113 protein-coding genes, 14 tRNA genes, 1 rRNA gene, 2 pseudogenes and 1 riboswitch (1 of these 131 running past the window's edge) are annotated in these 115,343 nt (G+C 43.0%); of the genes and pseudogenes, 89 read left to right on the forward strand and 41 right to left on the reverse strand.

The annotated features are described in order from the left end of the window. The first annotated feature begins 273 nt into the window (after positions 1-273). The 16 genes from rrf (at position 274) to ACFSUO_RS11295 (ending at position 3,343) form a co-directional block, all read left to right on the forward strand. A 5S ribosomal RNA gene (gene rrf, locus ACFSUO_RS11220) occupies positions 274-389 on the forward strand. Between the two features lie 17 nt (positions 390-406). After that, positions 407-481: transfer RNA gene (locus tag ACFSUO_RS11225), tRNA-Asn, on the forward strand. A gap of 1 nt (position 482) precedes the next feature. Next, positions 483-574, forward strand: a tRNA-Ser gene (locus ACFSUO_RS11230). Positions 575-591: 17 nt separating this feature from the next. Continuing rightward, positions 592-663: transfer RNA gene (locus ACFSUO_RS11235), tRNA-Glu, on the forward strand. Positions 664-727: 64 nt separating this feature from the next. Then, positions 728-803: transfer RNA gene (locus ACFSUO_RS11240), tRNA-Val, on the forward strand. 19 nt (positions 804-822) lie between these two features. After that, positions 823-899, forward strand: a tRNA-Met gene (locus ACFSUO_RS11245). An 86-nt stretch (positions 900-985) separates the two neighbouring features. Beyond that, positions 986-1,062, forward strand: a tRNA-Asp gene (locus ACFSUO_RS11250). 39 nt (positions 1,063-1,101) lie between these two features. After that, a tRNA-Phe gene (locus ACFSUO_RS11255) sits at positions 1,102-1,177 on the forward strand. A gap of 20 nt (positions 1,178-1,197) precedes the next feature. Further along, a tRNA-Tyr gene (locus ACFSUO_RS11260) sits at positions 1,198-1,283 on the forward strand. A gap of 10 nt (positions 1,284-1,293) precedes the next feature. Then, positions 1,294-1,367, forward strand: a tRNA-Trp gene (locus ACFSUO_RS11265). A gap of 14 nt (positions 1,368-1,381) precedes the next feature. Then, positions 1,382-1,457: transfer RNA gene (locus ACFSUO_RS11270), tRNA-His, on the forward strand. A 15-nt stretch (positions 1,458-1,472) separates the two neighbouring features. Beyond that, a tRNA-Gln gene (locus ACFSUO_RS11275) sits at positions 1,473-1,547 on the forward strand. A gap of 6 nt (positions 1,548-1,553) precedes the next feature. Continuing rightward, a tRNA-Gly gene (locus ACFSUO_RS11280) sits at positions 1,554-1,628 on the forward strand. 21 nt (positions 1,629-1,649) lie between these two features. Further along, positions 1,650-1,723: transfer RNA gene (locus ACFSUO_RS11285), tRNA-Cys, on the forward strand. Between the two features lie 14 nt (positions 1,724-1,737). After that, positions 1,738-1,819 (forward strand) — tRNA-Leu (locus tag ACFSUO_RS11290). Between the two features lie 360 nt (positions 1,820-2,179). Then, entirely contained in the window at positions 2,180-3,343 is a 1,164-nt protein-coding gene (locus ACFSUO_RS11295) for an MFS transporter (RefSeq protein WP_382394100.1), read from the forward strand. Between the two features lie 100 nt (positions 3,344-3,443). On the opposite strand, the gene ACFSUO_RS11300 is transcribed toward ACFSUO_RS11295, so the two are convergent. From ACFSUO_RS11300 to ACFSUO_RS11310, 3 genes are all read right to left on the reverse strand, one after another. Then, positions 3,444-4,286 carry an aldo/keto reductase gene (locus ACFSUO_RS11300; RefSeq protein WP_382394102.1) on the reverse strand — a complete coding sequence of 281 codons (843 nt, stop codon included), beginning with the start codon at positions 4,284-4,286 and terminating at the stop codon, positions 3,444-3,446. Between the two features lie 309 nt (positions 4,287-4,595). Beyond that, a complete protein-coding gene (locus ACFSUO_RS11305) occupies positions 4,596-6,023 on the reverse strand; it encodes a hypothetical protein (RefSeq protein ID WP_382394104.1) in 1,428 nt (475 codons plus the stop codon). A 247-nt stretch (positions 6,024-6,270) separates the two neighbouring features. Continuing rightward, positions 6,271-7,185 carry a hypothetical protein gene (locus tag ACFSUO_RS11310; protein WP_382394106.1) on the reverse strand — a complete coding sequence of 305 codons (915 nt, stop codon included), beginning with the start codon at positions 7,183-7,185 and terminating at the stop codon, positions 6,271-6,273. A gap of 399 nt (positions 7,186-7,584) precedes the next feature. Between ACFSUO_RS11310 and cax the strand changes: the two genes are divergently transcribed. Next, the gene (cax, locus tag ACFSUO_RS11315) at positions 7,585-8,649 is read left to right on the forward strand and encodes a calcium/proton exchanger (protein ID WP_382394108.1); all 1,065 of its coding nucleotides are present in this window, start codon (positions 7,585-7,587) and stop codon (positions 8,647-8,649) included. A 255-nt stretch (positions 8,650-8,904) separates the two neighbouring features. Here the strand turns inward: cax and ACFSUO_RS11320 are convergent, their stop codons facing one another. From ACFSUO_RS11320 to ACFSUO_RS11330, 3 genes are all read right to left on the reverse strand, one after another. Then, a complete protein-coding gene (locus ACFSUO_RS11320; protein WP_382394110.1) occupies positions 8,905-10,512 on the reverse strand; it encodes a hypothetical protein in 1,608 nt (535 codons plus the stop codon). An 816-nt stretch (positions 10,513-11,328) separates the two neighbouring features. Next, positions 11,329-12,549 (reverse strand): MFS transporter, encoded by a 1,221-nt coding sequence (locus ACFSUO_RS11325; protein ID WP_382394112.1) that lies wholly within the window; start codon positions 12,547-12,549, stop codon positions 11,329-11,331. Positions 12,550-12,564: 15 nt separating this feature from the next. Further along, positions 12,565-12,945, reverse strand: coding sequence for a MarR family winged helix-turn-helix transcriptional regulator (locus ACFSUO_RS11330; RefSeq protein WP_382394114.1), 381 nt, complete (start codon positions 12,943-12,945; stop codon positions 12,565-12,567). A 266-nt stretch (positions 12,946-13,211) separates the two neighbouring features. Between ACFSUO_RS11330 and ACFSUO_RS11335 the strand changes: the two genes are divergently transcribed. The 6 genes from ACFSUO_RS11335 to ACFSUO_RS11360 all read left to right on the forward strand — a co-directional run bounded on the left by ACFSUO_RS11335 (position 13,212) and on the right by ACFSUO_RS11360 (position 19,627). After that, a complete protein-coding gene (locus ACFSUO_RS11335) occupies positions 13,212-13,865 on the forward strand; it encodes a YczE/YyaS/YitT family protein (RefSeq protein WP_382394116.1) in 654 nt (217 codons plus the stop codon). A gap of 68 nt (positions 13,866-13,933) precedes the next feature. Next, positions 13,934-15,331 (forward strand): tetratricopeptide repeat protein, encoded by a 1,398-nt coding sequence (locus ACFSUO_RS11340; protein WP_382394118.1) that lies wholly within the window; start codon positions 13,934-13,936, stop codon positions 15,329-15,331. A 187-nt stretch (positions 15,332-15,518) separates the two neighbouring features. After that, positions 15,519-16,667, forward strand: coding sequence for an NAD-dependent epimerase/dehydratase family protein (locus ACFSUO_RS11345; protein WP_382394120.1), 1,149 nt, complete (start codon positions 15,519-15,521; stop codon positions 16,665-16,667). A gap of 51 nt (positions 16,668-16,718) precedes the next feature. After that, the gene (locus ACFSUO_RS11350) at positions 16,719-17,873 is read left to right on the forward strand and encodes a glycosyltransferase family 4 protein (RefSeq protein ID WP_382394122.1); all 1,155 of its coding nucleotides are present in this window, start codon (positions 16,719-16,721) and stop codon (positions 17,871-17,873) included. Between the two features lie 161 nt (positions 17,874-18,034). After that, positions 18,035-18,496, forward strand: coding sequence for a GtrA family protein (locus ACFSUO_RS11355; RefSeq protein WP_382394124.1), 462 nt, complete (start codon positions 18,035-18,037; stop codon positions 18,494-18,496). A gap of 174 nt (positions 18,497-18,670) precedes the next feature. After that, a complete protein-coding gene (locus ACFSUO_RS11360) occupies positions 18,671-19,627 on the forward strand; it encodes a cation diffusion facilitator family transporter (protein WP_382394126.1) in 957 nt (318 codons plus the stop codon). 67 nt (positions 19,628-19,694) lie between these two features. Here the strand turns inward: ACFSUO_RS11360 and ACFSUO_RS11365 are convergent, their stop codons facing one another. Both ACFSUO_RS11365 and ACFSUO_RS11370 read right to left on the reverse strand, forming a co-directional pair. Further along, positions 19,695-19,859 (reverse strand): hypothetical protein, encoded by a 165-nt coding sequence (locus ACFSUO_RS11365; protein ID WP_382394128.1) that lies wholly within the window; start codon positions 19,857-19,859, stop codon positions 19,695-19,697. A 79-nt stretch (positions 19,860-19,938) separates the two neighbouring features. Then, positions 19,939-21,054 (reverse strand): annotated as a pseudogene (locus ACFSUO_RS11370) (NAD(P)/FAD-dependent oxidoreductase). A 112-nt stretch (positions 21,055-21,166) separates the two neighbouring features. Here ACFSUO_RS11370 and ACFSUO_RS11375 point away from each other — a divergent pair. The 4 genes from ACFSUO_RS11375 to ACFSUO_RS11390 all read left to right on the forward strand — a co-directional run bounded on the left by ACFSUO_RS11375 (position 21,167) and on the right by ACFSUO_RS11390 (position 23,799). Next, positions 21,167-21,679: a hypothetical protein gene (locus ACFSUO_RS11375; protein ID WP_382394130.1), complete on the forward strand. Its 513-nt coding sequence runs from the start codon at positions 21,167-21,169 to the stop codon at positions 21,677-21,679. 341 nt (positions 21,680-22,020) lie between these two features. Continuing rightward, a complete protein-coding gene (locus ACFSUO_RS11380) occupies positions 22,021-22,581 on the forward strand; it encodes a hypothetical protein (RefSeq protein WP_382394132.1) in 561 nt (186 codons plus the stop codon). 64 nt (positions 22,582-22,645) lie between these two features. Beyond that, positions 22,646-23,578, forward strand: coding sequence for a manganese-dependent inorganic pyrophosphatase (locus ACFSUO_RS11385; protein ID WP_382394134.1), 933 nt, complete (start codon positions 22,646-22,648; stop codon positions 23,576-23,578). Then, positions 23,578-23,799: a hypothetical protein gene (locus tag ACFSUO_RS11390; protein ID WP_382394136.1), complete on the forward strand. Its 222-nt coding sequence runs from the start codon at positions 23,578-23,580 to the stop codon at positions 23,797-23,799. Before ACFSUO_RS11385 ends, ACFSUO_RS11390 begins: the two co-directional genes overlap by 1 nt. A 331-nt stretch (positions 23,800-24,130) precedes the next feature. Here ACFSUO_RS11390 and menC read toward each other — a convergent pair whose 3' ends face one another. Genes menC through ACFSUO_RS11405 form a run of 3 tightly spaced genes read right to left on the reverse strand, consistent with a single transcriptional unit; the run spans position 24,131 to position 27,210 of the window. After that, complete coding sequence (gene menC, locus ACFSUO_RS11395; protein ID WP_382394138.1) at positions 24,131-25,246, reverse strand: o-succinylbenzoate synthase; 1,116 nt, start codon at positions 25,244-25,246, stop codon at positions 24,131-24,133. A 16-nt stretch (positions 25,247-25,262) separates the two neighbouring features. Further along, positions 25,263-26,057, reverse strand: a complete 795-nt coding sequence (locus ACFSUO_RS11400; RefSeq protein ID WP_382394140.1) for a GNAT family N-acetyltransferase — start codon at positions 26,055-26,057, stop codon at positions 25,263-25,265. A 16-nt stretch (positions 26,058-26,073) separates the two neighbouring features. Further along, entirely contained in the window at positions 26,074-27,210 is a 1,137-nt protein-coding gene (locus tag ACFSUO_RS11405) for a M20 peptidase aminoacylase family protein (RefSeq protein ID WP_382394142.1), read from the reverse strand. Between the two features lie 188 nt (positions 27,211-27,398). Between ACFSUO_RS11405 and ACFSUO_RS11410 the strand changes: the two genes are divergently transcribed. The 4 genes from ACFSUO_RS11410 (at position 27,399) to ACFSUO_RS11425 (ending at position 30,680) form a co-directional block, all read left to right on the forward strand. Next, the gene (locus ACFSUO_RS11410; protein ID WP_382394144.1) at positions 27,399-28,175 is read left to right on the forward strand and encodes a TatD family hydrolase; all 777 of its coding nucleotides are present in this window, start codon (positions 27,399-27,401) and stop codon (positions 28,173-28,175) included. 80 nt (positions 28,176-28,255) lie between these two features. Then, entirely contained in the window at positions 28,256-28,867 is a 612-nt protein-coding gene (locus ACFSUO_RS11415; protein WP_382394146.1) for a Dph6-related ATP pyrophosphatase, read from the forward strand. A gap of 58 nt (positions 28,868-28,925) precedes the next feature. Next, positions 28,926-29,480 carry an SLOG family protein gene (locus ACFSUO_RS11420; protein ID WP_382394148.1) on the forward strand — a complete coding sequence of 185 codons (555 nt, stop codon included), beginning with the start codon at positions 28,926-28,928 and terminating at the stop codon, positions 29,478-29,480. A gap of 180 nt (positions 29,481-29,660) precedes the next feature. Then, positions 29,661-30,680: a nuclease-related domain-containing protein gene (locus tag ACFSUO_RS11425; RefSeq protein WP_382394150.1), complete on the forward strand. Its 1,020-nt coding sequence runs from the start codon at positions 29,661-29,663 to the stop codon at positions 30,678-30,680. A 216-nt stretch (positions 30,681-30,896) separates the two neighbouring features. On the opposite strand, the gene betB is transcribed toward ACFSUO_RS11425, so the two are convergent. Next, on the reverse strand, positions 30,897-32,366 hold the full coding sequence (betB, locus tag ACFSUO_RS11430; RefSeq protein ID WP_382394152.1) for a betaine-aldehyde dehydrogenase: 1,470 nt from the start codon (positions 32,364-32,366) through the stop codon (positions 30,897-30,899). 351 nt (positions 32,367-32,717) lie between these two features. On the opposite strand from betB, the gene cudC reads away from it, so the two are divergent. Together cudC and ACFSUO_RS11440 are read left to right on the forward strand one after the other, a co-directional pair. Next, on the forward strand, positions 32,718-33,281 hold the full coding sequence (cudC, locus tag ACFSUO_RS11435) for a choline uptake/conversion transcriptional regulator CudC (RefSeq protein ID WP_382394154.1): 564 nt from the start codon (positions 32,718-32,720) through the stop codon (positions 33,279-33,281). A gap of 24 nt (positions 33,282-33,305) precedes the next feature. Beyond that, positions 33,306-34,202, forward strand: coding sequence for a glycine betaine ABC transporter substrate-binding protein (locus tag ACFSUO_RS11440; RefSeq protein WP_382394156.1), 897 nt, complete (start codon positions 33,306-33,308; stop codon positions 34,200-34,202). Positions 34,203-34,266: 64 nt separating this feature from the next. Here the strand turns inward: ACFSUO_RS11440 and ACFSUO_RS11445 are convergent, their stop codons facing one another. Further along, positions 34,267-35,115: a glycoside hydrolase domain-containing protein gene (locus ACFSUO_RS11445; protein ID WP_382394158.1), complete on the reverse strand. Its 849-nt coding sequence runs from the start codon at positions 35,113-35,115 to the stop codon at positions 34,267-34,269. Between the two features lie 278 nt (positions 35,116-35,393). On the opposite strand from ACFSUO_RS11445, the gene ACFSUO_RS11450 reads away from it, so the two are divergent. Together ACFSUO_RS11450 and ACFSUO_RS11455 are read left to right on the forward strand one after the other, a co-directional pair. Beyond that, entirely contained in the window at positions 35,394-36,026 is a 633-nt protein-coding gene (locus ACFSUO_RS11450; RefSeq protein ID WP_382394160.1) for a YczE/YyaS/YitT family protein, read from the forward strand. Positions 36,027-36,120: 94 nt separating this feature from the next. Continuing rightward, entirely contained in the window at positions 36,121-36,273 is a 153-nt protein-coding gene (locus ACFSUO_RS11455; RefSeq protein ID WP_382394162.1) for a small acid-soluble spore protein P, read from the forward strand. Positions 36,274-36,458: 185 nt separating this feature from the next. Here ACFSUO_RS11455 and betA read toward each other — a convergent pair whose 3' ends face one another. After that, on the reverse strand, positions 36,459-38,144 hold the full coding sequence (betA, locus tag ACFSUO_RS11460; protein ID WP_382394164.1) for a choline dehydrogenase: 1,686 nt from the start codon (positions 38,142-38,144) through the stop codon (positions 36,459-36,461). A 484-nt stretch (positions 38,145-38,628) separates the two neighbouring features. Here betA and ACFSUO_RS11465 point away from each other — a divergent pair, with 484 nt between their 5' ends. From ACFSUO_RS11465 to ACFSUO_RS11515, 11 genes are all read left to right on the forward strand, one after another. Next, positions 38,629-39,411 (forward strand): ABC transporter ATP-binding protein, encoded by a 783-nt coding sequence (locus ACFSUO_RS11465; RefSeq protein WP_382394166.1) that lies wholly within the window; start codon positions 38,629-38,631, stop codon positions 39,409-39,411. Between the two features lie 32 nt (positions 39,412-39,443). After that, complete coding sequence (locus tag ACFSUO_RS11470) at positions 39,444-41,165, forward strand: putative ABC transporter permease subunit (RefSeq protein WP_382394168.1); 1,722 nt, start codon at positions 39,444-39,446, stop codon at positions 41,163-41,165. An 83-nt stretch (positions 41,166-41,248) separates the two neighbouring features. Further along, a complete protein-coding gene (locus tag ACFSUO_RS11475; RefSeq protein ID WP_382394170.1) occupies positions 41,249-41,425 on the forward strand; it encodes a hypothetical protein in 177 nt (58 codons plus the stop codon). 20 nt (positions 41,426-41,445) lie between these two features. Next, on the forward strand, positions 41,446-41,964 hold the full coding sequence (locus ACFSUO_RS11480; RefSeq protein WP_382394172.1) for a GNAT family N-acetyltransferase: 519 nt from the start codon (positions 41,446-41,448) through the stop codon (positions 41,962-41,964). Position 41,965: 1 nt separating this feature from the next. Then, positions 41,966-42,346, forward strand: a complete 381-nt coding sequence (locus tag ACFSUO_RS11485; RefSeq protein ID WP_382394174.1) for a VOC family protein — start codon at positions 41,966-41,968, stop codon at positions 42,344-42,346. Positions 42,347-42,759: 413 nt separating this feature from the next. Continuing rightward, positions 42,760-43,173, forward strand: a complete 414-nt coding sequence (fosM, locus tag ACFSUO_RS11490; RefSeq protein ID WP_382394176.1) for a FosM family fosfomycin resistance protein — start codon at positions 42,760-42,762, stop codon at positions 43,171-43,173. Positions 43,174-43,274: 101 nt separating this feature from the next. Then, the gene (locus ACFSUO_RS11495; RefSeq protein WP_382394178.1) at positions 43,275-44,072 is read left to right on the forward strand and encodes an HAD family hydrolase; all 798 of its coding nucleotides are present in this window, start codon (positions 43,275-43,277) and stop codon (positions 44,070-44,072) included. Between the two features lie 65 nt (positions 44,073-44,137). Continuing rightward, positions 44,138-44,209, forward strand: coding sequence for a hypothetical protein (locus ACFSUO_RS11500; RefSeq protein ID WP_382394454.1), 72 nt, complete (start codon positions 44,138-44,140; stop codon positions 44,207-44,209). 375 nt (positions 44,210-44,584) lie between these two features. After that, positions 44,585-44,890 carry a PadR family transcriptional regulator gene (locus ACFSUO_RS11505; protein WP_382394180.1) on the forward strand — a complete coding sequence of 102 codons (306 nt, stop codon included), beginning with the start codon at positions 44,585-44,587 and terminating at the stop codon, positions 44,888-44,890. Between the two features lie 17 nt (positions 44,891-44,907). Continuing rightward, on the forward strand, positions 44,908-46,110 hold the full coding sequence (gene chrA / locus ACFSUO_RS11510) for a chromate efflux transporter (protein WP_382394182.1): 1,203 nt from the start codon (positions 44,908-44,910) through the stop codon (positions 46,108-46,110). A gap of 212 nt (positions 46,111-46,322) precedes the next feature. Continuing rightward, positions 46,323-46,757 carry a hypothetical protein gene (locus ACFSUO_RS11515; RefSeq protein WP_382394184.1) on the forward strand — a complete coding sequence of 145 codons (435 nt, stop codon included), beginning with the start codon at positions 46,323-46,325 and terminating at the stop codon, positions 46,755-46,757. Positions 46,758-46,882: 125 nt separating this feature from the next. Here the strand turns inward: ACFSUO_RS11515 and ACFSUO_RS11520 are convergent, their stop codons facing one another. Next, complete coding sequence (locus ACFSUO_RS11520; protein ID WP_382394186.1) at positions 46,883-47,359, reverse strand: small multi-drug export protein; 477 nt, start codon at positions 47,357-47,359, stop codon at positions 46,883-46,885. Positions 47,360-47,441: 82 nt separating this feature from the next. Between ACFSUO_RS11520 and ACFSUO_RS11525 the strand changes: the two genes are divergently transcribed. After that, a complete protein-coding gene (locus ACFSUO_RS11525) occupies positions 47,442-48,035 on the forward strand; it encodes a TetR/AcrR family transcriptional regulator (protein ID WP_382394188.1) in 594 nt (197 codons plus the stop codon). Between the two features lie 328 nt (positions 48,036-48,363). Here ACFSUO_RS11525 and serA read toward each other — a convergent pair whose 3' ends face one another. The 3 genes from serA to ACFSUO_RS11540 all read right to left on the reverse strand — a co-directional run bounded on the left by serA (position 48,364) and on the right by ACFSUO_RS11540 (position 52,917). Continuing rightward, on the reverse strand, positions 48,364-49,947 hold the full coding sequence (serA, locus tag ACFSUO_RS11530) for a phosphoglycerate dehydrogenase (RefSeq protein WP_382394190.1): 1,584 nt from the start codon (positions 49,945-49,947) through the stop codon (positions 48,364-48,366). A gap of 27 nt (positions 49,948-49,974) precedes the next feature. Next, positions 49,975-51,129 (reverse strand): pyridoxal-phosphate-dependent aminotransferase family protein, encoded by a 1,155-nt coding sequence (locus ACFSUO_RS11535; RefSeq protein WP_382394456.1) that lies wholly within the window; start codon positions 51,127-51,129, stop codon positions 49,975-49,977. A 297-nt stretch (positions 51,130-51,426) separates the two neighbouring features. Then, entirely contained in the window at positions 51,427-52,917 is a 1,491-nt protein-coding gene (locus ACFSUO_RS11540; RefSeq protein WP_382394192.1) for a glycine betaine uptake BCCT transporter, read from the reverse strand. A gap of 241 nt (positions 52,918-53,158) precedes the next feature. Here ACFSUO_RS11540 and ACFSUO_RS11545 point away from each other — a divergent pair, with 241 nt between their 5' ends. From ACFSUO_RS11545 to ACFSUO_RS11560, 4 genes are all read left to right on the forward strand, one after another. Then, positions 53,159-53,392, forward strand: coding sequence for a hypothetical protein (locus ACFSUO_RS11545; RefSeq protein ID WP_382394194.1), 234 nt, complete (start codon positions 53,159-53,161; stop codon positions 53,390-53,392). 105 nt (positions 53,393-53,497) lie between these two features. Beyond that, complete coding sequence (gene tnpA / locus ACFSUO_RS11550) at positions 53,498-53,896, forward strand: IS200/IS605 family transposase (protein WP_382394196.1); 399 nt, start codon at positions 53,498-53,500, stop codon at positions 53,894-53,896. An 11-nt stretch (positions 53,897-53,907) separates the two neighbouring features. After that, a complete protein-coding gene (locus tag ACFSUO_RS11555; RefSeq protein WP_382394198.1) occupies positions 53,908-55,023 on the forward strand; it encodes an RNA-guided endonuclease TnpB family protein in 1,116 nt (371 codons plus the stop codon). 118 nt (positions 55,024-55,141) lie between these two features. Continuing rightward, on the forward strand, positions 55,142-55,594 hold the full coding sequence (locus tag ACFSUO_RS11560) for a CBO0543 family protein (protein ID WP_382394200.1): 453 nt from the start codon (positions 55,142-55,144) through the stop codon (positions 55,592-55,594). A gap of 64 nt (positions 55,595-55,658) precedes the next feature. Here ACFSUO_RS11560 and ACFSUO_RS11565 read toward each other — a convergent pair whose 3' ends face one another. Continuing rightward, complete coding sequence (locus tag ACFSUO_RS11565; RefSeq protein ID WP_382394202.1) at positions 55,659-56,102, reverse strand: DUF5392 family protein; 444 nt, start codon at positions 56,100-56,102, stop codon at positions 55,659-55,661. Between the two features lie 396 nt (positions 56,103-56,498). Here ACFSUO_RS11565 and csaA point away from each other — a divergent pair, with 396 nt between their 5' ends. The 18 genes from csaA to ACFSUO_RS11655 all read left to right on the forward strand — a co-directional run bounded on the left by csaA (position 56,499) and on the right by ACFSUO_RS11655 (position 71,363). Next, positions 56,499-56,831, forward strand: a complete 333-nt coding sequence (csaA, locus tag ACFSUO_RS11570; protein ID WP_382394204.1) for a chaperone CsaA — start codon at positions 56,499-56,501, stop codon at positions 56,829-56,831. A 36-nt stretch (positions 56,832-56,867) separates the two neighbouring features. Then, entirely contained in the window at positions 56,868-57,167 is a 300-nt protein-coding gene (locus ACFSUO_RS11575; protein ID WP_382394206.1) for a TIGR04104 family putative zinc finger protein, read from the forward strand. A gap of 243 nt (positions 57,168-57,410) precedes the next feature. Then, a complete protein-coding gene (locus ACFSUO_RS11580) occupies positions 57,411-57,617 on the forward strand; it encodes a helix-turn-helix transcriptional regulator (protein WP_382394208.1) in 207 nt (68 codons plus the stop codon). 27 nt (positions 57,618-57,644) lie between these two features. Further along, positions 57,645-58,028, forward strand: a complete 384-nt coding sequence (locus tag ACFSUO_RS11585; RefSeq protein WP_382394210.1) for a hypothetical protein — start codon at positions 57,645-57,647, stop codon at positions 58,026-58,028. Positions 58,029-58,308: 280 nt separating this feature from the next. After that, positions 58,309-58,584, forward strand: a complete 276-nt coding sequence (locus ACFSUO_RS11590; RefSeq protein ID WP_382394212.1) for a hypothetical protein — start codon at positions 58,309-58,311, stop codon at positions 58,582-58,584. Positions 58,585-59,056: 472 nt separating this feature from the next. Beyond that, positions 59,057-59,362, forward strand: a complete 306-nt coding sequence (locus ACFSUO_RS11595; RefSeq protein WP_382394214.1) for a YfzA family protein — start codon at positions 59,057-59,059, stop codon at positions 59,360-59,362. 15 nt (positions 59,363-59,377) lie between these two features. Further along, on the forward strand, positions 59,378-59,749 hold the full coding sequence (locus ACFSUO_RS11600; RefSeq protein ID WP_382394216.1) for a GntR family transcriptional regulator: 372 nt from the start codon (positions 59,378-59,380) through the stop codon (positions 59,747-59,749). Between the two features lie 5 nt (positions 59,750-59,754). After that, complete coding sequence (locus ACFSUO_RS11605) at positions 59,755-60,621, forward strand: ABC transporter ATP-binding protein (protein WP_382394218.1); 867 nt, start codon at positions 59,755-59,757, stop codon at positions 60,619-60,621. After that, a complete protein-coding gene (locus ACFSUO_RS11610) occupies positions 60,614-61,219 on the forward strand; it encodes an ABC-2 transporter permease (RefSeq protein WP_382394220.1) in 606 nt (201 codons plus the stop codon). The genes ACFSUO_RS11605 and ACFSUO_RS11610 overlap by 8 nt, the downstream gene beginning before the upstream one ends. Positions 61,220-61,522: 303 nt before the next feature. Then, positions 61,523-62,722, forward strand: a complete 1,200-nt coding sequence (locus tag ACFSUO_RS11615; RefSeq protein ID WP_382394222.1) for a cytochrome P450 family protein — start codon at positions 61,523-61,525, stop codon at positions 62,720-62,722. 105 nt (positions 62,723-62,827) lie between these two features. Further along, on the forward strand, positions 62,828-63,340 hold the full coding sequence (locus ACFSUO_RS11620; protein WP_382394224.1) for a type 1 glutamine amidotransferase domain-containing protein: 513 nt from the start codon (positions 62,828-62,830) through the stop codon (positions 63,338-63,340). A gap of 325 nt (positions 63,341-63,665) precedes the next feature. After that, the gene (locus ACFSUO_RS11625) at positions 63,666-65,030 is read left to right on the forward strand and encodes a sigma-54 interaction domain-containing protein (RefSeq protein ID WP_382394226.1); all 1,365 of its coding nucleotides are present in this window, start codon (positions 63,666-63,668) and stop codon (positions 65,028-65,030) included. A gap of 302 nt (positions 65,031-65,332) precedes the next feature. Beyond that, entirely contained in the window at positions 65,333-66,028 is a 696-nt protein-coding gene (locus ACFSUO_RS11630; protein WP_382394228.1) for a CoA transferase subunit A, read from the forward strand. A 33-nt stretch (positions 66,029-66,061) separates the two neighbouring features. After that, on the forward strand, positions 66,062-66,736 hold the full coding sequence (locus tag ACFSUO_RS11635; RefSeq protein ID WP_382394230.1) for a 3-oxoacid CoA-transferase subunit B: 675 nt from the start codon (positions 66,062-66,064) through the stop codon (positions 66,734-66,736). Between the two features lie 57 nt (positions 66,737-66,793). Next, positions 66,794-67,570: a 3-hydroxybutyrate dehydrogenase gene (locus ACFSUO_RS11640; protein ID WP_382394232.1), complete on the forward strand. Its 777-nt coding sequence runs from the start codon at positions 66,794-66,796 to the stop codon at positions 67,568-67,570. 240 nt (positions 67,571-67,810) lie between these two features. Continuing rightward, a complete protein-coding gene (locus ACFSUO_RS11645; protein WP_382394234.1) occupies positions 67,811-68,989 on the forward strand; it encodes a thiolase family protein in 1,179 nt (392 codons plus the stop codon). 566 nt (positions 68,990-69,555) lie between these two features. After that, entirely contained in the window at positions 69,556-69,942 is a 387-nt protein-coding gene (locus ACFSUO_RS11650; RefSeq protein ID WP_382394236.1) for a VOC family protein, read from the forward strand. 41 nt (positions 69,943-69,983) lie between these two features. Next, the gene (locus ACFSUO_RS11655; protein WP_382394238.1) at positions 69,984-71,363 is read left to right on the forward strand and encodes an FAD-binding oxidoreductase; all 1,380 of its coding nucleotides are present in this window, start codon (positions 69,984-69,986) and stop codon (positions 71,361-71,363) included. A gap of 110 nt (positions 71,364-71,473) precedes the next feature. Here ACFSUO_RS11655 and ACFSUO_RS11660 read toward each other — a convergent pair whose 3' ends face one another. Together ACFSUO_RS11660 and ACFSUO_RS11665 are read right to left on the reverse strand one after the other, a co-directional pair. Beyond that, positions 71,474-72,595: a 5-methyltetrahydropteroyltriglutamate--homocysteine S-methyltransferase gene (locus tag ACFSUO_RS11660; RefSeq protein WP_382394240.1), complete on the reverse strand. Its 1,122-nt coding sequence runs from the start codon at positions 72,593-72,595 to the stop codon at positions 71,474-71,476. Between the two features lie 60 nt (positions 72,596-72,655). Beyond that, positions 72,656-73,396 (reverse strand): cyclase family protein, encoded by a 741-nt coding sequence (locus ACFSUO_RS11665; RefSeq protein ID WP_382394242.1) that lies wholly within the window; start codon positions 73,394-73,396, stop codon positions 72,656-72,658. 100 nt (positions 73,397-73,496) lie between these two features. Then, positions 73,497-73,595, reverse strand: a riboswitch (SAM riboswitch). Between the two features lie 411 nt (positions 73,596-74,006). Between ACFSUO_RS11665 and ACFSUO_RS11670 the strand changes: the two genes are divergently transcribed. Beyond that, entirely contained in the window at positions 74,007-74,921 is a 915-nt protein-coding gene (locus tag ACFSUO_RS11670; RefSeq protein WP_382394244.1) for a DMT family transporter, read from the forward strand. A 71-nt stretch (positions 74,922-74,992) separates the two neighbouring features. Here the strand turns inward: ACFSUO_RS11670 and ACFSUO_RS11675 are convergent, their stop codons facing one another. The 4 genes from ACFSUO_RS11675 to ACFSUO_RS11690 all read right to left on the reverse strand — a co-directional run bounded on the left by ACFSUO_RS11675 (position 74,993) and on the right by ACFSUO_RS11690 (position 78,884). Further along, entirely contained in the window at positions 74,993-75,208 is a 216-nt protein-coding gene (locus ACFSUO_RS11675; RefSeq protein WP_382394246.1) for an aspartyl-phosphate phosphatase Spo0E family protein, read from the reverse strand. 357 nt (positions 75,209-75,565) lie between these two features. Further along, positions 75,566-76,687 carry an alanine dehydrogenase gene (gene ald / locus ACFSUO_RS11680; protein WP_382394248.1) on the reverse strand — a complete coding sequence of 374 codons (1,122 nt, stop codon included), beginning with the start codon at positions 76,685-76,687 and terminating at the stop codon, positions 75,566-75,568. Between the two features lie 108 nt (positions 76,688-76,795). Then, positions 76,796-78,046: a PucR family transcriptional regulator gene (locus ACFSUO_RS11685; protein ID WP_382394250.1), complete on the reverse strand. Its 1,251-nt coding sequence runs from the start codon at positions 78,044-78,046 to the stop codon at positions 76,796-76,798. A gap of 133 nt (positions 78,047-78,179) precedes the next feature. After that, positions 78,180-78,884 carry an NAD-dependent protein deacylase gene (locus tag ACFSUO_RS11690; protein ID WP_382394252.1) on the reverse strand — a complete coding sequence of 235 codons (705 nt, stop codon included), beginning with the start codon at positions 78,882-78,884 and terminating at the stop codon, positions 78,180-78,182. A gap of 118 nt (positions 78,885-79,002) precedes the next feature. On the opposite strand from ACFSUO_RS11690, the gene ACFSUO_RS11695 reads away from it, so the two are divergent. The 3 genes from ACFSUO_RS11695 to ACFSUO_RS11705 all read left to right on the forward strand — a co-directional run bounded on the left by ACFSUO_RS11695 (position 79,003) and on the right by ACFSUO_RS11705 (position 81,107). Then, positions 79,003-79,269, forward strand: coding sequence for a hypothetical protein (locus ACFSUO_RS11695; protein WP_382394254.1), 267 nt, complete (start codon positions 79,003-79,005; stop codon positions 79,267-79,269). 331 nt (positions 79,270-79,600) lie between these two features. After that, a complete protein-coding gene (locus ACFSUO_RS11700) occupies positions 79,601-80,065 on the forward strand; it encodes a YrvL family regulatory protein (protein WP_382394256.1) in 465 nt (154 codons plus the stop codon). Positions 80,066-80,189: 124 nt separating this feature from the next. Then, positions 80,190-81,107, forward strand: coding sequence for a DUF7916 family protein (locus ACFSUO_RS11705; RefSeq protein ID WP_382394258.1), 918 nt, complete (start codon positions 80,190-80,192; stop codon positions 81,105-81,107). A gap of 275 nt (positions 81,108-81,382) precedes the next feature. On the opposite strand, the gene ACFSUO_RS11710 is transcribed toward ACFSUO_RS11705, so the two are convergent. Further along, positions 81,383-82,792, reverse strand: a complete 1,410-nt coding sequence (locus ACFSUO_RS11710; RefSeq protein ID WP_382394260.1) for a sigma-54 interaction domain-containing protein — start codon at positions 82,790-82,792, stop codon at positions 81,383-81,385. A gap of 212 nt (positions 82,793-83,004) precedes the next feature. Between ACFSUO_RS11710 and ACFSUO_RS11715 the strand changes: the two genes are divergently transcribed. Further along, on the forward strand, positions 83,005-84,213 hold the full coding sequence (locus ACFSUO_RS11715; RefSeq protein WP_382394262.1) for an ornithine--oxo-acid transaminase: 1,209 nt from the start codon (positions 83,005-83,007) through the stop codon (positions 84,211-84,213). Positions 84,214-84,246: 33 nt separating this feature from the next. Beyond that, complete coding sequence (locus ACFSUO_RS11720) at positions 84,247-85,518, forward strand: Glu/Leu/Phe/Val family dehydrogenase (RefSeq protein WP_382394264.1); 1,272 nt, start codon at positions 84,247-84,249, stop codon at positions 85,516-85,518. Positions 85,519-85,674: 156 nt separating this feature from the next. On the opposite strand, the gene ACFSUO_RS11725 is transcribed toward ACFSUO_RS11720, so the two are convergent. Further along, positions 85,675-85,836, reverse strand: a complete 162-nt coding sequence (locus ACFSUO_RS11725; RefSeq protein WP_382394266.1) for a hypothetical protein — start codon at positions 85,834-85,836, stop codon at positions 85,675-85,677. Positions 85,837-86,104: 268 nt separating this feature from the next. On the opposite strand from ACFSUO_RS11725, the pseudogene ACFSUO_RS11730 reads away from it, so the two are divergent. Beyond that, a pseudogene (locus tag ACFSUO_RS11730) lies at positions 86,105-86,943 on the forward strand (DUF4349 domain-containing protein). A 48-nt stretch (positions 86,944-86,991) separates the two neighbouring features. Here the strand turns inward: ACFSUO_RS11730 and ACFSUO_RS11735 are convergent. Next, positions 86,992-87,690: a hypothetical protein gene (locus tag ACFSUO_RS11735; protein WP_382394268.1), complete on the reverse strand. Its 699-nt coding sequence runs from the start codon at positions 87,688-87,690 to the stop codon at positions 86,992-86,994. 268 nt (positions 87,691-87,958) lie between these two features. Here ACFSUO_RS11735 and ACFSUO_RS11740 point away from each other — a divergent pair, with 268 nt between their 5' ends. After that, a complete protein-coding gene (locus tag ACFSUO_RS11740) occupies positions 87,959-89,365 on the forward strand; it encodes a hypothetical protein (RefSeq protein ID WP_382394270.1) in 1,407 nt (468 codons plus the stop codon). 48 nt (positions 89,366-89,413) lie between these two features. After that, a complete protein-coding gene (locus ACFSUO_RS11745) occupies positions 89,414-89,911 on the forward strand; it encodes a metallophosphoesterase family protein (RefSeq protein ID WP_382394272.1) in 498 nt (165 codons plus the stop codon). 55 nt (positions 89,912-89,966) lie between these two features. Here the strand turns inward: ACFSUO_RS11745 and ACFSUO_RS11750 are convergent, their stop codons facing one another. Then, entirely contained in the window at positions 89,967-90,587 is a 621-nt protein-coding gene (locus tag ACFSUO_RS11750; RefSeq protein ID WP_382394274.1) for a DUF3298 and DUF4163 domain-containing protein, read from the reverse strand. 277 nt (positions 90,588-90,864) lie between these two features. On the opposite strand from ACFSUO_RS11750, the gene ACFSUO_RS11755 reads away from it, so the two are divergent. Continuing rightward, positions 90,865-92,037, forward strand: coding sequence for a hydroxymethylglutaryl-CoA synthase (locus ACFSUO_RS11755; RefSeq protein ID WP_382394276.1), 1,173 nt, complete (start codon positions 90,865-90,867; stop codon positions 92,035-92,037). Between the two features lie 64 nt (positions 92,038-92,101). Here ACFSUO_RS11755 and ACFSUO_RS11760 read toward each other — a convergent pair whose 3' ends face one another. The 3 genes from ACFSUO_RS11760 to ACFSUO_RS11770 form a co-directional block, all read right to left on the reverse strand. Beyond that, complete coding sequence (locus tag ACFSUO_RS11760) at positions 92,102-92,869, reverse strand: FixH family protein (RefSeq protein ID WP_382394278.1); 768 nt, start codon at positions 92,867-92,869, stop codon at positions 92,102-92,104. Positions 92,870-92,890: 21 nt separating this feature from the next. Further along, positions 92,891-93,463 carry an SCO family protein gene (locus ACFSUO_RS11765; protein WP_382394280.1) on the reverse strand — a complete coding sequence of 191 codons (573 nt, stop codon included), beginning with the start codon at positions 93,461-93,463 and terminating at the stop codon, positions 92,891-92,893. Between the two features lie 96 nt (positions 93,464-93,559). Beyond that, entirely contained in the window at positions 93,560-94,147 is a 588-nt protein-coding gene (locus ACFSUO_RS11770) for a DeoR family transcriptional regulator (protein WP_382394282.1), read from the reverse strand. Between the two features lie 125 nt (positions 94,148-94,272). Between ACFSUO_RS11770 and ACFSUO_RS11775 the strand changes: the two genes are divergently transcribed. The 3 genes from ACFSUO_RS11775 to ACFSUO_RS11785 all read left to right on the forward strand — a co-directional run bounded on the left by ACFSUO_RS11775 (position 94,273) and on the right by ACFSUO_RS11785 (position 97,078). Next, on the forward strand, positions 94,273-95,178 hold the full coding sequence (locus tag ACFSUO_RS11775) for a cytochrome c oxidase assembly protein (protein WP_382394284.1): 906 nt from the start codon (positions 94,273-94,275) through the stop codon (positions 95,176-95,178). A gap of 100 nt (positions 95,179-95,278) precedes the next feature. Then, positions 95,279-95,446, forward strand: coding sequence for a heavy-metal-associated domain-containing protein (locus ACFSUO_RS11780; RefSeq protein ID WP_382394286.1), 168 nt, complete (start codon positions 95,279-95,281; stop codon positions 95,444-95,446). A gap of 402 nt (positions 95,447-95,848) precedes the next feature. Further along, entirely contained in the window at positions 95,849-97,078 is a 1,230-nt protein-coding gene (locus ACFSUO_RS11785) for an MFS transporter (protein ID WP_382394288.1), read from the forward strand. A gap of 105 nt (positions 97,079-97,183) precedes the next feature. Here ACFSUO_RS11785 and ACFSUO_RS11790 read toward each other — a convergent pair whose 3' ends face one another. After that, the gene (locus tag ACFSUO_RS11790) at positions 97,184-98,569 is read right to left on the reverse strand and encodes an alanine/glycine:cation symporter family protein (RefSeq protein ID WP_382394290.1); all 1,386 of its coding nucleotides are present in this window, start codon (positions 98,567-98,569) and stop codon (positions 97,184-97,186) included. Positions 98,570-98,885: 316 nt separating this feature from the next. Here ACFSUO_RS11790 and ACFSUO_RS11795 point away from each other — a divergent pair, with 316 nt between their 5' ends. Beyond that, positions 98,886-99,818, forward strand: coding sequence for a nucleoside hydrolase (locus tag ACFSUO_RS11795; protein WP_382394458.1), 933 nt, complete (start codon positions 98,886-98,888; stop codon positions 99,816-99,818). Between the two features lie 280 nt (positions 99,819-100,098). Here the strand turns inward: ACFSUO_RS11795 and ACFSUO_RS11800 are convergent, their stop codons facing one another. Together ACFSUO_RS11800 and ACFSUO_RS11805 are read right to left on the reverse strand one after the other, a co-directional pair. Next, positions 100,099-100,323, reverse strand: a complete 225-nt coding sequence (locus ACFSUO_RS11800) for a twin-arginine translocase TatA/TatE family subunit (protein ID WP_382394292.1) — start codon at positions 100,321-100,323, stop codon at positions 100,099-100,101. 47 nt (positions 100,324-100,370) lie between these two features. After that, the gene (locus ACFSUO_RS11805; protein WP_382394294.1) at positions 100,371-102,122 is read right to left on the reverse strand and encodes an alkaline phosphatase D family protein; all 1,752 of its coding nucleotides are present in this window, start codon (positions 102,120-102,122) and stop codon (positions 100,371-100,373) included. 410 nt (positions 102,123-102,532) lie between these two features. On the opposite strand from ACFSUO_RS11805, the gene ACFSUO_RS11810 reads away from it, so the two are divergent. Then, on the forward strand, positions 102,533-102,748 hold the full coding sequence (locus ACFSUO_RS11810; RefSeq protein WP_382394296.1) for a hypothetical protein: 216 nt from the start codon (positions 102,533-102,535) through the stop codon (positions 102,746-102,748). A gap of 76 nt (positions 102,749-102,824) precedes the next feature. Here ACFSUO_RS11810 and ACFSUO_RS11815 read toward each other — a convergent pair whose 3' ends face one another. The 3 genes from ACFSUO_RS11815 to ACFSUO_RS11825 all read right to left on the reverse strand — a co-directional run bounded on the left by ACFSUO_RS11815 (position 102,825) and on the right by ACFSUO_RS11825 (position 105,303). Then, positions 102,825-103,271 carry a hypothetical protein gene (locus ACFSUO_RS11815; RefSeq protein ID WP_382394298.1) on the reverse strand — a complete coding sequence of 149 codons (447 nt, stop codon included), beginning with the start codon at positions 103,269-103,271 and terminating at the stop codon, positions 102,825-102,827. A gap of 730 nt (positions 103,272-104,001) precedes the next feature. Further along, entirely contained in the window at positions 104,002-104,367 is a 366-nt protein-coding gene (locus ACFSUO_RS11820) for a hypothetical protein (protein WP_382394300.1), read from the reverse strand. Positions 104,368-104,379: 12 nt separating this feature from the next. Continuing rightward, positions 104,380-105,303: a TolB family protein gene (locus ACFSUO_RS11825; protein WP_382394302.1), complete on the reverse strand. Its 924-nt coding sequence runs from the start codon at positions 105,301-105,303 to the stop codon at positions 104,380-104,382. Positions 105,304-105,542: 239 nt separating this feature from the next. Between ACFSUO_RS11825 and ACFSUO_RS11830 the strand changes: the two genes are divergently transcribed. Together ACFSUO_RS11830 and ACFSUO_RS11835 are read left to right on the forward strand one after the other, a co-directional pair. Then, the gene (locus ACFSUO_RS11830; protein WP_382394304.1) at positions 105,543-106,991 is read left to right on the forward strand and encodes an MDR family MFS transporter; all 1,449 of its coding nucleotides are present in this window, start codon (positions 105,543-105,545) and stop codon (positions 106,989-106,991) included. 84 nt (positions 106,992-107,075) lie between these two features. Beyond that, positions 107,076-107,375: a transporter suffix domain-containing protein gene (locus tag ACFSUO_RS11835; RefSeq protein WP_382394306.1), complete on the forward strand. Its 300-nt coding sequence runs from the start codon at positions 107,076-107,078 to the stop codon at positions 107,373-107,375. Positions 107,376-107,642: 267 nt separating this feature from the next. Here the strand turns inward: ACFSUO_RS11835 and ACFSUO_RS11840 are convergent, their stop codons facing one another. After that, positions 107,643-108,017: a hypothetical protein gene (locus tag ACFSUO_RS11840; protein WP_382394308.1), complete on the reverse strand. Its 375-nt coding sequence runs from the start codon at positions 108,015-108,017 to the stop codon at positions 107,643-107,645. A 479-nt stretch (positions 108,018-108,496) separates the two neighbouring features. Between ACFSUO_RS11840 and brnQ the strand changes: the two genes are divergently transcribed. Next, the gene (gene brnQ, locus ACFSUO_RS11845; RefSeq protein ID WP_382394310.1) at positions 108,497-109,855 is read left to right on the forward strand and encodes a branched-chain amino acid transport system II carrier protein; all 1,359 of its coding nucleotides are present in this window, start codon (positions 108,497-108,499) and stop codon (positions 109,853-109,855) included. Between the two features lie 62 nt (positions 109,856-109,917). On the opposite strand, the gene ACFSUO_RS11850 is transcribed toward brnQ, so the two are convergent. Both ACFSUO_RS11850 and ACFSUO_RS11855 read right to left on the reverse strand, forming a co-directional pair. Then, positions 109,918-110,565, reverse strand: coding sequence for a GntR family transcriptional regulator (locus ACFSUO_RS11850; protein ID WP_382394312.1), 648 nt, complete (start codon positions 110,563-110,565; stop codon positions 109,918-109,920). Positions 110,566-110,896: 331 nt separating this feature from the next. After that, positions 110,897-112,027, reverse strand: coding sequence for an N-acetylmuramoyl-L-alanine amidase (locus tag ACFSUO_RS11855; RefSeq protein WP_382394314.1), 1,131 nt, complete (start codon positions 112,025-112,027; stop codon positions 110,897-110,899). A 343-nt stretch (positions 112,028-112,370) separates the two neighbouring features. Between ACFSUO_RS11855 and ACFSUO_RS11860 the strand changes: the two genes are divergently transcribed. Beyond that, the gene (locus tag ACFSUO_RS11860; RefSeq protein WP_382394316.1) at positions 112,371-113,225 is read left to right on the forward strand and encodes a chemotaxis protein; all 855 of its coding nucleotides are present in this window, start codon (positions 112,371-112,373) and stop codon (positions 113,223-113,225) included. Between the two features lie 555 nt (positions 113,226-113,780). Further along, positions 113,781-115,343 carry the 5' portion of an FUSC family protein gene (locus tag ACFSUO_RS11865; RefSeq protein ID WP_382394318.1) on the forward strand. 342 nt of this gene lie beyond the right edge of the window, so 1,563 of the gene's 1,905 nt are visible here — the first part of the coding sequence; it begins with the start codon at positions 113,781-113,783; its stop codon lies beyond the right edge, outside the window.

The raw sequence follows: 115,343 nt of genomic DNA on the forward strand, positions 1-115,343 counted from the left end.
ACGATGAGGTTGATAGGTCCGGGGTGGAAGCGTGGTGACACGTGCAGCTGACGGATACTAATCGATCGAGGACTTAACTAATCATTATGTCGCTTGAATAACGCTCTTATTTAGTTTTTAGGGTGTAACTTTTTAAAATTTACCCTTGATTTTTTCTAAAAAACCTTTATAATGTTTATTGGCATGAAGAAATCAGCCGATCACTTGGTTACGGGAGTGGCTTTGACTACTCACTTCTACCTTGCGGATGGCAAAACCATTAACAAATTCAGGTCTGGCGGCAATAGCGGAGAGGATACACCTGTTCCCATGCCGAACACAGAAGTTAAGCTCTCCAGCGCCGATGGTAGTTGGGGCCTTGCCCCTGCGAGAGTAGGACGCCGCCAGGCAATTCCATTTGGATTATTCCACAGTAGCTCAGTGGTAGAGCTATCGGCTGTTAACCGATCGGTCGCAGGTTCGAATCCTGCCTGTGGAGCCATGGAGAGCTGTCCGAGTGGTCGAAGGAGCACGATTGGAAATCGTGTAGGCCGCTATCGTGGTCTCGAGGGTTCGAATCCCTCGCTCTCCGCCATTGAGATTTTAAATCCTGGCCCGTTGGTCAAGCGGTTAAGACACCGCCCTTTCACGGCGGTAACACGGGTTCGAGTCCCGTACGGGTCATCACCTATTTCAAGGATATAGATGTAAGCATGTCATTTACATGCAATCGCACATCCTGTGCGTCGGAGGATTAGCTCAGCCGGGAGAGCACTTGCCTTACAAGCAAGGGGTCGCAGGTTCGAACCCTGCATCCTCCACCATATTTCTTCTTATTCATATCGCGGGGTGGAGCAGTCTGGTAGCTCGTCGGGCTCATAACCCGAAGGTCGCAAGTTCAAATCTTGCCCCCGCAACCAAAATAATTCAATTCACTACGCCGAATAGACATCAATGTTAATTGAATATAGTAGTGCTTTGGAGTGCAACCAAAATGATTTAATCTGGTCCGGTAGTTCAGTTGGTTAGAATGCCTGCCTGTCACGCAGGAGGTCGCGGGTTCGAGTCCCGTCCGGACCGCCATTTTAAAAAGTATAAATAATACATAGAATGTTATTTCACGGCTCGATAGCTCAGTCGGTAGAGCAACGGACTGAAAATCCGTGTGTCGGCGGTTCGATTCCGTCTCGAGCCACCATTTTGAAGTTAAGTCAATATGGAGGGGTAGCGAAGTTGGCCAAACGCGGCGGACTGTAAATCCGCTCCCTCAGGGTTCGGGGGTTCGAGTCCCTCCCCCTCCACCATTTATTTCATAGGGGTATAGTTTAATGGCAAAACGAAGGTCTCCAAAACCTTTGATGTGGGTTCGATTCCTACTACCCCTGCCATAATTTACATTATGGCGGTCGTGGCGAAGTGGTTAACGCACCGGATTGTGGCTCCGGCATTCGTGGGTTCGATCCCCACCGGTCGCCCCATTACAATTATTATATTGGGCTATAGCCAAGCGGTAAGGCATCGGGTTTTGATCCCGTGATTCCCAGGTTCGAATCCTGGTAGCCCAGCCATTACAAGCGGAAGTAGTTCAGTGGTAGAACACCACCTTGCCAAGGTGGGGGTCGCGGGTTCGAATCCCGTCTTCCGCTCCATTTTCTTTTATCTTTCCTTTTGGCGGTATAGCCAAGTGGTAAGGCAGAGGTCTGCAAAACCTTTATCACCGGTTCGAATCCGGTTACCGCCTCCAAAATTGAACTATACGCCGATGTGGCGGAATTGGCAGACGCGCACGACTCAAAATCGTGTTCCTACGGGAGTGTGGGTTCGAGCCCCACCATCGGTATCTCCATAAACGTTATTATGACGGCGTTCTAGCGGACTAGGACGTCGTTTTTTCGTGTCTTTTCACGGAAGATTGTACGAAAATTAGTCGTATGCCTAAACGTCTTTCCTTTGTATGAACAGAGGGGAGGCATTTTTCTACGGGCAGCCGTAGAAGCAATGACTTAACACCGTCGTAGTTCAAATCTGTCAGACGTTGAAGAGCTCCCGTTTCACCTGGTGGCGGACTCGGCGCTGTCGTTGGCTGCATTAAACGAAACGGAAAACGAATCTAGCATTATATGATATAATAAATTCTGATTTGACTAGACTAGTTAATGTTGACAGTAATATTTGTTACAACAATAAGGGTGGAATTATATTGAAGTTAAATAAAGTACTACCTACTCTTTTTTTAGTTATGTTTCTTGTCATGGTTGGCTTTGGGATTATTATTCCGGTCCTCCCATTTTATGCAGAGGAACTGGGAGCCACACCTACTGAACTTGGGTTACTAATGGCTGTTTATTCGTTCATGCAGTTTATATTTGCACCAATGTGGGGGCGGATTTCTGACAGAGTTGGTCGTAAGCCGGTGATTATGATCGGTATTTTTGGACTCTCCCTATCTTTTTTCATGCTGGCGCTGTCTGCAAATTTATGGATGCTATTTGCTGCCAGGATTATTGGCGGTATATTATCAGCTGCAAATATGCCAACGGTGCAAGCTTATGTTGCAGACATAACGGCAGATGAAGAACGTGGGAAGGGAATGGGAATCATAGGGGCTGCCACTGGACTTGGTTTTATTTGCGGGCCGGCAATTGGCGGGGTTTTCACAAATATAAACTTACAAGCCCCTTTTTATATATCCGGGATTTTATCATTCTTAACAATGATTCTGGTTTTATTTGTGCTAAAAGAATCAATACATCTTTCAACAAATAAAGCCACACCGAAAAATAAATTATCATGGGCAAAAGTTTTTCGTGGACCATTATCGATGCTATATTTTCTGCAATTTTTTATTTCACTGTCGTTATCCGGTCTAGAAGCAACGTTTGCTTATTTTGCAGCAGAAACGGCAGGACTTGGTGCCGTCACATTAGGTTATATTTTTATGATTATGGGACTGGCTAGTGCAGCTGTTCAAGGATCAATGGGAAGATTAACAAAAAAATATGGGGAAGCGGTCATTATTCAGATGGGTATTCTCATTTCAGCGATTGGTTTTGGACTTATCCTTTTCACCCAAAACTTCACTACTGCTGCTATTTTCCTGGCCGTCTTTGGCATCGGAAATGGTGTAATCAGGCCTAGCGTTTCTTCCTTACTAACAAAGCAAAGTAAAACAGGACATGGAATTGTAACTGGATACTTATCTTCATTTGATTCACTCGGGAGAATTATAGGACCCGTGCTGGGAGGACTACTGTATTCCATCACTATTGGTTTACCTTATATTTCCGGTGTTTTCCTATCCTTTATGGCATATACCCTATTTCAGGTTTATTCCTCCAAGTCGAGGCAGGCAGAAACTCGCTAAGCATCTGTCAAACAATACTTCATAAATGATGTTTTACATTGGTTGCTCTTCCGCTAGCGATATAGCGAAAGAGCAGCCTTTTGTTTTTTAATAGATTCTCTTAGAATTCTTCATAAACAGCAGGATCCTGATTATTCATACGGCCATCCGGGCGTGTCAGTTTGTCGAATGCCACCATATCATCATTATCCAAATTAAAATCAAAGATTGACAGGTTTTCCAGTTGTCGTTTTGGTGATGCGGATTTTGGAATAGGTACAGAACCGAGCTGATAATGCCAGCGCAGGATAACCTGTGAAGCAGTCTTGTTATGTTTGTCCGCGACTAGTTTGATCGTATCGTTACTGAATACATCATTCGTACGCGCTAACGGACTCCACGATTCAGTTGCCACACCGTGTTCATCGTGCCATTGGCGTTGCTGTTTCTGATTAAAGAAAGGATGAAGCTCGACTTGATTAATGCTTGGCAGTACGCCTGTCTCTTTTTCAAGCCGTTCCATGTGCTCCGGCAAAAAGTTCGAAACACCGATGGAGCGGATCAATCCCCATTTTTTTGCATCAATCAGGGCTTGCCATGCTTCAACATAGTGATCCTGATTAGGATTTGGCCAATGGATCAGATATAGATCATAATAATCCAGGCTAGCCCGGTAAAGTGATTCTTGAATAGCCTTCACAGCTTTCTCATAAGTATGGTAACGTCCAGGAAGTTTCGATGCAATGCGCAATTCCTCCCGTGGTACGGATGTCCGCTGTAGTGCTGCCCCGACTGTCCCCTCATTTTCATAATTGTAGGCTGAATCAATCAAACGATAGCCATTGTCAATCGCACCGGCAATAGCGGCTGCACCGTCATTTCCCCACAGTTTATACGTCCCGAAGCCAATTGCCGGTATACGCGTGCCGTCATTCAGTGTGATTTCAGGTATCTGGCTTGTCATTATTTGCCTCCCTCTGTTTTTTGGATATCTGCTCTAAACTTGGTGTATATGCTAATATACTACCATATTGTCATTAAGGTTGTTATTATAACGCCTATGAACGGCCATGTTACAACCGGGAGCTTTTAAAGTGGTGTTTGGATTCAACCGGAGTGTACGATCAGCATCTATCACAAGGCCATTTCGGGTTCAAGCATCAGTTTTGAGGGGGGCATTATAAAATGGCATCCCGTACGAAACAGGATGCCATTAATTCTTAGGTAAAATCCTCCTATCGAGCATTCAAGGAGAATATATCAACAATGACTTTTAGAAGAACAGCAATGCACAAACCATTGTAACAAGAAGACCAATGATGACAGGGATAAAGCTTTTTCGGACTAGGTCAATGACGGATATTTTGGCAAAGCCTGCGATGGCGATGATTGGTGACCATGCGACAAGTGTACCGCCGCCTACCCAAATGGCACCGATTTGGCCGATGGAAGCAAGTGTTGTTGGGTCCATTCCCGTTGATGAAGCCAATGCTTCTGAAAGCGAACCGATTAATGGCAGGGCAGAGAATCCAGACCCATCAAGACCGGAAACCATCCCTAAAATCAACACACCTAATGCTGTGAAGAAGCCGTTATTTGGAATATACGCCTGACTTTCCTGAACTAAGTCAAATAGGAAAGAAGGTGTCGTTTCTGGGTCTGTACCGAAAATCTGACCTGCCAGCTCGCCGCTTCCAATAAAGAAAAACGCGGCAACAGGGATAACGAGACCCATTACTTTAAAGGCAAATACGAAGCCGTTAACGATATGATCGCTAACTTCCTGTAACGTTTTTTTGTAGTCGCGGAACAGTGACATGATAATAATTAAGAGGATCGCTGTACCGCCAACAAGGGAAGAACCAGCCCCTTCTTCAATTGCTGGTACGACATCAGAGAATGTTGCCACAACTACATACGTGACAATGACTACAAAGATTGCAGGAACGAGAAAAGCAAACACTGGACTGTATTTACCTTTTTTAACTTCGGTTTCATCTGCACTAATGTTTAAGTCATTGTCTCCGCTATGTTCCCATTCGGTAAGGTTTTGTTTCGCTGGTTTTTTAATGGATTTGCGAACAATCAAATAAGCAATGGTTAGAGAAACTGCCCCGGTAACCAGGGACAAAATTAATGTTTGCTCCCCAATAGCACTAGCTTTAAGTACACTGCTGCTGGAAGCAGTTAATTCGGGTGCAACTTTCAGAATAAAGTCGGATGATAGTGCCATCCCATGACCAGCAAGTGAAATCGCAACCGCAGCCCCGATTGGTGAAAGTCCAGCTTGAATAGCTACTGGAATTAATAGTGCTCCAATCAGTGGAACTGCTGGTGCTGGCCAGAAGAATAACGATAAAAAGTACGTGACGACGACAAGTACCCAAAAAGATAATGTTCCGTTTTTCATTACTTTTTGGAAAGGAAGAACCATTTGCTCCTCAGCGCCAATTGACTTAATTGACCTTAGCAGTGCTGTCATAATTGCGATGATTAAGAAGATGTTAAACAGCTCAGCTGCGGCAGTTAAGTTTGCATTGAAAATTGCCTGAATACCATCCATGAAAGACCCAGTAAAGGACCAAGCGACGAAAAAACTCATGACTAATGCCGGAACGACAACATTTTGTCTGAACAACATCGTTAGAATGATCAACAATGTCCCAGCTAAATATAACCAATGTGCCAATGTTAATTCCATGATTAATATTTCTCCTCCAGGAATATAGAAATAAATCAACCACTTTCCAATGACAGCATATGTGGCTTTTTAGGCGGGTGTGAATGCCTGAGGTTAGGACGACGACCGGTTAACAAGACCGTCTTATGATATTTAGCACATCAAGTGCCTCTTGGCGGTGTTAACAGAAAGAATCGATAACAAAGTGAAACGAACCTACCTTCACATCGTTGTCCGTGATACGAATGAGCCATAATGAAGCTTCACTTTATTCAATTGTTTTGAAATGGCTTAATTTGAAAGCGACCGAGTTTGAAAATCTAAAACTTAAACATTCTCCAAGTAAACGAATAGTTAAAACATCCTCACCTTCCCTATAGATATCCTCTAAAATTGGGTAGACAAATTTGTCAAAATAAGGTTTTTTGATCTTTTGGGGAATGTTTTTTTGATACCTGATTTTAAGAAGTTTACAAATTCTGTTCCAGCACTCTTCTGCTTTTTCTTGATTGACCCTTAGCTCTTCTGCTCTTTTTTGTCTTGCGATTGTTTCTTGCCTTACTTCTTCTTTTGCTTGACTATGGCCAAGTTTCAATAAAAATTTAATGTCCATCTTTCCAACTTTTTGTTCGAGTTCTATTGGATATTCAGTAACAATAAAATCTCCAATAATATCATCATCATAAATTAATTGTGCAATCTCAGATGCTGTCTGATATTGTCCTGTTAATGTTAAATACTGGTTTGTTTTATTTGCTTCTTGTTCTCTTAACTTTGCATATTCAAGAAGTAGTTCATTTTCTTCTGCCAAAAGTTGTGCGATTGTTTCTTCCACTTGTATAGCAACCCATGACCCCGTGAAATCATGCAGCTCACTTGAGTAATAGTCATGAAACATACCCATTCCGTCTACAAAAGACGGATGGCTTAAACCATTATATTCATTTTCTATAAAACTATCTAAAGATGTATAATCTTTAACATTAAATGTGCTTTTTGTATTGTTGGTTTCACCGGATGTATCCCATGGCGGATCAAATTCAAACGTAATATCTGTTCTTGTTCGAGTTAAAAATACTTTTGAAATCCAGACTGCCACTTGTTGAATATATTTTTGATTATTCTTATTTGCATGTTCAGCAGTTCTTTCTATTAATAAATCGATTAATTCCTGCTTAACCATAAACAGATCACCTCAGAAATGAAAGAGTATAGGACTGTGTATTATGTTCACCTTTTTTTATTATACTTTAACTTTGATAAAAAAGGAGATGTAAAAATATAAACAACATAATATTCTGCATTATGTTAAAATACAGGATGTAACAACAGAGAAGCCAATCTTGTAAAATTGATTTTTGAAAGGAAGAATAAACTTAATGCTTAGGGTTGTTGTATCAGGGGAGGGTATTGTTTCGTGATTGGGAAATGATGTAGAAACCCTGTGGTATAACATCAATATGGGGAAGTCCGGCATTAAGCGGCTTGAATCGAAATAATCTTGTTTAAATTGCTCCCTGTTCATAATATCACCCTTATATGGTTATTCTATTTTTAACGGATAAGGAAGGCAGGGATCTGAATGATGGATAAAATATTAACAGTTCTAGGCGTGATTGGAGTGCCAATCTCAGTCGCTGGATCCATCTTTCATTGGTCAGCTTTAATCATGTTTATCGTGTACTGTTTAACAATTATTGCTTTAGCTGCTATTATCGGAAGGGCGACTGAAAGCCTGGCAATCGTTATGGGACCGAGAATAGGCGGTTTACTCAATGCGACGTTTGGTAATGCTGTGGAACTGATTATTTCGATTTTTGCGCTTAAAGCGGGGCTTATTAGTATTGTTTTAGCCTCATTGACGGGGTCGGTATTGGGAAATTTACTTCTTGTGGCCGGTCTTTCTTTTTTTGTTGGTGGTTTGAAATATAAACGCCAATCTTTCAACGTGCAGGAGGCACAGCATAACGCAGGACTGCTTATTTTTGCTGTCATTGTCGCATTTGTTATTCCAGAAGTATTTACACATACGATGAATGACCAGGAAACAATGATCATTAGCGTTGGTATTTCCATCATTTTAATCCTGTTATATTTGGCAGCGCTGCTATTTAAATTTGTAACACATCGCGGTGTTTACCAGAATAATGATAAAACAAATGGGAGCCATCAGGAAGAAGAAAATCCAGAATGGGGCAAAATAAAAGCAATGGTGATATTGGCAATTGCAACTATAGCTGTTGCCTATGTCTCAGAACATCTTGTTGACACATTCGATGTGGTCGGAGAGGCGTTTGGATGGTCAGAATTATTTATTGGCGTTATTATTGTAGCAATCGTTGGAAATGCTGCAGAACATGCATCAGCAGTCATCATGGCTTATAAAAATAAAATGGAAGTAGCTATGGAAATTGCTGTCGGCTCAACACTTCAAGTAGCAATGTTTGTTCTGCCGATTCTTGTTTTGCTGTCACTTATCTTTTCAACATCGATGTCACTTGTTTTCACGTGGCCTGAATTAATTAGTATGGTGGCAGCAGTATTGTTGATGACTATACTTTCAAATGATGGCGATTCAAATTGGTTTGACGGAGCAGTATTATTGTCCGCTTATTTAATAATGGGGATTGGTTTTTATTTTGTGTGAGATTCACACTATGCCCTGAATTTACTACACAACCCGCCGCTTATTACCTCATAAGAGAGTGAAGCGGCGGGTTTTTCATTTAAAGTAACAGGTACCAGGACCTGCGGTATTGTGCTGTTTTGGAAAAAGAAAGTTCCTCTTTGTACAGTGACGATTCACCCATATTGAGATGCAAATAAGCTGTGTGTGTCAAAAAATTTCAGCTTCCTGGACCTTTCACGATATCGTTCATTTCCTTATTGAAAACGAGAAGTTTTATGATTTCGGATTAAGAATGTATTCCTGCAGTAAATCCACGTTATTTACGACAGCTTTGCAAAATCTGTTAATACTAATCTCTTCTGCTTTAATACCAAGTATACATAGGACAGCATTGATCATGTCCGTTTGATAGAGGTTTTCGATATAATAGTCCCATGTTTCCTTCCGTATATGGAAATAGGTATTCGCTTTGATAAGCTTCTGTATTTTTTCACGATCAGTATTACGATGGAATTCATCAAACAAATCGCTGTTATTTTTTATGAACTCACTGATAAATTCCTTTAATCGTTTGATACCATCCTCAATGCGGGGATGTAAATGATCCTCTTTTTTCCAGAGAATTAGATAATCCGGATCATCAATTGTATATTCTGGGCTTTCGGATCTTTCTTCAGCCGTATCTTCCATCAGTCTCGAAAAAAGTTCAGCAGTAGTATCAAGTTCCCTGTCATTCTCGTTTTTTTCATGGTTTAACAGGGGTTCAATCTCAACTAAATGTCCGAGTTTGGACTGTAGAATTGCTCCAACGTCATCAAGGGACAGATTTGACTTTATGTGCTCCTGAAAGCCCGACATTTTTATTAATGCCTTTCCGAATTGTGAATGAACTGTTTCAGGTTCTTCACTTTCCGGGTCATTATGTGCGAGTGGCATTACATTCTCCGCATAATTTTCCCCGCCAATCCACCCCATCGATAAAACAGTCTCGGCAAAATCCTTTGCGTTGTAACGGCAACCATCCGGATCAAGAACACCAATATCGCAAGCTGTTTCAATACCAAACCCAAGATTAAAGAAACTGCTTAGTAAATCATGAAATCCAGCCATATTAACATCGTATTCATTAAATCGTTCTGTATAATACGCGCTAATGGTCGATGGGCAAAATTGATCCCGCACAAATTCGCCCAAAGCAAAATTATTTTCATGCATAATTAATCTCATAAACGATTTTAGTGCAGTAACATCATTCCGGACGATATCTCTTATGCGATCCAGCAATCTTTTGTTATTTACCCGCTCCGTTAATTGTATCGGTTTATGAAGGATTGTATTTGCCCAATCGATTGCCTTTTTCATTTGACCGATTGATATATCACCCTGAACTGCCACCTGTTTCGGAAACCGGCTTTCAAGAAGACAGGCTACCGCCAGCAAATAAATATGATATGGCAATCCTTGTGTTTTACCATCAAACACACGCGTGCTGTTTACAGGAATACGAAACTTTTCCTGATTATGAAACACTTTCTGATTTATCAACGCGGCTAAAATATCATCGCTGTGTTCATTCGTATTTATTTCTTCACGATAACTTTCAATATTCCTGAATAGACTAAATGATTCTGCAGACAGCATCGTATTGTAATCGCCAAATACATGCCATCCCAGGTGAAATTCCTTGTTGTAGCCGATTTCTATTTCCTCTTCTTTCGGACGATGAACATATCTCCAGGGAACTCCGTATGTTTCGTTGTCAATCGTACTATCCATGAACGGGTAGGCGTTGATTAAATCCAGGGATTCCTGGTAAACACGCTCCCACTCTTTTTTGCCAATATTGTCCGGTAAAATATCCATAAAAATATAAACGCCCATTTTGTGCTCCTCCTATTTTTAAAATATTCACAAATTTGACTTCACACGACTAAGCGCTGCCGTATTACATAAGAAATTTCTGGGTCTGCCTATTGCAAATTGTTCCGTGTCATAAGGATGGCCCTTCGTGATGGGAGTTGAAATCTTAAAGGATCTAAAACAGAGAGGTTTCGCGTCGATGTTTTCTGACATTATTATAGCACAGTCACACGAATCGAACAAATGTTTTGTTAAAAATTCTCTGGTGCGATGGAAGGGAGCATCATGCCACTCCTTGTAAACTTTTTGGAAAAATGATGACACCAAATACAATTTTCATTCGATTAGTAGGGTGAAAGGAGAATAGTTTCTTATTGGAAAGGGGCAAGGCTTTCGACGCACAGGACGTACTAGTGTCGGTGTTGCAACAGGACGTTGAGACCTTAGTCGACCGGTCCTTTTTATCCTTTTTGACACTTACTATAAGTAACCAATCAAAATTGCAGTGAAAATTAAAAATCAAGGAAAATCCAATTGCGGATTCCTTGATTTTTAATTTGTATGGCTAACCACCTTAACGCCTTTTGGTGAATTTTAGGGGGGCGTCATTATAAAACTATCCTATTTAAGACCGATTTCGGCGATGTCTTTCTTTACCACCTTTCATGGCGTTTAATTCCTCTTTGTTCTTGTTTTTTTTCTTTTTACCTTTATCAGTACTCATTGAAACCCTCCTTTTCCCTTAGTCTGAACTGAAGTACACAAATAATGTAAAGGAGAAATCAGGAGTCGGTTTGAATCAGGGAAGAGGTGGCGTACCAATCATATTTCTATAACTCATTCCGCTTTTGTATTTGGTGTGCCAGAGCTGAGGCTCCTCAAAACTGAGCTTTCTTTTCTTCCATGCATAAAGTAATAAAGAGCCGTCGTTAGGAAAACCAGCACACCCATTAAAATATAAAGGTTTTGGTATCCGATTAATGGGATGATGAATCCGAGCAAGTACGGTCCAAACCCAAGTCCGGCATCGAGTGAGATATAGTAGGTTGATGTTGCCAGCCCTACCCGTTGGGGCGGTGTTACTTTCACTGCAATGGCTTGGGTGGTTGATTGCATATTACCAAATCCGAGGCCAATAAGAACGCCGGCTAGTAGCAGGGTAATGCCGGTTTCTGCTGTACTTAAAAGCAGTAATCCCGCTGCGAATAGGAAAAAAGCTGGATACATGACGGAGTTTGCTCCCTTCAAGTCCATTAATCGTCCTGTGAATGGGCGTGAAATTAATATTGCGACTGCATAGACAACAAAAAACAGACTTGCCATTTCGACCAGATCAATTTCAACTGCATAAAAGTTAATAAATGAAAGGACGCTGGAGTATCCAAGGGAAATAATCAGTACGACGAACGCAATCGGCAATGCACTTGGTTCTATGAAACTGGAAAGCTTCCATTTATTTGTTTCAGTATCTTTTACCGGTTTATCGGCTACTGGAACGTTTAAAAAGATTGCAATTAAGAAACTAATGATTCCCAAGGCAAGACAAAAGCTAAAAATCGACTGATAACCAGTATGCTGACTCATGTAGAGTCCAATGAAAGGGCCAATTGCTGTAGCTAGTGTAATGCTCATGCTGTAAAAGCCGATTCCTTCCCCTTTTCTTTCTTCCGGTATCACTTCGGCGACAATTGTACCTGTTGCGGTGCTTGCCATCCCCAGTGCAATTCCATGCAATAAACGGGTAATTAACAGAAACGTGATTCCTGTATTAATAAAATATAATATGGAAGTAAGAATGAAAAAAATCAGTCCAGCAAATAACATTCGCTTATTGCCAATTGAGGTGACCATACGCCCAATAAATAGCCTTCCGATTAACGTTCCGATAATAAAAATGCCGGTTACAAGCCCAGCCTGGCTTTCGGAAACATGAAATTGCTCGACTGCATAGACAGCCATGGTTACTAATAATAAATAAAAAACTAAGTATAGGAAAAAATTAGCGGACGATACAATGATAAAGTCTTTCGTCCATAATTTAGATTTAGATGCATTCACCAAAAAACAATCTCCTTACATAAGATTTTTTCGAATTTGTTTTATTATCCGGATGGTTTCCAGTTGTTCGTCTTCTGATATACCTGTTAGAAGCTCTTGTTCAAATTGGTCAATGGTGCTACGGACATTCTCATAAATCGTTCTGCCGAGCTCTGTCAGCTGCATTCGTTTTTCGCGCTTATCCTTGCCCTTGATCTGCTCTACATAATTGAATTCTTCCAGGCTGTTGAAGGTTCTTGTAATAGTCGGTTTCTCTACACCCTGGTAATGGGAAATCTCTACATGTGTTGCAGATCCATAATTATACAAGTAGTACAAAATCGTCCATTGAGCACGATGCAGGTTATGCTTGCTCAGTTCCACATTAAGCTGATTTTCAAAAGGGCGATACAACATGATCAGTTGATGAAAAAAATGTTGTCCGGTTTTTATGGAAAGCACCTCCTCATTAGTTATCACGGGTAATTGTTAACGAGAGTAACTTTATCAGGGTATCAATAACTATAAAAATTGTCCAGTTTTTTTATTGGTTTGTTTAAGGGAGACAAATACAATACGCTAAACAGGGATTGAAAAATAACGACCCCCCACCAGGAATCAGTATTCTAATATGTTATAATAATATTTCCATAATTGTTTATTTAGAAAGAAGGCTGATTCCTGTGGTACACGTATTTCGCTGGTTCGTTTATTTTATCGGGATCATGATTTTCAGTTTGGGTATAACGGTAACGATTAACATGCAGCATTTGGGTATTCACCCGTGGGATGTGCTGAATGTGGCGATGTTTGATATCGCTGGTCTGACAATTGGGTCCTGGCAGATTATGATTTCCTTTGTACTGATTGTTATTTCCTGGATACTGGATAAATCATACATTAAGATTGGCACATTTTTGAATGCTGTTCTTGTTGGGGCATTTGTGGACAGTTATATGTGGCTTGATTTCCTTCCGAAAGCTACCGGACAATGGTGGGCTGATTCGTTGATTATAACCGCCGGCATCGTGATTATGGGGTTTGGTGGCGGTATCTATAATGCTGCAGGGGTCGGATCCGGACCGCGCGACGGGTTTATGCTTTCGATTTCTGATAAAACTGGTGCATCGATTGGCAAAGTGCGCATGATTACGGAGAGCGCCGTTCTCGTAATCGGTTTGGTACTGGCCGGTCCTGTATTTGTTTTTACATTTATTTTCACGTTCATCCAAAGTCCGTTGTTCCAATTCAGTTACCATCAGATGTCTCGTGTGGTTGATGCATTTTCTGTCGCGCGCATGAATAAGCAATATACTAAGTCCAATAGCATCGGGTAGAACCCACATTCCTTAGTGTACTTCCATCTTAATATGTTATAGTGTATGAAAAACAGGGGGGAGAAAAGATGAATCAAGATCAGTTTCTCATTTATAGCAGTCAGAAAAAGCCCATACAGTTAAAGGCAGAAAGGATAACGTTATATCGACAAGCTGAAATAATTGAGGCGGTGAGCGAGAATAATGAAATATATTACCTGTTTTTCTATAAATATCACTTCCTCACCGCCGCAAAAGCAAAAAAGCTGAGGCGTTATTCGTTTATGGAGTCCGCCTTTAAACACGGTATGGTATTTAATGCACCTCATCCGTTTATCGATGTACTGCTTTCCTCCAACCAACCTTGTCGTATTTCTAACTTTAAGCCTTTAATGAAAGAATTAGATAGGCGGTATTCCCTTCCTGAAAAAGCATTTATTCTTACATTTTTTGAATCATTTATATCTAAAAAAAAGCTGTTCGACGAGATAAAGTCGATATTCTACATCTACCGCCGGAGTGGGAAGAATTTTAATGGGTATCAGATTATCCGCATACTAATGGACTTTGCTCCCAACCATAGCTTTGTCAGGCAGATGTCCAGCGACAAAAGCTTCAGCCAGTACAGGGACCAATATGACCGTTTCGATGAAGCTATATTGTCCGCTGACCCTGTGTACTTTGAGAAAATCGCTTATGCCAATAGCGATGATGATATCTATTTTCAAAAACTGATCGCCCGCTTCGACCAATCATCTCGCTGGATTGATTTGCTCGCTTTATACTCTATTCACTTTTCTAAAAATCCTTCCACACATGTTTATGAATCGCTCACCAGAATTGCTGTATCCCATTTCAATGCACATCAGATTATGCAATTGCAGGAAAAACTGTACCACCATTCGCCACACTTTGCACCGCTGGAAAGGGAACTTTTGACCCGGTATGCGGAAGCGAATGATGTGGAAAAGGTGCTGACAATGCTTAACGGTCTTGATACAGAACTGCAAGACGAACAGTATACCGCGATTAGGGAGATGCTTCATCACTTGGATCTTCAAAACCATTCAATGCCGCCAGAACTGCTTCCTGCACTGGTTCGGTCCATTACGTTTTTCGATCAGGAGCCGGCGACTGAATTGCTGCACACCTATATCTCCATATTACTGGCGGACTATGAGCCAGGATATATTAAGTCGTTGCTGCAGCCATTTATTGATAACCGAAGCATTCACCCACTTTATTTGAAAATGGATAGAATGAACCGGTTTTCTAATGATCTGGAGCAAATGCAGGCGCTTGGAGAGCTGTATGATGAATTCGGGCAGCCGTCAAAAGCGATTGAATGTTTCAGCTGGGAAATGGAGCTGAAACCGGATGACCCGGCACCGTTAAAAGGATTGTCCAAAGTATACGGGGAAATGGGAAATGAACAGGAAGCAAAAGCGTACAGGACATTGTTGAAAACAATTCAGAGGCAGGCCTGATTAACATGGTGATGCAGCCGGATTCGTTAAGAATTTTGACTGTATTTTGCTGCATGATTTGTAATATAGCTCGTAACATGGTAATTTTTTATGAGAGGATGTGCTTGGAGATTGTGTTTTTTATGGCTTGTTCACCATAAAAGGTGAAACGGCATAAAAAGCAAAAAATGAAACTGGAGGTAAAGACATGAGAATTATAGTAGCAGGGGGAGACGGTTTTTGTGGGTGGCCGACAGCTTTATACTTATCAAAGCGGGGTCATGATGTCGCAATTATTGATAATATGATTAGAAGAGAAATGGATAATGAATTGCATTCTAATTCACTTACACCTATCGCTTCACTTGAAGAGCGGGCGGCTAAGTGGGAAGAATTGACCGGCAAGGAAATCCGTACCTATGATGGAGATTTAAACCATTATGACTTTTTGCGGCAGGTTCTAAAGACGGAACAGCCGGATGCGTTTGTACATTTTGCTGAACAGCGCTCGGCTCCATATTCGATGATTGACAGGGAACATGCGGTATTTACGCAGACAAATAATGTTGCGGGAAACCTGAATGTTCTTTATGGCATTAAAGAGATTGTACCTGATTGCCATTTAATCAAGCTGGGCACTATGGGCGAATATGGAACGCCGAATATTCCGATTGAAGAAGGGTATATTGAGATTGAGCACAAAGGCAGAAAAGATGTGCTTCCGTATCCGAAGCAGCCGGGATCTTTTTATCATCTTTCCAAAGTGCATGACAGCCATAATATTACCTTTGCCTGTAAAATCTGGGGAATTCGGGCAACGGACTTGAACCAGGGTGTTGTATATGGCCTTGAAACGGAAGAAACGAAGATGGATCCGCTTTTAACCAACCGCCTGGACTATGATGGTGTCTTCGGTACGGCCTTTAATCGCTTTATTATTCAGGCTGCCATCGGACATGATCTGACGGTTTATGGCAAGGGTGGTCAGACACGCGGCTTTTTGAATATCGAGGATACTGTCCGCTGTATCGAGATTGCTGCGGAAAATCCGGCAGATAAAGGAGAGTTCCGGGTGTTCAACCAGTTCACGGAAGAATTCTCGGTCGGAGATCTCGCTGAAAAAGTGAAAAAAGTGGCCCATGAAGAAGGATTTGAGACGGATATCGCGCATCTCGAAAATCCACGGGTAGAACTGGAAGAGCATTTCTTCCAGGCGGAAAACACCAAACTGCGTGACCTTGGCCTTGAACCGCACTTGCTTGATGATAATGTCATCAGAGAAATTCTTCATACCGTCGTGCAGCACAAAGACCGGGTCATTAAAGAAAATGTCATGCCGCAAGTATCGTGGAAATAGGAAACAGCAAATTTTACGCTAGGTAGTTTTACCGATGAGGAAGTGTCGTAATTGAAAATTGCTATTGTCACAGAAACATTCTTGCCCTCCACAGACGGAGTGGTCACCCGTTTAAAAGCATGCATCCGCTATTTTCAAAAAGAAGGACATGATGTTCGGGTCATTGCACCGGACCTTGGCGTGTATGAATTTGAAGGGGCGGAAGTGAAGGGGGTCCCGGCCAGGACACTCCTTCTTTACCGTTCCAAAAAGTTTGCGCTGCCAACCCGAAAAGTGAAGAAGCTGCTGGAAGAATACGATCCGGATGTCGTCCATGTCGTGAATCCGGCACTGGTCGGCATGGCTGGTGTCTATTATGCCAACAAGCTCGGGTACCCGATGCTGGCTTCATTCCACACACAGGTCCCGAAGTACGCAGACTATTATAACGTTCCAATGTTCAAAGGATTTCTGTGGTGGTACTTCCGCAAACTTCACAACCAGGCGGAACTGAACCTGTGTACGTCAGAAGCGGTGAAGGAAGAATTACTGGAACAGGACTTTCACAATGTGCACGTATGGAAACGTGGAGTGGACACGGAATTATTCCATCCGGATAAGTATGATAAAGACATGCGGGACAGGCTTTCGAACGGACGGCCGGATAAAAAGCTGCTGCTGTTTGTCGGCCGCCTTGCTCCGGAGAAGGAAATTGAAAAGATCAAGTCTGTGCTGGATTCTTCCGATGAGTTTGCGCTGGCGATAGCTGGAGATGGACCGCACCGCCAGACGCTGGAAAAGCATTTTGCTGGAACAGATACAGTGTTCACCGGGTTTATGCACGGGGAGGAGCTTGCAAAGGCATATGCATCCTCTGATGTGTTTGTATTCCCGTCGACAACAGAAACGCTTGGACTCGTCATTACAGAAGCGATGGCATCAGGCCTTCCACTCGTTGCAGCCAAAAGTGGTCCGACTTGTGAGCAGATTGAAGATAATCGGACTGGACTCTTGTATGATAAGGATAAACAGGGTGATTTCACGAATACGGTTTTGCGTTTTGCGGACGAAACATTGCGTAAACGGCTGGCGAAAAATGCCCATACCGATATAGCAGAAATGGGCTGGGAGGCGCAGTCGAAACAAGTGCTCGATTACTATAAAGCAATTGCCGGAATAGAAGGTATGACGTTAAAGCAGAATAATGTTAATCCTTCTAGTTTGTAAAGCAGGAATGGAAGCTGGGCGACAAACGTGCGTATCAGGAAATTTGCAAAAAGTTAGTGTTACCGGATGTCCATGTTCAACCGGCTTTTTGCATCCATTGCCGGTAAGACAGGGTGCCTTCGGATAATCCTGACAAAACAGGCTTATGAAGAGGAATAGTCATGGCACAGAATAAACAAAAACGAGGTCCCATGCAATTTCTGCAGTTTGGTGTCATCGGTTTTGCCAACGCAGCAATTGATATTGGGACATTGAATCTTTTACTGATATTATTTCATACGGACGATAGAGGAATGCTTTTACTGTATAATACGATATCTTATATACTGGCTGTGGTGAACAGCTACTATTGGAATGCGAGTATCACATTCAAACGATCGGCTAAAGGGAGCAATCGCCAGCGGATATTGTTTATTGTTCAGGGGCTGGTAAGTCTTGGTGTGAGCAATCTCGTCTTTCTCGGTGCTAATGAACTCCTGCAACTTATCGGGACCAATAATTGGCTCCGTTACAACGTCGCCAAAGGGCTGGCCATGTTCCTCTCGTTTTTGGCAAGCTTCTTCATGGTTAAATACTTTGTTTTCCGGGACTATGGAAAACGGTATATTGATGAGAAAAACTGAGCTATTCACAGTTCAGTTTTTTTTGGCTGAAACAGCTTGCGCGGGCACATGAAAAATCTGGCCAGCAGGCGGAATCCGATTAGGAGCCCGTTAGAGAATCTTTTCCCATGTATAGAATCCCATGACAAAACAATCCTACCTAATAACAGCACTTATCTGTCAGGAGGAACGGTTATGGGTTTATTAGAGCGTATCAAAAAGGGGAATACATCTTCAGGTCTCGCTGCTCTCGGCAACACGTTTCTGGCTGCTATTAAAGGAGTTGCAGCCTTTTTCAGTGGGAGCGGTTCCATGTTCGCGACAACCATGCATTCACTGGCCGATGCGGTCAACCAGGGTTTTGTCTTTTTTGGAAGCGTCCTGGCGGAAACACCGCCATCCAAGCGGTTCCCGACAGGTTTTGGCAGGGTCATTAACATATTTTGTATGGTTGCCGTTGTTGTTGTGACGATAATGGCTTATGAAACGATTAAAGAGGGATGGCATCTGTTCCGGAACCCGCCCGATTCAGGGAATATCTGGCTGAATGTCGGGGTACTTGTCGCCTCCCTTATCGTTGACGGTTATATTCTCATTAAAGCAATGAAAGAAATTACAAAGGAAACAGACAAGGATCATGATGGGTGGATACTGCCGCGTGCGTTCAAAAGCGCGCAAAAGGCGGCCCCCGCAACTCGCCTTGTATTTTATGAGGATCTTGTCGCTACGTCCGGTGCCGTGTTTGCTCTGTTTGGTGTATTGCTGGCCCAGGTTTTCGGTGTGCTTAGAGCGGATGGGATTTTTACGATGCTGATCGGCGTGCTTATGACGTTTGTTGCCTTCCGAGTCGGATATGATAATATGGTTGGGTTGATTGGCGTTTCAGCACCGGCGGAGATTGAGAAAAAGATTGCCGATATGCTGCTGGAACATGAAAAAGTGGTCGATATACATGAGATACGAGTTATACAGGAAGGGCGTAATTACCATGTAGAAGGTACGGTTGAGCTTGAAAAAGGGCTGTCATTAGCTGAGGCAGATGATATAAAATTCCGGTTGAGTGAAAAGCTGCTGCGTACCTCCGAGATAGCTGATGTCGTCCTCGGTATCATTGAGGATGATGATAAAAAGTCAAGGAAACAAGAAAGTTAAGAATGTTTTTATAAGGCTTGGGCATAGGTAAAAGGGAATCAGCAGCGTACTGATTCCCTTTCGTATTTCATGACAACTGACCGTATACAGTTTGCATCTCGGTCTGAGCAGGCTGGGATGTATCACGATCGACATCAAAGTTGATCATGACATTTTTTAGAAAAAACCAGCCAAAAATCAGAATGGCCAACGTAATGGCAACAACAAGCAGAACAACTTTTTTACTGTTCACAGTGATCCCCCCAATTATCCCTGTCATCAGATTAGCAAAATCATGTATGACTGTAAATGAAGAGCGTCCGGAAGCAGATTTAGTTCCCGATTGCGCCAGCCACATCATAGTCAGCCAGATTGATTTCCGTTTCTTCTCCAAGAGCAAGGCTGGCCAGCTGCTGTCCGACATAAGGGCCGGTTGTGAGTCCCGAAGAACCAAGGCCATTGGCAGCGAGGAGACCGTCGACTCCAGGGACCGGACCGATCACGGGCAAAAAGCCTGGCGTATGCGGACGGAATCCGACGCGAGCCTCCAGAATGGTGCTGTCAGTAAGGCCCGGTGCAATCTCCAGTGCTTTTGACAGGATTTCATTTACACCGCCGGCAGTAATACGGCTGTCAAATCCAGCATGATCCTCATGTGTTGCACCAACGAGGATCCGGTCATCCCATGTCAACATGAATTGGTCATTAGGCGGCATAACGACGGGCCAGTCAGCTGTATTCACGTTTGGGGTCTGTAAATGCAGGATTTGCGCTTTTAAAGGTGTGACATGAAACTGGATATTCAAGGGTTTCAGAAGCTCGTTCATCCAGACGCCGCATGCGGCAATCACTTGATCACATTCGATTGTTTCGCCGTTAGCGGTGACCCCTGTTACTGTAGATCCGTTTTGCAATAAATGCGCATTTCCATTTACCATTTTCGCCCCACGTTTTTGTGCACCGCGTATAAGAGCATTTCGTATGGCTCGCCCATTGACCCGGGCGCCTCCGCCGACATGTACCGCTCCATAGCTATCATCGAGATGCGGGAATACTGCTTTGGTTTCATTTGGGTCGAGAAGGGTGACATCGCCAATTTCCGGCGCATCATCACGGCGTTTAAGTGCACGTTCTTTCATAGCAGCCAGTTTTTCCTGATTGGTGTGGATGCTGATGGCTCCGGTTTGTGCATAACCCGTATCGGTTTCGCCATCGGCAGCAAGCTCGTCAATCAGTGACGGATACATACGTGCGCCACCCTTGGCAAGCTGATACCACGCTTTATTCCGGCGCTGGGAAAGCCATGGACAGATAATGCCTGCCGCCGCATCTGTCGCCTGGCCAGTATGATGCTTGTCAATAATGGTAACGTCAGCACCTGCTTTCACAAGTTTATAAGCCGTTTACGCACCAAGGACGCCCGCCCCTATCACAATATATTTTTTCATGGAAAAATCCTTTCTTTTCTCTTCAGCTTCTTCAACTATAAGAAAAATAAAGCTGAAAATAAAGAAATAACTTGTTATGATCAAATTAGTACGGGAAAGGGGATGTATAGGCATGAATGAAAACCGGATTGCCAAAATATTATTTATGATTGGAGCAGCACAAATAGGGGCAGGGGTGATTATCGGTCTCTTGCTGATAATGGAACCTGGAGCGAATTGGACGATGTTTTTTTCTTTTACACTCGGCGGTTTTGTGTGCGGGATGCTGTTTATCGGATTTGCCGAGAATATTCGCCTGCTCCAAAACATTTATGATATGCTGAAGCCAAAAGAAGCAAGTGAAAAATTGGCCGGCTCACAAAAAGTGCATGACACCCCAGACCGAGACAAGCCGGATCAGTGGGAGCTAGAAGAAAGTGAAAAGGAAAAAATATACGACTACTACCAGGATGAGTCCATTGTTGAGATTGTTCCTGCCCCAGAAGAAAACCATTGTCTGGTCAGATTTAGAAACGGAAATGAATATTTTGTAAGGGTTGTTTACGTCAGGGGATTTGAAGTGGAGGAAATAGACAATGGAACAACCAGACAGTCCATCATTAAATGGTATAATGAAAATTTTTAAATGGATACTGGGTCAACACCAAAATCTATGGTTGAAATGAATGAGTATGGTACTAACTAGCGGAGGAAAAACACGGAGACTCCTGTGGGAATGCGCAGTGTGAAGACCCCGCAGAAAAAGCGATCTTCTTTTTCGAGGAGGCTGAGGACAAGCCCACGGAAAGCGTAGTGTTTTTCCGAAGCGACTGCTTACATCAAAATGACATCTAATTTGTCAACCATAGATTTTGGTAAACAGCCTGGATACTTTTTGAACATCCTCTTTTAGTATTATACTAAAAAATGTGTACCTTATATGTCATACTATAAGAAGCAACAGTCAGTTACGTTAGGAGTGTCTCTGTGCGAAAACGGAAAGGCTTATCGATGGGATGGTTCGGCTGGACATTGACAAGTGTGGTTGCCGTAACACTTATTGGGTCATCCCTGTTCTTTTTTAATATATTGGATTTGAACTCGTTCTCTGCTGCCGGCGGGAACGATGACAAGGGAACAGAAAAAGATGACATTTCACAGGAAACCGTGGAAAAAGTAGAGGAAGTCCGGGATACGGTCGGCAAGGAAAATGAGGATATTGGCGCATTCATTTCGGAATCACATGATTTTTATAACGAGACGACAGGATATGGCGGCATTTCATCGCTTGACTGGGAGCGTCAGCAGGAGAAGGCAACGAAAATAGCGGAAACCGCTGAGGAAAAACTGGCATCTGTGGAGGATGAGGCGCTGAAGAAGGATCTGGAGCATATACAGGAGCTCGCCAAAGCCGCAGCAAATGAGAAAGAAACAGGCCATGTCCGTGAACTGCACCGTATGTTTCATGACCTTGATGTTGCACTAAATGATTATAATGCTTATGATAAAATATGGAACGTGACGGAAACATTGCAAACAACAAATTAGTGTTCAATCGACATATTTTTATGATAATCTATTGGATGGACGATAAAATAAAGGAGTAATGAATATGGCTAAGACACTAATTTTTGGACATAAAAGTCCTGATACAGATACCATCTGCTCTGCCCTCGTTTATGCCGATCTGAAACAACAGCTTGGCATGGATGCAGAGCCCGTAAGACTTGGTGAAGTCAATAAGGAAACACAATTTGCACTTGACCATTTCGGTGTTGAAGCACCGCAGCTTATCGAAAAAGTAGATGATGATGTGACGGACGTTATCCTCGTTGACCATAATGAATTCCAGCAGAGTGTGGACAATATCCAGGACGTACGCATTTCCGAAGTTATTGACCACCATCGTGTTTCTAACTTTGAAACGAAAGAACCGCTGTACTTCCGCGCTGAGCCGGTTGGATGCACAGCAACAATTCTGAATAAAATGCATAAGGAAAACGGTGTTGTTGTTTCTAAAGAAAATGCGGGTCTTTTGCTTTCGGCCATCATATCCGATTCACTTCTTCTTAAATCACCAACTTGTACGCAAGTGGATGTGGACGCAGCTTATGAATTGGCAGAGATTGCCGGTGTGGACCTTGAGACATATGGGCTGGATATGCTGAAAGCAGGAGCGGATGTCAGTGACAAATCCGCACTCGATTTCGTTACCATGGATGCGAAAGAATTCACGATGGGCGATGCAAAAGTACAAATCGCACAAGTGAACACCGTTGACACAAACGAGATTTACCAAAATCAAGCAGCTATTGAAAAAGAAATAGAACAGATCATCAATGACAAAAATCTTGATTTGTTCCTATTTGTAGCAACCGGCATCCTGAACAACGATTCCGACGTGCTCGCACTGGGCAGCGCAAAAGACAATGTTGAAAAAGGATTCAACGTTTCACTTGATGCGGACAATCGTGCAATTCTAAAAGGAGTCGTCTCCCGTAAAAAACAAATCGTTACCAATCTGACGGAAACGTTCACCAACTGATGGACCGAGGCCAGCATCTGGCTGGGAGTCACTTGCTGTATGACGAATTGGATCTGGCAGATTTCCATCATGGAAAACATCCCTGCTCCTATCGGGAGGCAGGGATGTTTTTCGTGATGTTGTTTTGTGGTGACGGAGTGGGAAAGGATACACTGCCCGAGACGACAATTGACCGCTGTCTGGTTGATATTCGTGTTGAACGGACTGATATTTCGAGGTGACCGGTCGATATCTTCCGGCTACCGGTTGATATAAGCTGAGCTCCGGTCGATAACTCCCGGTTCCCGGTTGAAATATGCTGAGCTCCGGTTGATATTTCCTGGAAACCGGTTGATTTTTTTCCCAGGACCGGTTGCTATATGCCGTTACCGGTTGATACCTGTCTCCATCAGGTTGAGATAACCCACATAAACTGGTCGAGATCCCCCACGCAAAAGTTAAAAACCAGCCGAACTGGTTGAAATCCACGCGCAAATCAGGCTGATGCCGGCCATGGTCACCTCATTTTCCCGGTCTTCTGGTACAAATAACCCATCAGGTGCAACTAACCCCTCACAACGGAAAAGTTTCTTCGCTGACAGTAAATGATTCCAGTGCCTCATCATCAATTTCATAGCCGATGCCCGGCTTGTCTGGAACGGCGATAATACCATTGGCAGCCGTCACTTCGGGCTTAATGATGTCTTTTTTCCAGTAAAGAGCCGAGCCCGCTGTATCCCCCGGGAGGACGAATTGCGGAAGGGTGGTCAGGGCGATATTTTGCGCTCGGCCGACCCCGGCTTCCAGCATGCCGCCGCACCAGACGTCAATACTATGCTCTCTGCAGTAGTCATGAATTCGCTTCGCCTCGGACAGCCCGCCGACTCTGCCAATTTTAATGTTAATGATTTTGCAGCTGCCCAGTTCAATCGCTTTTCTTGTATCGTTCAGTGAATGAATGCTTTCATCAAGGCAGACCGGTGTCGCTAATGCTGCCTGCAGCTGAGCGTGGTCCGCGATATCATCGTGGGCCAGTGGCTGTTCAATCATCATTAGTCCAAGCTCATCCAATTTTTTCAAGTGTTCTGTATCTTGTAATGTGTAGGCGGAATTAGCATCAGCCATAATTGGTGTGTCTGGAAAATGTTTCCTTACCTCTTTTAGGACATCATAATCCCAGCCTGGCTTGATTTTGATTTTAATCCGTTTATACCCCTCGCGGACATGCTGATCAATCGTTTGGAGCAGGTCATCCACTGTCGGCTGTATCCCGATACTGATGCCAACATCGATTTCTTGTCTACTGCCGCCAAGTGCCTCGGCAAGCGGGATTCTTTTCTGTTTAGCGTAAAGATCCCAGACGGCACCTTCCAAAGCAGCCTTGGCCATGTGATTGCGCTTTATCGGCTTGAAAACTTCCAAGACATCGTTGGGGTGATTAATATTATTTTCCCGCAGCAGGCCGATTAGGAAATCTTTCATGACGTGATGATTGGTTTCAACTGTTTCTTCACTGTACCATGGGCTTGTGAATGCAACCGACTCGCCAAATCCGCGTCTGCCTTCATCATCGAACACTTCCGTGATGAAAAACTCCTTTTCCTGGAGTGTCCCGAAACTGGTTGTGAATGGATTGGTCAGCGACATTTTCAGTCTTCTCAGTTTTATTTGCTTCATTGGTATCGTCATTGATTATTCCCCCTGGTTAGCTTTTGTTCTTCTTCAAAAAATAATAATAGCTGATTTGCTGTGCATTGTCGCGCAGGATGTCATATGCGATAAATCCGGCAGCAAATAATTCTCTGAACACATCCCCGGTTACGTCCCGCCATTTCCTCGCTAGTTCCACATTTTCCTGTTTGATTGTCTGGAAGTTTTCCGGAATGGGAACGAACCAGCTGTCTTCACGAACGTCAAAAACGGCAAGATTGGATACCGGTTCACCGCTCTGCTTTAGGCGGATCAGCAGCCGGTTTGTGTCGATTTCCGCTTTCGTTGGCTCTTCATCTTTTGTAAGGTCCCACTCAATCTGGAACCGGTCCGTCCGTAAACCTTGATTCAGCTTATCCGTCATCGTTCCATAGTAATTCGGCTTGTAATGGGCACCGGTTGCTCGGAGCTGGTGTAAATTCAAATAGGCGTTCATACTCTCGAGCGGGTCATACGTCCAGGTGATCATCGGGTAGCCTTGCTGCCGAGCGAGGCTGTACTGCTCGCGCTTCATTTTTTTCCCGAGTCCCTGTTTCCGGTATGCAGGCAAAATTCCGAGCATGTGGGAGCAAAGGTATGGCCGCTCTCCATCAAAACCTGCAAAGCTGTAGAGAAATCCGATCATTTTCTGCCCGTCAAAAGCACCAAGGATAATACCACCATTATTCATGGCGGTATATGTTTGGTGAACAGGGTTGGGGGACATGGCCCATACAGCCTGTTCGACTTCTTGCATATGGTGTAGTTCGTCCATTGTCGTCAGCTGCTTAATGGTGATTGATTCTGTCATTGGTGGTTGTCTCCTTTCAGCGAATGTCAGCATGTTTTTCAGCTGTCTGTGTTAAAGCCGTTGTTAAAATCCGGACGGCCTGTGGTATGATCTCCTGTTTGAACGTCATGTGCGGATGATGCAGACCGGGTGATAAGTCACATCCAATCGCCAGCATTGCTGCTTTCAAGTGTGGTCTTTTAATCGTGTAAAAATGAAAGTCATCGCCACCGGTTGTTGTAATGGTGGGGCGTAGTTTTTCCGGGCCGGCACTTGTCCTGATCGCATCCATCATCATTGCCGCTGCTTCTCCATCAATGACTGCTGCTGCGATGTCCGCACCGGTTGTCAGGTCGATGGACACCTGATGGTAGTTGGCAAGCATTCCGGCAATTTGCTTGATTTTTTCGGTAAGTTCGCTCATGACAGCGTTCGTCTGGGCACGCAAATCCAGTGAAAAAGAAGCATTGCCCGGAATAATATTGGTGCTTCCGCCGTCTGCTTGAAAAGCTGTCATTTTGGCGGAGTGCGGAATCATCGGATTAATATGGATGTTGTTGAGATGCTGAATAAGTTCCGCACCAATCTCAATGGCATTTGCATTCAAGTGCGGCCGGGCGCCGTGGGCATCATCACCGCGGATAGTTCCTTTCAGGAAGCGGGCAGCGCCATGTTTGATCGCCGGTGCGAACTGCTCATGACCAAGTTCTTCCCCCGGGCGCAAGTGCATGCCATACAGGAAGTCAGCGTCATCTACCAGGCCTTTGTCAACAAAGGACAATGCGCCGGTACCTTTTTCTTCTGCCGGCTGGAACAGGAACCGAAATGTACCTTGAGCTGGACAGCCGGTCTCAAGAAGGGTCATTAAAGTACCGATGGCGATTGTCATATGAGCATCATGCCCACATGAATGATTCGCCGTGAATTCCCCGTCCACTTCCTGCCATAGCGCATCGATGTCAGCCCGCAGTCCGATTACCGGCTTGCCATGTCCGATTTCAATCACAAGACCGGGTGAGTCGTCAAATGTGGTGATGTGGCAGTCGTATGGCTCGAATAGCTGTCTGATATAAGCGGTTGTGTCGTACTCCTGCCAGCTGACTTCCGGGTAGGTATGTAAATGAGAAAAAATAGATTCGAGCTTGGACTGGATATTTTTAAGTGCTGCTTCCATAGGTTTTCTCCTCTCCTTGTCTACCGAATACTACTATGGTATCTGAAAAGTCAAAAACAATCCAATCATTTAATTGGGAGGAAAAACCGTTGCATGAGGAACTGGCACGAACAATATTGAAACTGATAGTATAAGAAGTAACGATGGAAGTTCCGTGATAAAAAATTTCCGCAAAGGACTTGGTACCCATGTTTGACCGGATAATCGATGCACATATTCATCTTGATAGGTATACACCCGACGAGCGCTCCCTGATTCTTCATGAGATGGAAGCCAGTGGAGTAGATGAGCTCATCACCGTTTCAAATGATTTGGATTCAGCACGGAAAAATCTGCAGCTCACTCGGGATGACAGCCGCGTGAAACCGGCAATTGGTTTTCATCCGGAACAGCCACTTCCACCTGATGAAGAAATCGCAGATCTGCTGGCGCTAATAGATTATCATCAGCAGACGATAGCTGCTGTTGGAGAGGTCGGGCTGCCTTACTACTTGCGCCGGGAAGGCAAGGCGGGTTCTAGGGATGTGTCTATCGATATTTTAGATTTATTTATTCAGAAGGCGGTGGAGCTGGATAAGCCTGTTGCTCTGCATGCTATCTATGACGATGCGCCGGTGGTCTGTGATTTGCTGGAAAAGCATTCGGCTGCCAAGGCACATTTTCATTGGTTTAAAGGGGACAGGAAGACAGCAGAGCGGATGGTTGGGAACGGTTATTTTGTATCGGTCACACCGGATGTTTTGTATAGGGAAAAAACGCGGGAGTTGGCCAGGAAGTATCCGCTGGAGAAAATGATGGTGGAGACGGATGGACCATGGCCGTTTGAGGGGATTTTTGCAGGGAAAATGACCCACCCTCACATGATTCACCAGTCTATTCTTGAGATTGCCGGCATAAAGCGTATGTCAGCCGGTGAGGTTTATGAACGATTATACGATAATACACGCTGGTTTTATGGGGTGTGACTGTTGTTTTGAATCTAACGGTGTTACCATAAAGATGCGTTTGCATGGCATTTATGAAACATTTACAAGGGGGTTGCTTGATGGGGAAACAAGTCGCACTATCTTTTAGCGGGGGGAAGGACAGCTGTCTGGCGCTTTATTACTTGGAACGTGAAGGTATCGAGGTGAAGTGCCTGCTTACAACGGCCTGGAAAGATCAACAGACGACAGTGGCACACGATGAAACGCGTTCCCGTGTCCAGGAACAGGCCGAGCGTTTCGGGATTCCGATTCATTTTATCGAAACAGATTTTTACACGTATGGCGACGATTTTGTTTTTCACATAAAAGAAATGAAACGCCGCTACGGGATTGATGGGATTGCTTTTGGAGATATTTATCTAGAAGGCCATCGTGAGTGGGGCGAGCAAATTGCCGGGCGTGCCGGTGTTGAGGCAGTTTATCCATTATGGTCGGATCAAGCGAAGGTACCGGCGCTGCTGCGGGATTTTGTATCGCTCGGGTTTCGTGCCGAAGTGATTAAAACCGATCCGGAAAAATTGCCGGTAAGCTGGGAAGGCCGCGAACTGGATGCATCATTCGTCAGCGACATCTTAACATATCACGATGTTTGTCCGATGGGGGAATCCGGTGAATACCACACATATGTGCATGATGGTCCGATTTTTCGAAAGGGCCGGTTCACGGTATAAGTGTTTGGCTTGGCTATGGAATCGCGCGGGAGATTGGTGAAGGAAGGCGGAAGACACAATGAAAGTATTGACGGTGACAGGCTATAAATCAATGGAATTGAACATTTTTAAACCGGACGATGAACGGATTACCTATATCAAGGCAGCCATAGAAAAGCGGCTGATTGGCTTTATCGAAGAAGGACTTGAATGGGTGCTGATTTCCGGCAAAATGGGCGTCGAACTATGGGCGGGCGAAGTCGTCATGAATTTGCGGGATGAATACGATATTAAACTTGCCCTCATTCCGCCTTTCGAAAATCAGGATGAACGCTGGCCAGAGCCGGTCCAGCAAATTTACCGGGAAATGACAGCAGCTGCCGACTTTTTCAGGCCGCTTTATAAAGGCGGCTACAGTGGCCCATATCAATATCAGGCGAGCAACAAATGGCTGATTGACAAAAGCGACGGCTGCTTACTGATCTTGGATGAGGAATTCCCCGGCAGTAACCGTTATTTTTATCAGGAAGCACAGGCGTTTGAAGGGCATTATCCGGTTTATTTGATTACACCGTCTGATCTTGAGGATGCGGTGGAAGAAATGCGGATGACGGACCCGGGGTATTGGGAATAATGATTGTTGTAAAGCGGAGTGAGTTTGCTAGTTAGCTAAAGTTCACAATGGGTTCGCTAAAGTTCACAGTAAAAATGATAAAGTTCACAAGTGAATCCGCTAAAGTTCACAAATCAAATGATAAAGTTCACATTTTTTGAAAGAGCTTAGAATGAAAAAGCAGGATTTTCCTGAAAAACGTTGAATAAGATAGTAAAACTAAATAAGAAAGGTCGTGCTTTATTGTTTATCAAACCTCTTGAAATCCCCCGGCATATCCTGCAAGCACAAGCACTCGCCAGAAGAACCCCAGTCAGTCATCTCTTTAAAGAAAAAATCAGCAATAGAGCAACTAATTTATTCTCCGGTTATAAGGGCGAAGAATCCATGAATTTTCAGCTCCAGTTTCTCCCCGAGGACGACTTCTTTATTTTCCATTATATAAGGCTCCCTGATCAATATGGACATTTTCAATTAGACTATCTTCTATTAACACGCTGTTTCCATCTCATTATGGAAGTGAAAAATATCTATGATCATATGAACTTTGATGAGATGGGACAGGCTTACCGCACCAGAAATGGCGAAGTGGAGTTGTTTGGTAATCCGATTGAACAGGTGAAGCTTCAGCATAGAAGATATTTAAACTGGCTCCGCAAATTTGGCTTTCCCCCTGTACCAATCAAAAAAATAGTTGTCTACAGCCGTGATGATACGTACCTCCGAAATATCGCTAATGATAAAGCTGTTTCAGATATTGTCATGCATCGTGATAAAGCACTTCCAAAAATGGAAGCATTTATGAAAAAGTATCAAACCCCGCTTTTTTCTGAACATGAGCTAATGGAGCTCTCTTACCGGTTGCTTGAAGAACATGTGCCGGAAGAAGATGGTGGAATGGAAACATGGAATATGGATTATGATGATCTGGTAAAAGGTGTCTTTTGTTCGGAGTGCGGGGAAGTTCCGATGCGGTGGAAAGGCGGGAAATGGCGGTGTTTGGCTTGCGGATGCACTTCCACAACAGCACACCGGCCGGCTTTGGCAGATTACGCTCTGTTGGTGGGGGAGTACATCAATAATCGGCAGGCCCGGGAATTTTTGCAGGTGGATTCCATTCATACAGCTAAGCGATTGATACAACAAGAAAATTTTGATCAATTTGGCAACACAAGTGGAAGAAAGTATAAAATCGACGTGAATAAACTGCTGATTCGCTAAAGTTCACAATGGGTTCGCTAAAGTTGACAGTAAAAATGATAAAGTTCACAAATGAATCCGCTAAAGTTCACAAATGAAATGATAAAGTTCACAATTTATCGGCTGAATTTTTTTCGATTGATCGGTTTGTAACCCATTAAAAGAGCAACTTGGTGCAATGCCAAGTTGCTCTCGGTCCTTTTTATGCTCCTTTTTGAACACGCATTTAAAAATTTATTAAAACCAGTTAAGCGGCTCCGGCTTCAGATTCTGGAAAATATGCTTTGTTTCCTGATATTCTTCCAAGCCTGGTTTACCGAGTTCGCGGCCGATGCCGGACTGTTTGAATCCGCCCCACGGTGCATGTGGGAAGTATAGATTGAATTCATTAATCCAGACTGTTCCCATGCGCATTTTGGCGACACAGCGCTCGGCTTTAGCAATGTCATTGGTGAACACGCCACCGGAAAGCCCGTAAATGGAGTCATTGGCCAGACGAACTGCCTCCTCTTCTGTTGTAAATTTCTCCACCGTAATGACCGGTCCGAATCCTTCGTCCTGAACCACACGCATATCCGTTGTGCAATCGGTCAGGACCGTTGGCAAATAGAAAAAGCCGTTCTGCAATTCCGGCTCATCAGGACGTCCGCCGCCAACTGCAACTGTCGCACCTTCCTGCTTCCCGTTTTCGACATAGTTGGTTACTTTATCCAAATGTTTCTGGGAAATGAGTGGACCCATCTGCGTGGTCTCGTTAAATCCGTTCCCAAGCTTAATAGTTTTGACCCGGTTGACCAGCGCCTCAACAAAGTCATCATGAATGCTTTCTTCCACAATTAGTCGTGTTCCTGCTGAGCAGATTTGACCAGCATGGAAAAATACCGCATTCATCGCCTGGTCGACGGCCGTTTCGAAATCAGCATCGGCGAAAACGACATTCGGATTTTTACCGCCGAGCTCCAGTGCCAGTTTTTTCACATTGGAGCTGGCTGCCTGCATGATTGATTTACCTGTTTCAATGCCGCCGGTAAACGAAATCAAGTCAACATCATCGCTGGCAGAAAGTTCGGCACCGACCGAATTACCCGGACCAAGTACCAGGTTGGCAACACCGCTTGGTACTCCGGCTTCTTCCATCAATTCAAATACTTTAATGGAGGTCAGTGGTGTGATTTCACTCGGTTTCATGACGAGTGTGTTGCCTGCCACCAGTGCTGGCGCTAATTTCCAGGATGCCTGCAGCAGCGGATAGTTCCACGGTGTAATTTGCCCGCAGACTCCAACAGGTTCACGGATGACCTTGCTGATCGAGTTCGGGATGGGGGAGTCAATGATTTCGCCGCCATCTTTATCAGCCATTTCGGCATAATAGCGGAAAACGCCTGCGATATCATCCATATCTCCTCGGCTTTCTTCCACGGTTTTGCCGGTGTCGAGTGACTCCAGCTCCGCGAGTTCTTCTCTGTCCCGTTCAATGAAATCGGCAATTTTATGAACGACTTTGCCGCGATCCGTCGCTGGTGCTGCTGGCCAGTCACCGTGATCAAATGCATGGCGTGCTGCGGCAATAGCCTTTTTGGCATCCGTTGCATCACTTTCGGTGACTTTCGCAACAATTTCTTGATTATAAGGATTAATGATGTCACGGATTGCTTCGGATGCTGAAGTGATCCATGAGCCATCAATGAATTGTTTTTTGATATCCAACGGTAAACCTCCATCATTCAGTTAAGTTTGTTAAAAAGTTATTTAATACTTTGAACAAATACAATTTAACATGCGGTTATTTTTTTGTCAAAAAGAAATGCTCATTTCTAAGAGTAGTTGTTTTCCATCATAAGATAGGGTAGATAGGGGTGCTTCCCACCAATGAACTCCTAAGGAAAGTATCCGGCAAACGTGATGTTCATTAAGCTTTGACACCGGATCTCTAATCGTAGTAAGGTACTTCAAGCCAAAAAATGCAACATCTATTTGACATATCTGTAAAATACGTTAATATTAAGTTTGTAAAGAAAGTATTTAATTAATTTAACTAAAGAAAGGCCAGGTGAAGATATGACCGCTTCGAATGATGAGATGGCCAGGGATAAACTGGAAAGTGCTAAAGGACATGTGATCGAGGCCATCGCTGAAACAATGGATGTATACGGCGTGACCCCGGCTGCCGGGAAATTATATGCGACCATGTATTTCAAGGATCAGATGAATCTGGATGAAATGCGGGAAGAGCTTGATATGAGCAAGCCAAGCATGAGTACAAGTGTCCGGAAACTGCAGGAAATTGAGATGGTTAAGAAAAAATTCCAGCGTGGATCACGAAAACATACGTATGCTGCGGAGAAGGACTTTTTCCATTCATTTATGTCTTACTTTTGTCAGATGTGGGACCGTGAGGCAAAAATGAATATGGAAGCCATCAAGCAGGCTGAATTTGAGCTTGATGAGATTATTGAAGATGAAAATGTCTCGGCAGAACTGGTTGAAGAGGCACGTGAAATCTATGAACAGCTCAATCATTCCAAGACGTATTATCGCTGGTTGGAACGGCTCGTGGCAAGTATCCGTTCCGAGGAGATTTTTGAATTTCTGCCAAAGGATCCAAACAACACACAAGTATAAAACAAAGGAGAGGTTTTAACGCTTATGCGTTTTATTGGAAGCAAACAATTCATACTGGGACTGACATTAATCATTCTGCTGGCGGCATGTGGAAATAATTCATCTGCTAATGAATCGGAAAGCAGCGGAGAATCGGAAAATAAAGGAACGATTGAAATGGCGCAAATTAACTGGGCTGAGAATATCGCCGTTTCGAACATGTGGAAAGTAATCCTGGAAGAAAAAGGGTATGAGGTGAATCTTAACTTGCTCGATATGGGGGTCATCATGCAGTCATTGGCTTCCGGTGAACTGGATATTAATTTGGAAGTATGGCTCCCCATTCAGGATAAGGCGTATCTGGAAGAGTATAAGGATGAAGTGTTTTTCGCGGAGAAGGCATGGTATGATAATGCTAAAGTAGGCTTGGTTGTTCCTAGCTATTTAGAAGATATCAATAGCATTGCAGATTTGAATGCAAATAAAGAGATGTTTGATGGGAAAATCACTGGTTTCGATTCCGGTGCCGGCACCATGGAAGTGACCAAAAATGAACTTATCCCGGAATACAATCTTGATTATGAACTAATGCCAAGCTCGGAGCCTGCAATGATTACGGCAATTGACGATGCCATTTCTAACGAGGAACCAATTGTCTCCCCTCTTTGGAGTCCGCATCGTGTGTTTTCTCAGTATGACTTGAAATTCCTCGAGGATCCAAAGAATGTGTATGGTCAGACGGAAAAGATTTATCATGCTACCCGTCAGAATTTTGCTGACGATTTTCCGAAAGTCAGTAAATGGATGAAAAACTGGAAATTGAATGATCAGCAAATTGGTGAGCTTATGACATATGTAAGTGATGCTGAAGAACCGATTGACGGTGCCCGAAAGTGGGTCGAGGAAAATCAGGAGCTTGTCAATGAATGGGTCACAGAATAATGGGGAAAAACAAAAGGAAGCCTTTTTAAAGGGCTTCCTTTTGCTGTTTTGGCAGTATACGGATTTACCATAGATAATCGAGCAACTCATTCTGGAACAAGTTTGTATCGATGGAGCACTGCTCAGCTTCAATACCGTATTGCCAGCCGTAAAGCATAGCGTTTTCCGGTCCTTGCGGGTTGTAGTCAGGGGCATTGGATTTAGTGGTTGGTTCCTGCTGGGGTTGTGCAGTCCAGACGACGGTGTTCTTCTGCGCTTTTTCTTTCATGGCATTGTAGGCTTCCAGAAGTGCGCTTCCTTTATCATAAACGCCATAGAACCCTGGTTCGTAATTCGAATCGGCAAGTGTGTCATACCAGCCTTCCATAAATGCAGAGTCAACAGGGAAACTTGGCTCAATGTCACCAAAAATGGCAACTCCTTCAGGGACGTCTAAATTTTTTGCGTATTCGATGGCCTTCTCTGCTTCTTTTACACCATGATCGTACCCAGTTGCGTCGGTGAAATGATTGTAAATGAGAAGGATTTGAACGTCTTTATCGTGAAGGAAAGCTGCTTCATCTTTGTCTAAACCGATGGAGACTCCTTCTTTATCGCCAAGATAGCGCCCCCACACGCTCGGTTTGCCAAAGTTATCAGCTGTGCATTGATATAGGTTTTTATCTGAATTGCTGGCAGAGTCGACACCCCAATAAATTTTCTGTTCCTTCTGTTCATCCTTTTGTCCATTTTCTTGATCATTATTCTGTCCATCCTTCTGTTCGTCTTGTTTGTTATCTCCATTTTGATCGCTATTGTTTCCATTTGATGAATCGGACCCATCAGACGAAGTACCCAGAAAGATCGCAAGTGTAAGTGGTATGATAACCAAAAGGCCGAACCCGAGCAAATAATATAGCTGCTTTTTGCTCATTTTATCCTCTCCTTTCGCACCTTATTCCACAGTGTACTTTTCTGGGATTGGATGCGTGCGGGCAGCCGCCGCGCTGCGGGGAATTTGCCGGATGAATCTGTAAATCAAGTCGTTTCTTTTGTAAAAGTTCTGTTTCCTTTTATAGTTGTTTTTTGTTACACTGGAAGAATAGGTCAAATGAATCGGATTGGGATAAAAAAGGCTTCTCGCCGCATTAGGTGGCGAAAAGCCCATTTTTTCGTATACTGTAAGGGAAGTCTGGAAAGGAAGTGATCATCATGCGGCTGATCCGTGCCGGTATCCATTTTTACCTAGCTGGGATTATTCTCTTAACCCTTGGGATTGCCTTGACGATTCAGTCATCGCTCGGTGCCTCGCCGTATGATGCGCTTTTGGTCGGTCTGAACCGGACGTTTGGGCTGACGGTCGGCACGTGGGAATATGTAGTGGGCCTGACCATGATTCTCGGTAATGCGTTGGCAGATCGGAAAAGACCGGAGTTTTTTGCTTTGATCACTTCCATTGTGACAGGAGCTGGAATTGACTCGTGGCTGTTTTTGCTCCGTGATTCTGTGGCACCGGTCACGTGGTTGGGCCAATGGGCAGTACTAGTGCCGGGGATTGTACTAATGGCCCTTGGTGTCGCCATTTACTTGCAATCCAAAATTGCCCCAAATCCAATGGACCGCTCCATGTTAGTCGTATCGAACCTGACTGGATGGAATGTTTCCTATTCACGAGCAGCAATCAGTATTGTTCTTGTCATCGTGGGATTTATGTTTAACGGTGCAATCGGGATTGGCACGCTAATCAACGCCGTTATTTCAGGTGTGCTGATCAACTTTTTCATTCCATATGTAAAAATGTTCAAATCCGGATCCCGTAAAGGCGGAAAAGGACTGGCTTCCTGACAGAACAGCATTTTGACGGCCAGAAGGTATTTCCGTATAGATTCCTTTTTTCCTTCAAAAGCTATCTGTGAAACTGCAAAGGAGGAATTCAACTATGGGCGGAAAACCTAAAGGACCAAAACAGCAAGAACAGCCGAATCTGCCAAAAAGCCCAAAACAGCCATACGGTGAACCACTACAAGGCTCTCATAAGGTAAAACAGCGCAACCACTCACGACAAAAACAAAACCCACATCATGATATGTAAAAAAGGCAGTCTGGGATTAAGGGGTTCCGTTATTTTGGAGAAAATCCTTAATTAAACTAACTACTAATTCACATTAAGTAGCAAAGAGTATTAAATAAAAATCCGAACGATGATTCAACATTCGATGTCGAATCAGTTCGGATTTTTTAAAATGGGTTTCCATCTCAATGTATGGAGGCAGGTTCTTACATCTTTACGGTGCCTGCGTCTTTCTGATGTACGCCATGACGGTAATAGTCCTTATACTCAGGCTTCATTGGTTTTTGTCCTCGGATGATGTCCGCTGCTTTTTCTGCCAACATCAATACCGGGGCATGGATATTTCCATTTGTTGTATGCGGCATAGCAGATGCATCAACTACCCGTAAATTATCCAGGCCATGAACCTTCATGGTCAGCGGATCTACGACAGCCATCGGATCTGAAGCAGGACCCATTTTCGCTGTGCAGGATGGATGGAGTGCCGTTTCCGCGTCATTCGCTACCCACTCCAGAATTTCCTCATCCGTTTGAACAGAAGGACCAGGTGAGATTTCACCTGAATTGTATGGTGCTAACGCTGGCTGAGAAAGGATTTCCCGCGAAACTCGTATTGCTTCAACCCACTCACGCCGATCCTCTTCGGTTGATAGATAGTTAAATACGATACTTGGATGCTGAAAAGGATCACGCGAACGAATTTTCAGGCTTCCTCTGGAATTGGAATACATTGGTCCAACGTGTACCTGGAATCCATGCTCCGTGTCCGCTTTTTGCCCGTCATATCGAACGGCAAGCGGAAGGAAATGGAACATCAGATTCGGATAATCAACATTTTCATTCGAACGGACGAAACCGCCGCCTTCAAAATGGTTCGATGCTGCCGGGCCAGTACGTCCTAGTAGCCATTGCAAGCCGATCCAAGGCATTTTTGCTTTATTTAAGCTAGGTAGTTCCGAAACAGGCTGCGGACAAGCATGCTGAATATATACTTCAAGATGATCCTCAAGATTTTCACCCACACCTGGCAAGTCAACGATCGGGTTAATGCCAAGTGATCGTAAATGGTCGGCGTCTCCCACACCTGATAACTGAAGCAGTTGCGGCGTATTGAATGCACCACCGGAAAGAATCACTTCGCCCGCATTAACATGATAGGTTTTTCCATTCTTTTGGTATGTCACGCCATTGGCTCGAGTACCATCAAAATTGATATTGGTTACAAAAGCACGCGTCTCTACTGTAAGGTTTTTGCGTCGCATAGCAGGGCGCAAATATGCACGTGAAGCAGACACTCGTCTTCCGTTATGCACATGACTGTCGAATGGACCGAACCCTTCCTGACGAAAACCATTTACATCGGGGGTTCTCGAGTAACCAGCCTCAACAGCTGCATCAAAAAAGGCCTGAAATAAAGGATTCGTTGCAGGACCGCGCTTTAATTTAACTGGACCATGGTGGCCGCGGTGCTCATCAGATGGATCTGCTCCAAAGGTTGTTTCCAGTCGTTTAAAATACGGCAGACAATGTGCATAGTCCCAAGTTTCCATACCTGGGTCAGATCCCCACCGTTCATAGTCCATCGGGTTGCCACGCTGGTAAATCATACCGTTGATGGAACTCGATCCTCCGAGTACTTTCCCTCGGGCGTGCGCGACATGCCGTCCATTCATATAAGGCTCAGAATCCGTAGAATAGATCCAGTCATAGAAGCGATTGCCTGACGGAAACATCAAAGCTGCTGGCATTTGAATAAACAGGTCCCATGGATAATCACTACGTCCCGCTTCCAGAACAAGAACACTGCTCGATTTATCTAGACTAAGACGGTTTCCGAGTATAGAACCCGCACTACCGCCACCAACGATTATATAGTCGTATGTTTGATTCATTTGTAAAACCTCCTTAAAAATTGTAAATGGAATACAGTGTGCAAAATAACTCGAAAACATTCATTCAAAACTTCTTCATTGCGATCATTTTTTGGTGATAGGAATAGAGCTTTCACGCATCTTAATCGAATGATTCTTAACCCCATTTCTAATGGATGAACATCTTTGGTCACTCCAACTGTACCATTTGGAATTAACTTTGTTAAATAATTTCTTAATGTATTGAATAAATTAAATATAGCATTGTCTATTAAAATTGTAAACCCTGAGTTAACTATGATTTATGTCAAGTTTTCCCTTTATTAGCAAATGGCGAAATTCTGTTTATAAGTTCATCTATCTGAAGTTAGAACAAAAACCGGTGGATGGATTGGCAACCGAACTTTTTATGTAGATAGAAAAGTAAAATCATGAAAACAAGGAATAATTCATGAAAAAACTCTGGTATAATGGACATAGCATATATTCTGGAAGGGGGAAAACAATGGAAGGTACATCAATCAAACTGACCAATTTGGCAAAATCATATCGGAAACATAAAGCTGTAAAAGATTTAAATCTTGAGGTGCAAAAGGGTGAATTGTTCGGGTTTCTCGGACCGAATGGTGCTGGGAAAACGACGACGATCAAAATGCTGACAGGGCTGCTGGAACCGACAAGTGGTTCGGCAGAAATCAGGGGTATCGATATTTGGCAGCATCCAATCGATGCAAAGAAGAAAATTGCGTATGTGCCTGATCAGCCGAATCTTTACCCGAAATTAACCGGATGGGATTATCTTGAATTCGTTGCGTCTGTTTTTCAGATTCCGCAAGATCAATTCCAATCGAAAGCCAAAGAACTGCTGCAGCTGTTTAGCCTCAGCGAGCAGGCAAATGACTTAATCGAAAGCTATTCTCATGGGATGAAGCAAAAAATCGCGATATGCGGCGCACTTACTTCTAATCCAGATGTACTGTTTATGGATGAGCCGACAGTCGGGCTGGACCCGAAAAGCGCACGCACGCTCAAGAACTTGCTTCGTGAACTTTGCGACAACGGCATGACCGTTTTTCTATCCACACATATTCTGGAAATCGCCGAGCAGATGTGTGACCGGGTCGGTATTATTTTCGAAGGTGACATTATTGCACTTGGAACAATGGATGAGCTAAAAGCAAGCGATGATGCCGACCAGAGCCTGGAGGATATTTTCCTTGAACTAACCGGCGGCGAGGATCAGCAGGCTATGATCACCGAAATTTCCGATAACGGTGATGCCAAATGATGAAAGCCCTATTGAAAAATCAGTGGAAAATAATGATAAATACAGCGAAATCACAGCCTGGAAAAAATTACTTCAGTTATCTGGTGATGTTCGCGGTATTTGCTATCCTGTTATATTGGCTATCATCAGGAATTTGGGCAATAGCAGATGCTATTACTGAACCGGTTTTTGTCGGTATTCTGTCATATGGATTTTTATTGGTTATCGGATTTATCATTCTTCTGGGAATGCCGCAAGTGTTCAAACACTTATACTCAGCAACGGACCTGAATCTGCTGTTTACGATGCCAATTCCAGCCAGATACATTTTCTGGGTAAAATATTTGCAAAGCTTTGTCGGCATCCCATTGCTGGTATTCGTTCTTTATATCGTTCCAATCTATGTTTATGGTGCATTTATAAGCGCAAATTGGCTGTATTATCCGATCGTGATGCTTGTTTTGTGTTCCACTATTGTTATCGGACTTTCCATCGCGTATTTGTTTAACCTGGTTCTAGTCCAGATTATCCCGGCGAGCAAAGCAAATGAATTTATGACGGTGATGAGCATGCTGTCCGGTATAGTCGCTTACTTTATATTCATGCTGCCCACCATGGCAAACGACCGTCCATTACCTGAGATGATTTTAGCGGGGCTGCCGCTCTTTCCCGAATGGTTGCCAATTACATGGGCGAGTGATGCGATCATTGGCGCAGCCGCCGGATCAGTAGACTTTCTCGTACCTTTCATCATGATCCTAGCGTTGGCAGCAATTTTTTTCATCCTGACTTCCACGCTCGTGGAAAGAGGCTTCCGGACCGGCTGGGTAAAATTAAGTGAAGGAAGGGGGGAAAAACGGAAGAAAACGACGGCAAAAAAATCCGGACCGAAATTGCATCATCCTGTAATCGCTATCGGGAAAAAAGAATGGTATGCGATTAAGCGCGATATGCGGGAATGGCTCGTGTTCCTGCCAATTGTTTTCTTTCTTGTGTTCGGATTCATTGGTGCCATGTCGGGTGGAGCCAGTCTCAGTGATCTGCAGGGCCCGAATGAAGTGACTTGGCCAATCGCACAGGCCATTTTTCTATTCATTTTTTCAATGTTTAACGGGCAGATTTCCAGCTCAACGATTGCCAGAGAGGCAAAATCACTCTGGATATTGCGTGTCCTTCCATTATCGGGGAAAGACATTGCCATTGGAAAGTTGTGGGTCAGCTGGCTGCTTCCTTTTGGGCTATTAACGCTGATTGAAATCATCATTGGCATTTTCCTAGGATGGACGCCACTTCAATTCATCAGCGGCATTGCGATGAAGGCAGTAATTACGGTTGGTATCAGCGGTATCGGCATGTGGCTCGGGACGATCGGGGCCAAATATAATCCTGCCAATCCACAGAATAGGCTGAAATTCGGAACAGCGATGATACTCTTAATCGCTTCTTATGTGTATCTGCTTATTGCTTTGATCCCATACGTCATGCTGCTTCTCCCGGTAGAAGCAATGGATCTTGCACAGGATGCCAGTCAAAATATCGGAGGCTTTTTTGGCATAGTCGCAGGCTTTGTTTACACTATCCTGTCCTGGAAAGCAGCCAGCCCGGCTCTGGTTGTCATCGCTGGAATTGTACTGATGCTAATTATTTCGCTCGGTACAGCATATCTGTTTACGATGATGAGCGCACGGAAAATAGACGAAGGCATTGATATCGAGATGGTGCAGGATGCTCAAACAAAACCATCACTTGGCAAGAAAAAAGGAAGCTTGTATTAAAGAGAGGGGACGCTGCCTCTCTTTTTAATACAAAACTATCGGAATATTGATATATTATTATGGGGTGAATGGAGGAATTTAGTGTGGGATTGCTTATAAATTTAGCGTTTTTTGCATTATTAGCTTACATCGCATACCTTGTCATAACTACCGCTGTCAGGCACGGAATCGACAATTCTGAGGTTGGGAAAATGCTGAAGCAAAAAAACGGCTATCAAGAAGGAAAATTTTATCCCAGGGATGATTTGGATAAGGATTAATAGAAGGAGGGCGGGAGTCTATGAAAATCAGAAAAGCTACACAGCAGGATGCATCCGGTATCGCAAAAGTCCATGTTGACAGCTGGCGGACTACATATAAGAATATTGTTCCCGATGCATTTCTGGACAGTTTAAACTACGAAAATCGAACAAAACTATGGAAGCAAAACGTGCACAAGATGATTGTGTTTGTAGCAGAAATGGATGATGGTGAGATTGTCGGGTTTTCCACAGGCGGTCAGGAACGAGAAGGAAAATTTGATGGATATGACGGGGAACTCTATGCTATTTACATATTGCAAGACTATCAGGGAAGAGGTATCGGCAGAAAACTTGTAGAGCCGGTTGTGGATGAACTCGTCCGGAACGGCATCAATTCCATGCTGGTGTGGGTTCTGGAAGGGAATGGTGCCAAGCACTTTTATGAAAAACTGGGCGGTGAAAAGATTGATACGGCTGATATAACGATTGGCGGGGCAGAGCTGAAGGAGACAGCTTATGGCTGGCAAGACTTAAGCAGACTTCAGAAAGAGGTGTAACGTGAATTTTAGGGAATTTGGAACGATAGTATTTGTTGAAAACTACGAAGCATGCATTGATTTCTATAAAAATATACTACAGCTGGAAGTCAGAAATGTAAAAGAAAATCTGGTGATATTTACTGTTTCCGGTGGGTATTTAATGGTTGAAAAGGGTGGCTATAGCTCCCAAAGTGAAAAAAATAGAAAGCGAAATCCAACTGTACTGAGATTTGACGTGGATTCCCTGGATGAAGCAGCAGATAAACTGGAAAAGCGTGGCGTGAATTTCATCAATAAACGACTGGCGTTTGATTGGGGAACCATCGCTGTATTTTTAGACCCGGATGGAAACCGGATTGAGTTAGGTGAAATAAATGAAATTACTGGATCTTTCAAGTGATACCCGTAGACGTTTAGCCTGTTCACCTTAGTATAGGAGGATGGTTATGTTACTTTCGGTCAATATGTTTTACGTTCCTGATTGGTACTTAGTACTCATGGTAATTGTCACGATATTATTTATTGCAATCGGTTCATGGTGGCTGAAGTAACAAGGTTCCACATTTGTTTTTACGGTGCGGTATAGGGTATTATATCCCAGAAATAATTGATGCAAAAGAGCGCAATAAAACAGAAGAAAGAATTATAGACAATTAACATTAGGCGAACAAGTGGGGTGCAACACTATAATCGAACGCTAGGTATGCGGAGGTGCCATAAATTTTTTAATAAATTGATGACACCTTTTTTAGCTGGAATTCGATAGTAGTACTATAAAAAGGGCTTTCAAATGCTGATAAGGAGGGGAAGTGCGTGAAAATAAATCATTTATTGTTTTCGGTTTCAGATTTGAATAAATCCATCAAGTTTTACGAAGATGTTTTTGGAGCAAAGCTTCTTGTGAAAGGAAACAGCACAGCCTATTTTGATTTAGATGGATTGTGGCTGGCACTAAATGTTGAAAAAGATATCCCGCGAAACGAAATACATGAATCCTATACGCATACCGCTTTCTCAATTGATGAAGCGGAATTTGATGAAATGTATACAAAGCTGGAGCGGCTGGGTGTGAATATTTTAACTGGCCGTCCGAGAGATGAGCGGGATAAGAAATCGATTTATTTTACCGATCCTGACGGGCATAAGTTTGAGTTTCATACGGGGACTATGCAAGACAGGATTGAGTACTCTAAACAGGCAAAACCGCATATGGAGTTTTATGACTAGAGCAGAGGTATCGTCTGCCAAAAGTATATACGACGCTGCAAATAAGTGATAATATGAACGTAATATTTTAAATATTTCAACGCAACGGGAGGGATGTACGGATGCTAAAAGCAATCATGTTTGACTTGGATGATACGCTGATTTGGGATGAAAAAAGTATTAATGAAGCGTTTAAAGTTGCTTGTGGACTGGCTGCACAGACTTATGATATGGATCCTGAATCACTTAAAAAAGAGGTGCAGGAAAACGCCCGCAAGCTGTTTTCCTCTTATGATACATATGACTTCACAGAAATGATTGGCATCAGTCCGTTTGAGGGTTTGTGGGGCGTGTTTAACGATGAGGGTAAATCGTTTCAACAATTGAAAGAAATGGCCCCCGAGTATCGAAAAAAGGCCTGGACAAAAGGACTGCTGTCAATGGGGATTGATGATCCGCAGCTTGGTTCGGAACTGGCTGCGACATTTCAAAGGGAGCGCCGTACAAAACAGTTTGTGTACGAGGAGACATTTGAGGTTTTAAATGAACTGAAAGGAAAATACCAGCTTCTGATGCTTACGAATGGCTCGCCCGACTTGCAACAGACGAAATTGAACATAACACCGGAACTGAAACCTTATTTTGACCATATTGTGATTTCAGGTGCCTATGGAAAGGGGAAGCCGGCGCCTGACATTTTTGAATATGCATGTGATCTTCTCTCCGTGGAAAAAGAGGAAGCCTTGATGGTGGGGGATAACTTGTATACGGATATTCTTGGTGCCTTAAACGCAGAAGTGCCGTCCGCATGGATAAATCATCATCGAACAAAAAATCAGGACATTATGCCAACGTATGAACTCGCCCGTTTAAGGGAGCTTTTGGCTGTTATTGAAGACCATGATATGGAGAAAAAATAAAAGTGATCTTAAAGGTCAGCACACCAGCCGGGATGCTGACCTTTCCTTAGCTAATATTGAGTGCTATGGACAGGATGATCGGTTATGGTTTGAAATACTCGTCGGACTTTAAAGATAATCTTTTACATCGTGTGTGAAGCTAAGAAAACGCTTGATTATAACATAAAAAAAAGAGACGCCTTTAAAACTTTTAACCAGGTATTATGAATATTTATGTTAAAATAAATTTAAAGATTGTAACAAAATGGTCTTGAATTAAACATTCTGGGTTTCAAACTTCATGCAACAAACGGGTCGGTTTGGATAATGGAAGACTTGATTTCAAGACATATGTGATATTAAAACATTTTGCTGTAGACGAAGAAACCCCTTAAATGGGGTTCTTTTTTTGATGTTTTATTAAGTCTATGTAAACTTTCTGGAATAGACTTGATTAATTAATACATTTACTATATATTCATAAGCGAAAACCGATATCGAAATCAGATAAAGATTGAATAAGGAGGTTTAATTTGGATAATAAAGTGCTGAGAAAACTTTTCCTAGGGTTCATCCAAATTCATATTCTGCATCATGCCAAGGAGGAAGCGATTTATGGATCTTGGATGTTAGAGGAGCTACGTGAGCATGGATATGAAATTAGTGCTGGAACTCTCTATCCAATTCTTCACAATATGGAGAGAGACCAGCTCTTAAACAGGGAAGACGTCAATGTAAATGGAAAAATTAGAAAGTATTATCGAGTTACTGAAAGGGGAACCAATGTTCTACAAGAAGCAAGGGCGAAAGCATATGAACTTTTTAAAGAAATTAAATAATATGAGGGTGAATTAGAGTGAAGCAACATCCATACAATAAAGGTCGTTTATCGACGCTCTTAGAAATACTATTAATATCAACTAAATTAGGTTTAACCTCTTTTGGTGGGCCTGTCGCACATCTTGCATATTTTAAGGATGAATATATCGATCGGCGAAAATGGTTAAATGACAAAACCTATGCAGACCTGATAGCATTATGTCAATTCCTTCCTGGACCAGCAAGCAGTCAAGTAGGAATTTCAATAGGCATTCTGCGTGGAGGCTTACTTGGAGGGATTATTTCTTTCTTAGGATTTACACTTCCATCTGTCATTGTTCTTGTTATCTTTGCGTTACTATATCAAAATTTCTCACTGGGAGATGCTGGCTTTATTCATAGTCTGAAGATTGTAGCCGCAGCCGTTGTTCTCCATGCGCTGATCGGGTTGGGCAAAAAACTAACTCCAGACAAAAGCAGGATGGCTATAGCTTTAGTAGGCGCAATGATTATGTTATTGTACCCTTCGGCTTGGATACAGATTCTAATCATCTTGGCAGCAGGATTGCTGGGATTAAAATTGTTTCAAGATAAAGCTGAATCAAAGATTGAACCTTTTCACGTCAATATATCGAAAAAGATGGGTGTTACATCTTTACTAATTTTAGTGGGTACTCTAATCGTTTTGCCTATCCTTAATAACACACTTAACAGTTCGCTGCTCAATATCTTTGATATATTCTTCAGAGTTGGATCGCTAGTATTTGGCGGTGGACATGTGGTGCTACCAATGATTGAAAGAGAATTAGTACCTCAAGGTTTCCTATCACCTGATGGATTTTTGGCAGGGTATGGAATGGCACAAGCAGTACCCGGTCCATTATTTACATTTTCCAGTTACCTAGGTACCATGATGGAAGGCATCATAGGGGCTGTGGTAGCGACCGTTGCTATCTTTTTACCTTCATTCCTGCTAATTGTGGCAGCCTTGCCTTTCCTTAGTGAACTTAGAAAACGTGCATCTTTTCAGGGTATTCTTATGGGAGTGAATGCCAGTGTGGTCGGCATTTTATTGGCAGCTTTCTATGATCCTGTCATCGAGAGTTCAATCTTTGATGGTTCCGATTTTGCCTTAGGGGTTATACTATTTGCTTTACTAAATGTGTGGAAAGTTCCTGCATGGCTTATTGTTATTTTGGGTGTAGTAGGAGGATATATCTTTAGTTTTTTAGGTTTCTAAATTAAATTAGGAAAAAGTATAGAACCCTCATCATTTATTTTAGTTATGCTTGAACAATCAACTGGTAAAGAAAAAATGCAGGAAGCCGAAGCCGGGGTTACTTAACAAAATTACTGATTTAAACGGAGTGATACATTATATTTTTTTCACGTTGGACAGCATTTCAAGGTATTGTAATTGTTCTGCTGATAGCTCTTGCGTTTATAGCAGATATGTTTAAGACAGATATTGGAGTACCATTTTCCTCAACTGATGTAATAAATACGTCGGTGTTGATGACATCATCTTTATTTTTGGTAGTAATAATTGGTTTACTTAGTTTAATGATGTATTTCCAAACGAGGAAAAGTGACACATTTCTAAGGCACAGATTATGGGATAAAATGTATATTATTATGCCTGTTATAATTATTTTATCTTTGGTTGTAGTTTTTATCTTTTTTCTGGCAGGACCACTAAGCGAAATAACGCAGAGCAATCGTTGGGTTATATATGTGTTAATTTACTATGTTTTATTTTTAATAAATGCGACTGTTTTAGCACTTATACATAAAGCCAAAAAGAATACTATTTCCAATGAAAATAAAATTGGCTATTCTTTTGTTTGGACGTCATTAGGACTTTTAGTGGTTATTTTTATATTGTGACTGTCTTAAACAATCCGGCGCCTATCAGTATGAATAAGGATTGGCGTCCTTTCTTGCGGAACTATATTGTTGAATAGGGAACTGTTTAACTGACCATATGGTTTTTACGTTTTCGATGCTGCCCACTATAAATTCACTAATGGTGAAACTAATCCTTCTGCCACTACAGATAATGTTGCCATTACTACTGCCAGCGTACTTACTCCCAGAGTTGTCCATATAAACACTTTACGTCTTGAGGCTCCAAGAGTGGTTATTGCACCAGCACCAACTTGGCTACTGAACAAAATAGACGATAAAAAACATACGCCGGTTGCTCCAAAACGATCAAAAGTTCTTTTTATTCGGGGGTTTATTCCCACATGCCTTCTATCTCCCTTTCGAAATTTATTATATACTGAATGAAAGAGGTTGTTAATTTCAGCTCCAAAAAATACAAAAAGAAGAACACTAATCGCATTCCCGAGGATAGCTACAATTAATGCTACAAAAGGTGGAAAGTTGAAAACAATGATTGCAGTTGGAACAGTTAAAAATACTTCAAGGAATGGAACCATACTTATAAAAAATATAGTAATACATTGTAATAAAACATTTTCCATATAAATACCTGCCTTTTTATTATGTCAGTTGACTTAAAAACATTATAATACAATTGACCTAAAAAATCAAAGGAGTTATAAAATGCCAAAAAAAATAGATCATGCTGAAAGAAAAGATCAAATTATAGATGCAATGTTTCGTATCATTCATCATTCAGGTTTTGAAAAAGCAACATTACGTGAAATTGCCAAAGAAGGAGAATTATCTTTAGGTTCTGTTCAATACTTTTTTCCAAAACAAAAAGATATATATATGTTCGCAATGGATGTTATCTATCAAAGGTTTGAGGAAAGGATGCAAAAGGTAGCTCAGGTAAATCAAGGGGGATTTGAAAACGCAGTTCGTATGTTAAAACAGATTGTTCAAGCTAATACCGAAGAAGAAAGAATGGAAAATGATATATGGATGAAATTTTCCATTATGGCTACGATGAACCCAGGATTCCACGCGACAAAAGATAGATTTCGAGAGGTAAACCTTAATTTTGCAAAGGATATCCTAAAGATGCTCTATAATAATGGGTATATTAATAATCCCAATGTTGAAGATAATGCAAATTCGTTAACAATATTCATTCACGGCTTAGTATTTGAATCTGTCATTTATGCCAATTTATACAACAACCAAGTAATTGAAAAAGAAATCAAAGAGTATTTACGAAAAATATGTAACTAAATTTACTGTACGCAGAAAGTTGGTTCCCGTATGCCGATTTTAACAGCAGGGATCACAGCAGCTGTGGGAATAGAGTTCATAGTACGATACCAGCAGCTAATATGAGCTCTATCGGTAAAGAAAAACAGCTCAGTAAATGTAAACTGAGCTGTTTTATTTTTATGCCAAGAACTCACCATAAAGCAATGTTTTTAATGCGTTAATTTCCTTGTTAATTAGCCTGATAATAATGGTCTGAAAACGTTGCTATTTAATAAGATAATTTTAAGTTTTCTCCACGGTAAGTGAACTGCAAAGTTATAATACAAGCGTTTTTCTTTAATGCACATTACAAATCAACCGCTGTCACGTCACTGATTTCTTCCAGCTGTTTCAGCCCGGACAGTTCTTCTTTATCTAAAAATTTATCAACAGTCAGGATCATGATCGCTTTGCCGCCAACATCGGAGCGGTCAACTTGCATGGTGGCAATATTGATCTGATACTGGGCCAGGAGGCTTCCCATTTTACCGATGACGCCGGGAAGGTCTTGATGGTGAATGACGAGAAGATGCCCCTCCGGCATGACATCCACGCTGTATTGATCGACTCGGACAATGCGCGGTCCAAGGCCGTTTAGCAAGGTACCGGCAACGCTTCGTACACTAGATTTGGTTTTCATTTCAACGGTCAGCAGGTTGGTGAACCCTTTAGCGGTTGATGTCCGGCTTTCATGTATGGTAATACCTTTCCTGTCAGCAAGGTATAACGCGTTCACGTCGTTTACATGGCTGCCAAGGTGTCGTTTGAGAAGCCCTTTTACGGCATTCCGGGTAATCGGTGCCATTTTCACATCGGATAGTTCACCAGAATAATAGATGTTCACTTCTTCCGGCACTTCTTCTGTTAAGTGAATGAGGAACATGCCCAATTTATCTGCTAGATGAAAGTATGGTTCGATTTGGCTCAAAATATCGCTGGGAACGGATGGCATGTTGACAGGGTTCTTGGCCATATCGCCAGTCAGATGGCTGATAACATCGTGACAGACGTCGATGGCCACATTTTCCTGTGCTTCAACCGTGCTGGCGCCAAGGTGCGGCGTGGCAATCACTTGCGGCAGTTCCAGCAGTTGGTGATCCTGGAATGGCTCTTCCTCCAGAACGTCAATAGCCGCGCCGGCGACTTTTTCATTAACAATTGAATTGTATAAGGCTTCTTCATCAATGATGCCGCCACGGGCACAGTTGATGATATGTACACCATCTTTCATTTTAGCAAATGCATCTGCATTAATCATGTGCCTGGTCTCTTTCAATAGAGGCGTGTGGACGGTAATATAGTCTGCCTTTTGCAAAATGTCTTCCAGTGTGCCGTATTCGATGCCCATCTGTTCTGCCTTTTCTTCGGTCAGAAAAGGGTCATAGGCCATAACGTTCATATGCTGTCCCTTTGCTCTGTAGGCGACCTCGGTACCGATGCGGCCGAGTCCGATAATGCCAAGGGTTTTATTTTTTAATTCAACGCCGACATATTTTTTTCGATCCCATTTGCCATTCTTTAGTGACACGTGTGCCTGGGGTATTTGCCTGGAAAGTGCCATCATCATAGCCATGGTGTGCTCGGCAGCAGAGTTGGTGTTGCCGTTAGGCGCGTTGACAACAATGATGCCTTGTTCCGTGGCTGCATCCAAATCGATATTGTCAACCCCAACACCGGCCCTACCGATGATTTTCAGCTGGGATGCTTTTTCGATGACCGGTCGTGTTACCTTTGTCTGGCTTCTGACCAGCAGAGCGTCGAATTGATTGATCCGGTTTTCCAGTTCGTCCGGGGATAAGTTCGTTTCGTCTGTGACCGTCACATTAGGTTTCTGCTGTAAAACGTCCAATCCTTCCTTGCTGATTGGGTCGGCTACTAATATATGAAACAATGTTAAAAGCCTCCTTTAAAAGGTTGTTCAAACATCCACTTTAAGCAACGTTTCTTGTGCTGCCTTGGTACCTTTGCCCAATTCTATGGATTTACCGATTTTATGTAAGGCGGTTTCTATTATGCTAATGGTCTGCAATACATCAGCTGGCGAACAATATCCCATATGGCCAATGCGGAAAATCTGGCCTTTTAAATGCTGCTGGCCGCCTGCTGTTGCGAGCCCAAACTTGCTTTTAAGAATGTTTCGCAATGCTTCCGCCTTGAAGTCATTGGGTTTGATTGCTGTAACGGTGGGCGAGGCGGCTTCATCTGATGTAAGGAGTGGTATGTCCAGTGCCCGGAATGCAGCACGTGTCATGTCTTTCATCATTTGGTGCCGCTCATACACCTGATTAAGCCCTTCTTCTTCCAGCATGGTAAGTACTTGCTCCAATCCAAACAGCAGTGAGATTGCCGGTGTGAAAGGCGTAGAGTTGTTTGCCAATTGATCGCGGTAGCGTTTGAGATCGAGATAGAATGCCGGTCGCTCATTTTCTTCAATGACCCGCCAGGCCCGTTCGCTTACGGCGACAAATGTCAGTCCAGCCGGCAGCATCATGGCTTTTTGGGAGCCGGTGACAAGTATATCGATTCCCCATGTATCCATTTCGGTCTGAATACCACCGACACAGGAAACCCCATCAACAATAAACAGCGCATCAGTATTTTGATGGACGACGTGCGCAAGTTCCTTGATCGGATTCAGGACACCGGTTGATGTTTCGCAGTATGTTGCAAAAACAGTCTTGATGTCTGGATGGTCTGCAAGGTAAGCCGCAATAGCTTCGGGTGAGACGGCTTCCCCCCATTGGACATCATAACGGTGGACGGCAATCTCGTATTCTTCACATATTTTAACAAAGCGGTCACCAAAAGCTCCGGTAACGATGACCAGAACGGCTTCATCTGGCTGTACGGCATTGACGACAGCCGCTTCGAGACCGGCAGTTCCGCTGCCTGAAAGAATAAGTACATCCTGTTCGGTACCAAAAACAGGCTTCAATTTGGGTTTGATTGTTTGCAGCAGGTCTTTCGTTTCCTGGTTGCGATGGCCAATCATCGGCTGGCTCATCGTTCGTTGTACACTGGGTGGAATAGGCGTTGGGCCCGGGATGCGCAGAAATGTCTGTTCCGGAAGCATGACGGAGTCCCCTTTCGTTTCGGAATATGATTTATATAGCATAGCAGACATGAATGTATTGTCAATAAGTTCACTTAAATTTTTATTTTTTAACATCGTGGGCCTTTTTGTCAACAACTGGGGCTACTTCAGGGTGATGAAGGGAAACGTGCTGGCTATGTTGATCATACGTTTGATCAATGGTGTTCTAATTGAAGGCTGCTTGGAGAAATATGACGGACTCGCCAAAATAGGTGCTCTGCTCAATAAACAGCCGCCCCGGCATAAGTGAAGAACTGGGGCGGCTGAATACTTACATTATTTTTTTCCTTTAATCAGTAGCAGTTCGTTGTTAAGTGCTTTAAACAACGCGATAATCATCAATATCATCACAAACGAGAACGGAAGCGCTGCAACAATGATTGTATTCTGAATTGCCTGCAGGCCGCCTACATACAGCAGGATAAGTGCAACCGATGATTGGGCAAGACCCCATGCGATTTTCACTTTATTCGGCGGCTCAAGGGAACCAAACGTTGATTGCATGCCGAGAACGAATGTAGCCGAGTCGGCGGATGTGATAAAAAAGGATCCAATCAACAGAATAGCTGCAATAGACAAAATCAGCGTTAATGGCATCTGGTCAAACATATTGAAAAGAACCAACTCTGTTGCATATTGTGTCAAATCAACACCACTGTTTTGCATATCGCCTGCTGTTGTTCCGAATACAGCAAACCAGATACAGACGACGAGCGTCGGCAGAATAAATACACCTGTCATAAACTGACGGATGGTCCTTCCGCGGGACACGCGTGCAATGAACATACCAACAAACGGTGCCCATGATATCCACCAAGCCCAGTAAAAAATGGTCCAGGCATCCAGCCAACCCCGGTTATCACCTTCCAGTGGTGCTGTCCGGAAACTCGAACGGATAATGTTATCGATATATAGCCCAAACGTCTCTGTAAACATATTCAGAATTAATAGCGTTGGGCCAACCGCCAGTACGATAACGAGCAAAATGATGGCAAGCACCATATTGGTATTCGACAGATACTTAATTCCTTTGCTTAAACCAGACCATGCCGAGAGTAGAAACAGCACGGTCACACTGGCTATAATAAGGAATTGCGAATTGAAACCAACCTCAATACCGAATAAATGCGCCAGTCCGCCGTTGATTTGCACAGCCCCGAAACCGAGTGATGTGGCAACCCCGAAGACCGTTGCAAACACGGCCAGCACATCAATCAGTGTCCCGAGCGGCCCGTTCATTTTCTTGCCGAAAAGCGGTTTTAGTGTCGATGAAATGAGCCCAGGTTCTTCTTTTCGGAATTGGAAAAATGCCAGAGCGAGCGCGGTAATCCCGTACATAGCCCAGACATGAAGTCCCCAGTGGAAATAAGCATAAGTGAGTCCATCTTTAAATGCTCGGCCGGATCCGGTTTCCGCTGATGGGGAATCCGATATATAGTGGGACAACGGCTCTGCGGCCCCGTAAAAAACAAGCCCGATTCCCATCCCGGCTGAAAACAGCATGGCGACCCATGTTGGAGTTGAAAAATCGGGTTTCTCATCGTCTTTGCCCAGCCGGATTTGGCCATATGGACTGAGGGCAATAAAAATGGAAAATATAACAAACGCAGACATAAGAAGCATGTAATACCAGCCGAATCTAGTTGCAACAAACGATTTGATGTTTCCTGTTATTTGTTCGAACTGGTCAGGAAAAATAGCACCGAATGCGACTGCTATGATGACTAGTGCGACTGTAATGTAAAAAACTCTTGAAACTTTCTTCATGGAACCCCCTGCATTAATTTTTGACATACTTGGATAGGTATTTTTATGTATGGTTCAATCAGCTTCGTACTTTGCCTTCTAAGGGAATGGCATCGCCCCTTTCGCTTTGATGCTAATTTATTATTATACGGAAATTTATTGGAAATTCAACTGCTGACAGCTGGAAGCGGATGAAGTAGCCAAACGGATGAGCATTACGAGCTGATGTGATGGAATAGCGCTTTGGATTGCGGTTATATTATTGGATGGAAAGGAATTCATCGTTTGGGGTGTGTTTACATATGACGGAAAAGCAGCAGGAAATGCTGGCGCAAATACGAGGGATGCTGAAAGAGGTATCCCAATTGCAGCTGGATTATTGGCAAGCTTTTTCTTCGGTGGGAACGTGGCAATTTTGGGTAATCTTATCAACTTTAACGTTCTTCCGAAAGAAGTCTCCCTCTTCAAGCGTGTGAAGGGCGTAGCCCAACGGTAAGGGGGAGATGAATTTCGGTTGGGTGTAAGCCCAAAGGATTTTTCTTTTAGGCTTTTCTTTGTTATGTTATTATCAGTCTTATAAAGAATAAGGGTTGATATAACAATGGATTTAGATAGCAATAACCATTCAGTATTCTCGTTGTACTATCACCTTGTATTGGTGGTGAAATATCGAAGGAACGTTATTGATGATACAGTTTCAGACTATGCAAAGGAAAAATTTGCATCATTGAGTGAAAAATATAATATCAAGCTGGTCGAATGGAATCATGACATTGACCATGTTCATATTTTGTTCAAAGCACAACCTAATACGGAACTGTCAAAGTTCATCAATGCTTACAAAAGTGCGAGTTCAAGACTTATCAAGAAGGATTTTCCTCATGTTCGAAAAAAGTTATGGAAAGAAATGTTTTGGTCAAGAAGTTTTTGTTTGTTGACGACTGGTGGCTCACCCATAGAAATAGTGAAAAAATACATCGAAAATCAAGGGGAAAAGTGAGGTGATTTGATATGGCTAAACAAAATAAAGCGTATAAGTTCAGACTATACCCAACAGATGAACAGGCTTTGATTATACGAAAAACCTTTGGTTGTGTTCGTTTTGTCTACAATAAAATGTTAGCAGAGCGAAAAGGAACTTACGAAAACCTAAAAAATGACAAAGAAGCATTGAAGAAGGTAAAACACCCAACTCCTGCTAAATATAAAAAGGAGTTTGCATGGCTGAAAGAAGTGGACTCTTTAGCGTTGGCAAACGCACAATTAAACTTAGATAAGGCTTATAAAACCTTCTTCAAGGGTAATACCAAGTTTCCAAAATTCAAAAGTAAACGTCATAAACAAAGCTACACAACGAATGTCGTAAACGGAAATATTCAATTGTTGGATGGTCATATCAAATTACCTAAACTTAAAATGGTTAAAATAAAACAACATAGACAAATTCCCTCAGAATATAAAATCAAATCTTGTACCCTATCTATGACTTCCTCAGGGAAATACTATATTTCTATTCTTGTAGAGTATGAGAAAAAGATTGAAAGCAAGGAAATTGAAAAAGTTGTTGGACTAGATTTTGCAATGGATGGGCTGTTTGTAGATAGTGAGACAGGTAAGAAAGCCAATTATCCACGTTTCTATCGACAAATGCTTGAGAAGTTAGCAAAAGAACAACGGAAACTTTCTCGTAAAAAGAAAGGCTCTTCGAATTGGAACAAACAACGTATCCGAGTAGCTAAAATTCAAGAGAAAGTTGCAAATCAACGTAAGAACTTTCTTCACCATAAATCAAAGGAGTTAGTGTCTACCTTTGATGCTGTTGTGGTTGAAGATTTAGACATGAAAGGAATGTCACGAGCTCTAAAGTTCGGTATAAGTGTCGCTGATAATGGGTGGGGAATGTTCACTACTTTCTTACAGTACAAACTAGAAGAACAAGGGAAACAACTTGTCAAAATAGATAAATGGTTTCCATCTACTAAAACTTGTTCGAATTGTGGTTCAGTAAAAGAGGTGAATTTATCAGAACGAACCTATCAATGCACTTGCGGATTAAATCTAGATAGAGATTACAACTCAGCACTGAATATCAGGCGTGAAGGCATTCGCTTATTAGCAATTGCTTAGCTAATTACAATATAAACTCTTGGAACAAGAGGGTTAGCTTGGTCAATTTCGCCAGCTATCAAAAGTGGTGATTACCCAAGAAGCCCCCACTTCAAGCAAACCGTAAGGGTGGTAAGTGGTGGGTAGTTCACTTGTTCCGCTTACTTTCCTATTTATCTTCATTGACCGGAGTAAGATGCTGCATCTGGGATTTTTCGGCATCAATTATCATCTTTGGTTTCAGTATGTGAACAGTGCAGGGGTTTCCATGGGATTGTGGGAGTATCCATATGAGCTTACTTCGTTTCAGCCAAGTTTTACGCTGGATGGTTCTATTGCACCGGTTGCATTTATGCTGGTTTATCAATGGACACTTAACCATGGTAAAAATGTATTTCTATACTCTTTACTACTATCAGCACTTTTTGGGTTTGTCATGAAACCTATGATGGCTTATTTTGATTTTTTCCATATGTTTAGTGGTGTTCATTATTTTTATTTATTTCTGTTTTATGAAGCATTTTTTGTTGTTTCCTATTTAATTACAAAGCTGTTTTTATGGATGCAACGAAAATATGGAAGGAAAAATTGATAACGGAAAGCCTTCTACTAACTTAAAAAAAGAACCTCCATTATTGGGAGGTTCTCCATTATCATTAATTTTCCATCCTTTGTTTCCGTTGATGCTCCTCGGATAGAAAATTAAAAAAGGTTTGCATGCTGAACTTCGGCTTAGCCTTGACGCTTTTAATATATTTATCTTTTGTGTAGTCGTTGACATGTTCGCTCTTTTTGATTCGGTCGATAATGTGATCCATACCGATTTGCCGTATTTCTTTATTGACATGTCTGGACTCTTTGTATAACGCCGCCCCGATTGCACCTAACAGGGCATATACACCAATGGTAATCAGCATATCCTTTGTGTAGCCGTTAATGACCAGCATAAAAAATAGATTGATGATGGAAACACTCAGCAGTGGAATGGCGACGAACATGTACTTGGAACTCTTTTTCAGCTTGGGCTTGACGAGCTCATCAATAATTTCGAGTTCCCTTTCAATGAATGTGGGCATGCCTTTGGACATGAATTGATTCATACAGCTTATCCGCTCCTCAAAAAAGGTAAATAAATATATGGTGGTCCGGCAGCAGCCTGTGTGATACCGGATAAAGTACACTGCATAAGGTGAAAAAGACCTGACAATTTATTGGCAAGTCTTTTACTTTTACACGCGGTCCCTACTAGGGATATATGCTTATTCCCATTATATAATGATAACCGGTATTTGTCATTTTAAAAGTTTTGCTAATTAAATAGTGAACCTAGCTAGTTGGCGAAGTCTTGGGCACATGCACACCGCTGATAAAGTAGCCATGACAAAAAAGCAGGAGTTTGCTAATGTTTTGCCGAAATATCCTTAATAAAAGGATAAACCTCGCAGTGGAATGGCAATATTGTAAAAAAATATCATATAGTAATGGAGGGATGCTTAATGGCAATAATCGATGATTTTATGGAGTTGGATATGCGTGTTGGAACGGTTTTAGAGGCGGAGCCGTTTCCCGAGGCCAAGAAGCCGGCCATTAAACTGAAAATAGATTTTGGCAAAGAGATTGGCATGAAGCAGTCATCAGCGCAGATTACGTGGAGATATGAGCCAGATCAGCTAATAGGGCGTCAGGTTGTAGGCATTGTCAATTTCCCGCCGATGCGGATTGCAGGCTTTAAATCAGAAGCACTGGTGCTTGGCGGCGTTCCTGGAGAAGGGGATGTCGTACTATTGAGAACCGATGAGCCGGTGGAAAACGGCACACCAATCTCCTGAAGTGAATGGTGGCCAAATAGAAGGGTGGGAAAATCCATGCCTGTATGTCAACATTGCAGCACGGAATGGACGTGGAAACAGACGATGAAACGAATGATGAAATTCGGACTAAGAATGAAATGTCCGCATTGCGGTGAATGGCAATATGAATCGACTGCATCAAAGAAGCGTAGCAGTATGCTTGGAATTTTGCCGTTCCCATTAATATGGATATTGCCCATGTTTAACGCCAGCACCATGACAGCCATTTTCGTCGGGGGTGTTTTGTTAGTTGGAATGCTATCGATTTATCCATTTTTCATGCAATTATCAAATGAAGAGGAACCGCTCTGGTAAATCGTACTGCTGTCGTGTGACAACATAACTGTTTCCGTTACAATAAACCCGTTTCTTTTATATAAAGATATGCCGCAAACGGGCAATTTAATGGAATAACTAATGTATGTTCAAACTGTACCTCAAAGAGATGGTGCAGTTTTTTGTGTGAAATCCAGAAATCACCATAAAACAATCGTAAAGCTAACTTGACGTATAGCTCCCTTTACATTATACTGTGTATGTATAAAGGTGGTGATGAACTTGAAAAATAAATTGAGTGAACATAGAAAGAAATTTGGTTTATCTCAAGATAAATTAGCTGAAAAATTACGTGTTTCAAGACAAACAATTATTTCGATTGAAAAGGGTAGATACAATCCATCTCTCCCTTTAGCAATGCTTACCGCCGAAATTTTTCAAACAAGTGTGGAAAATATTTTCACCTTGGAAAAAGAAGATTATAAATAAGTTTATTCAAAAACAGGAGGTTGAATTATGAGTGAAAAATCAGGTCAAATACAGTTTGTTATTCTTGGTTTTCTGTTCTTAGCAATTAGTATTATATACAGTATCGCTTCTATTTCAGGCGGTGTCTTTCCAAGTGGTCAGGACGTAATTTTGTTTGGGGTTAGTGTGATGGCATTTAGTAATGCTTATCTTTATCCTCAATTTAAAGGAAACGATGAACGTTCGAAACAGATTAGAGAAAAAGGTATGTTTGTCAGTTATTTTTTCATTTTGAGTTATATGATTATATTGATGGGATTATTTGGGTTAAACGTGATTGCTCTAAACGGCTTTCAGACTGTTAGCATCTTAGCCGCTTTGACAATGATAACTGTCTTCATCTCTTTTGTGGTGTTTTCTAAACGTTCTTGATACGTAAATGTTTAATATATGGAGGTTGAATTTATATTATATGAAGAAAAATTATTCAGTAATGTTCATAATGTTATTTGTTGCATCAATTGCAGGCGGTCTAGCATCAAAGAATTTTTTTGATTACGCAATGATGATCGGATTTGGCTTAGGAATAATCTTTCTACTATACGCTGCATATTTTGCAGGTAAGAATAAAAAAGATTCATAGTCACAGTAACAATGCTGCAAAATAGGCGCACTTCTCGAATAAAAACTGATGGAGAAAAGGGGGATATGTTTGACAAATAAGCAGGAAAATATAGGGCTAGTTTCTTTTATTAGTTTGATTATTGGTCTTATTTCCATTGTCGTCTATATATTTACGGGAAATTCATTTATTAATGATAGCATAACAATGTTATTTAGCTTTATTTTCTTGATGCTTTCTTTTGTTTTATCCTTGTTTAGTAAAAAAGATAAATTTGGAAGGATTTCATTATTTGTTTTTCCGGTGTTGTTGGTTATTTATTTACTATTCTTTGGGGTTATGTCTTTGTTTTGGGACCAACCGTAATACAACGATCGGGCGCAAATCTGGAATGAATTAAATCTTTTTTCTCCAATAAAGAGCATGTTTTGATAAATTTTTTTCAAAACATGCTCTTTCTGTTTGTTTATAAAAGTTGATGGTAAAATTTAGGAAGATTGTCATGTAACATCTTTAGACAGACTTCTTGCTTCTTGGTTATCCCGCATGTAATGGACAGTAACCAGGCGAAGGACGCCAGGCAACTGTCCCTAAATGTCCGATTCTGCTCAACTAACATTCATTGGGAAGAATGTCCATTGAATAAAGTTTCGCTTATATAAAAATGCTTGCGTAATATTTCATGTGTGTATACAATGTGTATATAGTATATATACATTATATAAAAATATAAAGAATTATATGTGATGTAAATCATTCCGAATCGTAATAGGTGGATTGACTAAATATCTATGCGTAATTGATCACATGCATGAGGTGTGAGAGGGGAAGTGTTCAAATGTCAGGCTCAGCAAATCCATATCATACTAATCTGGCAAAACGGTGGATAATCACCATTGGTATATTTTTAGTTGTTCAATTGATCTTTATCACCGTTGATGGCACTTTTCTGGAGCCAAATATAAACAATAGTGACAACTTATTTGCCAGGATAGGAAGGTGGATTTTGGGCTCGAAGCTGTTTACAGAATGGATTGCCCCTTATTCCTTTCCATTTTTTAATATGGTCATGACCATTCATGTTGTGGCTATACTGATTCAAGCAGTACAGGATATCATTTCAAGTATATCTTCAAAAAAATAAAGAAGAGGTTTTAGCATGCAAATCATTATTTCCAACAGTTCAAAGGAGCCGATTTATGAACAAATTACGAATCAAATTAAATCGTCTGTTTTATCGGGTGATCTGCAGGAGGGAACAGCATTGCCTTCCATACGTCAACTTGCAAAGGATTTACAAATCAGTGTGATAACGACAAAGCGTGCCTATGAGGAATTGGAGAGATCGGGCTTTATCTATTCGATTGTCGGAAAAGGCTCTTTTGTCGCCGAGCAAAATTTAGAGGTCATCAGAGAGAAGAAGCTGAGAGTTATTGAAGAGCAGCTGAGTGCGGTTATAACGAACAGCAGGGAAATTGGGCTGTCATTTAATGAGCTGCAGCAATTATTGAAGATTTTATATGAGGAGTGAGAGGAATGGAAAATGTGGTTGAATTAAAAAATGTAACGAAAAATTTTAAAGGGTTTTCCGTTAACAATATGGATTTACAAGTGAAGCAAGGCTTTGTAACAGGATTCATAGGCGCAAATGGAGCTGGTAAATCGACAACAATAAAAATGATGATGAATCTATTAAGACCGGATGCAGGGGAGGTAAAGCTTTTCGGGATGGACTACAAAACGCACGAAAAGGCAATCAAGGAGCGCATTGGATTTGTATATGACGGCAATGTATTTTTTGAAGGAATGAACTTAAAAGATATAAAGCACATTGTCGGACCGGCTTACAAACATTGGGATGACACCATTTTTTATCAATATGCGGAACAGTTCGGTCTACCACTTAATAAGGCGATCAAAAATTTCTCAAAAGGCATGCAAATGAAGGCATCACTGGTGATAGCCTTATCACATAATGCCGAACTGATCATAATGGATGAGCCGACATCAGGATTAGACCCTATTTTTAGACGGGAACTGATGGATCTTCTGCAGGAATTAATGATGGATGAAAGCCGGACCATTTTTTTCTCGACACATATTACAACAGATTTGGATCGTATCGCGGATCACATTGCTTTTATTCAAAGTGGGGAATTAATGTTTAACCAGCCCATTGACGAAATAGATGAAAATTATGCACTCGTTAAAGGGGGCAAGGAATTGCTGGATCGGGACACGGAACAGGCTTTTGTCCATGTTCATCGTGCACCAACAGGATTTGAAGCTTTAACAGATAACATTGGGGCCGTGAAAAAAACTTTCGGCGATTCGGTTGTGATTGAAAGGGCAACGTTGGAAGATATTATGTACTACTTGAAAGGGGACAAACACCATGTTTAATTTAATCAGACGTGATGTCATACTGCAAAAAAGGCATCTACTAATATTTATTCCTTTTATTGCATTCTTTATCATTATGGACTCTCATCCAGCTTTGACTTTTCTCGTTGCCAGTATTTTTATTCCCTTTAATGCTTTTGCTTACGATAAAGAAGCAAAGACGGATATATTATTAAATTCTCTGCCCTACACACGTAAGGAAATTATCGCATCACGCTATCTTGGTGCTATTCTATATATGGTTTTATCCATTGGAGTGGCAAGTCTGGCATTATTTGTTTCGAACAAATCATTTACGATCACTGATATTGCGATTGCCAGTGGTTTATTCCTGATATTTGCTACGTTTACTTTCCCATTATTCTATATATTTGAATCAAAATATACCTTCACGGTTGTTCTCATTAGCTTTATCCTTTTAGCAGGCATCGGACCGCCAATTGTAATGTTTTTAGCGAAACATTTAACAGTAGTAACTAATTTTATTGTCAGTTTATCCACCTCGGCTTTATATACGGGAGCGGCAGCTGTAATCTTAATACTCTATGCTGTTTCCTGGGGGATTACAATGGTCATTTACCAGCGGAAAGCATTCTAAGTGAGGCTGGCAGAACTAACCTGAGTTATGGAAAGTCAACCTCGACTAGATGTATGATGCAAAAAATAGTATATTCTCTTTTGAGGATAATACAGTTTCAATTAACGGGCGCTAATTTTGTTGCATAAAATTTATTTTAGTATGGGGGAGCGGGAGAATGATAACGTGAAAAAAAAGGTGGATAACTTGGTGGAACGCCAACAGTCAGTGCTTTAGAGTGACGAGTGAACGAGGGAATCTAAAAGAAATTACTATGTTACTATAGAGTCATGAAACAACTTTTTTCTGAAGGAGACAAACCAAATGAATCCGAATGTATCACTAAAAAGCAACCTTTTCACTGAAGCGTTTACCAGAAATCCTTACCCCGCTTATAGTCAGCTAAGAGAAGAGGAACCAGTTAGCTATGTCCGTTTACCCGACGGACAATATGCATGGTTCATCACGCGGTATGATGATGCACTTGAAGCGTTAAAAAATCAATCGTTTATTAAAGACTTTACAAAATTGGGAGACCATGCAGACAACCGAAGTAGTATATTTAGCGAAAACATGCTATTTGCAGATATGCCAGACCATCGGCGGTTGCGAGGGCTTGTCTCCAAGGCATTCACTCCGAACATGATTGAAGGACTAAGGGATCGGATTCAGGAAATTACCGATGAACTTCTTGAAGAAACCGCCGGTCAAAATCAAATCAATTTGATTGATGAATTCGCCTTTCCACTTCCGATTATCGTCATATGTGAAATGCTAGGAATTCCAGCAGAAGATCGCGATAAATTCCGGATCTGGTCCAATTCCATGATCGAAGGTTCGAATAGTAAGTATGCCGAGAATCTAGAACAACATATGAGAGACTTTACCCAATACCTTAAACAACGAATTGCTGTTGTACGTGAAAGCCCCGGGGATGACTTAATCAGTAAACTCGTTATTGCCGAAGAACAAGGAGACCAATTATCGGAAAAAGAGTTATATGGCGTTGTAGCCCTTCTGATTATTGCTGGACATGAAACAACCGTAAACTTTATAGGAAACAGCATTATGGCCCTGTTAGAAAACCCGGATCAACTAAAGATGCTAAAAAACAAACCAGAATTGATCAAAACAGCTATAGAGGAAACACTCCGTTATAATGATCCAGTTGAGTTTAGTACATCGCGTTGGGCTAGGGAAGATATGGAATTTAAAGGGGAGTTCATCAAGAAAGGGGATTTAGTAATTATCGCCCTTAATTCAGCAAATCATGACCCATGTCAATTTAAGGATCCTGAAGTCCTTGATATTACCCGGGAAAAAAGTAAGCATTTAGCATTCGGTAAGGGAATTCACGCATGTCTTGGTGCTCCACTCGCCCGATTAGAGGGAGAAATAGCGATTAACAGTTTTTTTAGACGCTATCCAAATGCCAAGATGATTGTTGATAAAAATGACCTGGAGTGGAGAACGGGAATGGTTGTAAGAGGAGTTAGAGAATTACCACTTTTGTTGCATAGTTAGTCGGTCAAGCTGTTCCTTGGCAAAACTTAACGAAAGTGCAATCTTTTACAAAGTTAGGTAAAGTTCGTTACAATATTACTTGAGTGTAAAAGGAGGGTGAGTTATATGAGTAAACACATTGCTGTTCTCGTTACAGACATGGTAGAAGAAATTGAATTAACCGATCCTGTGAAAGCTTACAAAGAAGCTGGTCATACGGTAGATATTATCAGTAATGAAGGAAACAAAACAATCAATGGTAAAAATGGGGACGAAATACAAGCAGATCGAGGAATTGATGAAGTGAATGCAAACGATTATGATGCATTACTCATTCCTGGCGGTTTTTCTCCAGACTTACTACGTATTAATCCGAAGAATAGCGAATTCGCAAAAGCATTTTTGCAAGGCAATAAACCAGTATTTTCAATTTGCCATGGTCCTCAGTTCCTCGTCAATACAGACCTACTAAAAGGAAGAGAACTAACTAGCTTTGTTTCCGTAAGAAAAGACCTGGAAAATGCAGGAGCAACTGTAAAAGATGAAGAGGTTATAGTAGATGGGAACCTTGTAACAAGCAGAACACCTGATGATCTTCCTGCATTCAACCGCGAATCTCTAAAACTTTTGGAAAAATAATTTGTCAATCTAAGGGAAGCTGTTAATGACGCAGCTTCTCTTTACTTTTTATCTAATCAATAGAGGGGTTGTACACAAGCAAAGTTGGACTCTAGGCGTGAGTTTCCTATCCCTTTTCCACACAACCATAGGGATGTGCCCAGAAACGAGGTTATAATGCGGCTGTTCGTTGTTGAAAGGAAATAACTTTATTTGGGCTGTACAACTGACCGGCTTGATTTGCCTGACCATTTGCCATCAAATTATGCCGGTAAGATAATGAATACCACTGCAACTATCTGCTATACTGTAAAAGTGATTAATTCATGATAGTGGGGGACGGAACATGCTGTCAGCAATCAGGGAGTACAAAGAAGAAATTATAGAAACAGTGTTCGAGAAATCGCATTTTTGTTTTGTCGCCATTGACAAACAAGGATTTATTACCTACTTGAATGAAAATTACTGCCAATTTTTAGGGGTGACCAGACAAGAAGCTGTCGGGCAGCATGTCACAGCTATCATTGAAAATACAAGAATGCATATCGTTGCAGAAACTGGCCAAGAGGAAATTGCCGATCTGCAGTATATACGAGAAAACCATATGATCGCTAACCGGATCCCTGTCTTTTCGGGTGGACATCTTGTTGGTGCGGTCGGGACGGTTTTATACCGGGATACCAAAGAATGGATGAAAATGAATACCCATATCAAAGATCTGCTTCTGGAAATTGAAAATTACCGAAAACAATTGCACGAAGCAAATGGGGCCACCTATTCACTGCACGATATCGTTGGCAGTTCTCCAAAGCTGCTCGAAGTAAAGGAAAAAGTAAAAAAAATAGCACCCGGTGACGTTACTATTCTTCTCCAAGGGGAGAGTGGAACGGGGAAAGAATTATTTGCGCATAGCATCCACCAGTTGAGCGAACGCCATACCAAACCGTTCGTTAAGGTGAACTGTGCGGCGATTCCAGAGGGCCTGCTGGAGACAGAACTTTTCGGCTATACACCGGGAGCTTTTACAGGGGCGAAAAAAGAAGGGAAACAAGGTAAATTCCAGCTTGCTGATGGAGGGACCCTTTTTCTCGATGAAATTGGCGATATGCCGTTAAACGCCCAGGTCAAAATCCTCCGTGTGCTCCAGGAGGGGGAAGTTGAGCGGATTGGTTCGGAGCATGCCCAGAAAGTGGACGTTCGAATCATTGCTGCAACCAATCAATCCCTGGAAAAGCTGATCGAGCAGCAACGTTTTCGGGAAGACTTGTACTACCGGATCAACGTTCTGCAGCTGAAAATACCGGCATTGAGGGAACGGCCGGAAGATATACGCGTTCTTGCCATGTATCTGATTCACAAAATAGCCCATCGTTCCGGTCAGCGGGTGATGGATGCAGACCCGGATGTTCTTGCATTTTTCCAGGGCTACGAATGGCCTGGGAATGTAAGGGAACTGGAAAATGTGATTGAATCCGCGGTTCATCTGGCAAACGGCGAAACTATTACAATGGATGATTTGCCTGATCAGATGCAGCCAGATGGTTATGCTGAAAATCAGAATAGAAGTTTGCAGGACATCCTGGAAAAAGCAGAATTACAGGCGATTAAACAAACGTTGAAAAAGACAAATGGCAATAAGCAGAAAGCCGCTAAACTCCTTGACATCGGCAAATCCAGTTTTTATGAAAAAGTAAAGAAATACGGGTTGTGATTTTCCGGATATCCGGAACGAGGTCTGGATTTCCGGAAAATGAATAAATGTATTGCTTGGCAAGGTTTGCAAAGTCTGGATTTTTGTTAAAAAAGCCTTTTTTCCAATATGTCGGAAAAAGGGCTTTTTTAGCAGGTAAGATAGTATACATACTTTAGACTGCATAAGTGCGACCAGGCATTTACCAATAGGCGATAAGTCAAGTATTCTAATCGTTTCAAAAATCCTTTCACTCTTCCTTAGAAGTTTATGTGTATGTTGGCATACTTTTTGCTATATATTGTCGAAAGGAGTAGATAAAAATGAAAACGATTTATACCTCATTCGATGAGGCAGTTAAACAAATAAAAGATGGTTCCACAATTATGGTTGGCGGATTTGGACTTGTGGGGATACCTGAAAATCTCATTCAGGCCCTTGCGAAGTCAGGTGCGCGCCATTTAACAGTCATTTCCAATAACTGTGGGGTGGACGATTGGGGCCTTGGTCTTCTGCTGCAGAATAAACAAATTGATAAAATCATTGGCTCCTATGTCGGGGAAAACAAAGAGTTTGAACGGCAAGTTTTGGCAGGCGAGCTGGAAGTGGAACTGACACCACAAGGGACGCTTGCAGAAAAAATTAGAGCTGGTGGTGCTGGCATACCGGCTTTTTATACCCCGGCAGGCGTTGGTACGCCAATTGCTAACGGTGGCGAAGTACGTGTGTTCAACAATAAGGAATACTTGTTGCAAACAGCATTGACAGCTGACTTCAGCTTGGTCCGTGCAGCTCATGGCGATGTAGATGGTAATCTTGTTTACAATAAAACAGCCCGCAATTTTAATCCAATGATGGCTGCGGCTGGGGAAGTTACCATTGCGGAAGTAGAACAATTGTCGGAACGGGGCTCCATTAATCCCGACCATGTCCATACACCAGGCATCTATGTCCAGGGACTGATAGAGGGCGAACAGGAAAAACGAATTGAACGGCTGACCGTCAGACAAGAAGCTTAATAACTTAATATTCAACAGGGAGGTTATGATAGAATGGTCAAACAAATGGACAAAGCTGCAGTAAGAGAGAGTATTGCCAAGCGTGCTGAGAAAGAAATTAAAGACGGTTCCTACGTGAATCTGGGGATTGGCATGCCAACAATGGTTGCAAATTTTATACAGGATGGAAAACAGGTCGTCCTTCAGTCTGAAAATGGGCTGCTTGGGATTGGGAAATCCCCGCTTGAGGAAGAAGTAGACCCGGATTTGATTAACGCAGGAAAAGAAACAGTGACCGCAGAGGCAGGCGCATCGTTCTTCAGCAACGCAGAGTCGTTTGCCATGGTGCGCGGTGGTCATCTGGACCTCGCTATTCTGGGCGGAATGGAAGTATCGGTTTCTGGTGATTTGGCAAACTGGATGATTCCGGGCAAGATGATCAAAGGCATGGGCGGTGCGATGGATATTGTGCATGGTGCCAAAAAGGTGGTTATCATTATGGACCATGTAAACAAGCACGGGGAGCCTAAGATTTTGAACGAATGCAAGCTGCCGCTGACCGGTAAAGGGGTTGTCGATCGTATCGTTACCGACCGTGCTGTCATCGATGTGGAGGCAACCGGTCTAAAACTGGTGGAAGTTGCAGAAGGATGGACGCCGGAAGAAGTGATTGCGGCAACCGAACCAGAACTGCAAATCAGTGACCAGCTGCGGGTTGGGACGTACTAACTGTTTTCAGACGAGGACATCGGTAGGCTTTGGACGAAGTAAGGAGGAATGGTGCAAATGGTGGACAATAAAGTCGTGTTCATTACAGGTGCAGCAAGCGGCATTGGTTATGAGACCGGTGCAGAATTTGCCAGAAATGGTGCGGCAGTCGTTCTGTCTGATATTAATAAGAAGAAAGTAGAACAAGCGGCCAACGAGCTGGCAAATGAAGGTTATACGTGTACCGGCCTGAAATGTGATGTGACGAACGAAGAGGAGCTCAAGGAAGCAATCGATCAGACAGTTGCAACATATGGCAGACTTGATGTACTTATTAATAATGCTGGAATGCAGCATGTCTCGTCAGTTGAGGAATTCCCAACTGAAACCTTTGAATTTATTACAAAACTGATGCTCGTTGCGCCATTTATGGCAACAAAGCATGCATTTCCAATTATGAAAGAACAGGGCTTTGGACGAATTATCAATATGGCCTCGATTAACGGGCTGATCGGGTTTGCCGGTAAAGCTGCCTACAATAGTGCAAAGCATGGTGTCATCGGCTTGACTAAAGTCACCGCGCTTGAAGGAGCTGAGCATGGCATCACTGTAAACGCCATGTGTCCGGGCTATGTTGATACACCACTTGTTCGCAATCAATTTGAAGACCTGGCAAAAAATCGCAATGTTCCAGTGGAAAGCGTGCTGGAGGAAGTACTGTACCCACTCGTACCGCAAAAAAGATTGTTGCAAGTACAGGAGATTTCCGATTACACGATGTTTTTGGCAAGTGATAAGGCAAAAGGTGTCACAGGGCAGGCGATTGTGCTTGATGGGGGTTACACTGCCCAGTAACTTAATAGAGGTTGTTCGAAAAGTCCGGTAAAAATGACGCATCGAATTTCTTCGTTGGCTTGGTTTTGCGCTACTCATGTATCTAACTGCATACACTCCGTTGCTTGGAAAAGAAGAACACTTTTCCTGCGTGCGATGCAGTTCAGTGATGTTTTCCTTGTGCTCAAATCTACGCCGCCTTGAAATTCTCGGTCCTTTTTATCCTCCTTTTTGAACACGCACTAATAGAGGAGTGAAATGATGGAAAATATATATGTTCTGGAAGGGGCACGCACCCCGTTTGGTTCATTCGGCGGCAGCTTGAAGGATGCGGACCCGACTGAACTCGGTGTAACCGTTGCGCAGGAAGCGATGCGACGCAGTGGGGTAAGTGCAGAAGCTATTGATTTTACCGTCATGGGAAATGTGATCCATTCGGCTAAAAATGCACCATATGCAACAAGACATATTGCACTGCAGGCAGGGATTCCGCTCGCCAGCCCTGCATTGACCGTCAATCGGCTATGCGGGTCAGGTCTGCAGTCTGTTGTGTCTGCTGCTCAGTCCATTATGCTTGGAGATGGCAATGTGGCACTAGCTGGCGGAGTGGAAAGCATGAGCCTTGCCCCGTACGCCCTTAGGGGAAGCCGGTTCGGAACAAAGCTGAAAACACCACAGGTCGATGATATGCTGTGGGCGGCATTGACAGACGAATATATCGGAGCAGGCATGGGCGTCACTGCGGAAAATCTTGCCACAGAATATTCGATTTCCCGCATGGAACAGGACGAGTATGCCACCCTGAGCCATCAGCGTGCAGCGGAGGCAAGAAGGGAAGGGAAGTTCGCCGAAGAGATTGTTCCGGTTGAACTGAAAACACGGAAAGGCACGGTAACAGTGGACACGGATGAGCATATCCGGGAAGATACAACCATTGATAAACTGGCTAAACTGAAGCCTTCCTTTAAACAAGACGGTACTGTCACCGGAGGGAACGCTAGCGGAATCAATGACGGCGCCGGCGCAACAGTTGTCGCAAGCGAGGGATACGTCCGTCAGAATGGTCTGGATCCCGTTGCTCGAATCGTTTCGTATGGAATTGCCGGTGTAGATCCGTCCGTCATGGGGATTGGCCCGGTTCCTGCTATCAAACAAGCACTTGAAAAAGCGGGAATGACTATTGATGACATGGATCTGATCGAGGTGAATGAAGCATTTGCCGCACAGTATTTGGCCGTGGAAAAGGAATTAGGACTTGACCGCGATAAGGTTAATGTGAATGGTGGTGCAATTGCATTGGGGCATCCAGTTGGCGCAAGTGGCACAAGAGTGCTGTACAGCCTGATCAAAGAACTGAACCGGCGCGGTCAAAAGTACGGCGTTGCCTCTCTCTGCATCGGAGGCGGACAGGGAATTGCGATGGTTGTGGAAGTGCAGTAATTACGTTGAAATTGTGGGTACCTCCCACTGAATGAAGTTTCACTTAATGACAGCTATTTTAACAATTGAATAAACCTATAAAATGCTTGGATAAGTATGATCTATTCAAGCATTTTTGTTATTTTAACTAAACCACCCAAGCATTTAAAACGCTTGAAGCTGGTGAAGTGAGCGACCGAGCGAGGAGCGTAAACGGAAATTCGGTCACTCAAAGGGGTGATGAACGACCGAGTGAAGAGGAAAAACGTATCTACGGTCACTCATGAGGGTGATGAGCGACCAAGCAGAGAGAAAAAACGTATCTACGGTCACTCATGAGGGTGATGAGCACCCGAGCAGAGAGGAAAAACGTATCTACGGTCACTCATGAGGGTGATGAGCACCCGAACGCAGAGGAAAAAACCTCATTCAGTCACTCATCGAAGTTTTTCCTTTCCTTTATCATTTGGCGTCAGCGAGCACTCCCCAACTTCAACGCATAGGTTTTTACGAATGAAATAGAAACATGTTTTTAAATGATATTACACCGGTATTCCTGCTATAATGATAAGGAATGGAGGTTTAACATGCGGATTAAAGTAACAAGTGTCTTTGTAAACGATCAGGAGAAAGCGCTTCAATTTTATACAGATATTTTAGGGTTTCAGAAGAAAATGGATATGCCAGCTGGAGACTTTAAGTGGCTGACCGTTGTGTCTTCGGAAGACCCGGACGGGGTTGAGCTGCTTCTGGAGCCGAATGATAATGAAGCCGCCAAAACATATCAAGAAGCTATTTATGAACAAGGGATCCCAGCCACATCGTTTGTCGTGGAGGATATTTGGCAAGAGTACGAACGGATGAAAAAGAAAGGTGTGGAATTTACGATGGAACCAACTGAAGCGGGGCCGGTGACATTTGCTATTTTTGATGACACGTGCGGAAATCTGATTCAATTGTCACAGGCCAGGTAAAGAGAGAGTGAATTTTTCATAACAGAGGGGGAGAATGTTTTATGCAGGAAACGGGAAGACGAATGGAGTTAGTGGAAGAACTACGGGGAGTACTGGGAGGCCGCGTGACAGTAAATGAAACCATGCTGGAGCAGCACAGCTCGGATGAATCATACCATTCGCCACATTTGCCCGATGTTGTTGTGTTTCCGGACAACGCTGAAGAAGTGAGTGACATTATGAAACTGGCTGCTCGGTTTGATGTGCCCGTTGTCCCTTATGGCTATGGATCAAGTCTGGAAGGCAGTGTCATCCCGTATCAGGGCGGCATTACGATTGATTTTGCCAACATGAATAACATTCTGGAAGTGCGGGAAAGCGATTTTCTTGTCAGGGTGCAGCCTGGTGTAACTCGGTCCCAACTAGAAAAGGAACTGAAAAAGTATGGTCTGTTTTTTACCGTCGACCCAGGGGCAGACGCGACGCTGGGTGGAATGGCGGCAACAAACGCAAGCGGGACAACGTCGGTAAAGTATGGCATCATGCGCGATCAAGTGCTTGATATGGAAGTCATTTTGGCGGATGGGTCGATCATACATACCGGCAGCATGGCAGCAAAATCATCGTCCGGATACAATCTTAATGGACTTTTCGTTGGTTCGGAAGGGACGTTGGGCTGTTTTACAGAATTGACGCTAAAAGTGATTGGCATTCCTGAGCATATTATGGCTGCAAGGGCGGAATTTGCCACTGCTGACGATGCGGTTGATGCCGTTATCGCCGTCATGCAGGCAGGCATTCCAGTAGCCCGGGTGGAATTGGTCGATGAGGAAGCGATCAAACAGATGAATCTTTACAGTGAGACGAATTACCATGAAGTGCCGACACTATTCCTGGAACTGCATGGCAATGAAGCAGGCCTGCAGCATGACGTTCAGTTTATGGAGGAAATTGTCAGCGATATGAATTGTAGACAAATAGAATTCGAGACAGATACGGCCGGCCGCAATAAGCTTTGGGAAGCACGACACCATGCCGCATATGCCTTTATCCATAACCATCCGGGCAGAAAACAGATGGTCACCGATGTGTGCGTCCCGATTTCTGAGCTTGCCGGAGCAGTAAAGGATGCCCGGGAAGCGGTAGAAGCATCCGGTCTTTCCGGCGGAATTGTTGGGCATGTTGGCGATGGGAATTACCATATTCTCTTAATGCTTGATCCATCCGACCCGGCAGAGATTGAAAAAGCTGACCAAGTGAATGAGCGAATTGTCGGCTATGCCCTTGGGTGTGGTGGCACTTGCACCGGGGAGCATGGTGTCGGCACCGGCAAGCAAAAATATCAGGAACAGGAACACGGCGAATCTCTCCGTGTCATGCGGAAAATTAAGCGGGCACTCGACCCCGATGACATACTGAATCCTGGAAAGATAATTGAATGACGGGAAAAGGCGGAAAACCGCTGATAGAATAAACAGACCGCCCGAACGGCACAACATAAACAGCCTGCAGCATTATGTGCTGCAGGCTGTTCATTCCTTTATGCGGCAGCTCATTTTATCTCGAAGGAGCCCCACACTTCTTCCGCCACATCCGCAACAAATTTCAGCTTTTCCCATTGCTGCCCTTCAGTAAGTTCATTGCCGTGGTGTGTGGACGCAAACCCACATTGCGGACTGAGGCATAGCTGTTCAAGCGGTACATAGTCAGATGCACGCTTAATGCGTCGGATTACGTCATCACGATCCTCAAGCTCACCAGACTTGGAGGTGATCACTCCGAGCACAACACGCGGTCCCTCCTCAGGAATATGTTCTAGTGGATTGAATCCTCCTGAACGTTCATCATCATATTCGAGGAAAAATCCGTCCACATTGCCCTTGGCGAACAGTTTCGGGGCAATACGGTCATAACTGCCCTCGAATGCCCATGTGGAGCGGTAATTCCCGCGGCACAAATGTACGGTTACAGTTAAATCACCCGGTTTCTTCGCAAGACTTTCATTCAAAACGCGGACCGCCAGATCAATCCGATAATCACGCTGCTCTCCCAGGTCCTCGTTCCATGGCACATTGTCTGCAGCAAGCCCGGCGACATAGACGTCATCAAGCTGCAAGTAGCGGAGCCCGGCATCATAAAATGCCTGAATCGCATCCTGATATGTCTTAATGATGTCTTCAGCATATTTTTCAAGGTTTGGGTAGATATCTGGGTTTCTGATGCCATCGTTAAAAAACATGTTCGGGCTTGGAATGGCAAATTTTACAGCAGCCCGTCCGTCAACAATGTCAATCAGATCTTCGACATCCCGCAAAAACGGATGGTCCGGATTAAAGGATATCTCACCTGTGTTCCAGACATTTCGTTTTTCCGATTCTTGGCCTTTAAACGCATAACCGTGGTCAGGAACATATCCTTCAAACCCATTTAAGTGCTCCATGAAATCAAGGTGGAAAAATGTACGGCGAAACTCACCATCGGTTACAGCTTGTAAACCGGCATCGATTTGCTTGTCAACGACTCGTTTAATCTCTTCATTTTCCACATTGCGTAATTGTTCAGCTGAAATACTTCCTTTTTTGAAATCACTTCTTGCCTCGTGCAGCCTACTTGGCCGTAACAAACTCCCGACATGATCGGCGCGGAATGGCGCTTGTGTTATCGTTTTGGTCATCGTAATCCCTCTTTCTATTATTTTTTTAAATCCTTCCTATTAAACTGCCGGTCTGCTCGCTTATGGCAAAATGGCGAATGACCGCACAGGGAAGCCCGATGCATTTTTAGCTTTCGGAACAATATTGCAAATCACGGCACCTTTAGCGGGGACTTTATCCAGGTTTGTCATAACTTCCACCTGGAATGTGTCCTGGTCAAGTACATAATACTCTGCCACGAGCGCTCCGTTTTTCTGGAAATCTACAGCAGCATCCGTGTCAAACGTCTCATGTCCGATTGCTTTGATACCTCGCTGCTCGAATAAAAATTGCAGTGCTTCTACCGACCAGCCCGGCGCATGACTGTTACCTTCCTCATCCTTGTTGTCAAAATCGTCCTGTTCCGGCCAGCGCTTGCTCCAGTCTGTTCGCAACGCTACAAATGACCCTGCCTCAATTTCACCATGTTCTTTCTCGAATTGGTAAATATCATCTACATAAAGTGTGAAATCGGGATTTTCATCAGCTTCTTTTGACTTGTCGATAACAATCAGCGGGAGAATGAGTTCTTTCAATTCCAACTGGTGGACATGCCGTTCATCCCCGTGAACAAAATGAATCGGCGCATCGATATGTGTGCCGTATTGACCGGGAAACGTAAATTGCTGGGCAAAAAACCCGTCACTATGATCGAAAAGGGTCTTGAATTCCGCTGCGTCAAATGCGGAAAAGTGTGGAGAATCCGGTCCAAATGCGTGGGTCAGGTCAACCCATTCTTTCTCTTTCAATAGATTGATTGCTTCGATTACGTTACTGCTCATCTAATCACCTCATTAAAAAGATTTCGATAAGAAGAAGCTTATAAAACACGAAAAAGCCCCTTCCCATAAGAAGAGGCTCCAATGCACGATTGTGTCGCTCTTCTTATCTTAAAGCTTAGCGCTTTCTGGAATTAGCACAGTTATAAAAACCGATGCTGAGGCTTCAATGGGCCAGTCCCTCCACCTCTCTGGATAAGAATGCTTTCTATTTAGTTATGATATTGATGTACAGTTTACACCCGTCGTCATTTAAAGTCAAGAGATTGTTTTCAAAAAGCCGAAACATAAGACGAGAAACGTTGTCCAACCAACATACAATTATTGGTATGCTATTTTTGTTGCTGAATTGCTGTCTAATTGTAAAAAAACAATGAAGGATCTAAATCTGGTAAACTTGATGCCGGTATCAAACTATTTATTTTGTTATCTATTGACCGGTCTCTTTCGCTTATGGTGTGCAATCTTTTTCCTTTTCTGATAAGTTGGGAAGAGTAATAATTATTAGAAAATGTATAGAATAAAATGAGGGTATGTGCTGTATTGGCACACTGATCCGGCCATTTAGCACTGGACACCATGGTTGCAGCTGTACTTTCTATGGGGGGATTATATGTTTCGTGCATCTGTCATGATGCTTTTTGTTGTTATTTTCTATGCAGGGAATATATTGACCGGAAAGGCAATTAATGAGCTCCCGCCGTTCACAATAGCGTTTTTTCGGCTGCTTGTTGCCTTTATTGTGCTGCTTCCTTTTGGCATTCGCAGTGCGTGGGAATCTCGCAGCACATTTGTGACCTATAAAAAACCATTCCTATTGATGACACTGACAGGCATTACTTTTTTTAATACCTTTATTTATGGTTCCTTGCAATTTACATCGTCAACAAATGTGTCCGTGCTGGAAACAGTCATTCCTTCTGTAACCGTGGTGCTCAGTGCTATTTTGTTAAAGGAGCGGCTGCGGAATGTGCAGCTTGCCGGGGTGTTTGTTTCGCTGATTGGTGCTGTCTGGGTTGTACTGGATGGAGGCATTTTTTCGATCGCCGGCATGGACTGGAACATTGGTGATGGGATTATGATTGGGGCAATTGGCTCCTGGGCGGTTTATTCCATTCTTGTTAAAAAATATATGCACTTGTTTCCGCAGTTTGGTGCTCTTCTTGTCATGAGCGGTATTTCTGTACTTGTTCTTATCCCATTTGTGATCGCGGAATGGGCAATAGTTGGTTTGCCGGATAATTTGATGACATCCGGTAATGTAACCGGGTTATTGTATCTTGGTATTTTCCCATCTTTTATTGCACTGCTTTTCTATAACCGGTCGGTGGGGATCCTCGGGGCTTCACAGGCTTCGGTGTTTTTGAACTTCCTGCCGGTTGTGACGATGGCCGGGGCCAGTCTGTGGCTTGGGGAGACCGTAACACTGATGAAGATTGTTGGAGCATGCATGGTGATTGGCGGAGTCATTCTAACGACAAGAACCAAGCAAACAGTGAAAGCTCCTCTTGAGCAAACTGCTGATTAAGGATATTCTGTTTGACCGATTACAGCTCGTTTTACGGGCGGTGTAGCAACAGAACCGAGGAACACATTAGCTTAGGCACCAATGTGTTCCTCTTTCTTTTTCGTTAATATGTACTTTTTGAATGAACCTTCATCAAAAAAGTATTGTGTCCGGCTTTTGTCAATGTTTAGCAATGTATCGAGCTGCTGGCTGCAATTTATTGTCCGTTTATCGGTTAGTCCATACATTTCGCCCAGTTCAATCATTTCTTTTCGCTTTTTGGAAATAGCCATTTGTAATGCTGGCATGATACATCATACTTCCCTTCAAATGTTATGTAAGTAGCCTGGGTCGTTTGTCTCAGAAGCGCACGAAGACTATTATGTCTATTCTTCTAAAAAAATGCAACCTCTTCGTCAAACAAAGCCAAAACTTTACATAACTCGACAAACCGCTCGTCATTTGTGAAAATGGCCTAATCAGCATCCAGAGCTTAATGCCAGTGGCTGCAACGGTTTCGCGATGAGTCGACGAAAGAAAAATGTGCTGGTTTCATGAGTCTATATCCTACTTGAGGCTTATAAGTATTCGACTAAGAATGATATTGTCATTTTCCTGGCATGGCAATGAAAAGGCTGCCTGTGTTATCAGGCAGCCTAATGAACCTATTTATTTGAAAGAACGTCTTCAACAGAATGGTAGTTATAGCCAAGGTCACGTGCAACTGCTTCAAAAGTGATGTTGCCGTTGAGCACATTTACGCCGGTTTTCATGGCTTTACTGTCGGTAATTGCTTTTTCGGCACCCTTATTGGCGACTTGCAGGGCATAAGGGATGGTCACATTTGTCAATGCAATGGTTGCAGTACGCGGAACGGCGCCAGGAATGTTCGCCACAGCATAATGCAGCACACCATGTTTTTCATAGATTGGGTCATCGTGCGTTGTGATATGGTCAACGGTTTCAAAGTTGCCGCCCTGGTCGATGGCCACATCCACGATGACCGAACCAGGCTGCATGGACTTGACCATATCTTCTGATACCAGTTTGGGCGCTTTTGCTCCCGGGATCAGGACAGCACCGACAACGAGGTCAGAATCTTTGACTGATTCAGCGATGTTGGCCGGGTTGGACATCAATGTCTGCACACTACCTCCAAAAATATCCTCGAGCTGGCGCAGCCGTTCTGGATTCAAATCAATAATAGTGACGTCTGCTCCGAGTCCCAGCGCGATTTTCGCAGCGTTTGTGCCAACCATGCCGCCGCCGACAATAGTGACCTTTCCGCGTTTGACTCCGGGAACCCCGCTAAGGAGGACACCTTTTCCGCCTTTTGCTTTTTCAAGATATTGTGCCCCAATCTGGGATGCCATCCGTCCGGCTACCTCGCTCATTGGTGACAGGAGCGGCAGGGTGCCGTTTACGGTAATTGTTTCATAAGCAATGGCTGTAACCCCTTTTTCTGCCAGCGCTTTCGCCAGTTCCGGTTCTGCAGCCAGATGAAGGTAGGTGAAGAGGATCAGCCCTTCACGAAAGTATCCATATTCGGATGGGAGCGGTTCTTTAACTTTCATGACCATGTTCGCCTTTTCCCATACATCTGAAGCGTTTTTAAGAATTTCTGCACCAGCTTCTTTGTATTCGTCATCGGTAAAACTGCTTCCGGCACCGGCATTGGCTTCCACTAGCACCGTGTGTCCAGCGTTCACCAGGTTATCAACCCCGGCCGGTGTCATGGCAACACGGTTTTCATTGTTTTTAATTTCTTTGGGTACACTGATAATCATAGAAAATATCCCCCTTAGCATTTAGATTTCTTCCTTCCATTATAACTCTTTTGGATAGCGTTTTCATTAGTCATAAAACAAAAAAAGAGCAGGGCGGTTTGTTGAAAATCACAAATCACCATGCTCCATGCATTCTATCAATATATCAAGGTAGATTGTTATTTTTTGATTGGGATCTTTTAAATTGATTTCGCCAATGTCCGTGATGCGCTTCAGGCGGTAGTTCAGTGTGTTGGCATGGACGTGCATTCGTTTGGCTGCATTGTAAACATTGCTGTCACAAGCTAAATATGCGTGCAGTGATGCCACCAGGTCGGATCTGTTTTTCTTGTCATAAGCCTTTAGCCGTTCCAGTGCATCATTCCGGTAGTTGTCGCGCTTCCGGATGGCTTTCAGTTCATGCAGAAACTGGTAAATGCCGAGTTCATGATAGCCATGGACGTGCTGTAATGCGGATGGAAACTGATCTTTCAGTTCAAGAACGTTGACTGCCTCCCTGTAACTGTCTTTCATGTTTACAGGCGAGCTGTAAACGAGGCCAAAGGCGCCCTTTGCATAGTCGATGCCGATCCGTTCAGCCAGTTTTGTTATGAAGTCCTGAACAAATGCTTTCATTTTTTTTCTAGGATTGGGTACCGATTCCAGGTTCACGAGAATGATAAGCTGATTCTGATCAAAAATCCGGCAGACAGCATAAGGCTGTTGAAATGTTTCTGTCAGGTAATAGGCATGTTTTTCGATTGTCTGGGTTACGTTGCCATCAAATGCAATCATAGCGATTGAAAGGGGGTCTCCAAGTTCCAGTCCAAATCGTCTGGCCTGCCGTCTGATTTCCGCAGGCAGTTGTATATGACCGGCAAGAAGTTGCCAAAAAAACTCCTGGTAGCTTGCTTCAGATTCTTTTTTTTTGAGGTGGTGCTGGTGGAGTTGATTTTTCACGAGTTTTGCCGCATCTTTCATCAGCGACAATCGTTCATTTGTGATGGTTGTGTCGTATGTCTGCGCCCATATGAAACCAAGCACTTCCTGATGTTTATGGACAGCGATGGCAATACGATTTCCAAGCCCCACTTTTTCAATCGCGGGGACGAAAACGGGTTCACTGCTTTCGAATAGCCAAGCCATCACACCACTTTCCCAAAGGCAGGTGATAACATTTTCCGGCACACTTCTCTGTATAATCGTAGCTATCCTTGCTTCATCCACATTTTTATCATGCTTGCTGTACGAGATAATCCGGTGGTTGGCGTCCTCGATGGTAATGGGACACTCCAGTATCTCGGCAATGCGATCGGCCAGCCCTTCCGGTGAATCAAACGTATCCTGAAATGCTTTTGGGTAATCAGCTGAATGGCTCATGAACTCGTCCCCTTCATTCATGGTATGGTTCTATCTTATCACGGTACGATGGACAAAAAAACGGAAAGTTGTGTGATTATTTTCACTGAAAATTCTTCCCTGCTTTGATGCCGGGTACTCCTAAGCAAGATTGCTAGTTGTCCCATTCTTGCAGCACATTACCAATTTCCCGTCCATGAATGACCTGATCGGCAAAAGCATCAAGCTCGGTTGGCTCTCGATTGACGATGACCAGCCGGGCCCCATTATCTTTGGCAATGAAAGGAAACTGATTGGCCGGCGTTACACTGAGTGATGAACCAAGCACAATAAACAAGTCTGCTTTTTCAGCTTCGGACAGGGCAAACTGAAAGGCATCCTGTGGCAACGTCTCTCCGAATAATACAATCGAAGGCCTCAGTACTCCGCCGCATTTGCAATAATATTCCTGATTAACATATTCCTCACTATTATATTCCTTCCCACATGATTGGCAGTGCAGTTTTTGTAGCGTCCCATGCAATTCCGCGACCCGCTTGCTGCCTGCTTCCTGGTGGAAACCATCGACATTTTGGGTAATGATGGATTGTACGAGTCCCTGACTTTCCCAGTCGGCTAAAATATGATGCCCATTGTGTGGCTTGTAGTCCTTCACATTGAGAACCCGCGTGCGGTAGAAATCGATGAACGCTTCCACATTATTATTTAATGCATCGGCACTGGCGATTTTGCTCGGATCCTCCTGCTCCCACAGTCCCTGTCCGGACGAGCGGAAATCAGGCAGACCACTTTCTGTTGACATGCCGGCACCGGTAAAGATAACGGTATATTTTGATTTCGTCAGCCAATCACGTACCACAGTCTATCCCTCCATTAACAGGCTCTTTATTAAAATGTACCACTTTACAGGTTTGATAACAATTGGCTTGATTGGGGCAGACTAAGTGAAACAATGAATGGTTGGAGGGAATGCTGATATGAGGTGGAACGGCGAGATTATGGCAGGTGAAATGGATGAACATACGAATGAATTTATGCTGCGGCAAGTTAAACACTTATCAACAGAATCCATCTTAAGCGAAAAACAAGTGGATACCTTAACCCGGTATTTGGAAAGTAGTGGGCAAGAAGGAGACGGTGAACAAATATTAACGCTGTATGACCAGCTTCCGGTACGGCTGAACCAGAAGGAAGTCGAACAATTTTTAGATGACCTCGACAAAATCAAGTCTTTATACCATTAAAGGGTGCAGTGAATGGGAGGATTATGAATACTATACGATGGAAGACAATACCGTTCTGGACAGTTTTAGATGATGGATTTTTCAAATAAAATATGGAAAAATAGAGGTGATCGCCCTTTTAATGGAATGGGGCGGTTACTTTTTTTGCTAAAAATGTAGTTCTATACAAATAGGTATCTGAATAATGGTGATTTTCACATCATCTTTAGCGATTTAATTGTGAACTTTAGCGTTTTTGGGCTAAACTTTAGCACCTTTATTGTGAACTTTAGCGAATACACAGCAAACTTTAGCGTTTTAACCAAATACTCATTAAGTAGGGGGGAAATTGATGAGCGAAGAAGAAGATTCATCCTTTCGCGATTTGGGCTTATTTGGAAAAATAGTTGTTATCGTTTTAATGGCATTGCTTATTATCGGTTCCTTGGCTTTTGCAGTCGGAGTTACTTTCTTTGGCTTCGCCGGGTTTTTTCGAATTTTTGATGTGACATATGATTCACTAGGTTCATTAGGATTATTTATTGTATTCTATTTTTTGCTTGGATTAGCGGCTGAAATTTTTGCTAAGGGCCTTAAAATGTTGGTGATTGCGAATCTGTCGAGCAAAGTTCAGTTGGCGATGACGCAAATAATAATAGATACATTGTTTGAATGGTTGATAATATTTACAGTTGATGAATTTTTGAGAAGTGTGACAGTACGCTTTCGACTGAATTGGCGGCAGCCCTTCTATTGGCCGTCATTGAATACGTCTTTGATGACAAAGATAAAAAGGGAAAGGCATCATGAACTTTAAATAATTCTCTTCATAACTGTAATCGATTCTCAAGTTAAAAAAGTGTTATTCATAGATGATGACACTTTTGGAAGCTGACATTCGATTATTGATATAGAAGGGCAGTAGGAAGGATGTTTTCATTATGAAACGTTTATTAAATTGCACGGCATCTGATTTTGCTGAGATGAATGGGGCTCAGCTAAGACAGGCCATTGAAGCATCAGAAGGCAGGGTCATGCTGTCGGAAGTGGTTTGTGCTACGACACCGCTGTATCCAAGTTTGACCAATGCGGAATATGCGGCCGCGTTTGGAGCCGATATGATTTTGCTGAACTTATTTGACGTTAATCAGCCGAACGTGGAAGGTATGTCCGCGGAACATCCGCAAAATGTAATCATTGAGCTGAAAAAATTAATAGGCCGGCCGGTTGGGATTAACTTGGAGCCGATTGATCCCGAGGCAGATAATGCAGAGACACTCGCGGAACTTCCTAAAGGGCGTACTGCCATCCGTGAATCGCTGGAAAAAGCGAAAAAGCTCGGCGTTGATTTTGTTTGCTTGACTGGGAACCCAAAAACCGGGGTGACGAATACGGCTATACTAAAATCAATCAAACAGGCAAAAGAAATTTTCCAAGATGACATCATGATTATTGCTGGAAAAATGCATGGGGCAGGCGTTAGAAAGGAAGCGGGCAGCGGCATTGTGAGCGAGAACGTCGTGGCAGAATTTGCTGGGGCCGGTGCTGATGTGGTACTGCTTCCGGCTGTCGGCACTGTTCCAGGGACGACACTGGAAAAGACGGAAAAACTTGTGGATGCAGCCCATGAACAAGGCGCCCTGGCATTAACCGCAATCGGCACGAGCCAGGAGGGAGCTGCTGCGGCAACCATCCGGCAAATGGCACTAAACAATAAAATGGCCGGAGCGGATATCCATCATATTGGCGATGCGGGTGAACATGGTATCGCTGTGCCGGAAAATGTGATGGATTATTCCATCGCCATTCGAGGGAAGCGGCACACGTATGTGCGGATGGCCGCATCGGTTAATCGGTAGGTGCTTGGAGCTGGGGAGCTTTCATTAGTTTTGGCTGTTATTTGGTGTTTAGGGTGACTTTGGTGCAGACTGCAGCGATTTTATCCAAAACTACAGCGATTTTGTGTGAAGCAAAGCTGTGCCGTATTCCCGCGGGAGTTTGAGTGGGTGCCGCGCGAGTTTTTTGATTTTCGCGCGAATTTGGGCCGTCCCGCGCGAGTTTCTTGATTTTCGCGCGAGTTTGTACCACCCCCCGCGCGACTTTCGGAACCACCGTGCGATCCGCCCTCATTCTACTATAATCCAAGCCTACGCATCCGGTACTGTAGACTTTGTCTGCTGATGCCAAGATTTTTTGCAGTATGGGAAACGTTGTGATCGTTCCTAGCAAGTGCCTGCTGAATATAAAATTTTTCTGCTTCTGCCATTTTTTCCTTTAATGAACGATTTTCGGCACCTGCATCACGAAGATTTAACAGGCTATCTGGCAGCGTGTCCGGCTCCTGCTGGTACTTCTTCCTGAATTTCGGGGGCAGGTTCCCGATAGTGATCGTATCCTCATCCAGAATTAGGTTCATAGCGCCTTCAATCGTATGCTCCAGCTCCCGTACATTGCCCGGCCAGTCATGCTCGCGGAGAAGCTGTCTGACTTCGGAGCTGATGCCTGTCACATCCATGTTGAATAGCTTGTTGTATTTTCCGATAAAATGTTTGGTTAAAAGGGCGATATCTTCTTTGCGTTCGCTTAGTGGTGGTACGAACAGGGACACGACACTAAGCCGGTAAAATAAGTCTTTTCGCAACTGGCCGCTGGAAATGGCGTCGACAGGGTCTTCGTTAATGGTCGTGATAATGCGGACGTCGACTTTTTTATCTTTCAGGTCCCCAATTCTTCTGATTGATTTTTCCTGGATAACCCGCAGCAGTTTTGCCTGCAGCGAGGAGTCGAGTGAATTGATTTCGTCCAGCAGCAATGTACCGCCGTCCGCCTGTTCAAAAAGCCCTGGCCGGTCGGTTGCCCCTGTAAATGCCCCTTTTTTCGTGCCGAATAAAAGGCTTTCCATCAAGTTATCCGGAATGGCGGCACAGTTCTGTGAAATGAAAGGGGCACTCGATCGGGCGCTGCCATTATGGATACTTTGCGCAAACAGCTCCTTCCCTGTACCCGTTTCGCCGGCAATCATGACGGAAGATGATGTCCGTGTCGCGCGTTTCGCTTCATCAATGACCGTCTGCATCGGTTCGCTGTTGCCGATAATTTTGTCAAAGGTGAAATTCGTGTTCCGTTTGTTCAGCACGTTTTCTTTAATGACATTCTCCAGCTGTGTTACATCCCGGGCAATTTCAACAGCACCGGTAATTTCGCCATTTTCTGCGATAGGGAAGGAGTTGTTGATTGTCGTGATTTCTTTTCCTTTATAGTTGAAATAGGTTTGTTTTGCATTTTGGGTGGATTTGCCGGTTGTCAGCGCCTGTACAAGCGTACTGCTTTGGCTGTCCCTGAATTTGAAAACATCGAGCAGGTTTTTCTCAAGGACATCCTCACTGCCCATGGACTCAATTTCCATCATTTTTTTGTTGTAAATAATGGTTTCGCCGTTTTTATTAATGACATGAATGCCTACGTCTACGGCATCGAGCAGCTGCTGGTAAAGGGCATTCATGTTGAGTGGTGTCTGAACATCTTTTGGACTGTTTGTTGGCATGTTGTCACCTCATTCCTTCCTTTTAAGTTTAATAGAACCTCTGGTGGAATGCAAAATTAATTGGCGCCACAACCTCCCGACCTCGCGTAAGTGCAAACTCGTTTTGCGCCCAAAAACATTCCTTATTTTGAAATCCTTATCACTTCAGTATTTTGAAATTTGGCATAAAGTTTGCATTTATAATCGTGAAAGACTATTGAGGAGGTTTTGTGATGAAAGTAAATACATTTAATCAATCAGAAGAGATTATTGAGCAGACAGATAAATACGGTGCGAGGAACTATAAGCCGCTTCCGGTTGTTGTGTCTGAGGCAGAAGGTGTCTGGGTAACCGATCCGGAGGGAAACCAGTATATGGATATGCTAAGTGCTTATTCTGCTGTGAATCAGGGGCATCGTCATCCAAAAATTATGGAGGCCTTTAATAGCCAGGCAGGACGTGTTACACTGACATCGCGCGCATTTCATAATGATCAGTTAGGGCCATTTTATGAAAAGGTTTCCAAGCTGGCAAATAAAGATATGGTCCTGCCGATGAATACAGGGGCTGAGGCAGTTGAATCAGCCATTAAAGCAGCACGGCGCTGGGGTTATGATTGTAAAGGCATTGCGGATGATCAGGCTGAAATCATTGCATGTGAAGGCAGCTTCCATGGCCGGACGATGGCTGCAATCTCCATGTCAGCAGATCCGGATAACAAACGCGGCTTCGGTCCAATGCTGCCGGGGATTAAAATCATTCCTTACGGTGATATTGATGCGCTGAAAGAAGCAATTACGCCAAACACCGCAGGATTTCTTATGGAACCAATCCAGGGTGAAGCAGGTATCATCATGCCACCGGAAGGATTCCTGAAAGAGGCATATGATGCTTGCCGTGAAGAAAACGTTCTGTTTATTGCCGACGAAATTCAGGCAGGACTTGGACGCTCCGGTAAAATGTTTGCCTGTGACTGGGAAGGCGTCACACCGGATATGTACATTTTGGGCAAAGCTCTTGGCGGCGGTGTTATGCCAGTCTCTTGTGTTGCTGCCAATGAAGATGTACTTGGTGTCTTCAACCCCGGCTCCCATGGGTCAACATTCGGCGGTAATCCACTGGCATGCGCAGTCTCCATAGCCGCACTGGATGTCATTGAAGAGGAAAATCTGGCTGAGCATTCTAACAAACTTGGAAACTATTTTCAGGAAAAACTGAAAGAAATCGATAATCCTATTATTAAAGATATTCGCGGAAAAGGCTTGTTTGTCGGCGTTGAGCTGAACGAACCAGCACGGTCATACTGTGAGCAACTAAAGGAAGAAGGTCTGCTCTGCAAGGAAACGCATGACAATGTCATCCGGTTTGCACCACCGCTTATCATCAGTCAGGAAGATCTTGACTGGGCAATTGAAAAGATTCATAAAATCTTATCCAACTGACGGACAATATGAAGCAAGGAAGTGAATGGTAAAATGGCAAAAACAATCGTGAATGAACAAGCAGAGGAATCGTTGAGTCTAACAGCGTCAACACAGGTGATTATTAAGGAAGCACTGGAATACTTGGGGTACCCGGATGAAGTCTTTCAATTGCTGAAAGAACCGATGCGCAGGCTTACTGTAAGGATTCCTGTACGAATGGACGATGGAAGCATCAAAATTTTCACCGGCTACCGTACACAGCATAATGACGCAGTCGGCCCAACAAAGGGTGGTATCCGGTTCCATCCAGATGTTACCGCGGAGGAAGTCGATGCCCTCGCCATGTGGATGAGTCTGAAAAGTGGTATCCCTGACATTCCGTATGGCGGTGGGAAAGGTGGTATTGTCTGCGATCCGGGAGAGATGTCATTCCGTGAGCTGGAAGGGCTTAGCCGTGGGTATGTCCGCGCGATCAGTCAAATTGTCGGGCCGACCAAAGACATTCCGGCACCAGATGTGTTCACCAATTCGCAAATCATGGCCTGGATGATGGACGAATACAGCCGTATCAGTGAATTCGACTCACCAGGGTTTGTCACCGGCAAGCCGATTGTATTGGGCGGGTCACATGGACGCCAAACAGCTACAGCTAAAGGTGTTACCATCTGTATAGAAGAAGCAGCGAAGAAAAAAGGCATCAACATGCAGGGTGCACGGGTAATCATACAAGGGTTCGGCAATGCCGGCAGCTATCTTGCCAAGTTCATGCATGACGAAGGGGCAAGGGTAGTCGGTATTTCGGATGCATATGGTGCGATTTATGATGCGGATGGCCTTGATATTAACTATCTGCTGGAAAAACGGGATAGTTATGGCACGGTCACCAACCTGTTTAATAATACGATTACCAATGAGGAACTGCTTGTTAGCGATTGTGACATTATTGTGCCAGCTGCAATTGCCAACCAGCTGACAAAGAATAATGCCAGTGATATTAAAGCATCGATTGTCGTAGAAGCAGCAAATGGACCGACGACACTCGAGGCGACAAAAATCATGTACGACCGTGGCATTCTGATTGTACCGGACGTTCTTGCAAGTTCCGGCGGGGTGACAGCTTCGTACTTTGAATGGGTCCAGAACAATCAAGGCTACTATTGGAGTGAAGAAGAGGTCGCCACGAAGCTGCGTAAAGTCCTTGTGAATTCATTTGAAAAAGTATACAATGCCGCTGAACAGCATCAGGTGCACATGCGCCTGGCAGCATATATTGTTGGTGTACGGCGGATGGCGGAAGCTGCCCGTTTCAGAGGATGGGTATAACTTGACGCAAATGATTCTGGATTTTGCCCAATCATGGCCGGATTTCTGGTCTGATTGGTTAACTTTATGGTAAAAGCTAGAAATGATAGAGAAAAAACCCTCCGTGACTGGAATAAACTCCATCACGGAGGATTTTTTAATGATTCCTGAGCCCAATCATTCATCATCATGTTTCCAGTATGTTTCATTTCCGCTGACCGGGCATACTGGGAAGTTGTCCTGTTCTGTTAGCTTTGCTTTTTCGCCGGATTGACATGTATATGTCCCTTCCGCTGGTACACCTTGTCCTGTTCGATATTCACGATAACGTTCGTCCAAGTAAAACACCTCCATAAAAAACTCCAATGCTTATCATATCCGAAAGAATCATTGTTCATTCCAATTTCTGCAATTGTTTTCCCCCGTAATATGTAATTTTTTTTAGCGGTTGCCGTCAGTATAGAAAACACAAACTTTTGTTCAGAGACGGGGGTCAAGGATGAAAAAAAGATTTTTCATGTTTATTGTTATCACTTCCATTATTTTGATAGCGGGCTGTAGTAATGAATCGGGGGACAGTGAATCAAGTGCTGATCAGGCCAATCGAATGACAGAGGAAAATGCAGTAGAAAAGAGTACAACTTTTACGACAGCGAATGATTCTTCTGGCGGAAAAGATGGTGCTGCGACTGATCAGAATGACGGCAGTGCGAGTGAAGATAATGCGGCATCACAGGCTGATGATGCAACTGATGCCGACCGGAAAGTTATTTATAATGCCAATCTGCATATCGAAGTGAAGAGCTACGGGCAGACAGCAGATGATATCCGAGAGCAAGTATCCGATCGAGGCGGCTATATCGTTGAATCAAGCATGCATGGAGGATCTGAAGACGGGGCGAGCAGTGGGCAGATTACGGCCCGGATCCCACAGGAACATTTTCGGGAATTTGTTCAGCAGGTGGAAGACGGCAGCAAAAAAGTCGTGAACAGCTCGATATCGGGTCAGGACGTGACGGAAGAATACGTGGACCTGGAATCCCGGCTGGAATCAAAACGGGTCGTAGAGAAACGGCTTCTTTCTTCATGGAACAGGCGGAGAAAACGGAAGACCTGCTTAACATTTCGGAAGATCTGGCAAAAGTTCAAGAAGAAATTGAGCAGATTACTGGCCGGATGAACTATCTGCAAAATAAGGTTGATCTTGCCACCGTCACCATTCATATGGAAGAGAAGAATGTAACCATCTCCAGTGAGGATGACTTGAATACGTGGGAAAAAACGAAACAGCAGTTTATGAAAAGCATTAATTTTCTCCTGTCAGCGTTATCCGGATTATTCGTCTTCATCATTGGCAATTTGCCGGTTCTGATTATATTAGGGATTGCCAGTGCGGCTGCAATTTGGCTAATTAGGAAGCGGATGAGGAACAAGCAGGGAGAATAGGGTCTGTTTGGCTGGGCAATTTTGTGAAGAGAAATTGCCCCTTTAGCTTTAAGTATCATCCCCTCGACGGTCCTTGTCACCTTTCATTACGTCATTAACTTTTTCAATGCCTTGCTTTATTATTTCGTCTTCAACCGTTACATGGTCGGTATCATTTGTATCTTCGGCTGCAACGCTAAATTGTAATGCCTCTGCGTATGGGGCTGACTTATTCATTAAATAGGAGGTGTTAATTTCGCTGAGGTCTTCACGAGCTTTTTCAGCGTTTAATTTCCCTGTTACAATATCATGCATAAAGTTGAGAGCAACAATATTGGCAGCCTCCATATCACACCGGGAAGATACTTCACCCGCCGTTCTTTCTACAATCACACTCCCATCAAATTTCGCCACTTCGCTGAACATTTCCGGTGGCACCCGGTAATCAATAACGTTCTCGATTACATCCGTATGGGGCTGTGGAAAGTCATGGGGGATCTCATCACGATAAATTATCGTTCGTTTCCACGGTCCATTGTTATACCAGACTAGTCTGCTTGGAGTAGCTTCGTTTGGAAGGCCGTATTGCTCGATTGTCAGGTTTGCCGATTTCTTGGACATAGCATTCCAATCACTAATAATGGCTTGAACCGTTTTCATATCCGCAACAGTTTTATCGGATTCTTTGTCTCTGCCAAATGTCTGTAACTTTAGATCGCTTGCCATTGATATACCAGCAGTTTTCAGTCTTTCTTTGGGGTCCATCATCATACACCTCCGCAATGTTTTACGTTTGTTTTTAGTATGCTTAAGAATCTTATCCTTAAGCATCAAACTCATTTATTTTGTCTGGTTCAGGTAACTCTGGTGTTTTTGCAGTAAATTTTGGTGAATTCGTGCTAAAATCTGGCGTTTTGACCAAAAGTTAAGTGATCTACAGCGATTCCAGTTTTCATTCCTGAATTTATTGCGTTATACTGATTTTCATGAGCGTATGTTATTAAATGAACGTTTGATTTAAGAAGGAGCTTGTGAAATGGATGGATTCGTTACTAGGGGACTGCGGCTGTCTATTTTTCTATACGCCCTCTTACACTTTATCACTTACTTTTTCCCCATCCGGATAATGGTAGCTATACATGCCGTCATTGGCTTTGTCATGCTGGTTTTGGCCGCGGTGAAACTGAAGCTGCATCGTTTTAAATTGCCGCTTTTTCTTGTTACAGCAGGGGTTATCATTATGGTGTTTACCGATGGCTTTCAAGCTGGAAATATTCAAAGCGGTCTGCTTCAGATGAGCAATATTATTGGCCTGCTCGCGGTTGTTCCGATGATTGGCTGGGTATTGCGCCAGGAGCCATATATTGAGGAAATTATCGGCATGGCGCACAAGCTGCTTGACTCCAGCCGGAAGTTTTACTTTGGCATGCTTTCATTTACACATATTCTTTCTTATTTTCTATTATTCGGCGCGATACCGCTGATGTATCAGTTTGTCAGCCACATGTTGAAACATCAGCGGGGAGAGGCATGGGAAAATTTTAAAGGAACAGCTCTGCTGCGTGCGTTTGCCTTGTCAACGCTTTGGGTTATCAGTATCCCGAGTTTTGCATTTGCGGTCGAGGCGTTGAATGCATCGTTGTGGCTGACAATTTTGCAAGGCTTTCTGATCACGGCTGCTGCTATGATGCTGGCGGTCTTGTTCTCCTATTTTGAAGAGAAACGCTATGGTGTTGACCTGACTGCGGAAATTAAAACGGAAATTGATAACGTTCTCGAGCATTCGTCGGATAAAAAAGAGCAGTTGCGCAAAACGATGGAATTTATCTTCCTATTTATTACGTTGTTCGGATCTATCTTTCTGTTATACGAAATTCTGGCTGTTAAGCTAATGGTGCTGATTCCGCTCGTGATTATCGTGTGGTCCAGTATTTATTTCATAGTAAAACGAAAGCCGAAAAATATGCTTGCTGAAATGAAAGATTATTATAAGAGCGGATTATCAGCACAGGCGTATCAGTTCAGTGTGCTGACTTCAGCAGGGATTATGATATTTTCCATGAACCAGAGTGGGATTGGAAGGGCAATTGTGGGTGGAATTTATTCCCTTCAGGAGGTTGTCCCGTTTTTCAATATGCTGTATTTCTTGCCATTTATCGTCATTATCCTTGGGTTCATGGGGCTTGGCCCACTTACGGTAATGGTCCTGGTTGCAGGCATTCTCGAAAGCATTTCACTACCGTACCCGCCGGAATTGATTGTACTGGCAGTGACATCAGGAAGTGCCATATCGATACTGCTATCCCCATTGATCATGCCAGTCATTGTGTTGAGTGGAACGAATGGTTTGAGCGCACTTAAAAATGGGATAAAATTTAACTACAAGTACGCAATTGCCCTGTATATTATGGTTCAAATTTATGTCCAATGGATGGCATTCTAAGCAGGACACGGGTTCCTTGTCCCAGCCCCATGAAAGGAGGCATGCTATTTGCGAATTGTAATAACCGCCGACACGCATATGCCGGATAAAGCCAAACAGCTGCCGGAGCGGCTTACCAATGAGCTCGCGAAAGCTGATCAAATCATCCACGCAGGTGACTGGAAAACGATGGATGTTTATGAGGAGCTATCCCAATACGGAAAGGTGACAGGCGTGTACGGCAATGTGGATGACACAGCGTTACAAGAGCATCTTAATGCCAGGGAGACCATCACCATTAACGGCTACAAAATTGGTGTGGTTCATGGTCACGGGAAGAAAAAAACGACAGAGAAGCGGGCAATCGAAGCATTTACAGGAGAAAGCGCTGATATTATTGTCTTTGGCCATTCTCACATTCCGCTGGTTCGGTATTTCAAAAAGCAGCTGCTGATAAATCCGGGCTCGCCAACCGATAAACGGACGCTGCCGTATTATTCATTTGCCATCCTCGACATCGGGGAGGAACTGCATGCGGACCTCATTTTTTTCCGTGACAAAAGCTGAAACCAGTCCGAAATAAACTTTATCGGCAGGGCGGCCCCTTGAATTTACCCTTTATTTAATTGTTGATTGCCATCCGGCTCAGTGGCCCGTTTTCGTCGATGATATCCTGCAGTTCATAAACGGAAAGCGGGAATATCGGGAATCCGAATACATATGGCGTGAGTTCATACAACTGGAAGTAAATGACAAGCGTTTTGTCTGCTATATAAAAAGGCTGATCAGGCTTGATGCCGGTGAATTCGCCTAGAGTTTGGATGCCGCGCTCCTTGATTTGCTGTTTGATCATGTCTGAGATACGGCTAGTGTAGTCACTCCCAGGCTTGAATAAATCGCTGAGCTGACATCGTTTTCCGGTCTCCAGATCAAATGTAAGTGAAGTGAGATACGTCATCCCGTGTGCAGCCATTTCGTGTATCGCATAGTTGGAAAGCATCAAGCTCAAAATTTGCCGCTGGTTGTTCTTCATCTCAAATTCCCCAACCATTTGGCCAATGGGGTCAGCCATATCACTGATTTGCTGATCGATAAGCCCTTGTGTTTCCCGCACAATCGACTGATTAATGAACGTCTGCAGCGATGGATCCGCCATCCCCCATACTTGCGGATAAACAACTTGCTGGCCAGGTCCTCCGCTGACCTTGAATGGTTCGATATGGACTGGCAAAGAATCAGGCATAACGACTCCTCCTTTTTGTGTTCCTTGCCCATTGTATGCCGGAACAGGAAAATGTGTGCTACCGTCCGCTCCTGATTTGTCAGTCGTGGTGACGAATGTTCGATTTTCTTCGCGTTGTTTTTCATGGCATTATGTATTACGATTGGTGTATAATTTTTGGGTAAACTATATTGGCAGGTAAAAAAACAGGGCAAGCTGAGTTTTCTAATGAAGAAAGTCACGTACGATCCCACCTGCATAACGGGAAGGCAAAATCGAGCGGAAAAGGAGAATAACGTTGCAAATAGGTATTGATAAGATAGGGTTTTATACCCCCCATTTATATGTGGATATGAATAAACTAGCATCCAGCCGCAATGTCGAACCAGAAAAATTTACCATCGGCATCGGCCAGGAAAAAATGGCGGTGGCTCCAATTACGCAGGATGCAGTCACCATGGCGGCGAATGCGGCACTGGAAATGTTGGATGAAAAGGATAAAGAAGCAATCGATTTCGTTATTTTCGGAACGGAATCAGGGATTGACCATTCCAAATCCGGGGCCATTTATGTTCACCATTTGCTTGGGTTGAACGAGAATGCACGGGCAATCGAACTGAAGCAGGCTTGCTATGGTGCAACTGCCGGCATTCAGATGGCAAAAGGGCACGTTGCATTAAACCCTGAAAGCAAAGTCCTTGTGCTTGGCTCAGATATTGCCCGTTATGGACTGGGAACTTCGGGCGAGGCGACACAGGGGGCAGGAGCGGTCGCTTTACTGATCAGTGCCGATCCGGACATTCTGGCACTGGAGGGGGACAGTGCCTACAGGACGGATGAGGTTATGGACTTTTGGCGGCCGATACATTCGGACAAGGCATTGGTTGACGGCAAGCTTTCAAATGAACAATACATTGCCTTCTTTGCAAATGTATGGGAACAGTACAAGGTGAAAACAGGTCTGGAACTGGCCGACTTTGAAGCAATTACGTTCCATCTCCCGTACACGAAAATGGGCAAAAAGGCGTTAAAAGCGGTGATGGACGAGGGTACGGACGAAGATTCAGAACGGCTGATGGCCAATTATCAGGTCAGTGCCAAATACAACCGGATTGTCGGCAACATTTACACTGGTTCCCTGTATCTAAGCTTGCTTTCGCTGCTTGAAAATAAGGAAGATTTGCAGCCGGGAGCACGGATTGGTTTATTCAGCTATGGTTCAGGTGCGGTTGGCGAATTCTTTGCCGGTACGCTCCAGCCAAATTTCCAGGAGCAGCTGCCATTAGGCAAACACAACCAGCTGCTCGAGTCCCGGACCGAAGTGAGTGTGTCAGAATATGAGGCAATATTTGAGGAGACACTACCAACGGACGGATCGAGTGTCACGCTAGATACGGCGGGTGACCCTGCAAAAGTTTGCCTGTCCGGCGTAAAAGAAGACATGCGGCAATACGTCCGAAAAGGTGAATGACAAACACAGACATGAAAAAGGGCTGTACACGGGGTACAGCCCTTTTATGTTCGAGTACTTATAATTATTCAGTCACTTCCAGGTTAAATTCCTGATGCTCATGCAGCCCGTCGTCGTTTTTAACGTGGATCGTCATTTTGTACGAACCTGTTTCATCGAATGTGTGACCTGCACTATATTCGCCTGCTTTTGTTTCCTCGGCATCCACGTATTGATGTTTGTCCGAGCTATCCTTCCAAATTTCGAAACGGACATTGGCGTTTTCAAGCGGGTTGTCAGCCATTTGCAAATGAACCGTTAAATCAGTTTCTTCTCCTGCCTTGATAGAGTCAGGCTTGGCGAAATGCATACCGAATCCTTCTGCTTGATTATTGCCATGGTCGTGACCTTCATCGTCATTCTTGTCTTCTTGTTCGCTGCTTTCACCGTCACCGATCGTGATGGACTTTTTCGGCATAGTATGCATGTCGCGGGCGGTTGTGTGGGCGTACATTTCGTATACGCCATCCTTATCAAAGGATACTTCGGCGGTATATGTTCCATCCTCATTATTGGTTGATTCGATCATGGTACTGTTGTCTTCATTGCCTTTTTCCCAGTACTCAAATTCCATTTCTTCTGCATCTTTTACTTTTTCGTCACCGTACGTCACGGTGGCCTTCAGCTGCACTGTTTCATCCACTTCGGCGGTTTTCGGTACTTCGAAATCCACTTTGAGTTCTTTGATTTCCTCTTCCGCATTGTCAGAATTCTGCTCCGTGTCGCCGCTGCCACATGCTGCCAGTAGAGCTAAGGCCAGTACAGCTAAAATAGTCCAGATGCGTTTTCTCATTTTCAATCCCCCAATTTGTCGTTAGTTGAGGACGATTTTCAAGTCGTCAACAATGTTCTGCATTTCTTCTGTTTTGGTACCACTATAGCGTTTAATGACTTTCCCTTCCGGATTAATCAAAAAGAAACTCGTACCGTGTGTTACCTGGTCCGACCCTTCCGGTGGTTTCTTCAGCAGTGATTTAAAGGATTTAATCGAAAACTCCTTAATCGTCTGGAACTCATAGCCGGTCAAAAAAGTCCAATTGCTGAAATCGGCCTGGAAATTTTGCGCGAATTCTTTTAACGCTTTTGGTGTATCACGCTCGGGGTCCACACTGAAGGAAACGAGCTGCGCATCCAGGTTTTCTTCCTTCATTTTCTGCTGCAATTCTGCCATGTTCCGGGTCATAGGCGGACAAACTGTTGTACAGTTGGTAAACACAAAGTCTGCTATCCACCATTCTCCCTTCAGGTCTTCATTCGACAATGTTTCCTTGTCCTGGGTGGTAAATTCAAAATCGCTAACTTCCTCTGACATATTAGTCTCAATTTCTTCCCCGCATGCAGCAAGGAAAAGAATGAGCAATAATGGCAGAACCTTGAATAATCTCATGTAATCCATCCTTTCTTATTGGCCCGGATGCTATTTTGTTTTGAAAAGCCAGTGCCCCGGCCTGCCTGAATCCAGCTGTCTGAACTAGCTGCTGCATCAGTGATGACTTCCCGAACAGCCGCCGTGCCCGTTCATTTTTTGGAAAATGGCTTCCTCGGCGTCCGAAAAGTGATAAATGGTCCCGCCAAAGCCTTTAACAAATTTCTCCGCATCCTTGCTCCGTTCAAATGTTAATACTTGCGGATGACAGCACCCGATTTCAACGGAGGCATCCATTACATAAAAAGCCAGCTGTGCACTTAGGGTTGTCTGCCGGAAAAAGTCCGGACAAATGGCTTGAACCACCTCATCCCCGAGCTGGCGGTGACGAAGAAGGCCACAATGTGCACAGCATGCCGTCTCGATTCGGTTATTTGTTAAAATTAGTCGATATGCGAGACGGTCATTGATTGTACGGCTGCAAAAAACACAGTCTTTCGTAGCTGGTGTATGCTCATTCGCATCCTGGGCAATCGATACTCCACCGAAAGTTTTTAGTACGGCACCATCGTTAATCAGCGGTTTTAAATCACGGTGAATCGTCATTTCGGAGACGCCCAGCTCTTCACTCAGATCGGAAATTTTCATGTAGTGATGTTTACTTAATAATTCCTTTATTTTTTGCTGACGCTCAATAGGCAGCAATCGATTATCCCCTCTCTATGCTATGTACGATTGTTTCTAACATTCTCAAACAATTCTTAACATCATCATAACCGGGATTGGGCTGTTTTTCAATGACGTTTGTGTGAACGCATTGTGAATGATTTGTGAAAGTTCAACATATATATGGGGAGGAAGTGACAAAGGGAATTATGTCTGTTTCACAGGATGACTTAAAAAGGGGGGATCATTTGGCTGATGCGTTATTCCTGGAACAGTTCCTTGTGTGGAATATCCCGCTCTTAGCTTGCTGTTTTTTTGTGGGGATTCTATATGTGTATTTGTTCAGACGTTTCAGGAGTCATGATGAGCCGCGCAGGAAGCCGGTGTTCTTTTTTCTTGCGCTAGTCAGTTTGTATGCTGTTACCGGAAGTCCGCTGGCAGCTGCTAGTCATCTTACCTTCAGCCTGCACATGCTGCAAATGAGCTTGGTTTATTTTATCATACCACCCTTTATGCTGCTAGGAATTCCTGGCCGGCTGTACCGGCGAATTCGTAACATGCGTGTGCTGGTTATATTCAATAACGGCAGACGCTTTTTCCCGTCAAAAATCTCGCTTCTGATGTTCGGAGTACTATTCCTGTTTTACCACTTACCTTTTGTCCTCGATTTATTGGCACAATACCCACTGCTTCAGAATATCTACTCCATACTGCTGATTGTGCTAGCCTTTTCAATGTGGATGCCGATTGCCTCGCCGGACCCCGATGAACGTCTCCCGCGGCAGGAGATGAAACACTATGCATGGCTGAGCGGCGCAGTTATTATGCCAGCCTGTCTGATATTTATCGCAAATGCGCTCATCGGTGGCATGGCGAATCCGTTCGGCAGCCAATGGACACCACAGCTCTGTACATCGGGTCAAACAGATTCAGCTGCAGCTGGTGGACTGCTTCCATATCCGTTCCATACCGAATATGAACAGGCATTTGCCGGCGTACTAATGCTTAGCGTGCATAAAGCAAGTATTGTGATGTCGTGCCGCCTGGGGAACAAGGACGATGAAGCTTAAGACGATTCTGATTCGCAGCTTTCGGGGTCGTCTCTGAAGTTCTAATCGGGAATGCACGGAAATAAACTGTAATGCGAAAAGGAAGGAGGTGAGCCAAACGATGCGCGAAACAGCATACTTTGACATCAAAGACATGCATTGTCCGGACTGCAAAACCAAGATTGAAAAGGCCGTTTTTGCTATGCCGGGTGTCAAGGATGTCGGCGTTCATTTGGAAGGTGAAAATGGAGAGGTGACTTATGAGAGCCATCTGACAGGGATCTTATGAGAGCCATCTGACAGGGATCCCGGAAATCATTCGCGTCATTCAAGATACCGGATTTGACGCAGCAGAACGGTCCGGGAAAAGTATGTAAAGGCCGGATTGAAAAGCTGAAGTAAGGATTGATTCTGGTATAGCTGCGTTTCTGGTATACCAGTTTTTGAGTAACGGAATGAAGAAGTAATCCCCTCCTGTGAATTGGCATAGGGAAGGGGATTACTCCCAAACTTGCCACCGCAACTTCTGTGCGGCGTAGCTCAAAGAACTCCGACATCCCATTCTCGGGGTTCTTTATTAATATACGCTTTCTACCTTTATTATATGGTATAATTAGCGAACGCACCGAACAGTGCCAGGCACCGTTCGAAGGTACCGTTCGCTTTAAACTGACTGGAATAGAGGAGAAATATGGCTGCTGCAACAAATAACATGAAAACAAAAACACATAATCAAACGGTTTACTCCATTTTATTTATCATTGGCATATGTCATATGTTAAACGATACACTCCAGGCTGTTATTCCTGCCGTTTTTCCGATTTTGGAAGAGTCATTGGGCTTAACATTTACACAGCTTGGTCTCATTACTTTTACATTGAACATGGTTGCTTCCGTGATGCAGCCGGTGGTGGGGATGTATACCGACAAACGGCCAATGCCTTTTGCTTTGCCATTGGGGCTTGCAAGCAGTATGGTCGGGATATTCGGGTTAGCATTTGCTCCTAACTTCTGGACCATCCTTGTCAGTGTTCTGTTTATTGGATTGGGGTCGGCGATTTTCCATCCTGAGGGGTCCCGTGTGGCCTATCTCGCAGCAGGTCCGCGTCGTGGTACTGCACAATCTATTTATCAGGTAGGTGGCAATTCCGGTCAGGCACTGGCACCTGTTATAACCGCTTTAGTCCTCGTTCCTTTGGGACAATTTGGTGTGATATGGTTTACGGCAGTTGCTGGCCTGGCAGTGATTTTTCTAATTTACATTGCCAGGTGGTATGCAGCAATGACTCCCACAGTCGTTAAAAAGAAACAACCGGAGCAAAAGGAAAAAGTCGATAAAAATGTGTCTAGGGCAATACGGAATGCGCTGATTGTACTTATATTTATTATTTTTGCCCGAACATGGTATGCCAAGGCCATTTCCAACTTTTACGCTTTTTACGCGATTGAAAATTATGGAATGTCCATCGCAGAGTCGCAATTCTATATTTTTACATTTTTACTGATGGGCGCCATTGGAACTTTTCTTGGCGGCCCGCTGGCAGATCGCTTTGGTAAGAAAAATGTCATTTTATTCTCGCTGCTGGCTGCGGTACCACTAGCATTAATTTTGCCATACGCAAGTGCAATTGGTGCGATTATACTACTAGGATTACTCGGTCTCATCGTCATGTCGAGCTTTTCGGTAACCGTTGTTTATGCCCAGGAATTAATACCGGGCAAGATTGGCACCATGTCCGGATTAACGGTCGGACTGGCTTTTGGTATGGGAGCAATTGGTTCCGTTGCACTGGGTTCATTAATTGATTTAATCGGATTAACACCGACCATGGTTGCGATTTCGTTATTGCCATTGCTTGGAATAGTTACATTCTTGCTGCCATCGGATAAGAAGGTTAGGGAATGGCATGCGGAAAGGTAAAGGGGTTAGGAAGAATCTATCCTTTTATTAAAAAAAGTGCAGCGAACAGAAGCGAACAGTGCCAGGCACTGTTCGATCCGTTCGCTTCTATTCGCTTTAACAAATCTACTTAGCTTGTTCATAAAAGTTATGAAAATAATCATTCGTTTCATTGGCAACCACTTTATATAAAAGCAAAATGCCGATTAAGTTTGGTATCATCATCAATGCATTCGCCATGTCAGCAAACGCCCAGACGGTTGTCAATTTGGCAATGGTTCCAATGAATGTAGCACCAACATAAATCAAACGATAAATACCCATATAACCTAAACCAAATAAGTATTCAAAGCATTTCGACCCATAAACATACCAGCCTAAAATGGTCGAAAACCCGAAGAAAACAACGGAAATGGACACCATATATTCACCGATATCACCTAATGAGGAACCAAATGCCGCACTTGTCAGGGCGCCTGCATCAAGGCTTGCATCGTGTGCTACGCCAGATAGTAATCCCCCGGTTGTATCCCAAAAACCTGTGACAAGTAAGACTAGACCTGTCATGGTGCAAACGATAATCGTTACGATAAATGTACCAGTCATGGCAACTAATGCTTGTTTAACCGGGTGGCTTGTCCTGGCGTTACCAGCAATTAATGCAACGGTGCCGAGCCCTGCTTCGTTCGAGAAAATTCCTTTGGATACACCATTACGGATAGCCTCTGATATAACGATACCGGAAAAGCCACCAACCGCTGGGAGTGGATGAAACGCATATGTAAATATCAAGGAAAAGGCGGGGACAATTTTATCATAATTCAATCCAAGAATAATAAGGGATGCAATAATATAGAAGACCGCCATTACCGGTACAAACACCCCGGCTACAGAACTAATCCGCTGCAAGCCCCCAAAAATAATCAAGGAGGTCAGGATGACAAGAATCACTCCTGTGGTTATTCCATTGATGCTAAAACTATTTTGCATCACATCGGCAATAGTATTTGACTGTACACTATTACCGATTCCGAGTGCTGCAAATGCCCCGAAAAAAGCAAATGCAACAGCAAGAGGCCTCCACTTTCTTCCTATTCCACGTTCGATATAATACATCGGGCCGCTCGAATATTCCCCCTCTGCATTCTTCACTCGATATTTCATCGCAAGTAATGCCTCTGCATATTTCGTTGCCATTCCAACCAGTCCTACGATCCACATCCAGAATATAGCTCCCGGGCCTCCCAATGTCACGGCGGTTGCGACACCAGCAATATTACCATTGCCTACCATTCCGGCAAGTGACGTCATCAAGGCTTTAAAGTTACTGACATCCCCCTCTGTACCATCTGCCTCTTTGTCTTTTGAGAAAGCTAATTTAAGCGCATACCCCAATTTCTTAAATTGTAAACCCTTTAGAATAAGCGTTAAAAATAATCCAGTCCCCACTAATAAAACTAAACTCGGTTTTCCCCAAAGAACGGAATTAATATTTTCAAGAATGTTAAGCATATGTATCCCCCTGGAATGAAATCTCGTGATGTTCAGCTTTGACCAGGTTCCCCCTATAACTGAATGAATTCGCTTACAAATTTACGAAAAAATAATCAGTAGAAGAAATTAACCTAATAGTCTATAATAATAGTTTTTAACGCCAATGTACAGCTTTTTGTCGCTATATAAAAAGGGCACGGGTTTACTGTCCCATACCGAAATGGGTGGTTATTCCCTCACTATCGGATTAATGTGTTGACACAAACCGTACTGCACATCACTGTTTCAGGCATGCTTCTTGAACCTTGTAATATGTATAGTATAGAAGGAGGGGATTTTCATCACGAAAAAAATTCTTTTATTTTGTGATCCTGGAATAGATGATTCCTTGGCAATTATGTATACCATGCTGGATCCTGAAATCGAGCTTGTTGGTATCGTCAGCAGTTATGGGAATGTGACAAAAGAACAGGCTACAGCCAATGCTGCCCATTTAGTGCAATTAGCGGGGAGAAATGACATTCCGATTATTCCTGGCGCCTCCCAACCGGTGCAGCAGGAAGATGTGACGTTTTACCCTGAAATTCATGGTGAAGGAATCGGTCCGATACGGCCTCCTAGTAATATGCAATACCAAACGTATCCTTTTGATACTATTCGTCTCATCATAGAAAGATATAGAGATGAGCTTATTATTGTAGACACAGGACGTTCGACTAGTCTGGCAACTGCGTTTATCCTGTTTCCCGACCAATTAAAAATGGTTCATTCCTTTTATGTGATGGGTGGTGCATTCTTTGTTCCAGGTAACGTAACGGCACTGGCAGAAGCAAATTTTTTTGGTGATCCAACTTCATCTAATTTCGTGCTTAAGTTTGCACATAACCTGACGATTACTCCGTTAAATGCCACCCAATTTGCTGTTCTTACTCCGGATATCGTTGACTCTATTTCTCAAAACAAGAAAAACATCTATGCCTTCATGATCAAGCCAGTCTTTGAATATTACTACGAATTTTATAAAAAAACTGTACCGGGTATTCAAGGTGCACCTATTCACGATCTTCTTACCATCATGGTGATTAAAAATCCTGCCATCGTTGATTACATATACTATGATGCAAATGTGGTTGAGGGGATTGAAGCAAAAGGGATGTCCTATATTGACTATCGGCCAGCAAGTAAAGCAGGAGAAACGCGAATTGCCATCCAACTTCATTATGAAGAATTTATAGAAGAATTTAGTAGAGTTATGTTACCGGAGTGATTTGACAGATGCCCCAGATGAGTGGGACTACCAATCAACAGGTGGAGGTGAGGAAGAAGGGCTAACACTCCATAAAGTGAAGCACGATTTAATGACATTAAAGTGGCCTTTTCATACAACATTTTTCGGGTGAAATAAGGGCGCGCTTCTCGAAAAAGAAGGCGTCCTTCTTCTGTTGCGAAGTTCCTCTAAATGATTGACAATCGCTAAGTTTTTATTTTCCATGGCGTGAACCTCCTCTTCATTTAAAAGAGGACGGGGTTTCCCCGCCCACTCTTCTCTAGCTTACTGTTTTATCCTGTTCTTTCTTCGCGGACGTTAAGCCGGTCTTTTCCTTTTTTTCTTCTTTATTTTCACCCGTCATCAGCTCATTCGTGGCACTTTTGAATTCAGTTAAAGTCTTTCCGAATGCCCGGCCAATTTCCGGTAGTTTTGACGGGCCAAAAATAATCAGAGCAATGACGAGAACTAAAATCAATCCTGGAATCCCGATATTTGAGATCATTCACCCTACTCCTTTCTATTCGTCAATTAACTGAGATACGCGTGGCTTTAATTCGGCACAATTTCTCCTTTTTTCTTCATTTGCTTTTTATGTGCTCTGTCATGGGCCTGATTACGATTTTCTTCAACTTCATTAGACATTATCTTTCCTTCTGGTACTGCTGTTGTAGATACTTCTTTAAGACCTTCTGGATGTTTCTCATATACAAAGGAAGCTCTTGTAGAGATATCTGCACCCGGTTTTGAGACAAATGGAATCACACGATAATCTGTTTTCCATTGATTCGGAGTAACTTGGCAGCGAACATAGCCACGATAATCGTTAAAGAATGTAATGTGTTTATTCTGTTCTAAAATCTTGTCAGTATCTGCTCGCTTGTCGGCTCCATCTCCACCTGAAGTAATCGATGTTCCGACAAATTCAGCTCCGAATACGCGTGAATTCGGATCATCAAAATCTGCGGTTAAATTGGACGCCCAGTTAGCATGAACGTCCCCTGTAAGTACAATGAGGTTATCCATGTCTTTGCCCTCAACAAAGTCCGTTATCCGCTGACGGGAAGGAATGTAACCATCCCAGGCATCCATACTGTATAAAGGTTCATCCGGACTTGGTCCATAGTTACGTTTCGCAAAGAATATCTGCTGTGCCATCACGTTCCAATTTGTTTGTGATTGGCTAAGGTTATTGAGCAACCAATCTTCCTGTTCATCGCCTAGAAGACTGCGGGATGGATCCATCGACTCCGGTGTTTGCGGAGAACTTTTATCGCCGTTCGCTTGGTCTGAACGGTATTGTCGGGTGTCCAGTACAAAGAAGTTTGCTAAGTCACCATAAGAAAAACGTCGATATAGCTGCATATCTGAACCATGTGGCATCGATGATCTGCGAAGAGGCATATGTTCGTAATATGCTTGGTAGGCAGCAATACGCCGTTTAACAAATTCCTCCACGGATTGTCCTTTTTCTGGGATGGTATCGGCATAGTTGTTTTCCACTTCATGATCATCCCAAGTCACGACCCATGGGAAAGCAGCATGAGCCGCTTGCAGATTCTCGTCTGAACGATATTGGGCATGGCGATTGCGGTAATCTTCCAGTGTCTTGATTTCCGGACCGTTATGGCTTCTGATATTGCCTGTACCAGCAACATATTCATTTGGGCCATATTCGTATATATAGTCACCAAGGTGGAAAACAAGATCGAGTTCTTCTTTTGCCATATGTTTGTAAGCAGTATAGTATCCGTGTTCGTATTGCTGGCAAGAAGCAAATGCAAAGGTCAGACTAGATACATGAGCTCCATTTGAAGGAAGTGTTTTCGTTTTTCCTACTTGGCTATGTTCATTTCCGGTCTTGAAACGATAGAAATAGACCGTGTCAGGCTGCAGTCCATCGACTTCCGCATGAACGGAATGGGCTAACTCAGGTTTTGAATGCTCTGTTCCACGTTGAACAATATGACGAAAATGTTTATCTTTAGCTAGCTCCCAATTCACAGGAACAGTATGCATAGGCATCCCTCCTCCGTTAAGAGGTTCGGGAGCTAATCTTGTCCATAAAACGACACTGTCAGATAACGGATCTCCGGAGGCAACCCCGAGCGAGAACGGATAGCTGCTGAATCTGGGAGCTGCTTCCACTTTAAGTCCACCTATTGATTGCGCCATTATCATTCCAAGGGATATACCAGCAATTTTTCCCGCACCCTCAAGAAATCCCCGTCTATCAACATTGTTTTGTAAGGTTTCTTCATTTAACTTTTGAATCAGCTCATCGATAGATTTTTCCCCAGACATGTTTACCTGCTCCTTTCATAATCCCTATTATTTGATTCATCTATAATTATAGGAGGTGAATTTTAATTAACTATTAATTGGCTATTAAGAATTTGTAAAGATAGGAACAAATTGGCAACAAATAGACGCTATCAATCGGATCATAGAGTGACACACATTTATGAAGTAGGTGGCGATGTATGGTTAGGGAAAAGAAAAAAGTCACCGGCAAACAGCTGACGGCAATTAAGGCAATCCACAAATAAATAGGGGACACGAGTGTTGATAAGTTTTGAAACATTCGTGCTTTTGGTGTGTTTATTAAAGGTACACTATCTTTTGTATACCTTTAGAATGATGTGTGGTTTTGGAATATTTTGTTTGTTATAGTAGAATTGGAAATAAGAAAAAATTCCTAGGTGGTTGGATCGATGGCGATATTTCATGAGAATGAAAAGAATGATCGAAAAGCCGTTTATGACGCTGCAGAAAAATGGAAAAGTAATTGTTTGTTAGATAACAGGTCACTGATATGGGAAGGGGAGTCTATATGGACTGATAGCAATATTGATAGATTCCGCACGATTTTTATCGAACGGCCCGATGAATCAGGGAATTCCTTCGATGATAAATTGAAAAAGCAGTAGCCGAGGAATCAGAGGATGTCTATAAGTTTGTTATTGACCTACTGTTTATGTATTACTTGTACCCAGATTCCGTCAGTTATGGAACTAAAATAAAAAAACTGGAAATGGTCGCTTCATGGAAAGGCATTGAGTTTGATCGGTCATCACCGGTGTTTGACGGGTTAAAGCATGGACTGGGATCTGCCGGCACATTTTTTAACACCAGTAAATATTTTGAGATTTCATTCCTGTTTCGTGTTGTCGAATTTCTTAAAAATAAGCCTCCAGAAAAGTTGAGGAAACGGTGAACTGTATCTTTTCTAGGAGCATCTGATAAACGGTCTGAATCAAGAATTCGATAAAGGTTCTTGCCGTGCAGGACAAGCGAAAAAAAGAACTGGAGGAGGAACACGGGAGAAAATCCATCTGCTTTTCGAATGTTCGCCTGATTAAGCAGTGACCCAAGTTTATTTTCCTTGAAAAAGCGTGAAATATAAGAATTAGCCTCGTTTTTTGGTTCAGATTCTGGTAAAATAATAGCCATAAATACATCCCTTTCTGGTTATGGTTGTGGTGACTATATTTTACCAAATTGGGATGTATTTTTGTGTGATTTTTTAATATTAATTCTTAGGAGATCCCAGTTATATCAAGGGATTACAAATAATTTTTAGCTGCGAAAGTTGAGTAAATATCTTGTAAAGGGAGATTCTATGTCAAGTTGTTTAGATGTCATGGTGTTTTTTGATGAAAGTGGCAAAAATAAAGATAAACCTCATCTTATGGGGGGATTGGCCATGCCAAAACAGTTATATATAAAATCTGATTTTTTGAAGAAATAAAACCGATAATGGAAGCAGGAACGATTCACTGGACTGATTTCGGAGGCCATGACAAGACGAAGGAAAACATAAAATATTTATTAAGTAAATTCCTGGATTATTTTCAAGTACTAAATATGAATGTTATTAACTATAAAATTATTACGGACTCAATATTAGATAGTTGGTCTTGTTTCAGTTTCAGATTGTACCGTGTAGCATAACCAAAAGTTGATTTTGGGAAAGTACCTCTATTCAAATTCAAACACTTTTTATAAGTTTCCCTATATAGTCCCCATCTCCATTTTCTGCTATCATTAGCGAACAGTGCCAGGCACCGTTCGCTCATACCGGCAGCTACAGACCGCATAAAGAGCGGTTGACTTAAGCATTATTGTCTTTCTAATAGAAGTGATTGTCTATCTTAATCGGTGGCGGTGCTACAACATTGGATTAACGTTTAACAAATTTGCTGTAAATAAGCGCAAACATAAAGATCACGGCCGTGCAGCCACCTAACGTGACAGCTAACATAAATATCCCGATACCCGCCCATGCATTATAAAAAGCTACCGCAGCAAAGGAACTTAAGAAAACGATTCCGGTCAGTATGGCACTTAATATGGCTGGAAAATATGTTTTATTGGACACAGAATGGTGATATACGGTTAACAAGCTGAACAGTAGTACATAGAGCCCTGACATTGTTATCGTGTTTACTAATTTATCGGCAATAGCTCCCGGCTGCATGTCGTTGCTGGATTCAGGTAGATCCAGTTCTACGGGGGTTGCATCCTTGCCATCATAAGAGACAGTCATAATCTGGTAGGCTTACGGTTCACTAGGCCAGTTGGTTTCCGCGAGAAAAGCAATTCGGTTTTTATGATGAAAAAAGGATGGAGACGTAACAGATGCGTTGTAGTCTGTCAGTCTTTTTGAATCCCCGTTGGAAATATCCATTAAAAAGAGCTCATACTGAAAGGTACCGTTCTCTGATTTATCTGCTACAGCCGTATAAGCTAATCGATCTTCGTCAGGTGAAAGAACAGGATGATAGATATCGTCTGACGTGTACTCTGGCAAAAACAGGCTTTCTGTTCCATTCTCTATGTTGTAAGAGAATAGCTGCTGTTTCCTATCGTGAAAGGCAGTATAATAAAGGGTCGTTCCATCGGTAGAAATTGATAGTTCGGTCATAGCAAAAGCATCTTTATCTGTTAGTTTCTGAGGTTGACTGCCGTTTATATGTACGGAATATAAATCTGCTCCATTCTCCTGTTCTCCCTCAGGCTTTAGAAAATCTTCAGATGGCATGGCGATGTAATACACCTTACTGCCATCAGGAGAAATTGCGGCACTGAACACATGGGTAGCTGCTTTTGTAAGCTGTATGGTTTCATCACTATTTAGGTCAGGTCTGTAATACATTGTTTGAACCCCGTCATTATTGGAAGCTAAATATAACAAACCTTCGCCATCTGGTGAGAACTGTGGTTTGCGATGGCCTTTTTCTTCTGGAACTGTTATTCTCTCTACATTCTTACTTTCTATATCCCCTTTGTAAATGGCTTCATTTCCGTTCGTATAGTATGAAAAAGCTAGGGTTGTATCATCCGGTGAGATAGAAATAGAATCGCCTAACCCTGTGTAGTACTCAAAGGGATCATTTTCATTCACAAGGCTGTACACGACAGAGGCGATGAAAAGGAAAGCAACAATGCCGATGATACTTAACAGAGTGCAATTGTTTTTCAAAGGATCCCCTCCTTCCATTTGTGGGTATTATTTTACAGGAAAGCAAGGGAGTAAGGGTTGGGTTGGTTAGATTGTTGAAAAAAAAGGGCCAAGAAGAATGATTATCTTAGCTGGGCTGTCTGCCTTGGTTGGATTAATGTTGATGGGGATTCCTCCAAATATAATGGTTGTAAGTTACCCTTATATCAAGTATAATTTGACAGTTACATGACTTTTATTGAAAGAGTAGGGGGATATAAATGACGATGCAACCTTATAATAAAACATTAATGGCTGCTCTATTGCTTGCGGGTTCATTTATTGCGATTTTAAATCAGACACTTATGATAACAGCTATTCCTCCAATCATGGATGAAATGAATATTTCCGCTAATACAGCTCAATGGCTAACCACAGTCTTTATGCTTGTCAATGGGGTCATGATCCCCATCACTGCATTTTTGATTGAACGGTTTACAACACGTCAGCTGTTTATGGCGTCAATGAGTGTATTCACTGTCGGAACGGTTGCAGGAGGGCTTGCACCAAATTTCGGCTTATTGTTAGTAGGAAGAATTATTCAATCAGCTGGAGCAGGGATTATGCTGCCGCTCATGCAGACGGTTTTCCTATTAATCTTCCCTGTTAATAAACGAGGTGCAGCGATGGGCTACATCGGGCTCGTTATCTCTTTTGCGCCAGCTATTGGACCGACTTTGTCCGGATGGGTGACGTCTCATTATTCTTGGAGATTTTTATTTCTGCTTATTTTACCTTTAGCTATTTTAATTATCTTTATTGCTTATTTCATATTAAGGAATGTGACTGAACTCACGTACCCGAAACTCGATATAACATCGATTATCTTATCCTCTGTCGGCTTTGGCGGACTTTTGTTTGGTTTCTCAAGTGCCGGCAACTATGGATGGGATAGCGGAAGGACCATTGCTATTCTCGCAGCTGGTGCTTTAACCCTGGCCGTCTTTATATTGCGGCAATTACGCATGCAGCATCCGATGTTGGAATTCAGGGTGTTCAAACACAAAATATTTACTATTGGAACAGTAATTGGCATGATTACATTCCTTGGCTTGATTGGATCGGAAACCTTAATCCCGCTTTATATGCAAAACATGAGAGGTTTCACAGCGATGGAATCCGGGCTCGTTCTTCTTCCCGGTGCTCTCATTTCTGGATTGATGTCTCCGATTACAGGACGGATTTTTGACCGAATTGGAGCTCGCTTGTTGGCACTTGCTGGTTTGCTTATTATGACTGGCGCAACCTTGGCCTTTGGCTTCCTGGGCACAACAACGACGTTATCATTCCTGATCGTCATGTATGCTGTTCGCATGTTTGGGTTCTCGATGGTAATGATGCCGGTGACGACAGCCAGTTTGAATCAATTGCCACAAAAATTGATTCCACATGGTACGGCTATGAATAATACGATGCGGCAAATTGCAGCATCCGTCGGGACCGCGATCCTCGTTACGATTATGACGATGACGGCACAAAACGCCCAGCAAGCCTCATCAATCTCAAACCCTGGCATTCACGGTGTAAACGTTGCTTTTCTAGTGATTGCTGTTGTATCAATCATTGGGATTATCTTATCTATTTTTGTTAAAAAAACCTATCCAGCTAGTGATGAAGAATTTGAAGCTGTGGAAACAAAATATGGGAAGAAAATGGCGGAAGATATGTAAAAGGCCCTCCCCGTTTTCCATGAGTTTTAACTGAAACTGGTTCATGACTTTAAACTACCGATAACACAAGGGGGGGGGATCCTTATGAGCGATTATAGAAAAGAAGAACAGTACACCCAAAATCAAAAACTGAAAAAAACAATGAATAGGGCTGGAATGCTCCTTTTTGTTCTTTCATGCATTTTGTATGGCGTTGCTTTGGTTATTCCCTTCACCTCTCTTCCTACAAACACAAAAGTTATCATGGCTTCTTTATTCGCCGTGTTAGGAGAAGTGGCATTTTGGGTTAGTTGTATTATTGTTGGCAAGGAATTGATCAAGCGTTATAGAAAATATTTGAATCCTGTGCATTGGTTTAAAAAGTCAAGGGATAAAGATACTTAATAGCGAAATTTTGAATAAATAGGTATTCTGTTATCGGTCGCTTATCTCGAATAGGGTAAGCATTTTTTTATGGAATTTATCTCGGAGGGGCATAATGATGACGCAGAAATGAAAGCGCATCATTTATTCAAGCAGGAAGAAAAGCGGTTTTCAATCGTTTTAAACAGCCAATGGATGAGGATTCGCAATGAGTTCGACACGGTATTCAAGAAGTTTTCCGAAAGCATGGATATGTACTGCCGAAGCGGAACATTAAAACGTTCTAGGTTAATCTGATTTGTATATTTTTTGTTGCCATTTGTGGTAACCGTAAATAACGAATGATAGACCAAACATCACTAAAAAATACTGCCAGGGAGACATGTTTTCATATGTGGCTATACCTAAAACACCCAACAAAGGGAGAGTGACAAAAGCCATAAATGCATCCATTATTAAATTTACAGCTGTATACAGTATGAATTTGTGTGATGTTAATCTGAATATCCAAAATGTGCCGACTGAGAAAATTCCATAAACAAAGCTTACATCAATCATATATCCCCACGGGACAATCTGTTCATGAATGATCCACCATTTATATGTATAGGCTATTTGAAAGATAATTGTCATCAATAATGACGTGAAAATAGTTACAGGCATATACTTCTTTCGTGTTTCGGGGCTAGTGAAAAACCAGGTGAACCAAGGCAAGATCAAGATAGCAAACATAATTATTTTATTGATCACGGGATAACTCACTCCAATGCTACAAAGATAATCTAAAATTTATTGTTCCAACTTGGTGTGAACTTATTCGATTGTAGAAAATAAACAATTTTAAAGCATTATATGTAACAAAGCGATTGCACAAAAGGCGCTTATCCGGAGAAAGGTTTGGGGAAGCAGACCTTCATTATTCCGACTAGACCATCACTTCTAAGTAATATGTGTGATAACTGATTCGAAAAAATACCAGCCAACCCTTTTATAAAAAGGGAAATGGACTGGTATTTTTAATGTCGTAAATCGACAAAAAACATTATGCAATATATTGCATTTTGCAATGGAAGATAGTATGATAGATTTCATCAATATATTGCATATAACTAAGGAATGTATATAGTCTAGGAGGACACATCATGAAAGGAAAACTGCCCTTTTCATCTTACGCATCAATTGGCTTCATGCTGTTTGCACTATTTTTTGGGGCTGGAAATCTAATCTTTCCAGCACAGCTGGGCCAAAATGCTGGAACAAATCTATGGCCATCGATGATTGGATTTTTAATGACGGGAGTGGGATTGCCGCTGCTTGGAATCATTGCGATGAGCTTTTCCGGAAGCCGTAATCTGCAGGAACTTTCAAGTCGTATCCACCCGATATATGGTGTGATTTTCACGTCACTGCTTTATTTAACAATTGGGCCATTTTTTGCGTCTCCCCGTACAGGGACGGTTGCGTATGAGGTTGGTATATCACCTTTTATAAATGAATCGTCACAACAAATGGGATTATTTATTTTCACATTACTGTTTTTCGGTGTAGTTCTTTTGTTTTCATTAAAACCTGCCAAGCTTGTTGATAATGTCGGAAAGTTTTTGGCACCTGGACTGGTTATTCTGCTTGCGGTTCTTCTTGTTACGGTAATTATCAATCCGATGGGAGCGATGGAAGCACCCCAGGAAGCGTATAAAAGTGGAGGATTTATAACTGGTTTCCTTGAAGGATATAATACAATGGATGCACTAGCATCACTGGTATTTGGGATTATTGTCATTAATGCCATCCGGGCAATGGGCGTAACATCCAATACTGACATTCTCAAAACAACGGTCAAGGCAGGCAGTATTGCCATATTGCTGCTTGGAGCAATATATATCGGAATTGCGTACTTGGGGGCAACGAGTACACAAGTTTTCGGAGTCTTTGAAACTGGCGGACCGGTTTTAAGCAACGCTGCTTCCCATTATTTCGGCACATTTGGTTCTGTTTTGCTTGCGGTTGCCATCACATTGGCGTGTTTAACGACTGCAATCGGACTGACGACAGCCAATGCGGAATATTTTCATACACTGTTTCCGCAGATTAGTTATAAGGTACTGGTTATCTTCTTTGCAACATTGACCTTTGTGATTGCGAACTTCGGATTGGCAAACATCATCACTTATTCTGTGCCGGTCCTGATGTTCTTGTATCCACTGGCGATTGTCCTGATGCTCTTGACATTTTTGTCTCCATTGTTCCATCATGCACGGATGGTTTATCGTTCAACCATCGCTGTTACATTTTTGATTAGTATCTTTGATGGTCTCAAGTCGCTCTGTGATTCATTGGGAATAGCGTATTTCAGCTGGATGCAGCCTATTGTGGCTTTCTATGAACAATCCTTGCCTCTATACAGTCAGGGGCTCGGATGGTTACTGCCGGCTATTGTCGTTATTACAGTCACCGGCAGCTTCCATCGTTTCCAAAAAACAGCTGCAGTTCATGTATCATGACTCAACTCAAAACAAAAGCCGGCTTCCTCTTTCACTTGAGGGGCCGGCTTTTCGTTTGTCTTTTACTGAAAAACCTGTAAAGTGCGAAGCCAGTTTTCCTTCATGATAGCTGCCGCCTTGTCTTTGTTGCCATCTTTCATGGAGGTGATAACGGCCTTGTGTTCTTCAATTGACTTTTCGGTTAAGATAATGGAGTTGTGGAAAAAATGTCTGCGGACATGCGCCTGTAATGATTCTACCATGCTTTGGATATACGTGTTTTTCGTTATGTCAACAATCACTTGGTGAAATTCTTCATCGACTTTTAACGCGGCATAGTCGTTATTGGAATAGATTGATTTGGCAAAGCGTTCGTTGATGCTTTCGAGCTGTTTCAGTTGATCCGCTGTTATATGGTCAATTGCCAGCTCGGCGGACAAAGATTGCAGCGCTGCCAATGGTGGGAGGAGATCCTTGATGGCTTCGCGTTCGATTTCGGTGACTTGTGTCGCTTTACCCGGATACATCTTGACAAACCCTTGCACTTCCAGAAGCTGCAGTGATTCACGGACTGGCGTTCTGCTGATACCTAATGCATTAGCTAGTTCTGAATCATTCAGTTTTTCGCCGGGCAGCAATGTTCCATCAATAATCCACTGCTGAATCTGGTTCAACGCGTTTTCCTTGGCAGATTGACGAACAGGTCTCGAATGGTTTGCAGGTATTGGCATGGGAATCCGCCTTTCTACTCATTCATCTTGTATGAATATAGTATACATCAAAATATACAAGAACGAAATATGCAATATATCATGCATTTTTTACGTAGGATGTTTGTAATCCATGCATAGCAATAGGAGGATTGAGTTTATCCGTCTTATATACTAATTCTCAATTCTGTCGATATGACAAGTGATGATAAAACAATTAGGACTGTCTAAACCTAGAGAAAACAATCCCTCACATACCTGTTAGAGTACATGAGGGATTGTTTTTTATGGTTATTATTAGAAACCGACAATCCTTACGAAAATAGTTAAAAACGGGCATTATGAAATTGATTCATTCATTAAAATAATTCACTAACCCTTGTACAATTCCGTCAGCCACATTGTTTTGATAGGCATTTGTCCGTGTTGTTGCCAGATCGCCAGGATTCGTGATAAACCCTAATTCAACCAGTACGGAAGGATCACTGTTTTCGCGGAGTACATGATAATCACTTTGGATGATGCTGCGGCTGTACAGTGAAATATTCTGACCTAGTGCGGATTGAATGGCGGTTGCCAGCCGACGGTCCTTTCCACCGGCGTAGAAGTGTGTGCTAACACCGTTTATCCCCATAATTGGATTTGCATTATAGTGAAGACTGATGAATGCATGTGTATTATTGGCATTATTCAGTCGAACTCTTTCCTCCAGTGTAAGGAAATAGTCGCTGTCACGTGTTAAAATGACCGTTGCACCAGCAGCGCGTAATTTTTGGACTACATTATCAACGGTGTTCATGATAATATCCTTTTCAAATACACCACCGATACCGACTGCACCAGGATCTTTTCCGCCGTGTCCGGGGTCCAATACAATGTTGTAGCCCGAAAGCGAACCATTGGCAGCATTGGTATTATGCGGCTGCGAATCGTTACTGCTGCTGGAATCCATGTTGGTTTCAGTCGTATTATTTCCACTGTTGTAATCTGTCATCCCTCCGGCAATCCAACCGGTGGATCCATCATCAAGTACTATTTTATTCCAATTGTTTGCTGTTTGTACTAAGCTGTATGTATCTCCTGTGGAAGTATGGTCGATGATTTCATGATTTGTTCCGGGACCGGTACGAATTCTGACCTCGGTTGCCGTAACAGTGATTTCTTCAAGTGATGCACTGGAAACCGGTGCTGCTGACCTGTTGCTTGTCTGGGCATCAGCCGGGTACAAAAATGGTGATGCTACCCATGCTTCTTGTCCACCGAAATAGGTTTGCACCCACCCAAAGGCCTCCTGAAAAACGACAACTCTATCACCATTATCTAATTGTCCAATAACTTGCGCACTGTGTGATGGTGATGATCGCACATTCAGATTGTTCGCTCCTACTTCATAGGTCTTGCCGCTGTCAGCGTGTACAGCCGGTATAAAAGCGAAGAATAATAACACCAAACTGATACCAGCTGTTGTTAAACGCTTGTTCATGTAGACACCTCCTTCATTTTATATTATAAGATATTTATCCTTATGACCAGATACTAAACAGGGATTCTACAAATTTTGCACAAAAAGAACTATGTGAAAATAGGAAAATGGTTGGTGTTCCCCTTTCCGGTAAAAGGATGACACCAATTGCCGTTTAGATTCCGGCATCGTTGCAGGAATTTAGGCGGGAAAATAGAATCAAAGCTCTAAGATACTTTTATGAAATCATGTCAGTTTAACACACCGGCCTGAAAACGGGGAAGCTCATTAACGTTAGTAGGATTCTGACTACACGTTCGCAGTCCATTTCTTTCTTACAACCAATACCCTGAGGAGAGAGCATATGACACAAAAAATTGCCATTGTTATACTTCACGGTGCTGGAACACCAAAAGAAAATTTTGCGAAAGAAATGATTAGCAAAATTTCCGAAGGCTTCGGTAAAAAGCTAAAAAAAGAAAATCCAGAAGAGAAATTAGTGTTTCAGTCTGTATTTTGGTCTTCGATATTTGAAAACGAGGAGAAAAAACTGTGGGAAAGGGTACAAAAAGGAGGGGATTTGGACTATAATTTTTTGCGCCGCTTTGCCGTTGAGTTTCTTGCCGATGCTGTAGCGTATCAGCCCGCATCAGTAGCTGACCATAACTATGACAAAGTACACGCTCTCTTAGCTCAGTGCTTGAGCAGCCTTCAGGCAAAAGCTGGATCATATGCTCCTTTATGTGTGATTAGTCATAGCCTTGGCTCCGTAGTTGCCAGTAATTATTTTTATGACTTGCAGGTGAAGCAAGAGAATATTGGGCCGAACACAAAACGATATACCGGCCACACACCTTTAGAAAAAGGGGAAACACTTTCCTTATTTTACAGTATGGGAAGTCCCCTGGCCCTGTGGTCTCTGCGATTTAATTATTTTGGTGCACCTATTAGCGTTCCATCTCCATCTATACAAAAGTATCACCCAGCCATCGACGGTGAATGGCTAAACTTCTATGATAAAGACGATATTCTTGCCTTCCCTTTGAAAAGATTAAATCATCATTACCAAAACGCCGTAACAAAAGATATAGAAGTGAACGTTGGAGGACTTTTAACGAACTGGAACCCCTTTTCCCATATTAAATACGATACCGATAATTCTGTTATCGATCCCATTGTTGACGGGTTGGTTAGAACGTGGCTTAACGTCAATGATTAAGATAAACAGGTTGAATGAATTTCATAAATACTTTTTTTGCTTAATATACGAACTTATAACTGAAAATACACTTAATCATCCGTACTCTACCTTAGAAGATTGGAACGGAAGGCGGACGACTCCTCGAAAATACAGAGCAATTTTCTTCGTGCGATGTAACGCTGCCGCAGCCTTTCTTGTCCTGCGGGATAAGAGGCCTAGATGAGACCCCGCAAGGCGTTAGCACAAAGTAAAGCTTCCATGAGTAAGCTTCGACCTGCGAGGAGTGCTGCATCCACGACCACACTTGCAACACGACGAGCATGAGGAGGCTCATCAGCCGCCCGCGGAAAGCGTCCGCCTGAAGTGGAAATCAAACGCAGTAACCTAATTGTTCGCATTTTAAAGGTAGATATTGAATTATGAAATTCACTCCAGGTTAATGGTACTTTTTACGTTTAAAGACAGCTTCATACTAGACCAGCAAGTTTTAGTATACGGTCAGTTCTGTTATTATAGTGTGAGGCTTCAAGAATTGAACTTAAGCGTAAGTATTTAAGGAAGAAGGATTTTTGAGTGAAGACGTCCATAATTAAAGATGCTTTCAAAGTTAAAAAAACCCCCTTTCCGATGCGAAGAGCAATCGGAGCAGCATTAAGTGCATCCATTCCTGTCATGATTGGCATATTACTTGGGAACTTCCAATATGGCTTAATCGCCGGGATTGGTGGATTTGCTTATTTGTATGTTTTTAATGAGCCTTACAAACATCGAGCAAAAAAAGTATTCTTCGTCATGCTGGGATTGGCTGCCGCAATGGGTCTTGGGACGCTAACAGCAGCTTCTCCTTTTTTGTTTGCCATTTTATTAGGCTTAATTGGTGGGGTCATAACGTTTGTTTTTGGCGCTTTGAAAATGAAAGGTCCGGCAGCCATATTTTTTGTCATCATTTTTGCCATGACATCGGCGATGGAGATTGATCCTGATGCCGCACTCCTACGAGCTGCATTAGTCTTCTTAGGTGGCATTGTTGCTTGGATAGTTGCAATGATTGGATGGTTTTCTGATCCTTACGAACCGAAAAAGAAGTCGATTTATCGTCTCTACCTTGCACTATCTGATTTATTAGCATCGATTGGAACAACCGCATTTAACGAGAGGAAGGAAAACACATTATTTTCTCTAAAAGATGCCGAAACGACATTAGCATCTGGTTATATTTCATGGCGCAGCACTGATTCTTTTAAACGTTTATATGTCTTAAAAGAACTTGGGCATGCTATATGGGGGGATATCCTGGAATTAGAGTCTGAAGGGAAAAAGGGCGTTCCTTTTGAGATTACTGATTATGTAAGGCGGGTGACACAGTCTCTTGGTAATAGGAACAAGGTGAAAAGCATACCAGCACCTACCTTTACTAACCTAAGTTCTTTGGAAGAACATTTAGTTGCCAAAGTGGAAGAGGCGAATGCTGTTATTCATGAACCATTTCCAAACTTAGATCAGGAAATTCACTTACAAAAACAATCGATTCAGAAACAATTTGCGGATGCCTTTGACAAGAACTCTGTTGTATTTTTAACATCTGTTCGATATGCCATCGTTCTAGGAATCGCAGCCTTGATTGCTTTTTCTTTCGAGTTTGACCGTTCCTATTGGATTCCTGTTTCTTGTGGTTCGGTTATGCTTGGATCAACGATTATTAGCACATTTCATCGCTCCATTCAGCGTTCGATTGGCACTCTAGTCGGGATATTTGTCGCTATCATCATACTTTCACTTGGACCAGCGCCTATAGTTGTTGCACTACTTATCGGCATGTTTCACTTCTTAACAGAATCCTTTATGGTGCGTAACTATGCATTTGCTGTTACATTTATTACACCAAACGCCATTTTAATTGCAGAAAGTACAACACAACTTCAGGATCCATCTTACTTTGCAACTGCACGTATAACGGATGTCATTATTGGCTGTCTCATTGGGGTCTTAGGCGTTCTGCTAGTTGGTCGACAATCGGCTTCAAGCCGATTGCCACATTTAATGTCCAAAACAATTCGAAGTCAATCACAGCTATTTTTCAAGATTTTTTCTGAGAACAGTGCTCCAAATGATTACAACCGTATTCGGAATAAAATG

This window comes from Lentibacillus juripiscarius, from assembly GCF_042685205.1.
GTDB classification, from domain to species: Bacteria; Bacillota; Bacilli; order Bacillales; family Amphibacillaceae; genus Lentibacillus; species Lentibacillus juripiscarius.

Bases quoted from the DNA above. Each gene is read 5' to 3' on its own strand.
- ACFSUO_RS11300 (WP_382394102.1), bottom strand. From the start codon at position 4,286: ATGACAAGCCAGATACCTGAAATCACACTGAATGACGGCACGCGTATA.
- ACFSUO_RS11305 (WP_382394104.1), bottom strand. From the start codon at position 6,023: ATGGAATTAACATTGGCACATTGGTTATATTTAGCTGGGACATTGTTG.
- ACFSUO_RS11310 (WP_382394106.1), bottom strand. From the start codon at position 7,185: ATGGTTAAGCAGGAATTAATCGATTTATTAATAGAAAGAACTGCTGAA.
- cax (WP_382394108.1), top strand. From the start codon at position 7,585: ATGATGGATAAAATATTAACAGTTCTAGGCGTGATTGGAGTGCCAATC.
- ACFSUO_RS11320 (WP_382394110.1), bottom strand. From the start codon at position 10,512: ATGGGCGTTTATATTTTTATGGATATTTTACCGGACAATATTGGCAAA.
- ACFSUO_RS11330 (WP_382394114.1), bottom strand. From the start codon at position 12,945: ATGTTGTATCGCCCTTTTGAAAATCAGCTTAATGTGGAACTGAGCAAG.
- ACFSUO_RS11340 (WP_382394118.1), top strand. From the start codon at position 13,934: ATGAATCAAGATCAGTTTCTCATTTATAGCAGTCAGAAAAAGCCCATA.
- ACFSUO_RS11345 (WP_382394120.1), top strand. From the start codon at position 15,519: ATGAGAATTATAGTAGCAGGGGGAGACGGTTTTTGTGGGTGGCCGACA.
- ACFSUO_RS11355 (WP_382394124.1), top strand. From the start codon at position 18,035: ATGGCACAGAATAAACAAAAACGAGGTCCCATGCAATTTCTGCAGTTT.
- ACFSUO_RS11360 (WP_382394126.1), top strand. From the start codon at position 18,671: ATGGGTTTATTAGAGCGTATCAAAAAGGGGAATACATCTTCAGGTCTC.
- ACFSUO_RS11375 (WP_382394130.1), top strand. From the start codon at position 21,167: ATGAATGAAAACCGGATTGCCAAAATATTATTTATGATTGGAGCAGCA.
- ACFSUO_RS11385 (WP_382394134.1), top strand. From the start codon at position 22,646: ATGGCTAAGACACTAATTTTTGGACATAAAAGTCCTGATACAGATACC.
- ACFSUO_RS11390 (WP_382394136.1), top strand. From the start codon at position 23,578: ATGGACCGAGGCCAGCATCTGGCTGGGAGTCACTTGCTGTATGACGAA.
- menC (WP_382394138.1), bottom strand. From the start codon at position 25,246: ATGACGATACCAATGAAGCAAATAAAACTGAGAAGACTGAAAATGTCG.
- ACFSUO_RS11400 (WP_382394140.1), bottom strand. From the start codon at position 26,057: ATGACAGAATCAATCACCATTAAGCAGCTGACGACAATGGACGAACTA.
- ACFSUO_RS11405 (WP_382394142.1), bottom strand. From the start codon at position 27,210: ATGGAAGCAGCACTTAAAAATATCCAGTCCAAGCTCGAATCTATTTTT.
- ACFSUO_RS11410 (WP_382394144.1), top strand. From the start codon at position 27,399: ATGTTTGACCGGATAATCGATGCACATATTCATCTTGATAGGTATACA.
- ACFSUO_RS11415 (WP_382394146.1), top strand. From the start codon at position 28,256: ATGGGGAAACAAGTCGCACTATCTTTTAGCGGGGGGAAGGACAGCTGT.
- ACFSUO_RS11420 (WP_382394148.1), top strand. From the start codon at position 28,926: ATGAAAGTATTGACGGTGACAGGCTATAAATCAATGGAATTGAACATT.
- cudC (WP_382394154.1), top strand. From the start codon at position 32,718: ATGACCGCTTCGAATGATGAGATGGCCAGGGATAAACTGGAAAGTGCT.
- ACFSUO_RS11440 (WP_382394156.1), top strand. From the start codon at position 33,306: ATGCGTTTTATTGGAAGCAAACAATTCATACTGGGACTGACATTAATC.
- ACFSUO_RS11445 (WP_382394158.1), bottom strand. From the start codon at position 35,115: ATGAGCAAAAAGCAGCTATATTATTTGCTCGGGTTCGGCCTTTTGGTT.
- ACFSUO_RS11450 (WP_382394160.1), top strand. From the start codon at position 35,394: ATGCGGCTGATCCGTGCCGGTATCCATTTTTACCTAGCTGGGATTATT.
- ACFSUO_RS11455 (WP_382394162.1), top strand. From the start codon at position 36,121: ATGGGCGGAAAACCTAAAGGACCAAAACAGCAAGAACAGCCGAATCTG.
- betA (WP_382394164.1), bottom strand. From the start codon at position 38,144: ATGAATCAAACATACGACTATATAATCGTTGGTGGCGGTAGTGCGGGT.
- ACFSUO_RS11465 (WP_382394166.1), top strand. From the start codon at position 38,629: ATGGAAGGTACATCAATCAAACTGACCAATTTGGCAAAATCATATCGG.
- ACFSUO_RS11470 (WP_382394168.1), top strand. From the start codon at position 39,444: ATGATAAATACAGCGAAATCACAGCCTGGAAAAAATTACTTCAGTTAT.
- ACFSUO_RS11480 (WP_382394172.1), top strand. From the start codon at position 41,446: ATGAAAATCAGAAAAGCTACACAGCAGGATGCATCCGGTATCGCAAAA.
- ACFSUO_RS11495 (WP_382394178.1), top strand. From the start codon at position 43,275: ATGCTAAAAGCAATCATGTTTGACTTGGATGATACGCTGATTTGGGAT.
- ACFSUO_RS11515 (WP_382394184.1), top strand. From the start codon at position 46,323: ATGTTTAAGACAGATATTGGAGTACCATTTTCCTCAACTGATGTAATA.
- ACFSUO_RS11520 (WP_382394186.1), bottom strand. From the start codon at position 47,359: ATGGAAAATGTTTTATTACAATGTATTACTATATTTTTTATAAGTATG.
- ACFSUO_RS11525 (WP_382394188.1), top strand. From the start codon at position 47,442: ATGCCAAAAAAAATAGATCATGCTGAAAGAAAAGATCAAATTATAGAT.
- ACFSUO_RS11535 (WP_382394456.1), bottom strand. From the start codon at position 51,129: ATGCTTCCGGAACAGACATTTCTGCGCATCCCGGGCCCAACGCCTATT.
- ACFSUO_RS11540 (WP_382394192.1), bottom strand. From the start codon at position 52,917: ATGAAGAAAGTTTCAAGAGTTTTTTACATTACAGTCGCACTAGTCATC.
- tnpA (WP_382394196.1), top strand. From the start codon at position 53,498: ATGGATTTAGATAGCAATAACCATTCAGTATTCTCGTTGTACTATCAC.
- ACFSUO_RS11555 (WP_382394198.1), top strand. From the start codon at position 53,908: ATGGCTAAACAAAATAAAGCGTATAAGTTCAGACTATACCCAACAGAT.
- ACFSUO_RS11565 (WP_382394202.1), bottom strand. From the start codon at position 56,102: ATGAATCAATTCATGTCCAAAGGCATGCCCACATTCATTGAAAGGGAA.
- csaA (WP_382394204.1), top strand. From the start codon at position 56,499: ATGGCAATAATCGATGATTTTATGGAGTTGGATATGCGTGTTGGAACG.
- ACFSUO_RS11575 (WP_382394206.1), top strand. From the start codon at position 56,868: ATGCCTGTATGTCAACATTGCAGCACGGAATGGACGTGGAAACAGACG.
- ACFSUO_RS11585 (WP_382394210.1), top strand. From the start codon at position 57,645: ATGAGTGAAAAATCAGGTCAAATACAGTTTGTTATTCTTGGTTTTCTG.
- ACFSUO_RS11595 (WP_382394214.1), top strand. From the start codon at position 59,057: ATGTCAGGCTCAGCAAATCCATATCATACTAATCTGGCAAAACGGTGG.
- ACFSUO_RS11600 (WP_382394216.1), top strand. From the start codon at position 59,378: ATGCAAATCATTATTTCCAACAGTTCAAAGGAGCCGATTTATGAACAA.
- ACFSUO_RS11605 (WP_382394218.1), top strand. From the start codon at position 59,755: ATGGAAAATGTGGTTGAATTAAAAAATGTAACGAAAAATTTTAAAGGG.
- ACFSUO_RS11610 (WP_382394220.1), top strand. From the start codon at position 60,614: ATGTTTAATTTAATCAGACGTGATGTCATACTGCAAAAAAGGCATCTA.
- ACFSUO_RS11615 (WP_382394222.1), top strand. From the start codon at position 61,523: ATGAATCCGAATGTATCACTAAAAAGCAACCTTTTCACTGAAGCGTTT.
- ACFSUO_RS11620 (WP_382394224.1), top strand. From the start codon at position 62,828: ATGAGTAAACACATTGCTGTTCTCGTTACAGACATGGTAGAAGAAATT.
- ACFSUO_RS11625 (WP_382394226.1), top strand. From the start codon at position 63,666: ATGCTGTCAGCAATCAGGGAGTACAAAGAAGAAATTATAGAAACAGTG.
- ACFSUO_RS11630 (WP_382394228.1), top strand. From the start codon at position 65,333: ATGAAAACGATTTATACCTCATTCGATGAGGCAGTTAAACAAATAAAA.
- ACFSUO_RS11635 (WP_382394230.1), top strand. From the start codon at position 66,062: ATGGTCAAACAAATGGACAAAGCTGCAGTAAGAGAGAGTATTGCCAAG.
- ACFSUO_RS11640 (WP_382394232.1), top strand. From the start codon at position 66,794: ATGGTGGACAATAAAGTCGTGTTCATTACAGGTGCAGCAAGCGGCATT.
- ACFSUO_RS11645 (WP_382394234.1), top strand. From the start codon at position 67,811: ATGGAAAATATATATGTTCTGGAAGGGGCACGCACCCCGTTTGGTTCA.
- ACFSUO_RS11650 (WP_382394236.1), top strand. From the start codon at position 69,556: ATGCGGATTAAAGTAACAAGTGTCTTTGTAAACGATCAGGAGAAAGCG.
- ACFSUO_RS11655 (WP_382394238.1), top strand. From the start codon at position 69,984: ATGCAGGAAACGGGAAGACGAATGGAGTTAGTGGAAGAACTACGGGGA.
- ACFSUO_RS11660 (WP_382394240.1), bottom strand. From the start codon at position 72,595: ATGACCAAAACGATAACACAAGCGCCATTCCGCGCCGATCATGTCGGG.
- ACFSUO_RS11665 (WP_382394242.1), bottom strand. From the start codon at position 73,396: ATGAGCAGTAACGTAATCGAAGCAATCAATCTATTGAAAGAGAAAGAA.
- ACFSUO_RS11670 (WP_382394244.1), top strand. From the start codon at position 74,007: ATGTTTCGTGCATCTGTCATGATGCTTTTTGTTGTTATTTTCTATGCA.
- ACFSUO_RS11675 (WP_382394246.1), bottom strand. From the start codon at position 75,208: ATGCCAGCATTACAAATGGCTATTTCCAAAAAGCGAAAAGAAATGATT.
- ald (WP_382394248.1), bottom strand. From the start codon at position 76,687: ATGATTATCAGTGTACCCAAAGAAATTAAAAACAATGAAAACCGTGTT.
- ACFSUO_RS11685 (WP_382394250.1), bottom strand. From the start codon at position 78,046: ATGAGCCATTCAGCTGATTACCCAAAAGCATTTCAGGATACGTTTGAT.
- ACFSUO_RS11695 (WP_382394254.1), top strand. From the start codon at position 79,003: ATGAGGTGGAACGGCGAGATTATGGCAGGTGAAATGGATGAACATACG.
- ACFSUO_RS11700 (WP_382394256.1), top strand. From the start codon at position 79,601: ATGAGCGAAGAAGAAGATTCATCCTTTCGCGATTTGGGCTTATTTGGA.
- ACFSUO_RS11705 (WP_382394258.1), top strand. From the start codon at position 80,190: ATGAAACGTTTATTAAATTGCACGGCATCTGATTTTGCTGAGATGAAT.
- ACFSUO_RS11710 (WP_382394260.1), bottom strand. From the start codon at position 82,792: ATGCCAACAAACAGTCCAAAAGATGTTCAGACACCACTCAACATGAAT.
- ACFSUO_RS11715 (WP_382394262.1), top strand. From the start codon at position 83,005: ATGAAAGTAAATACATTTAATCAATCAGAAGAGATTATTGAGCAGACA.
- ACFSUO_RS11720 (WP_382394264.1), top strand. From the start codon at position 84,247: ATGGCAAAAACAATCGTGAATGAACAAGCAGAGGAATCGTTGAGTCTA.
- ACFSUO_RS11735 (WP_382394268.1), bottom strand. From the start codon at position 87,690: ATGATGGACCCCAAAGAAAGACTGAAAACTGCTGGTATATCAATGGCA.
- ACFSUO_RS11740 (WP_382394270.1), top strand. From the start codon at position 87,959: ATGGATGGATTCGTTACTAGGGGACTGCGGCTGTCTATTTTTCTATAC.
- ACFSUO_RS11750 (WP_382394274.1), bottom strand. From the start codon at position 90,587: ATGCCTGATTCTTTGCCAGTCCATATCGAACCATTCAAGGTCAGCGGA.
- ACFSUO_RS11760 (WP_382394278.1), bottom strand. From the start codon at position 92,869: ATGAGAAAACGCATCTGGACTATTTTAGCTGTACTGGCCTTAGCTCTA.
- ACFSUO_RS11765 (WP_382394280.1), bottom strand. From the start codon at position 93,463: ATGAGATTATTCAAGGTTCTGCCATTATTGCTCATTCTTTTCCTTGCT.
- ACFSUO_RS11780 (WP_382394286.1), top strand. From the start codon at position 95,279: ATGCGCGAAACAGCATACTTTGACATCAAAGACATGCATTGTCCGGAC.
- ACFSUO_RS11785 (WP_382394288.1), top strand. From the start codon at position 95,849: ATGGCTGCTGCAACAAATAACATGAAAACAAAAACACATAATCAAACG.
- ACFSUO_RS11790 (WP_382394290.1), bottom strand. From the start codon at position 98,569: ATGCTTAACATTCTTGAAAATATTAATTCCGTTCTTTGGGGAAAACCG.
- ACFSUO_RS11800 (WP_382394292.1), bottom strand. From the start codon at position 100,323: ATGATCTCAAATATCGGGATTCCAGGATTGATTTTAGTTCTCGTCATT.
- ACFSUO_RS11805 (WP_382394294.1), bottom strand. From the start codon at position 102,122: ATGTCTGGGGAAAAATCTATCGATGAGCTGATTCAAAAGTTAAATGAA.
- ACFSUO_RS11810 (WP_382394296.1), top strand. From the start codon at position 102,533: ATGGCGATATTTCATGAGAATGAAAAGAATGATCGAAAAGCCGTTTAT.
- ACFSUO_RS11815 (WP_382394298.1), bottom strand. From the start codon at position 103,271: ATGGCTATTATTTTACCAGAATCTGAACCAAAAAACGAGGCTAATTCT.
- ACFSUO_RS11820 (WP_382394300.1), bottom strand. From the start codon at position 104,367: ATGACTGTCTCTTATGATGGCAAGGATGCAACCCCCGTAGAACTGGAT.
- ACFSUO_RS11830 (WP_382394304.1), top strand. From the start codon at position 105,543: ATGACGATGCAACCTTATAATAAAACATTAATGGCTGCTCTATTGCTT.
- ACFSUO_RS11835 (WP_382394306.1), top strand. From the start codon at position 107,076: ATGAGCGATTATAGAAAAGAAGAACAGTACACCCAAAATCAAAAACTG.
- ACFSUO_RS11840 (WP_382394308.1), bottom strand. From the start codon at position 108,017: ATGCCTGTAACTATTTTCACGTCATTATTGATGACAATTATCTTTCAA.
- brnQ (WP_382394310.1), top strand. From the start codon at position 108,497: ATGAAAGGAAAACTGCCCTTTTCATCTTACGCATCAATTGGCTTCATG.
- ACFSUO_RS11850 (WP_382394312.1), bottom strand. From the start codon at position 110,565: ATGCCAATACCTGCAAACCATTCGAGACCTGTTCGTCAATCTGCCAAG.
- ACFSUO_RS11855 (WP_382394314.1), bottom strand. From the start codon at position 112,027: ATGAACAAGCGTTTAACAACAGCTGGTATCAGTTTGGTGTTATTATTC.
- ACFSUO_RS11860 (WP_382394316.1), top strand. From the start codon at position 112,371: ATGACACAAAAAATTGCCATTGTTATACTTCACGGTGCTGGAACACCA.